This is a genomic window from Pseudomonas sp. IT-P2 (assembly GCF_949767575.1).
Taxonomy (GTDB): Bacteria; Pseudomonadota; Gammaproteobacteria; order Pseudomonadales; family Pseudomonadaceae; genus Aquipseudomonas; species Aquipseudomonas pharyngis.
In genome coordinates, this window is sequence record NZ_CATKQA010000045.1 from 400020 (window position 1) to 496219 (window position 96200).

The following is a 96200-nucleotide window of genomic DNA, read 5'->3' on the forward strand; positions in this document are numbered from 1 at the left end:
TTTTCCGGCGGCACCGCGCGGCCGACCACGCCGAGAATGACCGAAAACGAGGTGCCGGACAGACCGATACCGATCAGCAGGCCAGCGCTCAGGGACAAGCCCAACGCGGTTTCCGACAGGCCCATGAACACCAGGCCCAAGGCGTAGAGCACCCCGCCGATCAACACCACTTTCGCAGCGCCAAAGCGGTCGGCCAGCGCGCCGGTAAACGGTTGCGCCAGGCCCCAGATCAGGTTCTGCAAGGCGATGGCAAAGGCGAACACTTCACGGCCCCAGCCGAACTGGGCGCTCATCGGCGACAGAAACAGCCCGAAACCGTGCCGCACGCCCAACGACAACGCCAGAATCAGCGCACTCCCCAGCAACACCCAACCGCACGTACGCCACATCGAACTCATTATTATTCTCCAGTCGCGGGTATATACCCGCTTAGATTCGGAAAAAACCGGCCCTCAGGCCAGTTCATCCAATAGCCGCAGCAAGGTTTCACGCTTCTCGGCACCCAGCCGGTCGATCAACCGCTGTTGCGCCGCTTCCCAGGCCGGCAAGGCTGCTGCCAGGCGTTGCGCACCGGTTTCGGTGAGCCGGACGATGCGGTTGCGCATGTCTTCGCCCTCGGCCAGCGCCACCAGGCCCTCGCCTTCCAGCACCCGCAGATTGCGCCCGAGGGTGCTGCGATCCAGGCCCATGGCCTCGGCCAGTTCGGAAATGCTCGGCTGATCCAGGCGCTGCAGATTGCACAGCAGAGAATACTGGGCAACGTTGATCCCGAAGCCGTCGAGAGCGCCGTCGTAATGCCTGCTGACGCCACGCGCGGCGCGTCGCAGGTTGGTGCACAAACACTGAGAAGGAAGCATGATGCGTGTATATACCCGCGACTGTGTTAAATCAAGTTACAGATCAAAGTTACTTATCAAAACAAGGCCAGCCCGACCAGCACTGACATTTCCAGCAATTCCAGCAACGCGCCGGCCGTATCACCGGTGGTTCCACCCAGTCGCCGCACCATCAAATGCCGCAGCCAGATGAACACGACAACCGCCAGCAGCAACGCCACGACAGCGTCGAACCCGGCGATCGCCACACACGCCGCCGCACTCCCCGCCAGCACCTGCCAACCCGCCTTGCGCGGCAGATGATCGGCCAGCGCCTGCCCCAACCCGCCGGCCCGCACATAAGTCGTGGTGAGAAACAGCCCGAGCAACGCCGCTCGGCCGATCAGCGGCACGATGATCAACGCCGTGCCCTGCTGTTGTTCGATCAACGCCAGCAACGCGGCGAACTTGAGCAGCAACACCAGCACCAGCGTCACCACCGCGATCGGCCCGCTGCGCGGATCCTTCATGATCGTCAGCGTACGCTCGCGATCACCGAACCCGCCGAGCCACGCGTCGGCGCTGTCCGCCAGGCCATCAAGGTGCAACGCCCCGCTGAGCAGCACCCACACCGTCAGCAACAGCGCCGCATGCAACAGCAACGGCGTGCCGGCCAAGGCAATGTTCAGCGCCCAGAGAATGACACCGAACAACAGGCCCACCAGCGGATAAAACAGCAGCGACCGGCCAAGCTGTTCGGGCGTCGGCATCCCCGGCAGACGAATCGGCAGGCTGCCGAGAAATTGCAGGGCGATCCACAGAGGCAGCATTTCAGAGCACTTCCCTGAGCGAACCGTCGGCCTCGACGATCAGCGAAAACAGCGCGCCGTGGCCGACTTCAACATTGAGCAGTTGTTCACGGGGCAAGCCACGGGCCTGCGCCAGCAACAGACGCATGACGCCGCCATGACTGACCAGCAACACCCGCTCACCCGCGTGCGCCGCGTGCAGTCGCATCACCGCCGCCAGCACCCGCGCAGAAAAATCGCTGACCGGTTCACCCTGCGGCGGGGTAAACCCATAGGGATCCGCCCAGAACAAGCCCAGGCCCTCGGCATCGGTTTCCATCAGCGCCGCCGCGCTCTGCCCTTCCCAGGCACCGAAATGCAGCTCCTGCAGATTTTTGTCCAGAGAAACCGACAGCTCCCGCTGCGCGCTCAACTCTTCAGCAAACCGCGCACAACGCCGCAACGGCGAACTGACCAGCCGATCCCACGGCCCCTGCCCGCTCACCGCCTCGCGCATCTGCGCCCAGCCTTTTTCGGTCAACGCATCGTCGAGGCTGCCGCGCAGGCCGCCGCCGAGCTCGGTTTCACCGTGGCGCAACAGATCCAGACGCAAGGTCATGCCGGGCGGTCCGCCACCGCGGCTTCAGCGAAGGTTGCCATCTGGCCGTGCAGGTCGCAGGCCAGGCGCAGCAACGGCACCGCCAGCGCCGCGCCACTGCCCTCGCCCAGGCGCAGGCCCAGTTCGAGCAGCGGTTCAGCGCCGAGGGTTTCCAGCACATGGCGATGGCCCGGCTCGGCACCGCGATGACCGAACAGCAGCCACTCACGGCAGGCCGGATTCAGTCGCACCGCCACCAACGCGGCGACCGTGCAGATGAAACCGTCCACCAGCACCGCCACACCTTCCTGAGCACAGGCCAGATACGCGCCGACCAGTGCCGCAATCTCAAAACCACCGAGATTGAACAGGGTCTGCAACGCGTCGCCACGTTGCGCCGCATGCAGTGCCAGCGCCCGCTCGATCACCTGCGCCTTGTGGCTGACGCCTTCGGCATTCAACCCGGTGCCCGGACCGGTCAGATGCGCCACCGGGCAATCCAGCAAGGCACAAGCCAGCGCACTGGCGGCGGTGGTGTTGCCGATGCCCATTTCGCCGCCGATGAACAATTGCGCGCCCGCCGCCTTCGCACGCAGCACGCTGTCGCGACCGCCCTGCAAGGCGAGTTCGCCCTGGGCCTGAGTCATCGCCGCACCCTTGGCGAAATTCGCCGTGCCCGGGCCGATGTTCAGGTGACGCACGCCCGACAAGTTCAACGACGGGTTCACAGTGCCCAGATCCACCACTTCCAGCTGCGCGCCGAGTTGCCGCGCCAGCACGCTGATCGCCGCGCCGCCGCTGACGAAGTTCAGCAGCATCTGCCCGGTGACTTCCTGCGGGAACGCGGAAACGCCTTCGGCAACAACGCCATGGTCGCCGGCAAAAATTGCGATCCAGACCTGATCCAGTGTCGGCTTGACCCGGCCCTGCAATCCGGCCAGTTGCACCGCCACCGATTCGAGCCGCCCGAGAGAGCCGGCGGGTTTGGTCAATTGCTGCTGACGCGCCGCCGCGTTTTCAACGGCGTTCGCGTCCACCGGTTTGCACGGGTTCAGCCACCAGGCTTGGGTCATAACGCAGGTCCTTTCAGAGTCAGGGGCAGGCCGGCGACCGTCAGGACGACTCGCTGACAACGCTCGGCCAGAGCTTGATGCAGCCAACCGGCTTCATCGACGTAGCGGCGAGTCAATTCGCCCAGCGGCACGACACCCATTCCGGTCTCGTTGCTGACAAAAATGATTTCACCCGGCAGCGACGCCAGGCATTCGAGCAGGGCCTCGCGTTCGGCGGCGAGGCGTTCGGCGTCGTCGAGCATCAGCAGATTGGTCAGCCACAGCGTCAGGCAATCCACCAACAGGCAACGCTCGGCGCCAGCGTTTTCGCGCAGCACACGGGCCAGTTCCAGCGGTTCTTCGATCAACGCCCACTCGACGGGACGACGGGCGCGATGATGGGCGACACGCTCATTCATCTCGCCATCCAGCGGTTGGCTGGTGGCGATGTAAGTGACGGCCAGCGCGCTGTCAGTGGCGAGTTTTTCGGCCAGGCGACTTTTGCCGGAGCGGGCGCCGCCGAGGATCAACTGGAGCATGGGGAGATTCCACAGAGTTCACGTAACAGCCCGGTATCCAGGTGCTTCTCCACCAGATCCGCCAGCCGTTCGATATCGCGTTCACGCAGGCCGTGGTAATCCACCTCCTGCACATTGTTCAGACCGGCCCAGCGCAACAGCGCGGCACTGGCCGCCGGCGATTCGAACAGGCCATGCAGGTAGGTGCCGAAAATCTGCCCGTCGAGACTTTGCGCGCCGTCGCAGCGACCGTCGTCCAGATGCACGGCAGCATTTTCCAGCGCAGGTCCCGTGGTCACGCCGGCATGGATTTCATAACCGCTGACCTCCGCATCTTCCAGCGCCAGACGCCCGCGCACATTGCGCAACTGCTTCTCGGCTTCGAGCTGTGTTTCGAACCCCAGCAAACCCAGACCGGCACTGGAGCCCGGTGCGCCTTCCAGGCCCAGCGGATCGTGCACCTGCTCGCCGAGCATTTGCAGACCGCCGCAGATCCCCAGCAGCTTGCCGCCGTAACGCAGGTGACGGCGAATGGCGGTTTCCCAGCCATTGGCGCGCAGATACGCCAAGTCACTGCGCACACTTTTCGAGCCCGGCAGGATGATCAGATCAGCCGGGGGAATCGCTTGCCCCGGGCCGATGAATTGCAGATCAACTTGCGGATGCAGACGCAACGGATCGAAATCGGTGTGGTTGCTGATACGCGGCAGCACCGGCACCACCACTTTCAAAACTTGCTCGGCCTTGTCGGTCTGGCGCTGGTCAATGCCGTCCTCGGCCTCCAGATGCAAGTCCATCACGTACGGCAGCACGCCCACCACCGGTTTGCCGGTGCGCTGTTCCAGCCAGTCGAGGCCCGGTTGCAGCAAGGCGATGTCGCCGCGAAAGCGGTTGATGATGAAACCTTTGACCCGCGCCTGTTCGCTCGGTGACAGCAGTTCCAGCGTGCCCACCAGATGAGCGAAGACGCCGCCACGATTGATATCGGCAATCAACAGCACCGGGCAATCCACCGCTTCGGCGAAGCCCATGTTGGCGATGTCGCCGGCGCGCAGATTGATCTCGGCCGGCGACCCCGCACCTTCGACCATCACCAGCGGATAGGCGGCACTCAAACGTTCGTGGGAGGCGAGCACCGCCTGCATGGCGATGGCTTTGTAGTCGTGATAGGCGACGGCGTTCATGCTGGTGACCGCTCGACCGTGAATGATGACTTGGGCGCCGGTGTCGCTGTTGGGCTTGAGCAGCACCGGGTTCATGTCAGTGTGCGGTTCAAGGAACGCCGCCTGGGCTTGCACCGCTTGCGCGCGACCAATCTCGCCGCCGTCGGCAGTCACTGCGCTGTTGAGCGCCATGTTCTGCGGTTTGAACGGCACCACGGCAACGCCCTGACGGGTTGCCCAGCGGCACAGCGCCGTCACCAGCGTGCTTTTGCCGGCGTCGGAGGTGGTGCCTTGCACCATTAATGTGGTCATGCTGGTTTTTCCATGGAGCAATGCTTGGCGAATGCTTGCAGGGCTTGCTCAAGGCGCGCCTCGTCGGCGGCATCGACGGGCAGGCCGAATCGCAGGCTGCTGTTGTGCGCAAACAGGCGCAGAAGAATGCCGCGTCGAGCCATGAATTCGTGCAACGTGGCAGCCTGTTCGGTGATCAGCCACTGAAACAGCGCGCAACCGCCCTGCGGTTTGAAGCCGGAGCGTTCAAGCAGCGCAGCCAGCCGTTCGCTGGCCTCGTCGCTGCGGATGCGCTGGCGGGTATGGCCTTCGGTGTCGCGCAGACAGGCCTGACCCAGCACCCGGGTCGGCCCGCTGACTGCCCAGGGCCCGACCTGTTCGGCCAGCAACCTAAGCAACTTGCGCTCGGCCAGCACGAACCCGAGCCGTACACCTGCCAGACCGAAAAACTTGCCGAACGAGCGCAACACGATCAACCCAACCTGATGCGCATGCGGGGCGAGACTCAACTGCGGCGTGTTGTCCATGAACGCTTCGTCGACCACCAGCCAGCCGCCGCGCTGGGCCAGCCGCGCATGCCAGTCGAGCAGGCGCGCCGGGGTCAGATTCAGGCCCGTGGGATTGTTTGGATTGACCACCACCAGCACGTCGAGGCTGTCGAGAAAGAAGTCGACTTCCTGCTCCAGCACCTCACGCACGATATAGCCGCTGCGCCGCCAGGCTTCAGCATGCTCGGCGTAACACGGCGACAGCACGCCGACCTTGCCGGCACGGCGCAATCGCGGCAGCAGTTGAATGGCCATCTGCGAACCGGCCACCGGCAACACCTGACTGGCACCGTAGTAATCGCAGGCGGCCTGCTCCAGACCGTCATCGTTTTCCGGCAGGCGCGCCCACGCCCGCAGCGGAATCTCCGGGACCGGAAACGGCCACGGCGCAAGACCCGTGGACAGGTCGAGCCAGTCTTCTTCCGCGATGCCGTATTCGAGCGCCGCCCTGCGCAACCGGCCACCGTGCTCAAGCATAGAATTCAGCCCCCACGCAGAGAATCAGCAGCCATAACCATACCCCGCGCTGGACCAATTGCCAGCCGCGATCAATGGAATCGGCATCCGCCGGTGTGCCCTCGCCCAATTGCGGACGCTCGTGCAGCTCGCCGTGGTAAATCGCCGGCCCGCCCAGTTCGACACCCAGCGCACCCGCGCCGGCGGCCATCACCGGGCCGGCGTTCGGGCTGTCCCATTTCGGCGCCTGGGTGCGCCAGCATTTCAACGCCAGTCGGGTTTTGCCGAGCAGCGCGTAGGTCAACGCTACCAGCCGCGCAGGAATGTAGTTGAGGACGTCGTCGATTTTTGCCGCCGCCCAGCCGAAACGCTCGAAACGCTCGTTGCGATAGCCCCACATCGCGTCGAGCGTATTGCTCAAACGGTAGAGCACCACGCCCGGCGCACCGGCCACGGCAAACCAGAACAGCGCGGCAAACACCGCATCGCTGCCGTTTTCCAGCACCGACTCGGTGGCGGCGCGGGCGACGGCGGTGCTGTCCAGCTCATCGGTCTGACGGCTGACCAGATAACCCACACGCTTGCGCGCCTCTGCCAGATCATCGGCGCGCAAAGCCTTGGCCACCGGCTCGACGTGCTCACCCAGGCTGCGCATGCCGAGGGCACAATACAGCGCGAGAATCTCGACGATCCAGCCCACGTAAGGCGCCCAGGAAAACGCCGTGGCCAGCAGGGTCAGCGGCAACACCGCGATCACCCACGCGGTGACGCCATGGCTACGCCAGCCGCGACCGCCGCTATTGAAACGTTGCTCGATGCGCCCGGCGAAATTACCGAACGCCACCAGCGGATGCCAGCGTTTCGGTTCACCCAGCAGCGCATCCAGCGCAACCGCGGCGACACTCAACAACGCCACACTCATTGACTCACTCCCCAAAAATTTTCATACAGCAGCTCATTGAGCGGACGCGCCTGCGCCCACCCTTCGAGTACCAGCATCGGCGCCGGATAGAATTCCTTGACCGGCCCCAGGCAAAGCACCGCCAGCGGCTTGGCCCCGGCCGGCAGTTTCAGCAGATCGGCCAGCGCCTGCGGCTCGAACAGCGACACCCAGCCCATGCCCAGGCCTTCGGCACGCGCGGCCAGCCACAGGTTCTGGATCGCGCAGGACAATGAGGCCATGTCCATTTCCGGCAGCGTGCGACGACCAAAGATGTGTTTTTCGCGATCGTCCATCAACGCGGCAACCAATACTTCGGCGCAGTCGTTGATGCCCTCGACCTTGAGTTTCATGAATTCGTCGCTGCGCTCGCCGAGGGCTTCGGCGGTACACACGCGTTCTTCTTCAACAAGGTTCTGGATCTGGCCACGTAGAGCGCGGTCGCTGATGCGGATGAAGCGCCACGGCTGCATCAGGCCGACGCTCGGTGCCTGATGCGCGGCTTCAAGCAAACGGCGCAACACGTCAGGCTCGACCGTACCGCCGCTGAAGTGGCGCATGTCGCGGCGTTCGGCGATGGCGCGGTAAACCGCTTCGCGCTCGGCGTCAGTAAAGGCGTTGTCGGTCATGGCACCAACAGTGCGGCAATCGCCGACGGATTCGACGGGAAGTAAAAGTGCACGTACGAGGCGGTCATCCGCCCTTCCCTGTAAACCGCTTCCGCGCCGCGCCCGCCGTTGGGGCTGTGGCCACGGGCAATCGGCGTCAGTTCGGTGGTGGTCAGGGAATGGTGATAGGTATGGCCGCGCAACAAGCCTTCCGGCAGGTCGACCTCTTGCAAGGCCAGTGCGGCGAGGCGCTTTTGCATCACGGCGTCGCCACTCAACAGGCCGACCAAATCAGCGCGGGTGCCTTCGACATCCGTCAACGAGTCGAGCAGATAAAGCATGCCGCCACATTCGGCGAGCAGCGGTTTGCCGGCCGCATGATGCGCGCGGATCGCTTTGAGCATGTCAGTGTTCTGCGCCAAGGCAACGTGGTGCAATTCCGGATAACCGCCAGGCAGGTACAAGCTGTCGGCTTCAGGCAATTGCGCATCGCGGATCGGCGAGAAGAAACTCAGCTCGGCGCCCATCGCCCGCAGCAGATCGAGACTGGCGCCGTAGGTAAAAGCGAAGGCTTCGTCGCGGGCGACGGCAATTCGCACGCCTTCGAGCAGCTTTTCGGTCTCAACGATTGCTGGCGCGGCGAATTCCACGGCCGGTGGCAGCGCTACCTCGCAAGTGCCGGCCAGTGCTTCGGCGGCGGCGTCGAGACGTACGTCGAGGTCATTCAGTTCGCTGGCCTGCACCAGGCCGAGATGGCGGCTCGGCAGTTCGATTCCGGTTTCCCGGGACAACGCGCCGTACCAGCGCAGGCCTTCGGTGAGGCTGCCTTCCAGCAACTGCGCATGGCGCACGGTGCCGACGCGGTTGGCCAGCACGCCGGCGAACGGCAAGTCCGGCTGATAGCGCGCCAGGCCCAGCGCCAGCGCGCCGAACGTTTGGGCCATGGCAGTGCCGTCGATCACACCGAGTACCGGTACGCCGAAATGCCGCGCCAGATCGGCGCTCGACGGCGTGCCATCGAACAGGCCCATCACGCCTTCGATCAGGATCAGATCGGCTTCGGCGGCGGCTTCCCACAACAGACGTCGACTTTCCTGCTCGCCGACCATCCACATGTCCAGTTGATAGACCGGTGCACCGCTGGCGCGTTCGAGGATCATCGGGTCGAGAAAGTCCGGGCCGCACTTGAATACGCGGACCTTGCGCCCCTGATTGCGATGCAGACGGGCCAGCGCAGCGGTGACGGTGGTCTTGCCCTGACCGGAGGCCGGCGCGGCGATCAGTACCGCCGGGCAGTGACGTGGTTGATTCAAAGTTCGACGCCTTTCTGCGCTTTGATGCCGGCCTGGAAGGCGTGCTTGATCATGCCCATTTCGGTGACGGTGTCGCCCATCTCGATCATTTCCGGCTTGGCGGCGCGGCCGGTGACGATCACGTGTTGCATCGGCGGACGGGCCTGCAGATCGCTGAGCACCTGATCCAGATCGAGGTAACCGTGCTTGAGGGCAATGTTCAGTTCATCGAGCACCACCAGACCGATCGACGGATCGCGCAGCAGCTCGCGGGAGACTTCCCAGGCCGCTTCGGCGGCGGCGATGTCGCGCTGACGGTCCTGGGTTTCCCAGGTGAAGCCCTCGCCCATCACATGAAAACGCACTTGCTCGGGGAAGCGGCGGAAGAACAGCTCTTCACCGGTGCTGTTGCGGCCCTTGATGAACTGCACCACGCCGCACTGCATGCCGTGGCCCATGGCGCGAGCGAGCATGCCGAATGCCGAGCTGCTTTTGCCTTTGCCGTTGCCGGTCAGCACCAGCACCAGGCCGCATTCGTCTGGCGAATTGGCGATGCGCTCATCGATCACGGCTTTTTTGCGCTGCATGCGCGCCAGGTGGCGCTCGTCGCGTTCGGGGGAATCAGTCATGGGGGAGCTCTCCGTTGAGGCTGGATAACGGCGGGCAGGCACAAGAATAGACGGCAACAAGCCTGGCATCGCCCACCGTGATGCCGCTGGATGGATCAGGCCGGTCTCCGGGCTCATGAGCGGCGTTGGCCTGGCTGCGCGCCTTCCCGCTTTACGCAGTGGCATCAGACGCAGCTTTTACTCATTTACCGTTGCGGGGGCAGCGCCGGGATCGTGAGGGTTCTTCGCTTGAAGACCCGCCTCACCGGCTTCCCTGTTTCACTCTGTCGACATGCGCCACAGAGCACCTGAAACAAGCCGCGAAGGTTAGAGGGTTGGGGGTGGAGCGTCAATTGAAGAGGGGCTTGTGCGGCGAATAACTGCCGCCGATCAATTAACTGACGCCAATCTTGTGCCACACTGCCAGCAGTGATATCAAAGAGCCATGCTTTTTGACTGCAGAGAGCACATCACAATAACAAGGGAGAGCCCCATGCAAGGCATGATCATCAGCAATCCGCGGCTGGAATTCCTGCGCCCGGTGCTGGAACGCTGGTTTGACTGTATCGACCGCTACAACGCCGTGCGCGGCGACAATGACACGCCCTACTGGCACGACGAAAAAGCCAACCTCGGTCTGCTGTCGGCCGCCGCGTGGATGGCTGAACTGGTCACGCTGCGCGACACTGCCACCCGCAAACAAAACGAAGAAGGCGAGCGCAATGCCCGCGCCGACCTTTTTATCGCTGGCGCCGAGGATCGCGCCTTCATTCAGGCCACCCAACGCTGGCCGCGCGTCACCAGCCTGAATCTGACGCAAGCCTTGGCGGATATCACCAGCGACGCCAAGCGCATCAGCTACGCCAGCGACCTGAAACTCGGCTGCCTGTTCGTCGCCCCACAGAAAGCCCAACACAGCGCCAGTCCTGAAGAGTTGCAGGACATGGTCGACGACCTGCAAAAGGAACACACCTGCGCCGTCGCGTGGTATTTCCCCTACGCCTACCGCAAATTGCGCAGCGAAGCCGGCAACTATCACCCCGGCATTGCCGTGCTGTTCAAGGAAGCCCGCGGCTGAGGGTTGAACCATCGGGCTTGTGCGCTTCTCTATGTTTAGGAATGCATTCATAGGGAAGATCAGCAATGCGCAAGCCCCAGCTCGTTTTCGTCATCATGATCGCCGGAGGGCTCGCCGCCTGTGGTGAATCCTCCAGCCTGCAAGTCTCCGACGGCACCGGCCCGTCACCGAAACTGCCCGAACCGAACAAGACCCTGATCCCGACGGTGAACATCGCCCCGGCCATCGGCTGGCCGGCCGGTGCCAAACCGACGACAGCGGCAGGCACGCAGGTGGCAGCCTTTGCGGAAAATCTCGACCACCCACGCTGGCTGTATGTACTACCGAATGGCGACGTGCTGGTGGCGGAAACCAACGCCCCGCCCAAACCCGACGACAGCAAAGGCATTCGTGGCTGGGTGATGAAAAAAGTCATGGGCCGTGCCGGTGCCGGCGTTCCCAGCCCGAACCGCATCACCCTGCTGCGCGATGCCGATCACGATGGCGTGGCCGAAACCCGCACGGTGTTCCTGCAGAACCTTAACTCGCCGTTCGGCATGACCCTGGTCGGCAACGATCTGTACGTGGCCGATACCGATCGCCTGCTGCGCTTCAACTACGAGCCCGGCGCGACCGAAATCAAGAGCCAGCCGATCAAGGTCGTGGATTTGCCGGGCGGCACGCTCAACCATCACTGGACCAAGAACGTCATCGCCAGCAAAGACGGCAGCAAGCTGTACGTCACCGTCGGCTCGAACAGCAACGTCGGCGAAAACGGCCTCGATCAGGAAGAGGGGCGTGCGGCGATCTGGGAAGTAGATCGCGCCACCGGCAACCACCGGATTTTCGCTTCGGGCATCCGCAATCCCAACGGCCTGGCCTGGGAGCCGCAAAGCGGTGCGCTGTGGACTGCCGTCAACGAACGCGATGAGATTGGCAGCGATCTGGTGCCGGACTACATCACATCGGTCAAGGACGGTGGTTTCTATGGCTGGCCGTTCAGCTACTACGGCCAGCACGTTGACGTGCGCGTGGAACCCCAACGGCCGGACATGGTGGCCAAGGCCATCGCTCCGGACTACGCCGTCGGCCCGCACACCGCATCACTGGGGCTGACCTTCGCCGAGGGCAATCGCTTGCCGGCACAGTTCAAGGAAGGCGCATTCATTGGCCAGCACGGCTCGTGGAACCGCAAGCCGCACAGTGGCTACAAGGTGATCTTTGTGCCGTTTGCCGCTGGCAAGCCGAGCGGAACGCCGGTGGACGTGCTGACCGGATTTCTCGACAAGGACGAGAACGCTTTGGGTCGCCCGGTCGGCGTGGTGATCGATCAGCAAGGTGGGTTGCTGGTAGCCGATGACGTGGGGAACAAGGTGTGGCGGGTGTCAGCGGCCCGCTAATGTATTGCAGGCATTAAAAAACCCGTGGGAGCCATTCAGCTCCCACGGGTTTTTAAGTATCTGGATTACGGGTTATGCGCCAGATGCTCCGGCTGCAGAACGCGCTTGGCGCTCAGATAGGCTTTCTGCCAATAGGCTTTCGACAGGCTGTCCAGCTTTACCGTGCCGCCAGTGGCTGGTGCATGAACGAAGCGCCCTTCCCCGACGTAGATCCCCGCATGACTGACCTGAGAGCCGCCATTGGTGGCGAAGAAGATCAGGTCGCCGGTCTGCAGCCCTTCCTTGCCGACGTTCGGCGCCTGCATGACGATCATCTCGCGGGTCGAACGCGGCAGGCTGATGCCGGCGGCATCGCGGTAGACGAAACCGATCAGGCCACTGCAATCAAAGCCCGAATCCGGCGTATTGCCGCCCCAGCGATAAGGCGTGCCGACCAGCCCCAGCGCGCGGAACAGCACGTCTTCGGCAGCAGGCGAAAAGGTCTGGGAGGATCCGAATACGATCGGAGCGCGAACCACCGGCGCAGGCGGCGGAGTGCGGCTGGCGCAGGCGCTGAGCAGCGCGGCGAAGAACATCAAGGCAAAGCGGGCCGACATCGTCATATGCAGAACATCCTGATCTGGCTGCGGCTTTGACTGCCGATTCGATAGAAAACAAAACCGCCTGCGTTGGGACGCAGGCGGTTTGCCATCAATATAGATCAGGATTCTAGCGGCTACGCGGCAAACTTCAAGTAAGACTTTAACTTCACCTTGTAAAGTTTAAGTCTATTGCCCCTGAGGGACCGCTTGTCGCCACGAGCGTGGCGACAAAAGCGTGATTACTTGCGAGCGGTAACCACGGTTGGAGCGTTCGCCAAAGCGCGTTTGGCTTCGATAAAGGTCTTGCTCCAGTAGCTGTCGCCCAGGCTGTCGATGCGAACACCGCCGCTGCGACGAGAGCTGGAATGGATGAACTGGTTGTCGCCCAGGTAGATCCCGGCGTGACTGACACGACCGCGACGACCATTGGTGGCGAAGAACAGCAGGTCGCCCGGCTCGAGGTTGCTGCGCGAAACCAGCGGTGCATCCACGTTGATCATTTCGCGAGTGGAGCGTGGCAGGTTCATGCCGGCTTCTTCGCGGAACAGATAGCCGATGAAACCGCTGCAATCGAAACCGGCTTCAGAGGTACCGCCGAAACGGTAACGGGTACCGATCAGGGACATGCCGCGTTCGAGGATGCTGTCGGCCAGAACCGGAAGCTGGTAAGGCTTCTTGCCGTTGAAGTCGGCGAGTTCTTTTTCGGTGTCCAGCTCTTCCTGGTAAATAACGGAAGACTGGGCGGTGGCAGAGTTTTTTACCTGTTGTTGCTGCTCTTGATTAACAGGTGAATGAGCAGCGCAACCGAACAACAGGGTGACGAGTGCGAGAGGCACGAGGGGTGCGAAGCGCTTTAGCATGGGCACGACCGTGGCTGATAGTTGTAAAGAAGCCGAGACTATGCCCGCTATCAGCCTCATTTGCAAATTCAATCGATCTTTTTGTGACTTCCCGGTTTCTCGTTAACATCTAAGCGCTTAAGCCTATTTGAATCGAGACGCGGCCTGTGCAACCCACAGGAAAGCGGGTTTTCTGGCGCCTGAAATATGCCGAAACCGGCTGAAAGCCCCGGTTTTACCAGCCCAGCGTTTCTTTCAGGAAGGGAATGGTCAGCTTGCGCTGAGCCTGCAAAGAGGCCTGATCGAGCTGCTCCAGCAGATCGAAAAGCGCGCTCATGCTGCGGGTACCGCGAGTCAAAATAAAATGCCCGACTTCATCGGTCAGGTGCAGACCGCGACGGGATGCGCGCAATTGCAGGGCACGCAATTTGTCTTCATCGGAGAGAGGACGCATCTGGAAGATCAGCGCCAGGGTCAGGCGCGATTTCAGGTCGGCGAGTTTGATCGGCAGTTCACGCGGCGAAGTGGATGCCGCGATCAGCAGACGGCGACCGCTGTCACGCAGACGGTTGAACAGATGAAACATCGCCTCTTCCCAGTCCGCCTTGCCGGCAATAACCTGCAAGTCATCCAGGCAGACCAGTTCGTACTGTTCGAGGTTGTCGAGAATTTCGATGCCGCGATCCATCAACTCGGCCAGCGGCAGGTACACCGCCGGTTCACCCATCTGTTCGAAGCGCAGGCACGCGGCCTGCAACAGATGCGTCCGCCCTACCCCGTGCTTGCCCCACAGATAGATCAGGCTTTCGGTCCAGCCGGCGTCGGCTTCGCATAGACGCTCGACATAGCCGAGTGCAGCGGCATTGGCGCCTGGGTAGTAGTTGATGAAGGTGGCGTCGTCACGCAGACGCACACCTAGGGGCAGCTGAATCGGTTTCATGCTGACTGAACAGTTCCCAAGGAACCGTTAGTGGCCTCTGTGTAAAGTGAGCGAAGTTTATACCCGTGAAGCGGAGCGCACAATGCGACAGACCCCAAGCAAAATCAAAGGTTTGCGTTAACGTGCTGGTTTTATGACAGTTTCTTTGGCGCCATGGCCTGCAGGAGACGGGCCAACCCGGCAATCCACCGGGCAGCCCGCGCATCACATTACAACTCCGGCTCATCCACCCCGCTATAGATGTCGGAATCCTTGTACAGATCGTGGACGTGTCGCACCAGCACCATGATCACCGCCGCCACCGGCAATGCCAGCAGCACACCGGTGAAGCCGAACAGCTCGCCACCGGCCAGAATCGCGAAAATCACCGCCACCGGGTGCAGACCGATCCGATCCCCCACCAGCAAAGGCGTCAGCACCATGCCTTCCAGTGCCTGGCCGACCATGAACACCGCGACGATCCCGATCATCGGATACAGATCGCCACCAAACTGGAACAACCCGGCAATCAGCGCCGCGCCGATGCCGATCACAAACCCCATGTACGGCACAATCGCCGCCAGCCCTGCAATCAGACCGATCAACAGGCCCAGCTCCAGCCCGACAATCATCAGACCGGCCGCATAGATCACGCCCAACGCCAGCATCACCAGCAACTGCCCGCGCACGAACGCGCCCAGCACTTCATGGCACTCACCCGCCAGCGCCACCACACGCTCTTCGCGATCACGGGGCAACAGGCCACGGATCTTGGCCATCATCACGTCCCAGTCACGCAGCAGGTAAAAGCTCACCACCGGGATCAGCACGAGATTCGCCAGCCAGCCGATCAGCGCCAGGCTCGAGGCCGTCGCCTGACTCAGCACCACACCGACGATGTCGGTGGTCTGGCCCATGTGTTCGCTGATCGCGGCTTTGACCTTGTCGAACTTCCAGAAGCCGTCAGACAGCCCCAGCTTCGATTGCGCCCATGGCACGGCGGTGTGCTGCAACCAGTCGAGCATTTGCGGCGCCAGTTCATACAGCCGTACTAATTGCTTGGCGAGCATCGGCACCAGCACCAGCAACAACGCAGTGACGATCAGGGTGAACAAGGCGAACACCGCGATAACACCCCAGGTGCGAGACAGCCCCAGGCGTTCCAGACGATCGACGAGCGGATCGAACAGATAGGCGAGCAGCAGCGCCACCAGAAACGGCGTAAGGATCGGATGCAGCAACCAGACAAACGCGCAAAGCAGGAGCACCCCACCGAGCCAGAACCAACGCCGCGTATCGGCCATGTAACACTCCATTGCTTATATATAAGAAAGAAAAACTACCAGCGGAACCGCAAGGACGGCGCCGCCGGTGTCGGTGTCGGCGCAACGGTTGGCGCCGCCCCGACGACCGCAGGCTGAGGCGCAGCCACCGGAGCCGGTGCCTCGGCCGGCAGTTCCTGCAACTTCGCCAGCGACAATTGCGCTCGCAATTGATCGGCACTGCCGTTGACCCGATAGAGGATGCGATCGGCATCGACACTCTGCAGACGCACGCCGAACGGTTCGAGTAACCGCAGCAGCGCCGCGTAGTGCTCCAGATTCATGCCCTGCACTTCCAGGGTCTGCTGGCCGGACGCGCCCGGCTTGGCCACAAAGCGTGGCGCCAGACGTTCAGTGACCGCCAGCATCACCGCATCGGCCACCGCCGCCTGATCCGCGCCCTGCACGTTGCCCGCCTCTTTTTTATCGCCCAGCCACAATTGCCATTTGGCCTGCCATTGCCCGCTTTCTTCGCGCGCATGCACGGCGAGCAAGGCGTCAGCGTTATAGCGCTCGGAAGCGTTACGCAGCGGCGCCGGGTCGGCCCCTTCAAGCGCAGGCGCGGTTGCGACCAATTGCTCACTCAAGTCCGCCAAAGGCAGGCGCAACGGCAATCCACGGTGCTGGGCGGCGCGGCGCAACGGTGCGGCACTGGCCTGACCGTCGCCCACCAGGCTCGAACCCTCGGTCGAATCGTTCAGCCACCAGCTCAGGATCGAGGGCCGATTGGCACCCCACAGCGCCAGCCCGGCGCGGCGCAACGCCTGCTCGGTGGTTCCCGGGTCGAAATCGACTTTCAGCACTTCCGGCGGCCCGGCATCGAAACCGAACTGACTGATGATCTGCTGCGGATCCTTGCGAACCGGCGCCAGCCCCGGGTTCTGCGGGGCCTTCGGGTCACCGGTCAGGCGCAGCACCAGCGTATCCAGCGCAGCCTGGGTCGCGCGATCGCGCTCCTCTGGCGACTGGCCAGTGACCGGTTCGCGCACCTGATAAAGACCTTTGAGATTTTCCGCCTGGGTCGCCAGGCTGATCAGAGACAAACCACCCACTAACAGCAATTTACAAAAACGCATGGAGAATTCCCGTCGACAAGAGCGGCTGGAACAGGCCGCGTGCACCGTTGTGGCAAGCCTGTGACCACAGGCCGTCGCAAAACATTCACACGCGGTCGGTAAGTTTTTGCACAGTCCTAACGATAGACGGTTCCTTATACAGGCACCCGTGATGTCATCCACAGCGTCAATTGCAAAATTTTTCCATCGATATGCCCCTGCCCGTCGGCGTGAGGATGGCCGCTGCCCCTCAAGCCTGATAAAATCGCGCGCCTTCGCAGACCGGCAACAGCCGGGCACCCCGAACTTCGCGTGAGGCAATCGCCCCTGTCGGATTCGGCGTTCCCGCTGAACTCGGTCGTTACCCCTGAATCCCCTCCCCTAAAGGCCTGGATCATGAGCAAGCAACCCTCCCTGAGCTACAAGGACGCCGGTGTAGACATCGACGCCGGTGAAGCATTGGTCGAACGCATCAAGAGCGTCGCCAAGCGCACTGCGCGCCCGGAAGTCATGGGCGGCCTGGGCGGTTTCGGCGCCCTCTGCGAGATCCCGGCCGGTTACAAGCAGCCGGTACTGGTTTCCGGTACTGACGGCGTCGGCACCAAGCTGCGCCTGGCGCTGAACCTGAACAAGCACGACAGCATCGGTCAGGACCTGGTCGCCATGTGCGTCAACGATCTGGTGGTGTGCGGCGCCGAGCCGCTGTTCTTCCTCGACTACTACGCCACCGGCAAGCTGAACGTCGACGTAGCGGCCACCGTGGTTACCGGTATCGGTGCAGGCTGCGAACTGGCTGGCTGCTCGCTGGTCGGCGGCGAAACCGCTGAAATGCCGGGCATGTACGAAGGCGAAGACTACGACCTGGCCGGCTTCTGCGTCGGCGTCGTGGAAAAAGCCGAAATCATCGACGGCTCGAAAGTCGCCACTGGTGACGCCCTGATCGCGCTGCCATCGTCCGGCCCGCACTCCAACGGCTACTCGCTGATCCGCAAGATCATCGAAGTGTCCGGTGCCGACATCGAAACCGTTCAGCTCGACGGCAAGCCGCTGACCGAACTGCTGATGGCTCCGACCCGCATCTACGTGAAGCCGCTGCTCAAGCTGATCAAGGACACCGGTGCGGTCAAGGCCATGGCCCACATCACCGGTGGTGGCCTGCTCGACAACATCCCGCGCGTTCTGCCAAAAGGCGCTCAAGCCGTGGTTGACGTGGCCAGCTGGAACCGCCCGGCCGTCTTCGACTGGCTGCAAGAGAAAGGCAACGTCGACGAAACCGAAATGCACCGCGTGCTGAACTGCGGCGTGGGCATGGTGATCTGCGTGGCTCAGGAGCACGTTGAAGTTGCCCTGAACACCCTGCGTGACGCCGGCGAGCAGCCTTGGGTCATCGGTCAGATCGCTGTCGCTGCCGAAGGCGCGGCTCAGGTCGAACTGAAGAACCTCAAGGCTCACTGATGTCCCAGACCTGTGATGTCGTGGTGCTGTTGTCTGGCACCGGCAGTAACTTGCAGGCCCTGATCGACAGCACGCGGACCGGCGACAGCCCGGTCCGCATCGCTGCGGTGATTTCCAACCGCGCCGACGCCTACGGCCTGCAACGCGCCAGTGACGCGGGTATCGCCACCCGCTCGCTGGATCACAAGGGATTCGAGGGCCGCGAGGCCTTCGATACCGCGCTGATCGAACTGATCGACGAATTCAACCCCAAACTCGTGGTACTGGCCGGCTTCATGCGCATTCTCAGCGCTGACTTCGTCCGTCACTACCAGGGTCGCCTGCTCAACATCCACCCGTCGCTGCTACCCAAATACAAAGGGTTACACACTCATCAGCGCGCGCTGGAGGCCGGCGACGCCGAACACGGCTGCTCCGTGCACTTCGTCACCGAGGAACTCGATGGCGGACCACTGGTCGTACAGGCAGTAATCCCGGTAGAGTTGCACGATTCGCCGCAAAGTCTGGCGCAGCGGGTTCACGCTCAGGAACACCTGATCTACCCGATGGCCATACGCTGGTTCGCCGAAGGACGGCTGAGCCTCGGCGAGCAAGGTGCTTTACTGGATGGCCAGCCACTGCCGGCCAGCGGTCACTTGATTCGAAACTAGGAGATATTATGCGTCGCGCCCTGCTCTTCGCTTGCGCTCTGCTCGCCCTGCCCTTCGCGCAGGCGGCAGACCTTCAACCGTTCTCCGCCAGCTACACCGCCGACTGGAAACAGCTGCCCATGAGCGGCACCGCCGAGCGCAGCCTGACCAAACAGGCCAACGGCGTCTGGAAGCTCAGCTTCAAAGCCTCGATGATGATTGCCAGCCTGTCCGAGGAAAGCACCCTGACCCTGGACAAGGACACCCTGCTGCCACAGTCCTACCACTTCGAACGCGGTGGTCTGGGCAAGGCGAAAAAGGCTGACCTGGACTTCGACTGGGCCAACAAGCTGGTGACCGGAACCGACCGCGGCGACGCGGTGAAAATCCCGCTCAACCGCGGCATGGTCGACAAATCCACCTATCAACTGGCGCTGCAGCATGACGTGGCCGCCGGCAAGAAAAGCATGAGCTATCAGGTGGTCGATGATGGCGAAGTCGATACCTACGACTTCCGCGTGCTGGGTTCGGAGAAAGTCGAAACCAAGGCCGGCCAGATCGATGCGATCAAGGTCGAGCGCGTTCGCGATCCGACACAAAGCAAGCGCATCACCGTCCTGTGGTTCGCCAAGGACTGGGATTACCTGCTGGTTCGCCTGCAACAGGTCGAAACCGACGGCAAGGAGTACAACATCATGCTCCTCGACGGCACGGTCAACGGCAAGACGGTCAAAGGCAGCTGATCCGAAACAAAATCAAAAAGCCCCGCAAATGCGGGGCTTTTTTTCGCCTGTCGAACGCTGATCAGACCGAGAACCTGGCCACCATGCTGTTCAGATCCACCGCCAGCCGCGACAGTTCCTGACTCGCGGCACTGGTCTGATTGGCCCCCGCCGAGGTCTGCATCGCCAGATCACGGATGTTCATCAGGTTGCGGTCCACTTCCCGCGCCACGGCCGCTTGCTCTTCCGACGCACTGGCGATCACCAGGTTGCGCTCGTTGATCAAGGTAAACGCCGAAGCGATTTCCTCCAGCGCAACGCCGGCGGCCTTCGCCAGCTCCAGGGTCGAGCGCGCCCGGACGTTGCTCTGCTGCATCGAGCTGACCGCCGAATCGGTGCCCTGCTGGATGCCGCCGATCATCTGCTCGATTTCCTGAGTCGACTGCTGAGTGCGATGGGCCAGCGCCCGCACTTCATCCGCCACCACCGCAAAACCCCGTCCGGCATCCCCCGCCCGGGCAGCCTCGATTGCCGCGTTCAGCGCCAGCAGATTGGTCTGCTCGGCAATCGATCGGATGACATCCAGCACCTTGCTGATGCTGTAGACCTTCTGCGCCAGATCCTCCACCTGCGTGGCATTGGCGGTGACATCGTCCGCCAGCAGCTCGATGGACGACACGGTCTGCTGCACCTGCTCGCGGCCATGCTGGGCAATACGATCAGACTCACGGGACGCCTCGGAAGTCGCGACGGCATTGCTCGCCACCTCCTCCACCGCCGCCGTCATCTGGTTGACCGCCGTAGCCGCCTGTTCGATTTCCAGGCTCTGCTGATGCAGCCCCCGCGTCGCGTCTTCGGTGACGCAACTCAACTCCTCTGACGCCGAGGCCAGTTGACTGGAGGACTCCGAGATCTGGCGGATAGTGTCGCGCAGGTTGTGCTGCATGCTCTTGAGCGCGTGCAGCAGCCGCGCCGGTTCGTCCTTGCCGGAAATGCTGATATCCCCGGTCAGATCGCCACCGGCCACCACTTCCGCGACATTGAGCGATTGCGACAGCGGCAGCACGATGCTGCGGGTCAGCAACAACGCCAGCGCGATGGTAATCAGCGCAGTGATGCCGATCATCACCCCGACCCACACCCGCGAGTTGGTGAACACCAGCCGTGCGGCCTCAGTGGCGAGGTTGGCGTTGTGCTTGTTCAACTCGACCAACTCACGCAGGGTCACTGCAATTTCATCCGCCAGCGGGCTCATCTGCCCGTTGAGAATGGCGGCCGCCTCCTCCACTCGTCCCTGAGCAGATAACGTCATCACCTGCGCCTGAAGCTCCAGGTACTTGTGTTCGGCGACCTTGAAGCGGTCGAACAGCGCGCGCTCTTCGGGCAATGTGATCAGGATGTCGTAGCGTTGCTGGGCTTCACTCAGCACTCCACGCAAATCATTGAGCTTGGCCACGTTCTGATCCAGCGCCTGCGGATCGCGATTGAGCAACAGGCGCATGGTCAGCGCACGCAAACGCAGCATGTCCTGGCTCATCTCGCCCACCGCCATCACGCTGGGCAGCCAGTTATTGTCGACCTCGTCGGATTGCGTTCGCATGTTCGACATCTGCAGCAGGGCGAACGCCCCAAGGGCAAACACCATTAGCGCCAACACGCCGAAACCCAGGCCGGCCCTGGGCGCAATATTGAGACTACGGATACTCATTGCTCTGGTTCCTTCCAAAAGCGCTGCATCAACCCTGCAGCTGGTTGCTCTAGAAGGTATCGGCCCTTTTAAAAAATGCGTAAGACCAAAACGCGATATCAAAAGGCCTTGATCCTACGAACACTCGGCATTAACGATTCAGCGCGGGTTTGCCGGACTTGAGCGCTGTTCGCGGCAATATCGCCAGGAAGTTGTCCCGTGCGACTTTTTTAGCGACCGTCTCGGGCAAGGCATCAAGAAACGGCTTGAAGCCGTGGATTTCCTTGCCGAGTTTATTGAATCGCCCGACCACGTCCGAACCAATCATGAAGCGATCCGGATAGCGCTCCACCAGTTGCACCCAGTCCGCTCGCGGCTGACCCTTTTCGTCCAGCAGATAAGGCGTCAGCAAGCTCCACGACAGATCAATAAACAGGTTCGGGTACGCCTCCAGCATTCGCGTCAGGGTCGGCAGCAGAAAATCCAGCTGCGTCTGATGACGGTGGATTTCGGCGCTGGTGCCGGCATGCGCCCAGATGAACCGGGTGTGCGGATGATTACGCAGCGGCTCTTCGATTTCCTTCAGGTACAGGGGGTTCTTCTCACGCTTGGAGGTGATGTTGGAATGCAGCATCACCGGCAGATCGTTTTCAGCGGCCAGGTGATAGATGCGGGTCATCGCTTCGTTGTTGGCGCGTGGCGTGTCGCCGGAGGTCAGCGCGGTGAGATCGTCGTGACGGGTGAAGACTTCGCCTATGCCCTGCCACAAGCCGGGATACAGATCGAGCATGCGCTGGATATGCGCGGCGGAGTTCTTGTCGTTGGGATTGAAGCCTGAAAGAAACGGGTGAAAGTACTGGCGTTGCTCAGGTGTCAGCTTCTGCACCGCGTCGGCGACGATCACGTCAGTCGCGCTGTACCAATAGGCATCGGCATCATCGCCGGCGTAGTAACGCGGGCGCTTCGGCTCGTCTTCGTGCCATTTCTTCGCCACGGGAATGCCGGAAATCATCACATGCTCGATGGCATTTTCCTTCATGGCCGTCAGCAATTTCGGCATGCCGGCGGTTTCCTGGAAAAAATCCACGTAATGCAGGTGCGCGTCACTGTAGGTGTAATCCCGGGCACTGGCGGCGCCGGTGAAAGCCATCAGGCAGGCAAGGCTCAAACGAAACACGGACACAAGCATTCTCCGGCAGACAGGCATAGCCTAGACCCTCGCCGGGCGACGAGGGTTCACCCGGCAAGAAAGTGGAACGCGCCTGTGTGGGAAATGCTCTATACCTGCAAGGTCTTTTTTGATCGAATCCCTTTTCCTACAGCTTGCGAGGTTCACATGACCGTTACCGTCAATACCGTGTCCGCCGAAGGTTTTCGCCACACCGTTCAGATCGATGAGCATGAGCTGTTTGCAGACGTCCCGACGACTGCCGGCGGCGAAGGCTCGGCGCCGGAGCCGCACGATTACTTCGATGCCGCCCTCGGTGCCTGCAAGGCTCTGACCCTGAAGCTGTACGCGAAGAAAAAGGACATCCCGCTGACCGGCGTCGGCGTTGAGGTCAAACGCGACAACAGCGAGGAACAGAAAGGCAAGTACGCCCTGCACGTGACCCTCACCCTCAAGGGCGTGCTCACCGATGCCCAGCGCGAAGAACTGCTGCGTGTTGCCGACCGCTGCCCGATCCACAAGCTGATGACCACCAGCGAAGTCACCATCGAAACCCACGCGCCAGTCGGCTTCGACAGCCAGTAATCACCCCGACGACACCGGCGGGTTATGCTCCACGCATCACCCGCCAAGCCTGGAATGGAACATGGACACCCAACCCCTGATCATCCGCCCGCGCGCCGAAGACGTCGAAGGCCAGCCGATCCTGCGCCCGCTGCCGTCAGCCAAATGCCGCAGCGTTGGGCCTTTTGTGTTTTTCGACCACATGCTCGAAACGGTTTATCCGGCGGGCAAAGGCATGAACATCCGACAGCATCCGCACATCGGTCTGTCGACCCTCACGTATTTGTTCGAAGGACAGATCCAGCACAAGGACAGCCTGGGTTCGGATCAGGTGGTCAGCGCCGGCGATGTCAGCTGGATGACGGCCGGCACGGCGATCGCGCACGTCGAGCGCACGCCCGAACCGCTGTGGGAGCAAAGCTTCAAGATGCACGGCCTGCAAATCTGGCTCGCCTCGCCCAAGGATCACGAACAAGGCCCGGGGCATTACAGCCATCACCCGGCCTCGACCTTGCCGGTCAGCGATAACCTCGGTGTACAGATCCGCATGATCGCCGGGTCAGGCTTTTGCCTGGAATCGCCGGTGCCGGTGCTTTCTCCTACGCTGTATGCCGAACTGAAGATGCAAACCGCGACCACGCTGCTGATCCCGACCGAACATGACGAGCGGGCGCTGTATGTGTTGAGTGGTGATGTGCAATTGAATGGCGAAGCGGTCGAACCCCATGCGCTGGTAGTGTTGCCGGCCGGGGAAGAGATGAGCCTGTTTGCCGAGAGCGACAGTCACGCAGTGTTGTTCGGCGGTGCGCCACTGGACGGGCCACGGCGGATCAACTGGAATTTTGTTGCGAGCGATCCGGCGGCAATCGATGAGGCGCGGCGCAAGTGGGCGGCCGGGGATTGGCCGACGGTGCCGGGGGAAGTCGAGCGGATCGAGCTGCCTAAATCGCGCAGCGAACCGACACCGCTGTAAAGCCACACTCCCACGCCAGGCGTGGGAGTGCGTTCAGCCGATTCAGCCCTTGAACACTTCTTCCAGCAAGTCATGCATCGACTTGAACGCCCGCGCTGCGGTCTTCGCGTCGTACATCATCTTGCCCGGCACATTGGCGTGCGGATCAGTGAACGAGTGCACCGCGCCACCGTAGCTCAGCAACTGCCAGTCCACACCGGCGGCGTTCATCTCGTCCTCGAATGCCGGCAACTGCTCTTTCGGCACCAGCGGGTCCGAAGCACCGTGCAGCACCAACACCGAGCCCTTGATGTTCTTCGCGTCCGCCGGGTTCGGCGAGTCCAGCGTGCCGTGGAACGACACCGCCGCTTTCACCGCAGCACCAGTGCGCGCCAGATCCAGCGCACAGCAGCCGCCGAAGCAGAAACCGAACACCGCCAGTTTCGAGGTATCGACCGCCGCCTCGCCCTGCTTCTGCAATTGTTCGAACGCGGCCTGCATACGCTTGCGCAGCAGCGCGCGGTCATTCTTCAGCGGCATCATTGCCGCACCGGCCTGATCGGCATTCTGCGGACGCACGGCCTGGCCATACACGTCAGCGATCAGCACCACATAACCCTTGGCCGCCACCGATTTGGCGATCTCTTCAGCGCCAGCGCTGACACCCATCCAGTTCGGCGCCATCAGCAGGCCCGGACGCGCGCCTTTGTGCTCGGCGTCGAACGCCAGACGACCTTCATAGGCTTGGCCGTCAATCTGATAGACCACGGAACGTACAGTGACTTGGCTCATTTCTGACTCCAGATTGGTTGAATTCCAGAATGAAAAAACCCGCCGAAGCGGGTTTTTCTGCAGCTTGGTTAAACCGACAGTTCAACCAGCAGCTTGTTCAGACGTTTCACGTAAGCGGCCGGGTCTTTCAAGCTGTCGCCCGCCGCCAGGGCGGCCTGGTCGAAGAGGATGTGCGACAGGTCGCTGAAGCGATCTTCGCTGGCCTCGTTGTCGAGCTTCTCGATCAGCGGGTGGCTCGGGTTGAATTCGAAGATCGGCTTCGAATCCGGCACCTTCTGCCCACTGGCTTCAAGGATCTGACGCATTTGCAGACCCAGATCCTGCTCGCCGATGGCCAGAATGGCCGGCGAATCCGTCAGGCGATGGGAAACCCGGACTTCGGCAACGGAGTCGCCCAGTGCGGTTTTCAGACGCTCGACCAGACCTTCTTTCGACTTGGCGACTTCTTCCTGGGCCTTCTTGTCCTCTTCCGAGTCCAGGTTGCCCAGATCCAGGTCACCGCGCGCGACGTCGACAAACGTCTTGCCGTCGAAATCGCTGAGGTAACTCATCAGCCACTCGTCGATACGGTCGGTCAGCAGCAGCACTTCGATGCCTTTCTTGCGGAAGACTTCCAGGTGCGGGCTGTTCTTGACCTGCGCGTAGGTTTCGCCGGTGAGGTAGTAGATCTTGTCCTGACCTTCCTTGGCGCGCGCCAGGTACTCGGCCAGACCGACGATCTGCTCGCCGTCGGTGCCGTTGGTCGATGCGAAGCGCAGCAGACCGGCAATTTTTTCCTTGTTGGCGAAATCTTCTGCCGGGCCTTCTTTCATGACCTGACCGAAGTTCTTCCAGAAGCCCTTGTATTGCTCAGGCTCGTTCTTTGCCAGTTTTTCCAGCATGTCCAGCACGCGCTTGGTCAGCGCCGACTTCATCGAGTCGATGATCGGGTCTTTCTGCAGGATTTCCCGCGACACGTTCAGCGACAGGTCGTTGGAGTCGACCACGCCCTTGATGAAGCGCAGGTACAGCGGCAGGAACGACTCGGCCTGATCCATCACGAACACGCGCTGCACGTACAGCTTCAGGCCTTTCGACGCTTCACGCTGGTACAGATCGAACGGTGCGCGGGCCGGCACGTACAGCAGCGAGCTGTACTCGAGCTTGCCTTCAACCTTGTTGTGACTCCACGACAGCGGATTTTCGAAGTCGTGGGCGATGTGTTTGTAGAACTCCTGGTATTCCTCGTCCTTCACTTCAGTGCGAGGACGGGTCCACAGGGCGCTGGCGCGGTTGACGGTTTCCCATTCAACTTCAGGCTTCTCTTCGCCTTCGGCAGCGGCCACTTCTTTTGGCAGCTCGATCGGCAGCGCGATGTGGTCGGAGTACTTCTTGATGATGTTGCGCAGACGCCAGCCATCGGCGAACTCGTCTTCACCGGATTTCAGGTGCAGGACGATGCGGGTGCCGCGTTCCGGTTTGTCGATGGTGGCGACTTCAAATTCGCCCTCGCCTTTCGACGACCAGTGCACGCCTTCGCTGGCAGCGGTGCCGGCGCGACGGCTGTACACGTCAACTTTGTCGGCAACGATGAAGGCCGAGTAGAAACCCACGCCGAACTGACCGATCAGGTGCGAATCCTTCTTCTGATCGCCGGACAGGTTTTTCATGAAATCGGCAGTGCCGGATTTGGCGATGGTACCCAGGTGGGTGATCACATCGTCACGGTTCATGCCGATGCCGTTGTCTTCGAGGGTGACGGTCTGGGCGTCCTTGTCGAAGCTCACACGGATTTTCAGTTCATCGCCACCTTCGAGCAACTCAGGCTTGGCCAGGGCTTCGAAGCGCAATTTGTCGACAGCGTCAGAGGCGTTCGAGATCAATTCGCGAAGGAAGATTTCCTTGTTGGAATACAGCGAATGGATCATGAGGTGCAGCAGTTGCTTCACCTCGGTCTGGAAGCCCAGGGTTTCCTTTTGAGTTTCCACACTCATGGTCATCAAACTCCAATCAGATGGCATTGGCCGCGACCTTGCTGGTCGGCAGCGGGTTGTTCTGTGAGTTGGGGGCGTGCTTCAGGATTTCAAGGGCTCATCGATTTTGAAGTGCGCGCGAGCGGTGGCGATCGGTTCGCTCTCGGTACTTTGCCAGGCCGTGACCGCGACGTTGGCCACCCGCCGGCCCTGACGGCAGACCTGACATCGGGCCCAGGTATCGCGAAACTGCCCGGCCCGCAGGTAATCGAGGGAAAAATCGATAATCTTCGGCACACCGGGCGCGCCGGTGAAAATCAGCAGGTGCAGGGCCGCGGACAGCTCCATGAACCCGGCAATTACCCCGCCGTGGATCGCCGGCAATAAAGGGTTACCAATGTTGTCCTTGTTGGCCGGCAGCTTGAACAGCAAGTCATCACCGACCCGCGAACACTCGACGCCGATCAGCCCGGCATAGGGAATCAGCTTCAGGAGCGGCGCGTAGTCACCCTTCTCGTGTGCCTCTTGCAATTGCTGCTTGAAGTCGTCGCTCATGGGGTTTCTCCCTTGATCGCGCCACCGAAGCCTTTGGTGCCTTTCAGGCCTTTGCCCATGCGCATGAAGGTGCCGACGACATGGGCAATCGGTTGCTCGGGATCATCCTGATAGGCAAATCCGCGAGCGAAGATCACATCGGTGGTGACTCGATAACATTGGGCGAAGCCGTAAACATCTTTATGCGGCTCGGCGGCATGCATATAGTCGATGCGCAGATCGAGGGTCGGGCAGACTTCGAATTCCGGCAGGACGCACAGGATCGACATGCCGCACGCGGTATCCATCAGCGACGTGATCGCCCCGCCGTGGATGACGCCGGTCAGCGGATTGCCGACGATTTGCGCACTGTACGGCAGCACCACAGTCAGGCCTTCGCTACTTGCGCTGTGCACCTTCAATCCCAGCACCTGACAGTGGCGCAGGGCCGAGAGAAACCGTGTCGCACGCTCAAAAACGGGGTTTTCGGCCATTTGATAATTACTCTTGTTAGTGGCTATTCCCAGTAGTGGAAAGAACAGCAAAAGTTCCATTGCAAAACAAACTTATATATCTGAAAGAAATGAGGAACTTAAGCCGTGGGCCTGAGCTCTTAAGGCCAGTAGTTATTTTCCATAAGGAGAAACACCCCATGCGTAAGACTTTAGCTATTGCCTTGATGTTGACCGCTTCCCTCGGTCTCGCTGCCTGCGATAAAAAATCCGAGGACAAAGCTCAAGATGCCAACCAACATGCTGAACAAGCTCAGCAAGACATGAACAAAGCTCAGGATAAAGTGAACGACGCAGCGAAAGAAAACGCCGAAGCTGCCAAAGCTCAGGCCGAATCGAACGCTGCAGCGCAAGAAGAAGCTGCCAAGAAGCAATAAGCCGCTTCTCGACAACTCAAAAGAAAACCCGCCAAGTGCGGGTTTTCTTTTGTCTGTGATTTTTTGCCCATGCCGTCTTAGAGCAAAACAGTTCTAAAAGTCGGACTAATCATCAGCAACAATGAACACACTAAGCCGACCAGCCAGACCAGACTGCGCAGCTTGGGAAGATCCGCCAGGTAGAACCACAGATAGAAAATCCGTGAGATCACGAAGATGATCGCCAATGTATCGATCAGCCATCCCGCCGTCTGCGTGGTATGCGCCATCAGCACGCCAACGGCGAACAGGATGAACGCTTCGATGCTGTTCTGATGTGCCGCCAGTGCCCGGGCGCCGTAACCGGTGAGTTGCGCCTGCTGCTGACGCGGCAGATGGTTGTTGTAACCGCCCTGCTCTTTCATGGCCTTGCCGACCGGCATACGCGCCACGTAGATCAACAATGCACTGATAAACACACACCAGAACGGAATACTCATCAAGCAGCCTCTTTGTTCGCTTCGGGCAATGGCGCCTCTGTAGGGGTATAGACCATTACATCGAGCACGTCGGAATGAAACTCCCGGCGATACAACACCAGCACCACGCCGGCGCTCATCAACATGAACAGCCACGGGCTGACGAACCACGCCAGCATGCTCATCCCGAAGTAATAGGAACGCAGACCGAAGTTGAACTGGTTGGCCGCCATCGAAATCACCCGAGCTGCCCGCGAGGCGAACGCCTTGCGCTCCTGCTCCGAGACTTGCCGCTCACCGATCATCGGGGCCGAGCCGACCAGAATCGCGGCGAAGTTGTACTGGCGCATGCACCAGCTGAAGGTGAAGAAGGCATAGACGAACACCAGCGCCAGGCACAGCAACTTGATCTCCGACATGCCCTGCGAGGCCTGTTGCACCATCGGAATATCCGCCAGCAATGACACCGCGCGCTCGGAAGCGCCGAGCACGGTCAGAATGCCCGCCAGGATAATCAGCGTGCTGGAAGCGAAGAACGAGGCGTTGCGCTCAAGGTTGCCGATCACGCTGGCATCGGCGATGCGGTTGTCGCGCAGCAGCATGCGGCGCATCCAGTCTTCGCGGTACAGGTGCAGCACGCTGGCCAGGCACGCGGTGTCACGGCCCTTCCAAGTGGCATAACGGGTGTAACCGCCCCAGCAGATGACAAACCAGAGCGCGGCCAGCAGATGGATCAGGTTGGCTTGGATGAACGACATGCAGGTCCTTTGATGATAGCTAGGCAAGTAGCAAGAAAAGTTTCCGCGCAAGCAATAACTTCATAGTTTTACCCTCGCGACATGAACCCAGCTTGGACGCCAGATGAGCGCAAAAGGCACCGCTTATTGAGAATTCTATTGGTCGTGTGCAATCAATAGCTGTCAATTCTGACAGGTGCAAGGTGGACTTCAGCCGAGTAACGTCATTGGAGAATGACCAACTGCCATCCCGGAGCACCAACCATGTCAAAACCAGCTCAGACACGCGCGAAAAAAAGTCAGAACAACCAAGGCTTTGATCCCACGTTTGGTGAAGATGGAGTTGCCTATGATTTTTCCCTCCCAGGGAGCAACACCCTTGATATTGTGGCACGACTCGACGAAGGCAAAATCTTGATGTGGGGAAGCGTCAGATGGGAGGATCGCCTGGACTTCCAGCTGGTTCAACTCCTGGAAAACGGCACCCTGGATACCGGATTCGCCAATAACGGAATATTCACCGGCGGCTTCAAGGATGGTGCTCCCGCGTTTCCATCTGGGGCTCAACGAAATGACGACGGCAGCATTATTCTGATCGGCACCCATTATGGTACTGATGCTCAGAATCAAGCCATCCTGCGCCTTCTTTCAGATGGAACTCGTGACCAAACTTTTGGTGATGACGGCGTAGTGATCGTCCCACCGATTGCGAATCCCAATGTATTGAGCCTGATAGCGATGTCGGCAAATACCTCGAACTCTCCCCTTTCCAACGTTGCAATCGGCCCTGATGGTGCAATCGTATTCACTTCATGGACACTGATCCAAAAATTCTCACACGACGGTTCTCCAGACTTATCGTTCAATGGCAGCGGCAGTCTGAACACCAATTACCGCATCGCAGCTGTGGCCGTATCGAACGACGGAAAGATCACCATTGCAGGCTCCACATTTGACTATGAGGGCCTCATCGCCCGCTACCACCCCAATGGAACACCCGACCAGGGATTTGGGCAAAACGGCGAAATCCGAATCCGAGTGGACGGCGTATACACAGGGTTTTCGAGCATGATGCTGAATCCGGATGGCAGCGTTATTGTCGCTGGATCGCGAGATCTGAATTCGAATGACGTCTGGGGGCGTGAGCGAAGAGGCGTAATTGCTTTTTACAACGCTAATGGCAGCCCCAACCTCGTTTTCAACGGAGGCAAGCCTGTGGTCAGTGAAGCGCCAACAGGAGAGGCCAACGCATGGAGCGCGATAGGTGGAAACACAATCAGTGGAATTGTTGTTGCAGGCCTGCTCGGTCTCAGGAGTTATGAAAGTTCGCTAGTCGCCCGATACGATGTGACAGGCAAACCTGATACCACCTTCGGAACCGCTGGATTTCAAGAAACGAATATCGGGTATGATCGAGAACTATGGGAGTCAGTCGTCGTGCAACCTGACAACAAAATCATTGCATCCGGCAACTGTCGCTACCAATTCAATACGGCTACCGTCGTCCGCTATCTCGCTACCAACAATAGTGTGTGAAATACAAAAAATGCCCCGCATCGATTGATACGGGGCATTTCTGTTTAATCGCTCGGCAGCCGCTTGTGGCGGCCCGGCAGTCTTAGGCGAGTGCTTCGGCGCGCTTGCCCAGCAGGCGGTCGCAAACCACGGCAACCACCAGGGTCATCACGCACGGCACCAGCCACGCCAGACCTTGCTCGCTCAGCGGCAGGTGGGCCAGTTGCGATGGCATCCAGTCAGCCAGACCGGCGCCTTTCAGGGCATCGATGGTACCGAACACAAACGACACCAACATTACCGGGCCCATGATGCGGCTCTGTTCATGCCAGAACGCCGCACAGAAGCTCAGGGCCACCAGCACGATGCACGGCGGGTAGATCGCGGTCAGTACCGGGATCGAGAACGCGATCAGCTTGGTCAGACCCAGGTTGGACACCAGCAGCGAGAACGCCGCCAGAATGATCACCAGAGTCTTGTAGGACAGCGGCAATACGCGGCTGAAGTATTCGGCACAGGCGCAGGTCAGGCCAACCGCTGTCACCAGACACGCCAGGGAAATCAGCACGGCGAGGAAGCCACTGCCCAGCGAACCGAAGGTGTGTTGCACGTAAGCGTGCAGCACCGCCGCACCGTTGGTCGCGCCCGCCGCCACTTCATGGCTGCCGGAACCCAGACGGAACAGGCTGACATACACCAGCGCCAGACCGACACCGGCAATCAGCCCGGCAATGATCGCGTAACGGGTGATCAGCGCCGGCGACTCGACGCCACGGGAGCGGATCGCGTTGACGATGACGATGCCGAACACCAGTGCGCCGAGGGTATCCATGGTCAGGTAACCATTGATGAAGCCCTGGGAGAACGGTGCCGCAACGTATTCCGGAGTGGCCACGCCGATGTCACCGGCCGGCAGTGCGAATGCGGCGATGCCGAGCACGGCCAGAGCGATGATCTTCAGCGGCGCGAGGAAGCGACCGACGGTGTCCAGCAGACGCCCAGGGTAGAGCGAAATGAAGAACACCAGCAGGAAGTACACCGAACTGTAGAGGAACAGTGCCAGCGGGCTCTCGCCGGTCAGCGGCGCCAGACCTACTTCAAAGGAGACGGTCGCGGTTCGCGGGGTGGCGAACAATGGGCCGACGGCCAGGTAGCAAGCCGCTGCCAGTACGCCGCCAGCGATCTTGCCGATCGGGCTGCTCAGGGCGTCCATTGCGCCACCGACCTTGGCCAGTGCGACCACGGTGACCACCGGCAGACCGACCGCCGTGATCAGAAAGCCCAGCGCCGCGATCCAGACGTTAGGCCCGGACTGCAAACCGACGATAGGCGGGAAGATGATGTTGCCGGCCCCGACGAACAGGGCGAATGTCATAAAGCCAAGTGCCAGGATGTCCTGACCTTTCAAAACTTTCATTAAGGAAATACCACACTACTGAATCGGAATTTAGAGGGGGATTTCCCTGTGGGGTTAGGGAAATGCTGTCAATCCGTATAAGACTGACCCGTTTAGCGCGTTGCATGCCTTGTGGGCGGCAGACGCAAAATGGCGGCTAGCCTAACGAATTTGCCCGACAAACGCACTGTTAGAGGGCGAACTATCCGATACGCGACGTTTCTGTGTCGCTTTTTTGCATGTTATTGGGTGAGTGCTTATAAAATTGCCATCGTCCACCCGAACGCCAGAAACGACAAAGGCCACCCGAAGGTGGCCTTTGTTGCTGGAGCAGAGAAGTCAGCCGAAGCTTACTTCTTCACTTCCCAGCCAGTCAGCTCGGCCAGGGCCTTGCCGATGTCTGCCAGCGAACGCACGGTTTTCACGCCTGCGTCTTGCAGAGCAGCGAATTTCTCGTCTGCAGTGCCTTTGCCGCCGGAGATGATTGCGCCAGCATGGCCCATGCGCTTGCCCGGAGGAGCAGTCACACCAGCGATGTAGGAAACAACCGGCTTGGTCACGTTAGCCTTGATGTAGGCAGCCGCTTCTTCTTCAGCCGAACCGCCGATCTCGCCGATCATGACGATCGCTTCGGTCTTCGGGTCTTCCTGGAACAGCTTCAGGATGTCGATGAAGTTCGAACCCGGGATCGGGTCACCGCCGATGCCGACGCAAGTCGACTGACCGAAACCGGCGTCAGTGGTCTGCTTCACAGCTTCGTAGGTCAGGGTGCCGGAACGGGAAACGATACCGACCTTGCCTGGCAAGTGAATGTGACCTGGCATGATGCCGATCTTGCATTCGCCTGGGGTGATCACGCCTGGGCAGTTAGGGCCGATCAGGGTAACACCCAGCTCGTCGCACTTAACTTTGGCGTCCAGCATGTCCAGGGTAGGAATGCCTTCGGTGATGCAGACGATCAGCTTGATGCCGCCGAAAGCTGCTTCCAGGATCGAGTCCTTGCAGAAAGGAGCCGGAACGTAGATCACGCTGGCGGTGGCGCCAGTGGCTTCTACAGCTTCTTTCACGGTGTTGAACACAGGCAGGTTCAGGTGAGTGGTGCCACCTTTGCCTGGGGTCACGCCGCCAACCATTTTGGTGCCGTAGGCAATGGCTTGTTCGGAGTGGAAAGTACCCTGCGCGCCGGTGAAGCCCTGGCAGATTACTTTGGTGTCTTTATTGATCAGGACGCTCATTACTTGCCCTCCGCAGCTTTAACGACTTGTTGAGCAGCGTCGGTCAGGCTGGTAGCAGCGATGATGTTCAAACCGCTTTCTGCCAGTACTTTAGCGCCCAGTTCAGCGTTGTTGCCTTCAAGACGAACAACAACCGGGATTTTCACGCCGACTTCTTTCACTGCACCGATGATGCCTTCGGCAATCATGTCGCAACGAACGATGCCGCCGAAGATGTTAACCAGTACTGCAGCGACATTGCTGTCGGACAGAATGATCTTGAAAGCTTCGGTTACGCGTTCTTTGGTAGCACCACCACCTACGTCGAGGAAGTTGGCTGGCTTGCCGCCGTGCAGGTTGACGATGTCCATGGTACCCATGGCCAGGCCGGCACCGTTCACCATGCAGCCGATGTTGCCTTCCAGTGCTACGTAGTTCAGTTCGAACTTGGCAGCGTGCGCTTCGCGCGGATCGTCCTGCGACGGATCGTGGAAAGTCTTCAGCTTGGGCTGACGGTACATTGCGTTGGCGTCGATGTTGATCTTGGCGTCCAGGCAGTGCAGATCGCCGTCAGCCTTGATCACCAGCGGGTTCACTTCCAGCAGAGCCAGGTCGTGATCCTTGAACAGCTTGGCCAGACCTACGAAGATCTTGGCGAACTGAGCAACCTGCTTGCCTTCCAGACCCAGCTGGAATGCCAGCTCGCGACCCTGGAATGGCTGAGCGCCAACCAGTGGATCAATAGTGGCTTTCAGAATTTTTTCTGGAGTGTCGTGAGCGATTTTCTCGATGTCCACGCCACCTTCGGTGGAAGCCATGAACACGATGCGACGGCTCGAACGGTCAACGACAGCGCCCAGGTACAGCTCTTTAGCGATATCAGTGCACGATTCAACCAGGATCTTGGTGACTGGCTGGCCGTTGGCGTCAGTCTGGTAAGTCACCAGACGCTTGCCCAGCCACTGCTGTGCGAAGGCTTTGGCGTCTTCTTTGCTGCGAACCAGCTTGACGCCGCCCGCTTTACCGCGACCACCGGCGTGAACCTGGGCTTTGACAACCCACTCGTTGCCGCCGATTTTGTCGCAAGCTTCTGCTGCTGCTTCCGGGGTGTCTACTGCGAAACCAGTGGAAACTGGCAGGCCGTATTCAGCGAACAGCTGCTTACCCTGATACTCGTGAAGATTCATGCTTTTTACCGTCTTCGTTAGGTACTGCGCATTCGGCGCTGCGCTCTTTATGAGTGCCGCGCCACCTGTGACTGCTGCTTGCGTAGCCTTTCCGGATACCCGGTGCAGCTACGCAAGGCTGCGTCCAGCGGACATTCCGCGGTGAGTCTTGCACGCAAGGCTCACGACGGGCCGTACCGCCGTGGTTTCTTATTGTGTCTTAACGCTTCTTGCGGTTGGCAATGTGGATGGCGCCGCCATTCACTGCCAAAGCTGCTTCGTGCAAGGCTTCAGACAGGGTCGGATGGGAGAAAACCATCATGCCCAGGTCTTCAGCGCTGGTGCCGAATTCCATACCGATCGCGCCCTGCTGAACCAGTTCTGCAGCGCTCGGGCCAATCACGTGCACGCCCAATACGCGGTCAGTCTTGGCATCGGCGATGACCTTGACGAAACCACCGGTATCGTTGGCGGCCATGGCACGGCCGGATGCTGCGAACGGGAAGGTGCCGACGTTAACTTCAACGCCTTCAGCTTTCAAGGCCTGCTCGGTTTTACCGACCCATGCGATTTCCGGGTGAGTATAAATAACCGAAGGGATCAGGTCATAGTTCATCTGGGCCTTGTGGCCCTTGATGCGCTCTACAACCATGATGCCCTCTTCCGAGGCCTTGTGAGCCAGCATCATGCCGCGAACCACGTCACCGATGGCGTATACGCCCGGCACGGTGGTGGCGCAGTGATCGTCAACGTGCACGAAACCGCGCTCGTCCAGGGTCACGCCGCTGTCGGCAGCCAGCAGATCAGTGGTCACCGGACGGCGACCAACGGCTACGATCAGCTTGTCGAAAGTGATGGTCTGTTCGCCGTTGGCATCGGTGTAGTTCACGACGACTTCGTCGCCGTTCACTTTCGAGCCGGTTACGCGAGCGCCCAGTTTGATGTCCAGACCTTGCTTGGTCAGGGTTTTCAGCGCTTCCTTGGAAACCGCGGTGTCCGCCGCCATCAGGAAGGTGTCCAGGGCTTCCAGAACAGTCACTTCCGCACCCAGACGCGACCAGACCGAACCCAGCTCCAGACCGATCACGCCAGCGCCGATCACGCCCAGACGCTTAGGTACGGATTGGAATTCCAGAGCGCCGGTCGAATCGACGATGACTTTCTGATCGACCGGAGCCGGTGGAATGTCGATCGGACGCGAGCCTGGAGCCAGAATGACGTTTTCGGCTTCGATGACTTCAACCGAGCCGTCCGGCTTGGTGACTTCGACTTTCTTGCCGGCCAGCAGTTTGCCGTGGCCCTGGATCGAAGTAACGCCGTTGGCCTTGAACAGAGTGGCAACACCACCGGTCAGGTTCTTGACGATGCCAGCCTTGCGGCCAACCATCGCAGCGACGTCCATTTTGACTTCGCCGGTCGAGATACCGTGGACGTTGAAGCTTTCTTTCGCTTCCTTGTATTTCCAGGAGCTGTCCAGCAGCGCCTTGGAAGGAATGCAGCCTACGTTCAGGCAGGTGCCGCCCAGGGCTTGCTTGCCTTCAGCATCGGTGTACTTCTCGATGCAGGCAGTGCTCAGGCCGAGTTGCGCGGCCTTGATAGCTGCCACGTAGCCGCCAGGGCCCGCACCGATCACCACTACGTCAAATTTCTGCGACATTCAAAAAATCCTCTTTAGCGAAAAGCTTCAAGCCACAAGCTTCAAGCCAAGCCGCCCTTTCTTGCGGCTTGTTGCTCGAAGCTTGCAGCTGCTTCTATCAGATATCCAGCAATAGACGAGCCGGATCTTCCAGCAGGTTCTTGATGGTCACCAGGAAGGTTACAGCTTCTTTGCCATCGATCAGACGGTGATCGTAGGACAGTGCCAGGTACATCATCGGACGGATCACGACCTGACCGTTGATGGCCATCGGACGCTGGATAATGTTGTGCATGCCCAGAATCGCTGCCTGCGGCGGGTTGACGATCGGGGTCGACATCATCGAACCGAAAGTACCACCGTTGGTGATGGTGAAGGTGCCGCCGGTCATTTCGTCCATCGACAGTTTGCCGTCACGAGCTTTCTTGCCGAAGGTGGCGATGCCGCCTTCGATTTCAGCCAGGCTCATGTGCTCGGCGTTACGCAGAACCGGAACTACCAGGCCACGGTCGCTGGAAACAGCGACACCGATGTCGGCATAACCGTGGTAAACGATGTCGTTGCCGTCGATCGAAGCGTTGACCGCCGGGAAGCGTTTCAACGCTTCGGTGGCAGCCTTGACGAAGAACGACATGAAGCCCAGGCGTACGCCGTTGTGGGACTTCTCGAACAGGTCCTTGTACTTCGAACGCAGGGCCATGACTTCGGTCATGTCGACTTCGTTGAAAGTGGTCAGCATCGCCATGTTCGATTGAGCTTCAACCAGACGCTTGGCAACGGTGGCACGAACGCGGGTCATCGGAACGCGCTTCTCGATGCGGTCGCCAGCGGCGAACACAGGAGCGGCGGCGGCCGGAGCAGCAGCCTTGGCAGGCGCGGCAGCCGGAGCGGCTTTCTTGGCAGCAACGGCTGCAACCACGTCTTCCTTGGTCACGCGACCGCCCTTGCCGGTGCCGGCAACGGACGCGATGTTGATGCCGTTCTCTTCAGCCAGCTTGCGCGCGGCAGGAGCAGCGATCGGGTCGTCTTCGCCATCAGCGGCAGCAGGTGCAGCGGCAGCAGCGGCCGGAGCAGCAGCGGCAGCCGGAGCGGCGGCAGCAGCGCCGCCTTCAACGATGGAGCCCAGGACTTCGTCGGACAGGACGGTGTCGCCCTCGCCCTTGACGATTGCGCCCAGCACGCCGTCGGCGGTAGCCAGCACTTCCAGTACGACTTTGTCGGTTTCGATGTCGACGATCAGTTCGTCACGCTTGACGGCGTCGCCCGGTTGTTTGTGCCAGGTGGCAACGGTGCCATCGGCAACCGATTCCGGGAAAGTGGGGGCTTTGATCTCGATAGCCATTATCTGTGGTTCCTTAAATTCGGTTTCAGGTGCGCGAAGGCGTTAAACGGTAAACGCGTCTTGCAGCAGTTGTTCCTGCTGCTCGGCGTGCATCGATGCGTAACCACATGCTGGGGCAGCAGAAGCCTCACGGCCCGCGTACTCGAGTACGAGAGATTTGTTGAGGTTGCTGATGCTGCGACGCAGGTGGTGCTGGCTGCAGTACCAGGCGCCCTGGTTCATCGGCTCTTCCTGACACCACACGGCCGCTTTGGCATTGGTGTAAGGAGCCAGGACTTCTTTCAAGTCGTCCTCAGGGAATGGGTACAGCTGCTCGATACGCACGATGGCGATATCTTCGCGGCCTTCGGCACGACGTTTTTCCAGCAGGTCGTAGTAGACCTTGCCGCTGCACAGAACAACGCGCTCGACCTTTTTCGGGTCCAGGGCATCGATTTCCGGGATAACGGTCTGGAACGAACCTTCGGCCAGATCTTCCAGGGTCGAGATGGCCAGTTTGTGGCGCAGCAGCGACTTTGGAGTCAGAACGACCAATGGCTTGCGCAGCGGGCGAATCACCTGACGGCGCAGCAAGTGGTAGATCTGGGCCGGGGTGGTCGGCATGCACACCTGAATGTTGTGCTCGGCGCACAGCTGCAGGTAACGCTCAAGACGTGCCGAGCTGTGCTCAGGGCCCTGACCTTCGTAGCCGTGCGGCAGCAGCATGGTCAGACCGCAGAGACGGCCCCACTTGTGCTCGCCGCTGGTGATGAACTGGTCGATAACAACCTGTGCACCGTTGGCGAAGTCGCCAAACTGGGCTTCCCAGATCACCAGCGCGTTTGGCGTGGTGGTCGAGTAACCGTATTCGAACGCCAGTACGGCTTCTTCCGACAGGAACGAGTCGTACAGGTCGAAGCGAGGCTGACCTTCATACAGATGCTTGAGCGGAATGTAGGTACCGGCATCTTTCTGGTTGTGCAGCACAGCGTGACGGTGCGAGAACGTACCGCGGCCGATGTCCTGGCCAGTCATGCGGATCGGGTGACCTTCGAACGCCAGGGTCGCGTACGCCATGGTTTCGGCGTAACCCCAGTTGATCGGCAGGCCGCCGGCTTGCATCTTCTGACGGTCTTCGTAGATCTTCGCGACCTGACGCTGAACCACGAAGCCTTCCGGAATTTCCAGCAGCTTGGCGGACAGTTCCTGCAGGGTCTTGAGGTCGAAGCGAGTGTCGTGACGCGCAGTCCAGGCGTGGCCCAGATACGGACGCCAGTCGACGAACAGCTCTTTGTTCGGCTCTTTGACCAGCGATTTCACGACGTGCAGACCGTTGTCCAGCGCGTTGCGGTATTCGTCGACTTTCGCCTGAACACGCTCTGCGTCCAGCACACCGGCCTGGGTCAGACGATCAGCGTACAGCTCACGGGTGGTGCGCTGCTTGGTGATCTGCTGATACATCAGAGGCTGGGTGCCGCTTGGCTCGTCGGCCTCGTTGTGGCCGCGACGACGGTAGCAGACCAGGTCGATCACCACGTCACGCTTGAACTGCATGCGGTAGTCGATGGCCAGCTGGGTCACGAACAATACGGCTTCCGGATCATCACCATTCACATGGAGGATCGGCGCCTGGATCATTTTCGCGACGTCGGTGGCGTACTCGGTGGAACGCGAGTCCAGCGGGTTGCTGATGGTGAAACCGACCTGGTTGTTGATCACGATGTGCACGGTACCGCCGGTCTTGAAACCGCGGGTCTGCGACATCTGGAAGGTTTCCATGACCACGCCCTGACCTGCGAATGCAGCATCACCGTGGATGGAGATCGGCAGAACCTTCTCACCGGTCGAATCGTTGCGACGGTCCTGACGGGCGCGAACCGAACCCTCGACCACCGGGGAAACGATTTCCAGGTGGGACGGGTTGAACGCCATGGCCAGGTGAACTTCACCGCCGGTGGTCATTACGTTGGACGAGAAGCCTTGGTGGTATTTGACGTCACCGGAACCCAGCTCGACCTTCTTCTTGCCTTCGAACTCGTCGAACAGCTCGCGCGGGTTCTTGCCGAAGGTGTTGACCAGTACGTTCAGACGACCACGGTGGGCCATGCCGATGACGACTTCCTTGGTGCCGTAGGAACCGGAACGCTGAATCAGTTCGTCGAGCATCGGAATCAGGCTTTCGCCGCCTTCCAGACCGAAACGCTTGGTGCCCGGGTATTTGGTACCCAGGTATTTTTCCAGGCCTTCACCGGCCGTCACGCGCTCGAGCAGGTGGCTCTTGATGTCCGCGGAGTATTCCGGACGACCACGCACGCTTTCCAGACGCTGCTGGAACCACTGGCGCTGCTCGGAATCGGTGATGTGCGTAAATTCAGCGCCGATGGTGCGGCAATATGTCTGCTGCAACGCTTCGTGAATTTCGCGTAGGCTCGCTTCCTCTTTGCCGATGAACAGGTCGCCGGCACGGAAGGTCGTATCAAGATCGGCATTGGTCAAGCCGTAGTGATTGATCGACAGGTCTGCAGGTGCAGGACGCTGCCACAGCCCCAGCGGGTCAAGCTGGGCTGCCTGGTGGCCACGCATACGGTAGGCCTGGATCAATCGCAGCACTTCAACTTGCTTCTTCTCGTGCTCACTGCTCACGCTGCCGGCGGAAACCGGTTGGGCGCGGCGCTGGTTCTTTGCCAGCAGCACGAAATGATCGCGAATTGTGGAGTGCGAAACATCGGTGGCAGAGCTGCCGTCGGCAGGCAGCTTCTGAAAGTAGGTGCGCCACTCTTCTGGCACAGCGTTAGGGTCGTGCAGGTAGAGCTCGTAGAGCTCTTCCACATAGGCAGCGTTTCCACCTGAAAGGTAGGCGCTGTTCCACATGCGCTGCATCACGCTTTCTTGCATGCTTGGTCACCCTCGGTTAGGGGAACACCATCGGTGCCGACACCGAGCAAGCTTGCAGAAGTCCGAATGCAGCGACCAAAACAAGCCACTTAGGATCACACTGATAGTCCGGGTACCAGCCCGGATGCCCCTGCTTGTCTCATTTCTTCAAAATAAGAGCCGCAGCTTATGGCTGCTGCTCTGGTTATAGCCATGGCGCGGGTTGAAGCCCGCGCCTAAGCCCTCTGCGGGTACAGCGGTTACAGCAGCTGAATCACACGCCGCTCGAAAGCAGCATGTTACGGATGTGACCGATGGCCTTAGTCGGGTTCAGGCCTTTCGGACATACGTTGACGCAGTTCATGATGCCCCGGCAGCGGAAGACGCTGAACGGGTCATCGAGGGACGCCAGACGCTCGGACGTCTTGGTATCACGGCTGTCTGCCAGGAAGCGGTACGCTTGCAGCAGGGCAGCTGGACCCAGGAACTTGTCCGGGTTCCACCAGAAGGACGGGCAAGAGGTCGAGCAGCAGGCGCACAGGATGCACTCGTACAGACCGTCGAGCTTTTCACGCTCTTCAGGGGACTGCAGACGCTCGATGGCCGGAGCCGGCGTGTCGTTCTGCAGGAATGGCTTAACCTTCTCGTATTGCTTGTAGAAGATGCTCATATCGACAACCAGGTCACGGATAACCGGCAAACCTGGCAGCGGACGAACGATCAGCTTGTTACCTTTGACAACAGCGGACAGCGGCGTGATGCACGCCAGGCCGTTCTTGCCGTTGATGTTCATGCCGTCGGAGCCACAGACGCCTTCACGGCAGGAGCGACGATAGGAGAAACCTTCGTCCTGCTCTTTGATCAGGGCCAGCACGTCCAGCACCATCAGGTCTTTACCACCGGTATCAACCTGGAATTCCTGCATGAACGGCGCAGCGTCCTGATCAGGGTTGTAACGATAAACACTGACTTGCAACATGGCGGTCACCCTTAATAAGTCCGGACTTTAGGTTCGAAAGTCGGAACAGTCTTCGGCGAGAAGTTCACGGCACGCTTGGCGACGCGTTTCTCACCCGGGAAGTACAGGGTGTGGCACAGCCAGTTTTCGTCGTCACGGTCTTCGAAGTCTTCACGGGCGTGAGCGCCGCGGGACTCTTTACGTACTTCGGCAGCGATGGCGGTAGCTTCAGCCACTTCCAGCAGGTTTTGCAGTTCCAGCGCTTCGATACGTGCAGTGTTGAACGCCTGCGACTTATCGTTGATCTTCACGTTGGCGATGCGCTTGCGCAGATCGGCCAGCTGGGCAATACCCTTCTGCATGTATTCGCCGGTACGGAATACACCGAAGTAGTTCTGCATGCAGCTTTGCAGCTCGCGACGCAGGGTAGCGACGTCTTCGCCGTCGGTACGGTTGTTCAGGGCGTTCAGACGTGCCAGGGCAGCTTCGATATCGGCTTCGGTAGCGTCGTCGTATTCAATGCCGTCGGTCAGCGCCTTCTCCAGGTGCAGGCCGGCAGCGCGGCCGAATACCACCAGGTCGAGCAGCGAGTTGCCGCCCAGACGGTTGGCACCGTGAACCGATACGCAAGCCACTTCACCTACTGCGAACAGACCAGGGATGATCTGATCCACGCCTTCGGCGTCCTGGGTGATCGCCTGGCCATGAATGTTGGTGGCAACGCCGCCCATCATGTAGTGGCAAGTCGGAACAACCGGAACCGGAGCAACCACCGGGTCAACGTGTGCAAAAGTCTTCGACAGTTCGCAGATGCCTGGCAGACGGCTGTGCAGCACTTCCTCGCCCAGGTGGTCGAGTTTGAGCATCACGTGGTCGCCATTCGGACCGCAACCGTTGCCGGCGATGATTTCTTTAACCATCGAACGGGCAACCACGTCACGGCCGGCCAGGTCTTTGGCGTTCGGAGCATAACGCTCCATGAAACGCTCGCCGTGCTTGTTGATCAGGTAACCACCTTCACCACGGCAACCTTCGGTAACCAGTACACCGGCGCCGGCGATACCGGTCGGGTGGAACTGCCACATTTCGATGTCTTGTACCGGCACGCCAGCACGCAGAGCCATGCCGACGCCGTCACCGGTGTTGATCAGGGCGTTGGTGGTGGATGCATAGATACGACCTGCACCGCCGGTAGCCAGCACGGTGGCCTTGGCGCGGATGTAGGTGGTTTCGCCGGTTTCGATGCAGATTGCGATCACACCAACGAATTCGCCTTCCTGGTTTTTCACCAGGTCGACAGCGTAGTACTCGTTCAGGAACGTGGTACCGGCTTTCAGGTTGCCCTGATAAAGGGTGTGCAGCAGCGCGTGACCGGTACGGTCGGAAGCGGCGCACGTACGGGCAGCCTGCCCGCCTTTACCGTAATCCTTCGACTGACCGCCGAACGGACGCTGGTAGATACGGCCTTGCTCGGTACGCGAGAACGGCAGACCCATGTGGTCCAGCTCGAAAACGGCAGCCGGGCCTTCCTGACACATGTATTCGATAGCGTCCTGGTCACCGATGTAGTCGGAACCCTTGACGGTATCGTACATGTGCCAGCGCCAGTCATCGTTCGGGTCGGCCGAAGCGATGGCGCAGGTGATCCCGCCCTGTGCGGACACAGTGTGCGAACGGGTCGGGAAAACCTTGGTGATCACGGCAGTCTTGTGACCGCCCTGTGCCAGTTGCAGCGCCGCGCGCATGCCGGCACCGCCGCCACCAATAATGATGGCGTCGAAAGAAATCGTTGGAATGTTAGCCATGAATCAGATACCCCAGAGAATCTGCACACCCCAGACGAAGTAAGCGAACATCGCGACGCCGCATACTGCCTGGAAAAGGAAACGTACTGCAGTCGCGGACTTGCCCAGCGCCATTGGCGTCAGGTAGTCGGTCGCGATGGTCCACATGCCGACCCAGGCGTGAGCGCCCAGGGCAACCAGTGCCAGCAGACTGAAGATACGCATTCCGTTGTGGGCGAACAGGCCGTGCCATTGGTCGTAGCCAATGCCCGGGTTCGCGGCGAGGTAGCCGATCAGGAATATGAAATAAGCCGCGAGAACGACCGCAGACACACGCTGTGCCATCCAGTCATAGAGGCCCGAACGCGAAAGGTTTGTAACGCTGGTTACCATATCCAAACTCCTGCCAGAACGATCAGCACCACGGAAACGGCGATGATCAGTTTCGAGCCCAGGCGGCCGCCTTCCAGCGTCTCACCGATGCCCATGTCCATGATCAAGTGGCGCACACCGGCAACCAGGTGATACAGAAGAGCGGACAGGAGGCCCCATGCTACGAACTTGGCCAGCGGGCTGGTCAAGCATGCCTTCACCTCGACATAACCTTCCTCGGAACCCAGGGATTTGCCCAATGCATAAAGCATGATGCCAAGGCCCAGGAAGAGGATGATGCCGGAAACACGGTGAAGAAACGACGTAACGCCGGTGATGGGGAGTTTGATGGTCCTTAGGTCTAGGTTTACAGGTCGTTGGCTTTTCACGGCTTTTTTTTCACACTGAAGAGCCCCTAACAATCAGGGCAAAGTTGTTGGGGAGTGCACTGGTCAGGTAACCACCACCCAGGGATGCGACCCCCAATGAAAGCAAGCCCAAAAGCCCTTGGCGGTCGGTCGCCGAGTATAGACAGTTAGGCTACTAATGACAACGCAATCGCCTACCCCCAATAGCGGATTGCACAAGTCGTATAAAAGGCGTAAATGGCAGGCAATTTCGAGGAAAAAGTGCGGTTAAAGCCTTCTGGAGCAAGACTTTAGGCAAATTGACATTCGAATTTATCTCACTATAGTGGTGCGGGCCCTGCGTGGGGGGTCTGTCTGATGATTTCAAGCATAAATAGGAGGCCACATGGCTGACAAAAAAGCGCAGTTGATCATCGAGGGCGCAGCCCCCGTCGAGCTGCCCATTTTAACCGGCACCGTTGGTCCCGATGTTATCGATGTTCGGGGCCTGACGGCCACGGGCCGCTTCACTTTCGACCCCGGTTTCATGTCGACCGCTTCCTGCGAATCGAAGATCACCTATATCGACGGCGACAACGGCATCCTGCTGCACCGCGGCTACCCGATCGAACAGCTGGCTGAAAAGTCGGACTACCTGGAAACCTGCTACCTGCTGCTGAACGGCGAACTGCCGACCGCAGAACAGAAGGCCCAGTTCGTCGGCACCGTGAAGAACCACACCATGGTTCACGAGCAGCTGAAAACCTTCTTCAACGGCTTCCGCCGTGACGCCCACCCGATGGCTGTCATGTGTGGTGTAGTCGGCGCCCTCTCGGCCTTCTACCACGACTCCCTCGACATCAATAACCCGCAGCATCGCGAAATCTCCGCGATCCGCCTGGTTGCCAAGATGCCGACCCTGGCCGCGATGGTTTACAAGTACTCCATGGGTCAACCCATGATGTACCCGCGCAACGACCTGTCGTACGCGGAAAACTTCCTGCACATGATGTTCAACACCCCGTGCGAGATCAAACCGATCAGCCCGGTACTCGCCAAGGCCATGGACCGGATCTTCATCCTCCACGCCGACCACGAGCAGAACGCTTCGACCTCCACCGTGCGTCTGGCGGGCTCCTCGGGTGCCAACCCGTTCGCCTGTATCGCCGCCGGCATCGCCGCACTGTGGGGCCCTGCCCACGGCGGTGCGAACGAAGCCGTGCTGACCATGCTCGATGAAATCGGCGATGTCTCGAACATCGACAAGTTCATCGCCAAGGCCAAGGACAAGAACGATCCGTTCAAGTTGATGGGCTTCGGTCACCGCGTCTACAAGAACCGCGACCCACGTGCGACCGTGATGAAGCAGACCTGCGACGAAGTGTTGAAGGAACTGGGCATCCAGAACGATCCGCAACTCGAACTGGCCATGCGCCTGGAAGAGATCGCTCTGACCGACCCGTACTTCATCGAGCGCTCGCTGTACCCGAACGTCGACTTCTACTCGGGGATCATCCTCAAGGCGATCGGCATTCCGACCAGCATGTTCACCGTGATCTTCGCCCTGGCACGTACTGTCGGCTGGATTTCACACTGGAAGGAAATGCTCTCCAGTCCTTACAAGATTGGCCGTCCGCGTCAGCTGTACACTGGCTACGAGTCGCGGGATATCACCAAGCTGGAAGACCGCAAATAAGAGCTGTCTTGCGATAGCGCCTTAAGTTGTATCGGAAACGGCCTCCATGAGAATGGGGGCCGTTTTTGTTTTTGTGGTTTTTTGCGATCTTTTGGATCGGGGCATATCCGTTGCTTCGGGTGCTGCCGCTGGCGGTTTCGCTCTTACAGCGAGTCCCTTTTTCAAACGCCAAAAAGGAACCAAAAGGCTTTTGCCCCGGCGTACGGCACTTCGCTTAGGCTCAGTGTTCCCTCGCTACGGTGTCCATCAGGGGGCATCGCCTACGGTTTGCTTCGCTGCACCTCCTCTCGATGTATGCGGCTTCGCCGCACGGCGCTGCGCGCCTACCCCCTGATGGACACCTCCGCTCGGCCTGCCGAAGGGGCTAAAGATCAAAAGCCAGAGCCAGAGCAGAAGCCAGATCAAGAGCCCCCCCCCCTCACCCTAGCCCTCCCGAAACGTCGGACCGCCCGTAGGGAGAGGGAACCGACCGAGTTGTTTGGGAGAATTGCGCCGACATGAAATACCGCGTCGAACTCAGACTCTGAAAAGCCCACAAATCGGCTCCCTCTCCTCGGGGAGAGGGCTGGGGTGAGGGGTGAATCCACCAAAAAACCAAAGCCGAACACCCGCCCCTCACCACTCAACACGATGAGCGTTAGCTCGAGTACCGCTTTTGATCGCAGGGCCCGTCGGCAGGCTGAGTGGAGGGATTGATCCGGGGGTGGGAGCGCAGCGACCGTGCGGCGCAGCCGCATGCATCGAGAGGAGGTGCAGCGAAGCAAACCGTAGGCGATGCCCCCGGATCAATCCCGGAGCGAAGGAACCCCGAGCCTCAGCGAGGGGCCGTACGTCAGGGCAGAGACCTTTTGGTTACTTTTGGGGCGTTTGCCAAAAGTGACCCGCCGTAAGGGCGGAACCCCAAGAAGCCGTTACCGCAGCAACGGATATACACACAAACCAAAACCACCCCCAAGAAAGTCCGATAACCGCCCACAAAAAAAATGCCCCAATCTCTCGACCAGGGCATTTTCAATTCAAATCAACCTACACAAAAAGCCTCAGTGCGAAACCGCCCCACTAGCCCCCAACCCAGTCTGCGAACGCACAAACTGCGGGAAGAACGCCGCACGCTCGTTCTCTGCCGCCACCGACTTATCGGTGATCGAGAAGAACCAGATCCCGATAAACGCAATGATCATCGAGAACAACGCCGGATACTCATAAGGGAAGATCGCCTTCTCGTGATGCAGAATCTGCACCCAGATGGTCGGGCCAAGAATCATCAGACCCACCGCACTCACCAGACCCAGCCAGCCGCCAATCATGGCGCCACGGGTGGTCAGCTTCTTCCAGTACATCGAAAGCAGCAGCACCGGGAAGTTGCAGCTCGCCGCGATGGAGAACGCCAGACCCACCATGAACGCAATGTTCTGGCTTTCGAACAGGATGCCCAGGCCGATGGCCAGAACGCCCAGCGCGATGGTGGTGATCTTCGAAACGCGGATTTCATCCTTCTCGTTGGCCTTGCCCTTCTTGATCACGCTGGCGTACAGGTCGTGAGAAACCGCCGAAGCACCGGCCAGGGTCAGGCCGGCCACTACTGCCAGAATGGTCGCGAACGCCACCGCCGAGATGAAGCCGAGGAACACGCTGCCGCCCACGGCGTTGGCCAGGTGCACCGCCGCCATGTTGTTGCCGCCGAGCAGAGCGCCGGCTGCATCTTTAAAGGCCGGATTGGTGCTGACCAGCAGGATCGCGCCGAAGCCGATGATGAAGGTCAGGATGTAGAAGTAGCCAATGAAACCGGTTGCGTACAGCACGCTCTTACGGGCTTCTTTCGCGTCGCTGACAGTGAAGAAGCGCATCAGGATGTGCGGCAGGCCGGCGGTACCGAACATCAGTGCCAGACCCAGGGAGAACGCCGAGATCGGATCTTTGACCAGACCGCCCGGGCTCATGATCGCTTCGCCCTTGGCGTGAACCTTGATCGCTTCGGAGAACAGGGTGTTGAAGTCGAAGTTGACGTGCTTCATCACCATCAGCGCCATGAACGAGGCACCGGACAGCAACAGCACCGCCTTGATGATCTGTACCCAGGTGGTCGCCAGCATGCCGCCGAACAGCACGTACATGCACATCAGGATACCGACCAGGATCACCGCAACGTGGTAGTCGAGACCGAACAGCAGCTGGATCAGCTTGCCGGCACCGACCATTTGCGCGATCAGGTAGAACGCCACCACCACCAGCGAACCGCAGGCAGACAGCGTGCGAATCTGGGTTTGCCCGAGGCGGTAGGACGCCACGTCGGCAAAGGTGTATTTGCCCAGGTTACGCAGACGCTCAGCGATCAGGAACAGAATGATCGGCCAGCCCACCAGGAAGCCGATCGAGTAGATCAGGCCGTCGTAGCCGGAGGTGAACACCAGCGCGGAAATCCCCAGGAAGGAAGCCGCCGACATGTAGTCACCGGCAATCGCCAGACCGTTCTGGAACCCGGTGATCTTGCCGCCCGCCGCGTAGTAGTCGGCCGCCGAGTTGTTGCGCTTGGACGCCCAGTAAGTGATGCACAGGGTTGCGCCAACGAACGCCACGAACATGACGATCGCGGAAACGTTGAGCGGTTGTTTGTGGACTTCGCCGGTCAGGGCGTCAGCGGCCCAGACGGCTGGAGCAAACGCTGCGATGCTCAAAAGAGCCAGTAGACGCCGGATCATTGCTGAGCCTCCTTGAGAATCGCGTTGTTCAGGTCGTCGAACTCGCCATTGGCGCGGCGCACATAAATGCCGGTCAGGATGAAGGCCGAGACAATCAGTCCGACACCGATCGGGATGCCCCAGGTGATGGATGATTCGGGACTGATTTTCGTGCCGAGCACTTGCGGCCCGTACGCGATCAGAAGGATGAAGCCGGAGTAGAGCCCGAGCATGATCGCCGAGAGTATCCAGGCGAACCTTTCTCTTTTCTTGACCAGCTCCTTGAAGCGCGGGCTGTTCTGAATCGAGAGGTAAATGCTGTCGTTCATTGTTTTTATCCTCGCAGCACAGATTTTTATTTTTGGAACGTATCCACTGTATGCGGCTGCGAGCCGGGTTCCAGACGACCTTAGTAGTAGAACGCCATGACGTTTTTGCCAATTTCCAGACCAGCCGAAAACGCCCACGCCTGCCTATTAATAGAGGACAAACAAAAAAGGCCGCCCGACTGTCATGTCGGGCGGCCCTGGGAAGCGCAGATTAGACGCTTCGGCTTAAATCACTTGGTCCAGTCGGCAACACGCTCAGGGTGCTTGGCAACCCAATCCTTGGCCGCTGCGTCAGGTTTTGCACCGTCCTGAATCGCCAGCATGACTTCGCCGATTTCGTCTTTCGAAGCCCACTGGAAGTTCTTCAGGAACTTGGCCACTTCAGGCGCCTTGGTCGCCAGCTCCTTGCTGCCGATGCTGTTCACGGTTTCAGCCGCGCCGTACACGCCTTTCGGGTCGTCGAGGAAGCGCAGTTTCCACTTGGCGAACATCCAGTGCGGCACCCAGCCGGTAACGGCGATGGATTCGTTTTTCTTCTCGGCACGGGTCAGCTCGGCAATCATGCCGGCGCCGGAACTGGCCTTGAGTTGATACCCCGTCAGGTCGTAATCCTTGATCGCCTGATCGGTCTTGAGCATAACGCCTGAACCGGCGTCGATGCCGACGATGCGCTTCTTGAAGGAGTCGTCGGTTTTCAGGTCTTCGATGGTCTTGGCCTTGACGTACTCCGGCACGATCAGACCGATTTTCGCGTCCTTGAAGTTCGGGCCGTAATCGACGACCTGATCCTTGTTCTTGGTCCAGTATTCGCCGTGAGTCACGGGCAGCCAGGCCGAGAGCATGGCGTCGAGTTTGCCGGTGGCAACGCCCTGCCACATGATGCCGGTGGCGACGGCCTGCAGTTTCACGTCGTAGCCGAGTTTCTGCTTGATCACTTCGGCCGCCACGTGGGTGGTCGCGACGCTGTCGGACCAGCCGTCAACGTAACCGATGTTCAGGGTCTGTTTTTCAGCGCTGGCGAAAGTGGAACCCATCGCAAATACCAGAGCGGCACCTGCGCCTAAAAGTCGTCGCATCTTCATCGTTACTTCCCCGAAATGCTGCGCCCGACGGATGCCGGGCATCGTCAACGTGTTGTTATGGTGCTCGGCGCCCCCATCACGCCCGTTCGCGAACTCGTTCGAACATCAGCGGAGTACTGATGAGTCCGATCATCAACCTGACGCCCGTTAAGACCTGCTCTGCCAGCGACCTCGAAGCAACGAGAAACGACATCAGAAAGCCATTAACTGCCTCCGGATATTTGGCGCCAGACAATCCGCCCGAACTTTGCATGTCAAAATCGTGCGGGCCACCAACCTGCTTATAAATGCAGGTAACATGCGTCGCTTTGCAGCCACTCGGCCTGACCATGTCCGCAACTTCCCGTTTCCCCTTTCTTCCCTATCTGTTCGCCTGCCTGCTCGGGCTGTTTGCCCTGTGCGGTTTCTGGTACGGCCTCGGCAAACCGGTGATCCTGCCGGACGTCGCCACCCCGACCCACAAGTTGCAATGCGCCTCCTACACCCCGTTCGATAAAGACCAGTCGCCGTTCGACGTGCCGTTCAAACTGCGCCCGGAGCGCATGGACGCCGATCTCGCCCTGCTCGCCACCCGCTTCGAATGCATTCGCACCTACTCGATGACCGGCCTCGAAGCGCTGCCGGATCTGGCGCGCAAACATGGTTTGAAGTTGATGATCGGCGCGTGGGTCAACAGCAATCCGGTCGACACCGAGAAGGAAGTCGACTTGCTGATCGCCTCGGCCAATGTCAACCCGGACGTGGTCAGCGCGGTGATCGTCGGCAACGAAGCCTTGCTCCGTAAAGAGGTCACCGCGACCCAATTGGTGAAGCTGATCAACAAGGTCAAGGGCCACATCAAGCAGCCGGTGACCTACGCCGATGTCTGGGAGTTCTGGCTCAAGCACCCGGAAGTCGCGCCGGCGGTGGATTTCCTGACCATTCATTTGCTGCCGTACTGGGAAGACGATCCGTCGAACATCGACGCCGCGCTGCATCATGTGGCGCAAGTGCGTCAGGTGTTCGGCAACAAGTTCGCGCCCAAAGACGTGATGATCGGCGAAACCGGCTGGCCGAGCGAAGGCCGCCAGCGTGAGACCGCCCTGCCGAGCCGGGTCAACGAGGCCAAGTTCATTCGTGGATTTGTCACCCTCGCCGAACAGGAAGGCTGGCGTTACAACCTGATCGAAGCGTTTGATCAGCCGTGGAAGCGCGGCAGCGAAGGCGCGGTCGGCGGTTACTGGGGGCTGTTCGATGCGGATCGCCAGGACAAGGGCGTGTTGGCCGGGCCGGTGTCGAATGTGCCGTACTGGTCCCAGTGGCTGGCGGTCGGCGGAGCGATCTTCCTCGGCACATTGCTGCTGGGCGGTCGGGTTCGTACGACGCGCTCGGCGCTGATCCTGCCGCTGCTCGGCGCCCTCGCCGCCTGCTCGATTGGCGCCTGGGGCGATCTGGCGCGGGTGACCACGCGGTTTGCCAGCGAATGGCTGTGGGTCGGCTTGCTGACGATCCTGAATCTGTTGGTGCTGGCCCATGCCGCGCTGACCTTGAGCGCCCGCAATGGCTGGCGTGAACAGGCGTTCAACGCTTTCGAGCGACGGGCCGGCTGGCTGGTGGCGGCGGCCGGTTTCGCCGCTGCCGTGATGATGCTCGAGCTGGTGTTCGATCCGCGCTATCGCAGTTTTCCGAGCATGGCCTTCATTCTGCCGGCGCTGGTTTACCTGTGCCGCCCGGTCAGCGTGGCCCGTCGGGAGATCGCCCTGCTGACCTTCATCATCGGCGCAGGCATTGCGCCGCAGCTGTTCCGTGAAGGATTGCAGAATCAGCAGGCGTGGGGTTGGGCGCTGGTCAGCGTGTTGATGGTGACTGCGTTGTGGCGCTGCCTGCGGGTTCGCAAGGGCTGATCTTCAGAGGCTGAACCGGCCTCTTCGCTGGCAAGCCAGCTCCCACAGAATTCCTGTCTGCCACAGGTTCTGCATCTACATGGATCAAGTGTGGGAGCTGGCTTGCCAGCGATGGCTGACTGTCAGACGCCGCGAGACTCTCTAACCAGTCGCAACCCGGCAATCACCACCGCAAACACCGCCAGCGTCGTGTTGTACAGCGCCAGCGCCGGCAACCCGAACACCAGCGCCAGCACCGCCAGCCACCACCCTGCCCGGCCCGGCACGACAAAACCGAGCACGGCTGCAGCGACCGCCGCCCAGCCCAGCAGCTGGAAATGAATCAGCAGGCCCAGGTTCGAGCGCACCGAGCATTCCCAGCGGCTCGCCTCATCCACGCAGATGCCCACCCACTGCGCATCCTCCATGAAGCCATAACGCGCGCCATAACTGGCAGCCAGCCACAACGGCAACAGAACGAGCAGCAGAATCACGGGCAAGCGGCGGGACATGGAACACTCCAATCGACGAAATCGGCGGCCAGCTTAATCTGCCGCCGCGCATACGCAAGGACTAACAACTCTTAACTGGTCATTCCTTCCTTGCAAAGTGTATCGTCCGGCTACTATTACTCCGAATTCTGTCAGTTTGGTGCCGTGGCATGGCACTTTGACGCAAACCCGGTGGTCATAGCCTGCGAACTTCATTCGGCACCTTCCTCTAAGGGATCCAGTCATGCTCCGTTCCTTGCGCTTCGCCGCCCTGTTTGGCGGCCTTATTCTGAGTGCGTCCGCGCTGGCGGTGGATATCGACGCCGCCAGCTATGGCTATCCCCTGACCAATCCGTTCGAGGCGACCATCGCCACCACGCCGCCGGACTTGCGCCCGGAACTGCCACTGGACGACGACATCGATCAGGCCGATCGCAGCATCACCCTGCGTCCCGAGCGCGAATTCATCCTGCCGGACAATTTCTGGCCGGTGAAAAAACTCACCTACCGCATCGCCACTCAGGACAAGGCCGCGCCGCTGATCTTCCTGATCGCCGGCACCGGCGCGCGCTACGACAGCACGCTCAACGAGTACCTGAAGAAGCTTTATTACAAGGCCGGCTACCACGTCGTGCAGCTGTCATCGCCGACCAGCTTCGACTTCATGAGCGCCGCCTCGCGTTTCGCCACCCCCGGCGTGACCAAGGAAGACGCCGAAGACATGTACCGGGTGATGCAGGCCGTACGGGCGCAAAACCCGAAACTGCCGGTCACCGACTATTACCTCAGCGGCTACAGCCTCGGCGCCCTGGACGCGGCCTTCGTGGCGCATCTGGATGAAACCCGTCGCAGCTTCAACTTCAAGAAAGTCCTGCTGCTGAATCCACCGGTCAACCTCTACACCTCGATCACCAACCTCGACAAGCTGGTGCAGACCGAGGTCAAGGGCATCAACAACAGCACCACCTTCTATGAACTGGTGCTGAACAAACTGACCCGCTACTTCCAGCAGAAGGGCTACATCGACCTCAACGATGCGCTGCTCTACGACTTCCAGCAGTCCAAGCAGCACCTGAGCAACGAGCAGATGGCGATGCTGATCGGCACGTCATTCCGTTTCTCGGCGGCCGATATCGCGTTCACTTCGGACCTGATCAACCGTCGCGGCCTGATCACCCCGCCGAAATTCCCGATCACCGAAGGCACCAGCCTCACGCCGTTCCTCAAGCGTGCGCTGCAATGCGACTTCGACTGCTACCTCACCGAACAGGTGATCCCGATGTGGCGCGCCCGCACCGACGGCGGCAGCCTGCTGCAACTGATCGATCAGGTCAGCCTGTATGCGTTGAAGGATTACCTGCACGACAGCCCGAAAATCGCCGTCATGCACAACGCCGATGACGTGATCCTCGGCCCGGGCGACCTCGGTTTCCTGCGCCGGACCTTCGGCGATCGCCTGACCGTTTACCCGCTGGGCGGCCATTGCGGCAACCTTAACTACCGCGTCAACAGCGACGCCATGCTGGAGTTCTTCCGTGGCTAAATATCTCCTGCTGATTGCAGCGCTCCTCAGTGCAGGTATGGCCCAGGCCGACAACAGCAAAGCCAATGCACCGGTGGTCATCGACAGCGACGGTTTCAAGGAGCCGCTGTCCAAACTCAAGTTCAACCCGGGGCTGGATCAGCGCGAGTTCGAGCGCTCGACCCTCAGCGCGCTGAACGTCTATGACCCGCTGGAAGAGTGGAACCGCCGCGTCTACCACTTCAACTACCGCTTCGACCAATGGGTGTTCCTGCCGGTGGTCGATGGCTATCGCTACATCACCCCCAGCTTCGTGCGCACCGGCGTGAGCAACTTCTTCAACAACATTGGCGACGTGCCGAACCTGGTCAACAGCCTGTTGCAGTTCAAGGGCAAGCGCTCGATGGAAACCACCGCGCGCCTGCTGCTCAACACCACCATCGGCATCGCCGGACTCTGGGACCCGGCCACCGCCATGGGCCTGCCGCGCCAGAGCGAAGACTTCGGCCAGACCCTGGGCTTCTACGGCGTACCGGGCGGCGCCTACTTCGTGCTGCCGATCCTCGGCCCGTCGAACCTGCGCGACACCGCAGGCCTGGCCGTGGACTACACCGCCGAGTCCGCGATCAACTTCCTCAACGTCTCGGAAGTCAGCTCCAACCACCCGGAAGTGTGGGTACTGCGTGGCGTCGACAAGCGTTACCAGACCAGCTTCCGCTACGGTCAGCTGAACTCGCCGTTCGAGTACGAAAAGGTGCGCTACGTCTACACCGAGTCGCGCAAGTTGCAGATCGCCGAGTAAAAACGCCAGCCACAAAAAAGGCCATTCGATGCGAGTCGAATGGCCTTTTTGTTTGCCTCAGGATTTAGCCTTTCAGCGCTTTCCAGACTTTACCGATCACGGACACGCCCGCCAGCACCACCGCACCCGCGATGATCCCTGCCACGCCATTCAACAGCATCGGCACCACAAACCCGGCGCCACCGGCCGCTGCGCCGACGCTTTCGATCCAGTGATGCACCACCGGCACACCGTGGGTCAGGATGCCGCCACCGACCAGAAACATCGCCGCCGTGCCGATTACCGACAGGCTTTTCATCATGTACGGCGCAGCGCGCAGGATGCCGTTGCCGATACTTTTGGCCATCTGCCCGGGTTTCTGAGTCAGCCACAGACCGAGGTCATCGAGTTTGACGATACCGGCCACCAGGCCGTAAACGCCCACGGTCATGACAATGGCGATGCCCGACATCACGATCACTTGCTGGGTCAGCGAAGCATCGGCCACGGTGCCGAGGGTGATGGCGATGATTTCCGCCGAGAGGATGAAGTCGGTGCGGATCGCGCCCTTGATCTTATCCTTCTCGTACGCCACCAGATCGGTGGCAGGATCGGCCACGGCGTCGACCAGTTGCGCATGCTCGGCCTCGTCTTCGGCCTTGCTGTGCAGGAACTTGTGCGCGAGCTTTTCGAAACCCTCGAAACACAGGTAGGCGCCGCCGACCATCAGCAGCGGCGTCACCAGCCACGGCACGAACGCACTGATCGCCAGCGCCGAGGGCACCAGGATCAGTTTGTTGACGAACGAGCCCTTGGCCACCGCCCAGACCACCGGGATTTCCCGCTCCGCGCGTACGCCGGAGACTTGCTGGGCGTTGAGCGCCAAGTCGTCGCCGAGCACGCCGGCGGTCTTCTTGGCAGCCATTTTGGTCATCAACGCAACGTCGTCCAGAACGGTAGCGATGTCGTCGATCAGCACCAGCAAACTGCTTCCTGCCATGAATCATGTTTCCTTATGTGAATAATGCCGCGCAGCATACCGCGACTGCGGGCCACACGGGGCATTGTTGAGCGCCGCGCGAGGCCGGTGCTACCATGCGCAACCGCCAGAACAGGCAAGGAACCACCGGGTTTATGAGCACAATCCGCGAGCGCAACAAAGAACTGATCCTGCGTGCAGCCAGTGAAGAGTTTGCCGACAAGGGCTTCGCTGCGACCAAAACCAGCGACATCGCCGCCAAGGCAGGACTGCCCAAGCCCAACGTCTATTACTACTTCAAGTCCAAGGAAAACCTCTACCGCGAGGTGCTGGAAAGTATCATCGTGCCGATCCTGCAGGCCTCGACCCCGTTCAATCCGGACGGCGTACCGAGCGAAGTGCTGAGCGGCTACATCCGCTCGAAGATCCGCATCTCCCGCGACCTGCCTTTCGCCTCCAAGGTGTTCGCCAGCGAAATCATGCACGGCGCCCCGCACCTGAGCGCCGACCTGGTCGAGCAGCTCAACGGCCAGGCCAAGCACAACATCGACTGCATCCAGACCTGGATCGACCGCGGCCAGATCGCCCCGATCGACCCCAACCACCTGATGTTCAGCATCTGGGCCGCGACCCAGACCTACGCCGACTTCGACTGGCAGATCTCCGCCGTAACCGGCAAGGACAAGCTCGACGAAGCCGACTATGAAGCGGCAGCACAAACCATCATCCGGTTGGTGCTCAAGGGCTGCGAGCCGGACTGAAGTCCGCACCTCCAGACACAAACAAGCCCGCCCTCACATGATCCTGTGAGGGCGGGCTTGCGCGTTTCAGCGACTATCCGGTTTTAGCCACTCAGGCTGCCACCCCCGCATCCGCCCGCAGGTCCACGGCCTCCACGGCCTTGATTGCGACCTGCTCATCGATGTCCGACAGATCGCCGCTGATGCCGATCGCACCCAGTACGTTGCCCGCCTGATCACGAATCAACACACCGCCCGGTGCCGGCACGACGCTGCCCTGCCCCATGCTGTTGAGCGCGGCGATGAACGCCGGGCGTTGTTGCGCGTCCAGCGCCAGCAGGCGTGAGCCCTTGCCCAGGGCGATGGCGCCCCAGGCTTTGCCGATGGCGATGTTCGGGCGCAGCAGGCTGGCGCCGTCTTCGCGTTGCAGGGTGACCAGATGGCCGCCGGTATCCAGTACTGCGATGGTCAGCGGCGCAGCGGAGATCGCCCGCCCTGCATTGATGGCTTCGTTGACCAGCTTGACTGCGACTTTCAAGGTTAAAGCGCTCATGGTGCCGTCCTCATTTTGTTATTGGGAAAGTCGTTGGACTGCGCGCGAGTGCCACAGCCCGATGCAACAAATAGAACACAATGAATAATTTTTTTGTATACAATAATTATCGAAAAGCGCCTCATGCGACGAAAAGCCACAGCAGAACAGGCTTCCGACGAATGAAACAGGCGCTTGAGAAAATGGATTGACCTGCGCCGTCCGCCGTGAATACACTCTGCGCAAAGCCACTTGTATACAATTACAAAACGTAAAGAGGCACAAAACCATGAGCAAAATGAGAGCAATCGAAGCCGCCGTTCTGGTGATGCGCCGTGAAGGGGTTGATACCGCTTTTGGCATTCCAGGCGCTGCAATCAACCCGCTGTACTCCGCCCTGCAGAAAGTCGGTGGCATCGATCACGTCCTCGCTCGCCACGTTGAAGGCGCCTCGCACATGGCCGAGGGCTACACCCGCACCAAGGCCGGCAACATCGGCGTGTGCATCGGTACTTCCGGCCCGGCCGGTACTGACATGGTCACCGGTCTGTACAGCGCCTCCGCGGACTCGATCCCGATCCTCTGCATCACCGGGCAAGCCCCCCGCGCCCGTATGCACAAGGAAGACTTCCAGGCCGTCGACATCACCAGCATCGTCAAGCCGGTGACCAAGTGGGCGACCACCGTTCTGGAGCCGGGCCAGGTGCCTTACGCCTTCCAGAAAGCCTTCTACGAAATGCGCTCCGGCCGTCCGGGCCCGGTGCTGATCGACCTGCCGTTCGACGTGCAGATGGCTGAAATCGAATTCGACATCGACGCCTACCAGCCACTGCCGCTGGCCAAGCCGAGCGCGACCCGCGTGCAAGTCGAAAAAGCCCTGGCGATGCTCGATCAGGCCGAGCGTCCATTGCTGGTCGCCGGCGGCGGCATCATCAACGCCGATGCCAGCGAGCTGCTGGTCGAGTTCGCCGAGCTGACCGGCATTCCGGTCATCCCGACCCTGATGGGCTGGGGCACCATTCCTGACGATCACCCGCTGATGGTCGGCATGGTCGGTCTGCAGACTTCGCACCGCTACGGCAACGCCACCCTGCTCAAATCCGACGTGGTACTGGGCGTCGGCAACCGCTGGGCGAACCGTCATACCGGCTCGGTCGACGTTTACACCGAAGGCCGCAAGTTCATTCACGTCGACATCGAACCGACCCAGATCGGCCGCGTGTTCACCCCGGACCTGGGCATCGTGTCCGACGCCGCTGCCGCTCTGACCGTGTTCATCGAAGTCGCCCGTGAATGGCAAGCCGCCGGCAAACTGAAAAACCGCAGTGCCTGGCTGCAGGACTGCCAGCAGCGCAAGGCCAGCCTGCAACGAAAGACCCACTTCGACAACGTGCCGGTCAAGCCGCAGCGCGTCTACGAAGAAATGAACCAGGTGTTCGGCAAGGACACCTGCTACGTCAGCACCATTGGTCTGTCGCAGATTGCCGGCGCGCAGTTCCTGCACGTCTACAAGCCGCGTCACTGGATCAACTGCGGTCAGGCCGGCCCGTTGGGCTGGACCATTCCGGCAGCGCTGGGCGTGGTGAAGGCCGATCCGAACCGTAAAGTCGTGGCCCTGTCGGGGGACTATGACTTCCAGTTCATGATCGAAGAACTGGCGGTCGGCGCTCAGTTCAAACTGCCGTACATCCACGTCGTGGTGAACAACTCGTATCTGGGACTGATCCGTCAGGCCCAGCGCGGGTTCGATATGGACTACTGCGTGCAGCTGTCCTTCGATAACCTGAACGCGCCGGAACTCAACGGTTATGGTGTCGACCACGTCGCAGTCGCCGAAGGCCTTGGCTGCAAGGCACTGCGTGTGTTCGAACCGGCTGACATCGCCCCTGCCCTGCGCAAGGCCGAAGAGCTGATCGAAGAGTTCAAGGTGCCGGTGATCGTCGAGATCATTCTGGAGCGTGTGACCAACATCTCCATGGGGACCGAGATCAACGCCGTCAACGAATTCGAAGACCTGGCGCTGGTCGGCAACGATGCGCCAACGGCGATTTCGCTGCTCGATTAACTGCTTTTGCTTGATCGTTCCCACGTCGAGGCGTCGAACCGTCTGCGTGGGAATGCAGCCGGGGACGCTCTGCGTCCCAAAGCGGACGCAGAGCGTCCATAGAGGCATTCCCACGCAGAGCGTGGGAACGAGAATCTAGAACGGGAGACCACCATGCCGCGTTTCGCAGCCAACCTGTCCATGCTGTTCACCGAACAGGATTTCCTTGCCCGTTTCGACGCCGCCGCCAAGGCCGGCTTCAGCGGTGTCGAGTATCTGTTCCCGTACGATTTCAGTTCTGCCGAAATCAAGGCCAGACTCGACGCCAACGGTCTGACCCAAGTGCTTTTCAACCTGCCGGCCGGTGACTGGGCCAAGGGCGAGCGCGGTATCGCGTGCCTGCCGGACCGGGTCGAAGAGTTCCGTGCCGGGGTCGATCTGGCCATTGCCTACGCGCAGGTTCTGGGCAACACCCAGGTCAACTGCCTGGCCGGTATCCGTCCGCAGGGCGTGGACGATGCCACCGTTGAAAAGACCTTCGTCGCCAACCTCAAGTACGCCGCCGACAAGCTGCAAGCCGTCGGCATCAAACTGGTGATGGAAGCGATCAACACCCGCGACATCCCGGGTTTCTACCTGAACAACACGGCGCAGGCCCTGTCGATTCGCGAGCAGGTCGGCAGCGCCAATCTGTTCCTGCAATACGACATCTATCACATGCAAATCATGGAAGGCGATCTGGCCCGCACCCTGCAATCGCACCTGGCCGAGATCAACCATGTGCAGCTGGCCGACAACCCGGGCCGCAACGAGCCGGGCACTGGCGAGATCAACTACCGCTTCCTGTTCGAACACCTCGATCGCATCGGTTATCAGGGCTGGGTCGGCTGTGAGTACAAACCGCTGACCACCACGGAAGCGGGCCTCGGCTGGCTGAAGACCCACAACGCGATCTGAACGAACACCACAAAACCCTGTGGGAGCGGGCTTGCCCGCGATGGCGTTGGCACACACAACAGATATGTTGCCTGACCCACCGCCATCGCTGGCAAGCCAGCTCCCACAATGAATCTGCTGCGTCTCCCAGACTGCATTGCAGCATCAGAATAAAAAGAGGATTTTCTCATGGCTAAAATCGGATTCATCGGCACCGGCATCATGGGCCACCCAATGGCGGCGAACCTGCAGAAAGCCGGTCACAGCCTGTTCCTGTCGGCGCACCACGACGCCGCCCCTGCCGACCTGGTCGCCGCTGGCGCCGTCGCCCTGGCCAACCCGAAAGAAGTGGCTCAGGAAGCTGAATTCATCATCGTCATGGTGCCGGATACCCCGCAGGTCGACGACGTGCTGTTCCGCGCCGACGGCGTCGCTGCCGGCATCGGCAAAGGCAAGGTCGTGATCGACATGAGTTCGATCTCGCCGACCGCCACCAAGGCTTTCGCCGCGAAGATCAACGAGAAAGGCGCGCAGTACCTCGACGCTCCGGTGTCCGGTGGTGAAGTCGGCGCCAAGGCCGCGACCCTGAGCATCATGGTCGGTGGCGACGCCGATGCCTTCGAACGCGCACTGCCGCTGTTCCAGGCCATGGGCAAGAACATCACCCTGGTCGGTGGCAATGGCGACGGTCAGACCGCCAAGGTTGCGAACCAGATCATCGTTGCCCTGAACATTCAGGCCGTGGCCGAAGCCCTGCTGTTCGCTTCGAAAAACGGTGCCGATCCGGCCAAGGTGCGTGAAGCGCTGATGGGCGGTTTCGCTTCCTCGAAGATCCTCGAAGTGCACGGCGAGCGCATGATCAAGGGCACCTTCGATCCGGGCTTCCGCATCAGCCTGCACCAGAAGGACCTGAACCTGGCCCTGCAAGGCGCCAAGGAGCTGAATATAAACCTGCCGAACACCGCCAACGCCCAGCAAGTGTTCAGCACCTGCGCGGCCATCGGTGGCAGCAACTGGGACCACTCGGCGCTGATCAAGGGCCTGGAACACATGGCCAACTTCTCGATTCGCGACAAGAAGTAAGCCCTGCCCCGTCGCTCGTTCCCACGTCGAGGCGTCGAACCGTTTGCGTGGGAATGCAGCCCGGGACGCTCCGCGTCCCTGCCGAAGCGGACGCAGAGCGTCCATTGAGGCATTCCCACGCAGAGCGTGGGAACGATCACCCGCACTAACCAAGAACAATAAGAATGGGAGCCCGCCATGTCGGTCGATCCGCAACAACTGCTGCGCGAGCTGTTTGCCACAGCCATCGACGCGGCCCATCCGAACCAGGTCCTCGAAGCGCATCTGCCGGCCGATCGCACCGGTCGCGTGATCGTTATCGGCGCCGGCAAGGCTGCCGCTGCCATGGCGCAAGTGGTCGAGCGCTGCTGGGAAGGTGAAGTCTCGGGCCTTGTGGTGACCCGCTACGGTCACGGCGCCCCGTGCGAAAAAATCGAAGTGGTCGAAGCCGCGCACCCGGTGCCGGACGCTGCCGGTCTGGCCGTGGCCAAACGCGTGCTGGAACTGGTCAGCAACCTGACTGAAGACGACCGCGTGATCTTCCTGTTGTCCGGCGGCGGCTCTGCCCTGCTGGCGCTGCCGGCCGAAGGCATCACCCTGGCCGACAAGCAGTCGATCAACAAAGCCCTGCTCAAATCCGGCGCGACCATCGGCGAGATGAACTGCGTGCGCAAGCACCTCTCGGCGATCAAGGGCGGACGCCTGGGCAAAGCCTGCTGGCCGGCGACTGTTTATACCTACGCGATTTCCGATGTACCGGGCGACCTCGCCACGGTCATCGCCTCCGGCCCGACCGTGGCCGACCCGAGCACCAGCGCCGAAGCGCTGGCCATCATCAAGCGCTACGGCATCGAGATTCCGGCGTCCGTACGCAGCTGGCTGCAAAGCCCGGAATCGGAAACCGTCAAACCCGGTGATCCGAGCCTCGCCCGCAGTCACTTCCAGTTGATCGCCCGCCCTCAGCAATCGCTGGATGCGGCAGCGGTGAAATGCCGTCAGGCCGGTTTCAGCACGCTGATCCTCGGCGACCTGGAAGGCGAATCCCGCGAAGTGGCGAAAGTCCACGCCGGCATCGCGCGCCAGATCATCCATCACGGCCAGCCACTGGCAGCGCCGTGCGTGATCCTCTCCGGCGGCGAAACCACCGTGACCGTGCGCGGCAATGGCCGTGGCGGACGCAACGCCGAATTCCTCCTCAGCCTCACCGACAGCCTCAAGGGCCAGCCGGGCGTCTATGCGCTGGCCGGTGACACCGACGGCATCGACGGCTCGGAAGACAACGCCGGCGCAATCATGACCCCGGACAGCTACGCCCGCGCCGCCGCTCTGGGCCTGAGCGCCAGCGACGAGCTGGATAACAACAACGGTTACGGCTACTTCGCGGCGCTCGATGCGCTGATCGTTACCGAGCCGACCCGCACCAACGTCAACGACTTCCGCGCCATCCTGATCCTCGAGAGCTCTAAATCATGACGCCTGATAAAAAGGTCAAAATCCTCGCCACCCTCGGGCCTGCCGTCGACGGCATCGAAGACATCCGCGAGCTGGTCGAGGCCGGGGTCAATATCTTCCGCCTCAACTTCAGCCACGGCGATCACGCCGACCACGCCAAGCGCTATCAGTGGATCCGCGAAGTCGAGCGCCAGCTCAACTATCCGCTCGGGATCCTGATGGACCTGCAGGGGCCGAAACTGCGGGTCGGCAAGTTCGCTGACGGCAAGGTGCAACTGCATCGCGGCCAGGCGTTCCGCCTCGATCTGGACACGACACCGGGCGACGAACGCCGGGTGAACCTGCCGCATCCGGAGATCATCGCCGCGCTGGAAGCCGGCATGGACCTGCTGCTCGATGACGGCAAACTGCGCCTGCGGGTCGTGACCAAATACACCGACGCGATCGACACCACCGTGCTCAATGGCGGCGAACTGTCGGATCGCAAAGGCGTTAACGTGCCGCAAGCGGTGCTCGACCTGAGCCCACTGACCACCAAGGATCGCCGCGACCTGAGCTTCGGTCTGGAGCTGGGTGTGGACTGGGTCGCGCTGTCGTTCGTGCAGCGTCCGCAAGACATCCTCGAGGCCCGCGCGCTGATCGGCGACAAGGCGTTCCTGATGGCGAAAATCGAGAAGCCGTCGGCCGTCGAGCAACTGCGCGAGATCGCCGAACTGAGCGACGCGATCATGGTGGCTCGCGGTGACCTGGGCGTGGAAGTGCCGGCCGAGAGCGTGCCGCAAATCCAGAAGAACATCATCACCACTTGCCGCCAGCTCGGCAAACCAGTGGTGGTGGCGACGCAGATGCTCGAGTCGATGCGCTTCTCCCCGGCGCCGACCCGCGCCGAAGTCACCGACGTCGCCAACGCCGTGGCCGAAGGCGCCGATGCGGTGATGCTGTCGGCGGAAACCGCGTCCGGCGAGTACCCGCTGGAAGCCGTGCAGATGATGAGCAAGATCATCCGCCAGGTGGAGAACGGTCCGGACTACCAGACCCAACTCGACGTCAGCCGGCCGAAAGCCGAAGCGACCGTGTCCGATGCGATCAGTTGTGCGATCCGCCGGATCAGCAACGTGCTGCCGGTGGCGGTGTTGGTCAACTACAGCGAATCCGGAACATCGAGCCTGCGTGCAGCGCGGGAGCGGCCGAAAGCGCCGATCCTCAACCTGACGCCGAACCTGCAGACCGCCCGCCGCTTGAGCGTGGCGTGGGGCATTCATTCGGTGGTCAATGATCGCCTGCGTCAGGTGGATGAGGTGTGCTCGACCGCGCTGGAAATCGCTCAGGCGCAAGGAATGGCCGAGCGTGGCGATACGTTGCTGATCACCGCGGGTGTGCCGTTCGGGCAGCCGGGGTCGACGAATTCGCTGCGGATCGAAACATTGATTTAACCACTGACCAAGATCGTTCCCACGCTCCGCGTGGGAATGCAGCCCGGGACGCTCCGCGTCCCAAGAGCAGACGCAGAGCGTCCTTTGAGGCATTCCCACGCAGACGGTTCGACGTGGGAACGATCAGTACTGACTTTTTAGAACTGCCATGCCTGCCAATCATTTCAACACCCACTGCCCTGACTGGGCCGAGGCTTTGCTCAACGGCTTCAGTCAAATCTTCCTCCAGCGCCATCCGCTGTGTGGACTCCTGTGCCTTTTGGCCATTTTATTTACCGCGCCGGTGCTGTTCGCCGGCGCGCTGCTGGGCGCGGTCGCCGGATTGCTCACCGCGCAACGGCGCAACTACGCCAAGGCGGATCGTCAGGCCGGACTGTTCAGCTACAACGGCGTGCTGGTCGGCCTGTTGCTGAGCCTGTATTTCCCCTGGTCGCCGATGCTGCCGCCGCTGATTCTGGCGGCCGGTGGCCTGAGCGCGATGATCACGCAGCAGTGGCTCAAACGTGCACGCCTCACCGAATACCTGCCCGCCTACACTGCGCCGTTCGTATTGTTGAGCTGGGTGTTCCTGTGTTTCGCCGAGCCTTTATCCGCCGCACCGGCGCTTGAACTCAATACCGTGAACCTGCTCGGTGCCGCCCTGAAAGGCTTCGGTCAGGTGATGTTCCTCGACCATCCGTTGGCCGGTGGATTGATCGCTGCCGGTTTGTTGATTGCCGATCGCCGGGCCTTTGCCTGGGCGCTGCTGGCGTCGGCAATCGGTCTGGGTTCCAGCCTGTTGCACCATGACAGCCAAATCGCGTTGCTGGGTCTGGGTGGTTACAACGCCGTCCTCGCCGCCCTCGCCTTCAGCACCCAGCGCCAGCAACCGTGGCTGCCGCTGTTCGGCATCGGCCTGGCGCTGCTGCTGACGCCGCTGTTCAGTGCGCTGGGTCTGGCGACTCTCACGGCACCGTTCATTCTTGCCTGCTGGCTGCTGCGCACCGGCATTCGCCTGATGCAACAACCGCAGATCAGCGGCGCGCCTTGCGCTCGCGGGGAGAATCAACCTAGGCTGCGCTGATCTTTGATTCAGGCGTGATCCATGGACAGTAACCAGCACTGGCGTGAACAGCTTTACGTCATGATTTTCCAGAGCGACACCCCCGCCGGGCGACGTTTCGACGGCATCCTGCTGTTGATCATTCTCGCCAGCCTGGTGATCGTGATGCTCGACAGCATCGACAGCGTTCACCGCAATTACGCCGATGTGCTGGCGTATATCGAGTGGGGGTTCACCATCATCTTCGCCGGCGAGTACATTCTGCGTCTTTACTGCTCGCCCAAACCGTTGCGCTATGCCTTCAGTTTTTACGGATTGGTGGATCTGCTGGCGATCGTGCCGGGCATCCTCGCGCTGTACTACAGCGATGCGCAGTACTTGCTGATTATCCGGATCATCCGGATGCTGCGAATTTTCCGCGTCCTCAAACTCAGTCCGTACCTCAAGCAAGCCAACTACCTGATGTCGGCGCTGCGTGGCAGCAAGCAGAAGATCGTGGTGTTTCTGGTGAGCGTCTGCACACTGGTGACGGTCTTCGGCACGTTGATGTACGTGATCGAAGGCCCGGAACACGGTTTCACCAGCATTCCCAAGGGTATCTATTGGGCTATCGTGACCCTGACCACCGTCGGCTTCGGCGACATCGTGCCGAAGACTCCATTGGGCCAGGTGATTTCGTCGCTGGTGATGATCACTGGTTACTCGATCATCGCGGTACCCACCGGAATCTTCACCGCCGAACTGGCCAATGCGATGCGTGGTGAACAGTTGCAACACGACTGCCCGGTTTGCCAGAAAAAGAGCCATGAAAGCGGCGCGGCATTCTGTTCGCGATGCGGTAATCCGTTATTCAAGAAAATAGAATAAGCAAAGTTCTTTTTAATCTTTAAACGACTATGCGCGCCCCGCTATAGTCGCTGGCAAATGGCCTCATCTTTGTAAAAAACACCCCCTACAGAACAAGGAATGCGCAGTGAAAAAACTCTTTGGCGCCTCACTTCTCGCCGCTGGTCTTGCCTTCGGCAGCGTGGCTCAGGCTGCACCGACCCTGCTCAACGTGTCCTACGACGTGATGCGCGATTTCTACAAGGACTACAACACTGCGTTCCAGAAACACTGGCAGGCCGAGCACAAGGAAGCCATCACCGTACAGATGTCTTTCGGCGGTTCGAGCAAGCAAGCCCGTTCGGTCATCGACGGCCTGCCGGCTGACGTCATCACCATGAACATGGCCACCGACATCAACGCCCTGGCCGACAACGGCCAACTGGTACCGAAAGACTGGGTCACCCGTCTGCCGAACAACAGCGCGCCATTCACCTCGGCCACCGTGTTCATCGTGCGCAAAGGCAACCCGAAAGCCCTGAAAGACTGGCCGGACCTGCTCAAGGACGGCGTGCAGGTGATCGTGCCGAACCCGAAAACCTCGGGCAACGGCCGCTACACCTACCTGTCCGCCTGGGGCTACGTGCTGAAAAACGGCGGTGACGAGAACAAGGCGAAAGACTTCGTCGGCAAGCTGTTCAAGCAGGCGCCGGTGCTGGATACCGGTGGCCGCGCCGCGACCACCACGTTCATGACCAACCAGATCGGCGACGTGCTGGTGACCTTCGAAAACGAAGCCGAAATGATCGCCCGCGAGTTCGGCCGCGACCAGTTCGAAGTCATCTACCCGAGCGTCTCCGCCGAAGCCGAGCCGCCGGTGTCGGTGGTCGACAAAGTGGTCGAGAAGAAAGGCTCCCGTGCCGCGGCCGAGGAATACCTGAAGTACCTGTGGTCGCCGCAAGGTCAGGAAATCGCGGCCGCCAACTACCTGCGTCCACGTGACCCGGCGGTACTGGCCAAGTACACCGACCGTTTCCCGAAAGTCGACTTCCTGTCGGTCGAGAAGACCTTCGGCGACTGGCGCACCGTGCAGAAGACCCACTTCAACGATGGCGGAGTCTTCGACCAGATCTACAACGGCCAGTAAGGCGTGAGCTGACATGAAAAAGGCGACCTGCAGAGGTTGCCTTTTTTGTGGGCGTTTACATCGGCGGCTTGACGCCATCCTTGCCCGCCGAGATCGATTGCGCGGTCAGCGTGCCGTCCGCGCTCTGGGTCACGAAGGTGACGATCTTCACCCCGACCTTGAGCAGGCTGCGATCACCCGGCGTCAGGTTGACGATCGGCACATCCTCCGGCACCAGAATCTTCTGCTGGCCGCCCTTGTAGTTCACGGTCAGCACCCGGCCGTTGCTCACCACCAGATCGCCGACGCTGCCATTGGTCATGCTGCTGCCCTTGGCCAGGTCGAACGGCCGATGACCATCGCCGCTGCCGGCCAGCTCCGGCGGGAACACGTGAACCTCCAGCGCCTTGAGCGTGCCATCCTCCTGGGGAATGGCCGCCGAACCGATGTAGCTGCCGGGCTTGATGTCTTCGATATTGGCCAGGGTGACCGCGCGGACCTTGGTGTCCGGGGTCAACTGGACCACTACGTTTTCACCCGTGTTGACGTGAACCTTGAGCGAGTCGGCACTGACCCCGGTGATCTCGCCGCGCACACCCATGCGCATGCCGGGCGCTTCGGCGGCCTGCACAGCAGTGGCGCCGAGCAGACTGATCAGGACAATGGTTGTGGTGTGGCGAAGCAACTGACGAAACATCGCAATCCTCCGTTGATGAATGTTGAAACCCGGTCACAACATAAGCACGCTATCGAACAAGATGTAAGTGAATGTATCATCGACGCTCAACGGTCGGACGCAAGGTTCGCCGATGAACAATGGATTGTTCGGCGCCACCTGTTCCGCAACGGAATAACTGATATCGATCAGAAGCCTCTACTGCCGGCTCGGCCCGTCCCTTAGCCTCACCGCATTCCTTTTCGCTGGATCGAGAAACCCTATGACCGCCACAACTCACACAATGACCCGAGGCATGGTGCTGCTGTTCGCTTTCTGCTGCGGCGCCATCGTTGCCAACATCTACTACGCCCAGCCGATCATCGGCCTGATCGCGCCGGATATCGGTCTGAGCGACACCATGGCCAGCTTCATCGTGTCGCTGACCCAGATCGGCTATGCGCTGGGCCTGTTCTTCCTGGTGCCACTGGCGGATCTGCTGGAAAACCGCCGGTTGATGATCATCACCACCGTGGTGGCGATCGCCAGCCTGCTCGGCGCGGCGTTTACCGATCAGCCGAATGTATTCCTGCTGATTTCGTTGCTGGTGGGTTTCAGTTCGGTGTCGGTGCAGGTGTTGATTCCATTGGCGGCGCACTTGGCGCCGGAGGAATCCCGTGGCCGGGTGGTCGGCGGGATCATGGGCGGTCTGCTGCTGGGGATTCTGCTGGCGCGGCCAGTGTCGAGCGTGGTCGCCGACCATCTGGGCTGGCGGGCGATGTTCATGATCGCGGCAGGCTTGATGGCAGCGATCAGCGTGGTTTTGGCGCTGACTGTGCCCAAGCGCCAGCCGGATCACAGCGCCTCCTACGGCCAGTTGCTGGGTTCGTTGTGGACGCTGCTGCGCAAACAACCGGTGCTGCGTCAGCGGGCGTTTTACCAGGCCTGCATGTTCGCCACGTTCAGCCTGTTCTGGACCGCCGTGCCGCTGGAACTGGCGCGCAACCATGGCCTGTCCCAGAGTGAAATCGCGATCTTCGCCCTGGTCGGCGCAATCGGTGCCATCGCCGCCCCGATCAGCGGACGCCTGGCCGACGCCGGCCACACCCGCGTCGCCTCGTTGCTGGCCATGCTGTTCGCCAGTCTGAGCTTCCTGCCCGCCTTCATCCACCCGGCCTACAGCGTGATCGGCCTGGCCGTGACCGGTGTGGTGCTCGACTTCTGCGTACAGATGAACATGGTGCTCGGCCAGCGCGCGGTCTACTCCCTTGACGCCAAAAGCCGCGGCCGCCTCAACGCGCTGTACATGACCAGCATCTTCGTCGGCGGCGCCTTCGGCTCGTCGGTAGCCAGTGCGGTGTACGAGCATGGCGGCTGGTTGTGGATCGTGATTGTTGGCAGCGCGTTCCCGCTGCTGGCGCTGGTGCGGTTTTTGAGTGCTTCGCAGAAGACCGTTCTGGCAACGGCCTAGAACCTGAAAAGCCCTGTCGGATCGCTGATCCGACAGGGCTCGAGGTTCAATGCCGGACCAGCTTTTCCATGGCGGCATCCGCCAGAAAAGAAGAGCGGCTTTTGACATTGTGCTCACGCACATAGCGGTCAATGCGCTGGATGACATAGCCCGGCAACGTCACGTTGACCTTTTCGGTCTTGCCCATGTACGGCGAGATGTCCAGCTCCAGCATGCCCCAGCCCATGTCGGCGAATTCCGGGTTGTTGCGATGGGTCGCCGCCGAGGTCGGCATCGGAATCGAATCCCCATCCGCCGCGATTTCCTGCAGCATGATATGGGCAATCTCGACGGCCGCGTTGTAGGCATCCTCAAACGTATCCCCGGCAGTAATCGCGCCGGGAATATCGGGGATCTGAATCCCGATGGCGGTGTTCTCGTCACCCCACTCGATGCAGATTGGGTATTGCATTGTGAAATTGCCTCGCCCATTAAAGTAACTCTAGAGATACCTTTAGTAGCCTGCGGAAGGTTGTGACACAACGTTGGTTGTTTTGCAGGATGTTTTGACTACCTGTCGGCGGTGTTTCCGACGGGTAGGCTGGCCAGTGTCAAGGCGCGGGCGTTCGTTGAATATGTGCAGGGGTTGTTGGCGAAAAGCCATAAAACCCCTACTCGTTTCGTTTATTGCGATTTTCGCTTATTTCGAATAACGTTCCGGCATTCCTCATTTCCAAAGCCGGACTCGCCATGTCGACCGTTATTCATCCCTCCATCAGCCTCCCCGTAGAACGCGAAGTAAAAGCCGCCATTGAAGGGCAGCGTGCCCTGGCGGCATACCTCGCGACCCATTTCGAGACTCAGCACATCCAGATTTTCGACGAGCAGAACGAAGCTCATCGCGTCGAACTGCCCACCTCGGCCCTGCGCTTGCTGATCGACATTCTGGCGGAACTGGCAGCCGGCAACGCGGTGCAGGTCGTACCGGTGCATGCCGAATTGACGACCCAGGAAGCCGCCGACCTCCTCAACGTCTCACGTCCACACCTCATAAAACTGCTGGAAAGCGGCGAGTTGTCCTACCACAAAACAGGCAAGCACCGACGTGTGCGTTTTGCCGATCTGATGGACTATAAGACCCGGCGCACCACCGCCAGCGAGCAGGCAATGGCGCTTCTCGCAGAGCAAGCTCAGGCGTTAAGGACAGGATACGAGTGAGGCATTCCTCTTTTACCGCTTTATATGATGCATGCGTCTTGTACCCTGCCCCCTTGAGAGACTTCCTCATGTGGCTTGCCCTCTCGGGGCGATTTCGGGCGCGATGGACCCAGGAGATTCACTGCGAATGGAAACGCAATCTGTTGAAGAACCGTCCTGACCTGACGATGGAACAGCTGGATCGTACGTCCGGCCTGATGGATCAAGCGATACCCGACGCCTGTGTCCATGACTATGAAGACCTGATTGCCGGCCTCACCTTGCCCGACTGCGATGATCGCCATGTTCTGGCGGCGGCCATCCGCTGCGGCGCAAGTGTGATAGTGACCTTCAACCAGAAAGACTTTCCCTGCAAAACGCTAGAGCCTTTCGGCATCGAGGCGCAGCATCCGGACGAGTTCGTCGACAACCTCTTGGGGCTTGATCCGGCAGCAGTGGTTGCTGCGGCCCAAAAGCAGCGTCGGCAGCTGAAAATGCCTGCCATGGACGTCGAACCTTTTCTTGATCTACTGCAACGACAAGGCCTGGTTAAATCAGTCCAGGCACTCCGCGGCTATCACGCAATCCTTTGAAAGCTCATTACCCCCACACAGCAAAACGGCGATCCAAAGATCGCCGTTTTTCATTACTGCCCGAACTGCTTGCCCAGTCCCGCCGGTACGCCGTGGATGTTGGTTTCTTCCCACGGGCCGTTGGGGCTGATCGAGCGGCTCCAGCCGTTGTTCCAGCGGTAGTAGGTGCGCTGACGGTAGAAGGTGTTGGTCTGGTCGTCGAGCACGTAAACGCCCAGTTTCTGGTCCCAGTGGCTGTTGCCGCCCGGTGGTGGGGCGAAGCTGGCGGAGGTGCGCGGGACAGGTTTGGCGGGTTTGGCCGGGATGCCCGGCTTGCTCGGCGTCGGGCTGGTCGACGGGGTCGGGCTGGGTTGTGACGGTGGGATCGGCGGCAGCCGTGTGGTGGGCTCCGGTCGTTGCACCGCACATGCGCTCAAGCCCAGGGCCAGTGTGAGGACTGTGATTCGGGCGATGGCGTTCATGGCGGTGCTTTCCTGTTGGTTCCGGCTATTTGTCCGGGCTGTCGATGGTCAGTGTCTGCGGCGCGGTGGTGCTGCTGGCCAGAGGCCCGCTGCGACCGACCCACTCACCGGCGGTCGGCTGACCGGCACGGGAGATGCGCGCAACCAGTTGGACTTCGGGGAAGTTCGACAGTTTCAATTGCGGCATCATCGCGTCGGCATCACCCAGTTCGACGGTCACCGGCAGATCGGCGACGGTCAGGCGCTTGGCCGCCAGCGGTGCCGGCGGGCCCGAGGTGGCGCGGGCAAAAATGAATACGCTGTCACCCGGTTGCACTTTGGCTTTGAGCTCGCTGGCCAGATCCACACGCACTTTCAACAACGCCGCCGCTTTCGCCGCCGGTGCCTGGGCGACCTTGCCGCCGCTGGCCTGCAGTTTTTCGGTGGCGCGGGTGATACCACCCTGCAGAGCCTCGCGGGATTTGTCCTGTGGTGGCAGTTGCGCCAGCAGACGGTTCCAGTAGTCGATGGCCTCCTGATAACGCTCGCCTTCGAACGCGGCGATGCCCAGCAGGCCGAGACTGGTGACTTCTTTCGGATCGGCTTTCAGCGCTTCATCGGTCAGAGCCTGAACCTTGTCCGACCATTTTTTGTTGTCGGCGAAGTATTGGGCCTGCGCCCACTGGCCGAGCAGTTCCGGCTGACGACCGGCCAGATTGACGGCACGCTCGAACATCTTCGCCGCATCAGCCGGACGATCCTGGGCCATGTAAGTGCGACCGAGGAAATACACGCCTTCAGCCGAATCCGGCTGCGCAGCGACTGCGCGTTCCAGACGCTGAGTCATTTCTTCCATCGACTGCGGCGCCTGGGCGAATTCCCGGGTCAGTTCGACCTTGTCGCTCGCGCCAAAGTGCAGGTACAAACCGAGGCCCAACACCGGCACCAGCACGGCTGCCAGCAATGGAAGTGGTTTACCCAAACGCGAAACCCGCGCCGGCGCCACACCTTCGGTGTCGGCCAGCAGTTCCCGGGCCGCTTCGGCGCGGCCGCTGTCCATTTGCGCAGCATCGAGCACGCCTTCAGCCTGCTGCAATTGCAGCTCGGCGACGCGTTCCTGATACAGCGCGACGTTGAGAGCGGTTCGATCCTCTTCACGCTGGGCGCGACGTTCGCGCAGAACGGGGATCAACAGAAAACTCAGGGCGACCAGAAGCAACAGCCCTGCGGCAAGCCAGAAATCAATCATTCTTGGTTTTTATCCAACAGTTGGTCGAGGCGCTGACGCTCTTCAGGAGACAGCGATTGCGGCGTCTCGGCGCGCTGCCCGCGACGGCGGCGGACAATCACGGCAATCACCACGAACCCACCCAGCAACAGGCCGGCCGGGCCGAACCAGAGCAACGCGGTCTTGGCATTGAGCGCCGGTTTGTAGCGGACGAAATCACCGTAGCGGTCGACCATGAAGTCGATGATCTGCTGATTGTCCTTGCCCTCGCCGAGCATGCGGAAAATCTCTTTGCGCAGGTCGGCGGCAATCGGCGCGTTGGAGTCGGCGATGTCCTGGTTCTGGCACTTGGGGCAGCGCAGTTCCTTGGTCAGTTCGCGGAAACGCTCGCGATCGCCTTCTTTGGCGAACTCGTAGGTGTCGATGGCGGCGTGGGCCACGCCGGCCAGGCTCAAGCCCAGCACCATGGCGGCTAAAAAGCGCTTCATGGCTTGGCCTCGTCGACCAGCGCCTGATACTTGGCCGCCAGTTTTTCCCGCCAGACCTGCTCGTCGATCACCCCGACGTACTTGTCGCGGATGATGCCCTTGGCGTCGATGAAGAAGGTTTCCGGCGCACCGTAGACACCGAGGTTCAGGCCCAGCGAGCCTTCGTCGTCGCGGATGTCCAGTTGATACGGATTGTGGAATTCGGCCAGCCACTTCAACGCATCGGCGTTGGTGTCCTTGTAGTTGATGCCGTAGATCACCACGCCGCGCTCGGCGAGCTTGTTCAGCACCGGGTGCTCGACCCGGCAGGAAATGCACCAGGTGCCCCAGACGTTGACCAGTGCCGGTTTGCCGAGAATGTCGGACTTGGTCAGGGTCTTGTCGCCCTGCACCGCCGGCAGGGAAAACTCCGGGAACGGTTTGCCGATCATCGCCGACGGCAGCTCCGCCGGATCCAGGTACAGACCGCGATAAAGGAATACGGCCACCAGCAGGAAAATCGCCAATGGCACCAGCATCAACCAACGTCTCATGCAGCGGCTCCTTCCATGCCCAGCGCTTCACGCACGCGGGCTTTGACCTTCACTCGATAACGCCGATCCAGCGCCGCCAGCAGACCACCGAAACCGGTCAGCAGACCGCCGAACCAGATCCAGCGCACAAACGGTTTCACATGCACCCGCACCGCCCAGGCGCCATCGCCCAGCGGTTCGCCCAGGGCGACATATAGGTCGCGGGTGAAACCGGCGTCGATCCCGGCCTCGGTCATCACCGAGTTCTGCACGGTGTACAGACGTTTTTCCGGGTGCAGCACGCTGATTTCCTGACCGTTGCGGATCACCCGGACGGTGCCCTTGTCGGAGGTGAAGTTCGGGCCTTCGAAGTGCTTGGCGCCTTCGAACACGAACTGATAACCGGCCAGGTCCATCGACTCGCCCGGTGCCAGACGCAGGTCGCGCTCGGCACTGTTCTGGCTCGACAACACCACGCCCAACGCACAGACGGCGATACCGAGGTGGGCGATCTGCATGCCCCAGTAACTGCGGGTCAGGGTCGGCAGGCCTTTGATCAGACCTTTGTGGCGGGTCTTGTCGAAGAGGTCGCGCACGCCGGCCAGCAACACCCAGGCCGCGAGCAGGAACGTTGCGATGACGGCCCAGTTGAAATCGCCGTAAGCGACACCGGCCACCACCGCCAGGGCAACGCTGCCCAGCAGCACCGGGGTCAGCATGCTGACCAGCCATTTAACCGGGGTGTCTTTCCAGCGCACGATCACGCCGACTGCCATCACCAGCATCAACAGCGCCATCAACGGAATGAACAACGCGTTGAAGTACGGCGGGCCGACCGACAGCTTGGCGCCGCTGATCGCGTCGAGAATCAGCGGATACAGCGTGCCGAGCAGGATCATCGACGCTGCCACGACCAGCACGAGATTGTTCCCCAGCAACAGGGTTTCCCGCGACCACAGGTTGAAGCCGACCTGGCTCTTGACCACCGGGGCGCGCAAGGCAAACAGGGTCAGCGAACCACCGACCACGAACAGCAGGAAGATCAGGATGAACACGCCTCGCTCAGGATCGGAGGCAAACGCGTGCACCGAGGTCAGCACGCCGGAACGCACGAGGAAAGTGCCGAGCAGGCTCAGGGAGAACGCGGCAATCGCCAGCAACACCGTCCAGCTCTTGAACACGCCACGTTTCTCGGTGACCGCCAGCGAGTGAATCAACGCCGTGCCCACCAGCCATGGCATGAATGAGGCGTTTTCCACCGGGTCCCAGAACCACCAGCCGCCCCAGCCGAGTTCGTAGTAAGCCCACCACGAACCGAGGGTGATGCCGATGCCGAGGAAAGCCCAGGCGACGATGGTCCACGGACGCGACCAACGTGCCCACGCCGCATCGAGACGACCGCCGAGCAGTGCGGCGATGGCAAACGCGAAGGCCACCGAGAAACCGACGTAACCCATGTAGAGCATCGGCGGATGGACGATCAGGCCGATGTCCTGCAGCAATGGGTTGAGGTCACGACCGTCGGCCGGGATCTGCGGCAGGATCCGCGAAAACGGGTTCGAGGTGAGGATCAGGAACAGCAGAAAACCGGTGCTGATCATGCCCATCACCGCCAGCACACGAGCGAGCATGACTTGCGGCAGTTGCCGGGAGAACACCGACACCGCGAAGGTCCAGCCGCCGAGGATCAACGCCCACAGCAGCAGCGACCCTTCGTGGGCGCCCCACACCGCGCTGAACTTGTAGTACCACGGCAAAGCACTGTTGGAGTTCATCGCGACGTAAGCCACGGAGAAATCGTCGGTCATGAATGCATAGGTCAGGCAACCGAAGGCGAACAGCAGGAACACGAACTGCCCCCACGCCGCCGGTTGGGCGAGACCCATCCACAGACGGTCGCCGCGCCAGGCACCGAGCAACGGCACCACGGCCTGCACCAGCGCGAAACACAGCGCCAGAATCATGGCCAGATGGCCCAACTCAGGAATGAAAATGCTGGATGTCATCGATCAACCCTCCTTCGCAGGGGTTGGCGCGGATTGACCGCTGTCCTTCAGGGCCTTGGTCACTTCCGGCGGCATGTATTTTTCGTCGTGCTTGGCCAGCACTTCATCGGCAACCACCACGCCGTCGGCGTTGAGCTTGCCCAGCGCGACGATGCCCTGCCCTTCGCGGAACAGGTCCGGCAGGATCCCGCGATAGGTGATGGTCACGGACTTGTTGAAGTCGGTGACCACGAATTTGACGTCCAGCGAATCCGTGGAGCGTTGCAGCGAGCCCTTCTCGACCATGCCGCCGGCGCGGATGCGGGTGTCCTGCGGCGCTTCGCCGTTGGCGATCTGGGTCGGGGTGTAAAACAGGTTGATGTTCTGCTGCAGGGCGCTCAGGGCCAGGCCGACGGCAGCGCCGACCCCGACCAGAATTGCCAGGATGATGATCAGACGCTTTTTGCGCAGCGGATTCACTTGCCGTTCTCCCGGCGCAGACGACGCGCCTCTTGTTGCAGATAGCGCTTGCGGGCCGCGATCGGCGCCGCCACGTTGAGGATCAGTACCGCCAGACAGATGCCGTAGGCCGACCAGACATACAGGCCGTGATGGCCCATGGCGAGGAAGTCGCCGAATGACGCGAAACTCATCGAGCGGCCTCCAGACTGTTCTGCACTTCTTCTTTCACCCAACTGGCGCGGGCTTCGCGCTTGAGCACTTCAAGGCGCATGCGCAGCAACAGCACGGCGCCGAAGAAACAGTAGAACCCCAGCACCGTCAGCAACAGCGGCAGCCACATCTCTACGGGCATCGCCGGTTTTTCGGTGAGGGTGAAGGTCGCGCCCTGGTGCAGGGTGTTCCACCACTCCACCGAGTATTTGATGATCGGGATGTTGATCACGCCGACGATGGCCAGCACCGCGCAGGCCTTGGCGGCGCTGTCGCGGTTGCTGATGGCGTTGCCCAGCGCGATCACGCCGAAATACAGGAACAGCAGAATCAGCATCGAGGTCAGACGCGCGTCCCAGACCCACCACGAACCCCAGGTCGGTTTGCCCCAGATCGCCCCGGTGACCAGCGCCACGGCGGTCATCCAGGCACCGATCGGCGCGGCGCATTGCAGGGCGACGTCGGCCAGTTTCATCTTCCACACCAGCCCGACCACACCGCACACCGCCAGCATCACGTAGATCGACTGAGCGAGCATCGCGGCGGGAACGTGGATATAGATGATGCGAAAGCTGTTGCCTTGCTGATAGTCCGGCGGCGCGAAGGCCAGGCCCCAGATGACGCCAACGCAGATCAGCAACAACGCGGCGAGGCTCAACCACGGCAAAAACTTGCTGCTGATGCCGTAGAACCACTTGGGCGAGCCGAGCTTGTGAAACCAGGTCCAGTTCATACTGTTTCCATCACGGGTGCCGCTCATCGGTGTGAGCAGTCTCAGGGTCTTTGCTGGTTAAATTTTAACCAGACCTCATTATTCGCCGACGCTGATCTTCAGGCCAGCCGCTATTGCAAAAGGTGTCAGGGTTATCGCCAGGGCGGTCAGGCTGCCAAGCCACAACAGATAACCAAGCGCCGGCATGCCCTGCAACGCCGCCTGCAAGGCGCCACTGCCGAGGATCAACACCGGGATGTACAACGGCAGAATCAGCAGCGCCAGCAACAGGCCTCCGCGTTTCAGACCGACCGTCAGCGCCGCGCCCACCGCGCCGAGCAAGCTCAGCACCGGTGTTCCCAGCAGCAACGAAAGCAGCAATACCGGCAGACACGCAGCCGGCAACCCGAGCATCAACGCCAGTAACGGCGAGAGCAAAACCAGTGCCAGCCCGGAAAAAAGCCAGTGTGCCAGCACCTTGGCCAATACCAGAAGTGGCAGGGGGTGCGGCGAAAGGACCCACTGTTCAAGGGAGCCATCTTCGAAATCACTGCGGAAAAGCCCGTCCAGCGAGAGCAGGACCGACAACAGTGCCGCCACCCAGACTAACCCCGGGGACAAGTTTTGCAATACTTGAGTTTCCGGTCCGACGGCCAGCGGGAACAGCGCGATGACGATGGCGAAGAAAATCAGCGGATTGGCCAGCTCCGCCGGGCGGCGGAACAGCAGTCGGGACTCACGGGCAACCAGCAGGCCGAACACACTCATACCGCCCAATTCCCCAGGTCGATGTCGCGATAACCGGCCGGCATCCGGCTCAGCGTGTGGTGGGTGGTGAGCACCACCAGCCCTCCCCGTTCGCAGTGCCCGGCCAGGTGTTCTTCAAGCTGTGCCACGCCCTGTTTGTCCAGCGCAGTGAACGGTTCATCGAGAATCCACAACGGCGGGCTATCGAGATACAACCGCGCCAGCGCCACGCGGCGCTGCTGGCCGGCGGACAGGCTGTGGCAGGGAACATCCTCGAAACCACGCAATCCAACCGCCGCCAGGGCCTGCCAGATCGCGTCGCGTTCGGCGGGTTGATGCAGGGCGCAGAGCCAGGCGAGATTTTCTTCCGGGGTGAGCAAGTCCTTGATCCCGGCAGCATGGCCGATCCACAGCAGGTTGCGCGCCAGTTCGCTGCGTTGCTCGCCCAGTGGCTTGCCGTTGAGCAATACCTGGCCATCGGTCGGCTGCATCAGACCGGCCAGCAAACGCAGCAAACTGGTCTTGCCGCTGCCGTTGGGGCCGCTGATCTGCACCATATCGCCACTGGCCAGTCTCAATTCGAGATTGTCGAAGAGCAGTCTGAGATCACGTTCACACGCGAGGGCGACGGTTTGCAGGACAGGACTGGTCAAGGGATCACGGGCCTTATACGGTTCAAGTCGGCTCTGGCGCGGCCGTTAAAGAGTTGCAGCATAAATGCAATGACGGCTCAATCCAGAGAGCTGCGTCAAACAATTGCTATGTTTTTTGAACGAATGGAAGGACGGGCGGCATTATACATGGCGTCCCCCGCTCTCCCGAGTGCATTTTCCTCAGGTTGTGTCCGCGTATGACAGGCGAAATGAACATCCTCCCGCTCCCGCCCACCGCCCCGGCGACCGTTCGCCCGCAGGTGGGTGAGCTGCTGAAGTTGCTGACGCCGGTCGACGGGCTGATTGCCGCCGGCCAGAGCGCCAAGGCCGAGGTGTTGTCGCTCAAGCAGGCGGATCAGACCTTTCAATTGCTGCTCAAGGTGACGCTGGACAGCGGCCGTCAGACCACCGTGCAGGCGACCAGCAATCTGCCGCTGCCTCAGGGCACCAGTCTGGCGATCACCCAGCCGTCAGCGGGCAATCTGGCGATCACCGTGCAACAGGCCATCGCCAGCAGCGTCGCCACCCTCACCCGCATCGACACCGCGCAATTGCCGGTTGGCACGCTGCTGCAAGGCAAGGTGCTGACGGCTCAGACCTTGCCGCAGGTGCCGGGGCAGCCGACCGTATACCGCTCGATGGTCAGCCTGCTCAACACCGCGTTGAGCGGCAGCACCTTGACCATCGACAGCCCGCAACCGCTGCGCATCGGCACCCTGCTGTCGGCGCTGGTGCAGGACTCGCAGACCCTGAAGTTTCTGCCGCTGAGCAATCGCCAGGAACAACTGGCGGTCAGCCAGCAGCTGGTCAGCCAGCAAAGCCGTCAGGGCTCCCTCGACGGCTTGCTGAAAATGCTCCAGAGCCTGCCCCCCGCCACCGATCAGACGTCCCAGGATTTGCGCGCCGCCGTGGACAAACTGCTCGCCAACCTGCCGGACGTGCAGCAACTGAGCACCCCAAAAGGTCTGGCCCAGGCGCTGGCCAACAGCGGTGTGTTCCTCGAAACCAAACTGCTGACCGGGCAGAACCCGACGCTGGCCCCGGACATGAAAGCCGATCTGCTCAAGCTGATCGCCCAACTCACCCCCGGCCTGCCCGGCAACACCAACCTGAATGCGATCATCGCCGCCAACACCCTGGCTCAGGCATTGCCGAGCTTTGTGCGCAACGCCCTCGGCATGCTCGGTCAGGTCAGCGCAAAACCGGTGCCGAGCAGTTTCCCGTTGCCCGAGCGACTGCTGCAAAGCCTGGAAGGTGAAGGCGATCTGGAGCATTTGCTGCGCCTCGCCGCAGCCGCCGTGTCGCGCCTGCAAAGCCATCAGCTGTCGAGTCTGGAACAGACCGGCGTCACCGATGACGGTCGTCTGCTCAGCACCTGGCAGCTGGAAATCCCGATGCGCAACCTGCAGGACATCGTGCCGTTGCAGGTCAAGTTCCAGCGCGAAGAAGCACCGGAGAAACAGGAAGCGAACGAGCAGCGCCGCGATGAGCGCGAACCGAAGCAGCAACTGTGGCGCGTCGATCTGGCGTTCGACATGGAACCGCTGGGGCCGATGCAGATTCAGGCACAGTTGATCAGCGGCAGCCTGTCCAGTCAGTTGTGGGCCGAGCGGCCGTACACCGCGAGTCTGATCGAAAGCAACCTGACCGCCCTGCGTCAACGCCTGCTGGATTCCGGGCTGAACGTCGGCGACCTCGACTGCCACCTCGGCACCCCGCCGCAAGGCATCCAAACCCGCCTCGAACACCGCTGGGTCGACGAAACCGCATGAATGACACCACCGCTCCACGCCAGGCCATCGCCCTCAAATACGACGGCAGCCACGCCCCGACCCTTACCGCCAAGGGCGACGAAGAACTGGCCGAAGAAATCCTGCGGATCGCCCGCGACTGTGAAGTGCCGATCTACGAAAACGCCGAACTGGTGAAACTGCTGGCGCGAATGGAACTGGGCGACAGCATCCCCGAAGAGCTGTACCGCACGATCGCCGAGATCATCGCGTTTGCCTGGAACCTCAAGGGCAAGTTTCCGGCGGGACAGGACCCGGACGCACCGATGGTCGAGAAAGACGTCACCGAACGCGGCGACGATTACTGAAGGCAAAAAAAACGCAGCCATCGATGACTGCGATTTTTTTCGCTGATTGTTCCCACGCTCTGCGTGGGAACACCCGCCCGTGACGCTCTGCGTCACCCTTCACACGCGGAACGCGGAGCGTTCCAAGATGCATTCCCACGCAGACGGTTCGACGCCTCGACGTGGGAACGATCCAGGTGTGACGACTAGTTCTTGTGCAGCTTGCGCATCAACTCCGCCTCAGCCTGGGTCAACCCGCAGGACTGAGTCAGCTCATCGACACTCGCGCCCATCCCCACCAGTTTCGCCGCCTGGGCGAATGACAGGCTGGAAGGATCGCGCTGTTCGAGCTGGGAGAGTTTGTCCGGGATCGGACTGACCACCGCGCGCAGCTCGTGCAGGGCTTCGCCCATGCGCACGTTGCCGTTCTGGTAATCGTCGACACGTTTGGCCAGGTCCCTGATGCGCTGATCACGCAGCGCATCGCCCTGGGCCTGTTGCGCAGCGATCACGCGCTGCGCCTTGATGTACGCCAGAAACATCGCCAGCGTGCCTGCCCAGAACAGGAACAGGACAATGACCGCTACCTCGAGAATCAATCAGATGTTCTCCAGTTCCGACCACTCTTCTTCGCTCATCATCTTGTCCAGCTCGACCAGGATCAGCAACTCGTTGTTCTTGTTGCACACGCCCTGAATGAACTTGGCCGACTCTTCGTTACCGACGTTCGGTGCAGTCTCGATTTCCGACTGACGCAGGTAAACCACTTCAGCCACGCTGTCGACCATGATGCCCACGACCTGCTTGTCGGCTTCGATGATGACGATACGGGTGTTGTCGCTGATCTCACCGCTCATCAGGCCGAAGCGCTGACGGGTGTCGATCACGGTCACCACGTTGCCGCGCAGGTTGATGATGCCCAGCACGTAGCTTGGCGCACCCGGAACCGGAGCGATCTCGGTGTAGCGCAGGACTTCCTGAACGCGCATCACGTTGATGCCGTAGGTTTCGTTGTCCAGCTTGAAGGTCACCCATTGCAGGATCGGATCTTCGGAACCCTTTGCCGCCGTAGCCTTGTCGTTCATACCCTAGCCCCTCGAAAAACCGCGCCTGGCGGTGTGTGTTTCGTTCGCCGGCATTTGAATGCCGGTACTGTCTTTATGTCGGTTTGTGGTTCGGCTTACTGCCGGACATGTGCTTTGCCCCACCGCTGGCGATCAACTCGGCCAGTGCGGAAACATCGAGCAAGGCGCACATGTGTTCAATCACCGTGCCGGCGAGCCATGGCCGCTGACCCCGGTGACTTCTCCATTTGATTTCATTCGGGTCCAGACGCAACGAGCGACTGACCTGATGCACCGCCAGGCCCCACTCGTAACCCTGCACCGAAATCACGTATTGCAGGCCCTGACGGAAATCATCGCGGTAGCGATCCGGCATGACCCAGCGTGCGGTGTCCAGCACCTTCAGATTCCCGGCCTGGCTTGGCAGGATGCCGAGGAACCATTCCGGCTGACCGAACAGCGGCGTCAGCTCATGGCCGGCCAGCGAATAGATCGAGCCGAGGCACACCAGCGGCACCGCCAGCGTCAGCCCGGCCACGTCGAACAACAGGCATTCGAACGCTTCCGAAGCCCAGGCGGGACGACCGTCGGTTTCCACCGGTGGCGGCGTGTTGCTGGGTGGCAGATGCACTTCCACCAGTGGCGCAACCAAGGTCGGTTCGACCGGGGCTGGCGCAGGCGCTACAGGCTCGGGCTCTGGCGCCGCCTGAGCCCGTGGCGTTTGCAGAAGTTGGGTTTGCAGCAGCGGTGCCAGGGTCGATACCACGCGCACCGGCTCAGGCTCTTTGATCAACGTCGCAGGTGCCTTCGCTACCTCAGCGGCAGGCGCGGCAACCGGAGCCACCGGCCTGGCGGCTTTTTGCGCATCCCGGGCCTGCTCTTCAAGCACGGCGGCCTGGAATTCATCGAGCGCCGCAGCGGTCTCGATCACCTCGACCGGCGCTGCGATTTCCTGCTCGACCTCGTCCGTCACTTCCTGCAGCAAGCCGTCCAGATAGGACTGCAACGCCAGTTGCGGCTTGGACGTCAGCTTGATCGGCCGATTCATGCTCAGGCCACCTGCGGAACAAGTTGCTGCGCCAGCAGATGCTTGAGCAGCGCGCGGTAAGCCAGCACGCCCCGGCTCTTGCCGTCGAACTGCGAAGGGGTGACACCGGCACGACTGGCGTCACGCAGACGGGTATCGACCGGGATGTAACCCTGCCAGATCTCGTCGGGGAATTTGTCGCGCAGCACGCGCAAGGTGCCCATCGACGCCTGGGTGCGGCGGTCGAACAGGGTCGGCACGATGCTGAACGGCAGCGCCTGTTTGCGTGAGCGGTTGATCATCGCCAGGGTGTTGACCATGCGCTCCAGGCCTTTGACGGCCAAATGCTCGGTCTGCACCGGGATCACCAGTTGCTGACTGGCGGCCAGCGCGTTGACCATCAGCACGCCGAGCAATGGCGGGCTGTCGATGATCGCGTAATCGAAGTCCTGCCACAGCTGCGCCAGACTCTTGGCGATCACCAGACCCAGGCCACTCTGCCCCGGCGACTGGCGCTCGAGGGTGGCCAGCGCAGTGCTCGATGGCAACAGGGAAATGCGTTCGTCGCTGGTCGACAGCAGCAGTTGGCCCGGCAGGCCTTGCGGCACGCTGCCCTTGTGTAGAAACAGGTCGTAGTTACTGTGTTCCAGGCTGTCGGGGTCGTAACCGAAATAGCTGGTCATCGAGCCGTGCGGGTCGAGATCGACCACGACCACGCGCTTGCCCGCCTCTGCCAGCAAACCGGCTAAAGCGATGGAAGAAGTGGTTTTACCAACACCACCCTTTTGATTGGCGACTGCCCAGACTCTCATTCGGATCGTTCCTCCCGGCCGGGATACTCGGCCGAGACATGGTTCAGCGTATTAATGCGGGCGACGGAGAATTGACGGCACTCTCGCGTCCCGGCGTCTTGACCGGGGTCGGTGCAGTTTGTGTGCCAGCACGCTTCAACGCGGCGTCCGGTTGCGCATGAGCGGTTCCGGTGCCGGTGAGGCTGCGGCGCACATCGAGATTGCGCGACACCACCAGTACCACACGACGGTTTTTCGCCCGGCCTTCAGCGGTGGCGTTGTTGGCCACCGGCTGGAATTCGCCGTAGCCCACCGAGGCCAGGCGGCCAGGGTTCACACCCTGCATCGCCAGCATGCGCACGATGCTCGCCGAACGCGCCGAGGACAGTTCCCAGTTGGTCGGGTACTGCGCAGTGCGGATCGGTTGATCGTCGGTGAAGCCTTCGACGTGGATCGGGTTGTCGAACGGTTTGAGGATCGCCGCGACCTTGTCGATGATGTTGAACGCGATGTCGCTCGGCATCGCATCACCGCTGCCGAACAACAGGCTGGAGTTGAGTTCGATCTCGACCCAAAGCTCGTTGCCGCGCACGGTCATCTGGTTCGAGGAGATCAGGTCGCCGAACGCAGCGCTGATGTCATCGGCGATGCTTTTCAGCGGATCGCTGGCTCCGGCGATACCGGCGTCGACCTGTTCGGCGTCCTTGACCAGCGGCTTGGCCGGGGTAACGGTCTTCGGTCGTTCTTCGCCGATCGGAATCGGCTTTAGCGCACGGTCGGAGTCGGTGAAGACCCCGATCAGCGCTTCGGAGATGATCTTGTACTTGCCTTCGTTGATCGACGAGATGGAGTACATCACCACGAAAAAGGCAAAGAGCAAGGTAATGAAGTCGGCGTAGGAAACCAGCCAGCGTTCATGGTTTACGTGCTCTTCATGCTGGCGACGACGTGCCATGAGGTCAGTCCCTTAATCCATGAAGCCCTGAAGCTTCAACTCGATGGAGCGTGGGTTTTCACCTTCAGCGATCGACAAAATACCTTCCAACAACATTTCGCGATAACGCGACTGCCGCAACGCGATTGACTTGAGCTTGGCGGCCACCGGCAACAGGATCAGGTTGGCACTGGCCACACCGTAGATGGTGGCGACGAACGCAACCGCGATACCGTTGCCCAGTTGCGACGGATCGGCCAGGTTGCCCATCACGTGGATCAGGCCCATCACCGCACCGATGATGCCAATGGTCGGCGCGTAGCCGCCCATGCTTTCAAACACTTTGGCGGCCTCGATGTCGCGGGCTTCCTGAGTGTAGAAATCCACTTCGAGGATGCTGCGGATCGCTTCCGGCTCGGCGCCGTCGACCAGCAGTTGCAGGCCCTTGCGCGAGTAGGCGTCGGGCTCGGCATCCGCCACGCCTTCCAGGCCCAGCAGGCCTTCCTTGCGGGCGGTGAGACTCCAGTTGACCACGCGATCGATGCCGCCGGCCAGGTCCACCCGCGGCGGGAAAAAGATCCAGGCCAGAATCTGCATGGCGCGCTTGAACGCGCTCATCGGCGATTGCAGCAGCGCGGCACCGATGGTGCCACCAAGCACGATCAGCGCCGCCGGGCCGTTGGCCAGCGCGCCGAGGTGACCGCCTTCAAGGTAGTTGCCGCCGATGATGGCGACGAACGCCATGATGATCCCGATAAGGCTTAGAACATCCATCAGACGCACGCCTCGACCAAGTGCTTGCCGATATCGTCCAGGCTGTACACCGCGTCGGCGAGGTCAGCTTTGACGATGGCCATCGGCATGCCGTAAATCACGCAACTGGCTTCGTCCTGGGCCCAGACCGTGCTGCCGCCCTGCTTGAGCAGGCGCGCACCTTCACGGCCGTCGGCGCCCATGCCGGTCAGTACCACCGCCAGAACTTTGTCACTGTAGGATTTGGCTGCAGAACCGAAGGTGATGTCCACGCACGGCTTGTAGTTCAGACGTTCGTCGCCCGGCAGGATTTTCACCGCGCCACGGCCATCGATCATCATCTGCTTGCCACCCGGTGCCAGCAGCGCCAGGCCCGGACGCAGGATGTCGCCATCCTCGGCTTCCTTGACGCTGATGCGGCACAGCTTGTCCAGACGTTCGGCGAAGGCCTTGGTAAAGGCCGCCGGCATGTGCTGGATCAGCACGATCGGCGCCGGGAAGCTGGCCGGCAACTGGGTCAGGACCCGTTGCAGCGCGACCGGGCCGCCGGTCGATGTACCAATGGCGACGAGCTTGTAGTTCTTGCGTTTCGGCGCCGGCGACGAAGCGCTGGCCGCTGGCGCGCGAGTCGGTGCGGGCGCGGGCGCCGGACGGGCCGGAGCGCTGTGGCTGCCAAAGCTCGACGGCGCTGCTGCCGGAGTCGGTGCAGGCGTCGGTGCAGCGGCAGGCGCCGGCGCACTGTAGGCACTGAAACGACGGTTACTGCGCGAGATGCTGTGAACCTTCTCGCACAGCAGTTGCTTGACCTTCTCCGGATTGCGGGAGATGTCTTCAAAATTCTTCGGCAGGAAATCCACCGCGCCGGCATCCAGCGCATCCAGGGTGACCCGGGCGCCTTCGTGCGTCAGCGAGGAGAACATCAACACCGGTGTCGGGCAGCGCTGCATGATGTGCCGCACGGCCGTGATGCCATCCATCATCGGCATCTCGTAGTCCATGGTGATCACGTCCGGCTTGAGGGCCAGGGCCTGATCGATCGCCTCTTTACCGTTGGTTGCCGTGCCGACAACCTGGATGCTCGGATCCGCTGAAAGAATTTCCGAGACGCGGCGGCGGAAAAAACCCGAATCGTCCACCACCAGGACTTTGACTGCCATAAACACTCCATTAGGTGCGGCGGGACGTCGTCGCCCCGCCACCCCGGATTCAAATACGCCGTGCGGCGTAACGCTTGAGCATGCTCGGAACATCGAGAATCAGTGCAATGCGGCCGTCACCGGTGATGGTGGCGCCGGACATGCCCGGAGTTCCCTGGAGCATCTTGCCCAGTGGCTTGATGACCACTTCTTCCTGGCCGACCAGTTGATCGACGACGAAGCCGATCCGCTGGGTGCCCACCGAAAGGATCACCACATGGCCTTCGCGCTGCTCTTCGTGAGCGGCGGAGCTGACCAGCCAGCGCTTGAGGTAGAACAATGGCAGCGCCTTGTCCCGCACGATCACCACTTCCTGGCCGTCCACCACGTTGGTGGTCGACAGGTCGAGGTGGAAGATTTCGTTGACGTTCACCAGCGGGAACGCGAACGCCTGATTGCCGAGCATCACCATCAGGGTCGGCATGATCGCCAGCGTCAGCGGCACCTTGATGACAATCTTCGAGCCCTGGCCCTTGGTCGAGTAGATGTTGATCGAACCGTTGAGCTGGGAAATCTTGGTCTTCACCACGTCCATGCCGACACCGCGGCCGGACACGTCGGAGATCTCGGTCTTGGTCGAGAAACCCGGGGCGAAAATCAGGTTGTAGCACTCGGTGTCGCTCAGGCGATCGGCGGCATCCTTGTCCATCACACCGCGTTTCACGGCGATGGCACGCAGGACGTTCGGGTCCATGCCTTTGCCGTCGTCGGAGATCGACAGCAGGATGTGGTCGCCTTCCTGCTCGGCCGCCAGGATCACCTTGCCGCCACGGGCCTTGCCCGAGGCTTCGCGTTCTTCCGGCGACTCGATGCCGTGGTCGACCGCGTTGCGCACCAAGTGGACCAGCGGGTCGGCCAGGGCCTCGACGAGGTTCTTGTCGAGGTCGGTCTCTTCGCCCACCAGTTCCAGGTTGATCTCTTTCTTGAGCTGACGAGCCAGGTCGCGAACCAGACGCGGGAAGCGGCCGAAGACTTTCTTGATCGGCTGCATCCGGGTCTTCATGACGGCGGTCTGCAAGTCGGCGGTGACCACGTCGAGGTTCGACACGGCTTTCTGCATCGACTCGTCGCCGCTGTTCAGGCCCAAACGCACCAGACGGTTACGTACCAGCACCAGTTCGCCGACCATGTTCATGATTTCGTCGAGACGTGCAGTGTCCACACGTACGGTGGTCTCGGCTTCGCTCGCCGGTTTTTCCGGTGGCGGCGTCGCCGGTGCACGGGCCGGAGCCGGTGCAGCAGCGGCGGCAGGCTTGGCCGGCTCGGCTTTCGGCTCAGGTGCTTTTGCAGCAGGTTTTGCCGCAGCGGCCGGGGCCTTCGCAGCAGGTGTTGCAACAGCCGAAGAATTACTGGCAGTCACGACGGCACCGGTGGCGACGTCAGTGAACTTGCCTTTGCCATGCAGATCGTCGAGCAGCGATTCGAACTCGTGATCGCTGATCAGATCGCTACCGGCCGCAGCCGCTGCCGGAGCAGCCGTTGCAGGGACCGAAGCAATCGCCGACTCCAGCGCATCAACGGCAAAGTTGCCCTTGCCGTGCAACTGATCGAGCAAGGCTTCGAATTCGTCGTCGGTGATGTCCGAGCTGTCGCCCGCCGCCGGAGCAGCAGGTGCAGCAGCAGCCGGAGCCACGGCGTCGGCCGCGAACTGGCCTTTGCCATGCAACTGGTCGAGCAGCGACTCGAACTCGGCGTCGGTGATTTCATCGCTGGCCGCTTCGGTGGAAGCAGGTGCAGCGGCAGCCGCCGGGGCTTCGGCTTCGGCCTTGACGGCGTTCAGCGAGTCCAGCAACTGTTCAAATTCGTTATCGGTGATGTCACCCGAATCACCTTCGACGACCAGTTCTTCGATCATCTCGGCAACCGGCGAAGCCGGGGCTTCATCCGCCGATTGCGGTTCGGCCAGACGCGCCAGGGCGGCTAGCAGTTCCGGGGTGGCGGCGGTGATCGGGCTGCGATCGCGGACTTCGCTGAACATGCTGTTCACCGCGTCCAGCGCTTCGAGCACCACGTCCATCAGTTCTGCATCGACGCGCCGTTCACCCTTGCGAAGGATGTCGAACACGTTTTCGGCGATGTGACAGCACTCCACCAGCTCGTTGAGCTGAAGGAAGCCGGCGCCCCCTTTTACAGTGTGGAAACCGCGAAAAATTGCGTTGAGCAGATCTGCGTCATCCGGGCGGCTTTCCAGCTCGACCAGTTGTTCGGACAGTTGCTCAAGAATCTCGCCGGCCTCAACCAGGAAATCCTGAAGGATCTCTTCATCGGCGCCGAAGCTCATTAATGGGGTGCTCCTACAGGTCTAAAAACCCAAAAAAACTCAAAATCCAAGGCTGGATAGCAAATCGTCCACATCGTCCTGACCGGACACAACGTCTTCTCGTTTATCGGCATGAATCTGCGGACCTTCACCCTGCGAGAGATGTTTTTGTGGATCTTTTTCAGCAAGCATCGCCGCACGGTCATGTTCGATGCCCGCAAAGCGGTCCACCTGGCTGGCCATGAGCACGAGCTTGAGCAGGTTGCTTTCGACTTCGGTGACCAATTGGGTCACGCGCTTGATCACCTGACCGGTGAGGTCCTGGTAATCCTGGGCGAGCAGAATGTCATTCAGATTGCTCGACACCGCGCGGTTGTCCGCGCTGCTGCGTGCCAGAAAACCGTCGACCCGGCGCGCCAGTTCGCGGAACTCTTCAGCCCCGACCTCACGGCGCATGAAGCGGCCCCAATCGGCGCTCAAGGCCTGGGCTTCGTCAGCCAGGCCATTGACCACAGGGGTCGCGCTTTCCACCAGATCCATGGTGCGGTTGGCGGCAGCTTCGGTCAGTTTGACCACGTAGCCCAGGCGCTCGGTAGCGTCGGTAATTTGCGACACTTCCTCAGCCTGCGGCATGTGCGGATCGATCTGGAAATTGACGATCGCACTGTGCAGTTCACGCGTGAGCTTGCCCACTTCCTGGTACAGGCCACGGTCACGGGTCTGATTGAGCTCATGGATCAGTTGCACGGCGTCGCCGAACTTGCCTTTTTCAAGGCTTTCGACCAGTTCGACCGCGTGTTTTTTCAGGGTCGACTCAAAATCGCCCTGTGAAGATTCGTTATGCTCCATAGCTCCCCCGCGCGTTCATCAGCCGATGCGTTCGAAAATCTTCTCGATTTTTTCTTTCAACGCCTGGGCCGTGAAAGGTTTGACCACGTAGCCGTTCACGCCGGCCTGGGCCGCTTCGATGATCTGCTCGCGCTTGGCTTCAGCGGTCACCATCAGCACCGGCAGGTGCTTGAGCTTTTCATCGGCACGCACGTGGCGCAGCAGGTCGATACCGGTCATGCCGGGCATGTTCCAGTCGGTCACCAGAAAGTCGATGCTGCCGCTGTTGAGCACCGGAATGGCAGTGGTGCCATCGTCGGCTTCAACGGTGTTGGTGAACCCCAGATCACGCAACAGGTTCTTGATGATCCGCCGCATCGTTGAGAAGTCATCAACGATGAGGATTTTCATGTCTTTGTTCAATTCGACCTCCAAGCAGTCTTAAACGCGCCCAGCACCTGGACGCGCCATTTCAATCAATCCGGCAAAACACTCGATGACTGTCTGGAGCACAACAGATCGAGACCGGTGCCGTTCACCACCGCACCAGCCTCGTTCGCAGTGTCCCCACACTGCCTTCAGCGCGCTCGCCACTCCCCCAAACGCCCCCGCAAGCGGGCCGCGCACTGGCTGTGTAACTGGCTGACCCGCGATTCACTGACGCCAAGGACTTCACCGATCTCCTTGAGGTTCAGCTCTTCGTCGTAGTACAGCGCCAACACCAGTCGCTCACGCTCCGGCAAATTGGCAATCGCGTCCGCCAGCGCGGCCTGGAAACGTTCGTCTTCCAGATCGCGCGACGGCTCCAGATGAGCACTGGCGCCATCCTCGTGCAGCCCTTCGTGTTCGCCGTCCTGCAACAGGTCGTCGAAACTGAACAGCCGGCTGCCCAGGGTGTCGTTCAAAATCCCGTAGTAATCGTCGAGACTCAATTGGAGTTCGGCCGCAACTTCGTGATCTTTAGCGTCACGGCCGGTTTTAGCTTCAATCGAGCGAATTGCGTCGCTGACCATGCGGGTATTGCGGTGAACCGAGCGTGGCGCCCAGTCCCCTTTTCGGACTTCGTCGAGCATCGCACCACGGATCCGGATGCCCGCGTACGTTTCAAAACTGGCGCCCTTGCTGGCGTCGTATTTGGTCGAGACTTCGAGCAGGCCGATCATCCCGGCCTGGATCAGGTCTTCGACCTGCACACTGGCCGGCAATCGCGCCAGCAAGTGGTAGGCGATGCGTTTGACCAGTGGCGCGTAACGCTCGATCAGCTCGTACTGCGCGTCACGCGCCGACTTTTTGTAAAGGTTCATACCGCTGGCGGTCATAGCACAGGTCCTGCCGTTTGCTGCACGAGGCGCTCGACGAAAAATTCGAGGTGGCCGCGCGGGTTGGCGGGCAGCGGCCAGGTGTCGACCTTCTGTGCGATCGCCTTGAACGCCAGTGCGCACTTGGAACGCGGGAAGGCTTCATAGACCGCACGCTGCTTCTGCACCGCCTTGCGCACGCTTTCGTCGTAGGGCACCGCGCCGACGTATTGTAGGGCGACGTCGAGGAAGCGATCCGTGACCTTGGTCAACTTGGCGAACAGGTTGCGACCTTCCTGCGGGCTCTGGGCCATGTTGGCCAGGACGCGGAAGCGGTTCATGCCGTAGTCGCGGTTAAGCAGTTTGATCAGCGCGTAGGCGTCGGTGATCGAGGTCGGCTCGTCACAGACCACCAGCAACACTTCCTGGGCTGCGCGCACGAAACTGACTACCGAGTCACCAATACCCGCAGCGGTGTCGATCACCAGCACGTCGAGGTTGTCGCCGATGTCGCTGAACGCCTGAATCAGGCCGGCATGCTGGGCCGGGCTCAGGTGAACCATGCTCTGGGTGCCGGAAGCGGCCGGCACGATGCGGATCCCGCCGGGGCCCTGCAACAGCACGTCGCGCAGCTCGCAGCGGCCTTCGATCACGTCGGCCAGGGTGCGTTTGGGTGTGAGGCCCAGCAGAACGTCGACGTTCGCCAGCCCCAGGTCGGCGTCCAGCAGCATGACCCGACGGCCAAGCTCTGCCAGCGCCAGGGACAAGTTCACTGACACATTAGTCTTGCCGACGCCACCTTTGCCGCCGGTCACCGCGATCACCTGTACGGGATGCATGCTGCCCATGTTATTTCTTTACCTTGTCTTGCATAGACGGAGGCCACATTACTGGCTGCGCGTTCACAACCGGAACAATGCATGGCAGACCATCGATGTAGGTACAAAAACGGTTCATTACCTCAGCCAACCTGCTTGGTCGGACTGTGGTAGATATCAGCGAACATGTCAGCCATGGCTTCTTCGCTGGGTTCTTCCTGCATTTGCACACTGACGGCGCGGCTGACCAGTTGATGACGGCGCGGCAGATGCAGATCATCCGGAATACGCGGCCCATCGGTCAGGTAGGCGACCGGCAGTTCGTGACTGATCGCCAGGCTCAGCACTTCGCCAAGGCTGGCCGTCTCATCCAGTTTAGTCAGGATGCAGCCGGCGAGCCCGCAACGCTTGTAACTGTGATACGCGGCGGTTAGAACCTGTTTCTGGCTGGTGGTTGCCAGCACCAGATAATTTTTCGACCGAATGCCACGACCGGCCAGACTTTCCAGCTGCATGCGCAGCGCCGGATCGCTGGCTTGCAGGCCGGCGGTATCGATCAGCACCACGCGTTTGCGCAGCAGTGGATCCAGCGCCTGCACCAGGGACTGGCCCGGATCGACGTGGGTCACCGACACATTGAGGATGCGACCCAGAGTCTTGAGCTGCTCCTGCGCGCCGATACGGAAACTGTCCATGCTCACCAGCGCGATGTTCTGCGCGCCGTACTTGAGCACGTAACGGGCGGCCAGTTTGGCCAGGGTAGTGGTTTTGCCCATGCCGGCAGGACCGACCATGGCAATCACCCCACCCTCTTCCAGCGGCTCGACTTCCGGCACGGCGATCATCCGCGCCAAGTGCGCCAGCAGCATGCGCCAGGCCTGACGGGGTTCGTCGATCTCGGTGATCATCGACAGCAGATCACGGGACAGCGGGCCGGACAAACCGATGCGTTGCAGACGACGGTACAGATTGGCCTGAGCCGGACGGCTGCCTTGCAGCTGGTTCCAGGCCAGGGTGCCGAGTTGCACTTCCATCAGTTCGCGCAGGCTGTTGAGCTCGAAACGCATCGAGTCCAGAGCACGCGGATCAACGCCAGCGGAAACCGCTGCAGGCGCCGGTGCCGGACGGGCCGGAGCTTCGTAGGTCGGTTCGGTCAGCGGTTCGGCAGCGGTCAGCGGCAGGCCGGCCGTCAACGGCAGCCCGGCGAACAGCTGGCGATTGGTGTTGCCGTCGGCTTCGCCACGCAGGCTCAGTTCGGCCTGGGCGGTGACGATGCGCGACTGGGTCTTGCGCAGTTCATCCTCGAGCTCCATGTTCGGAACACGCGGGGCCAGCGCCGACAGTTTGTAATCGAGCGCCGCCGTCAGCTCGACGCCGCCGGCAATGCGGCGGTTGCCAATGATGGCGGCATCAGCGCCCAGCTCATCACGAACCAGCTTCATGGCCTGACGCATATCGGCGGCGAAAAAACGCTTAACTTGCATAAACCACTACCTCAGCCGTTGGGCCCTACTGTCGCAACGATGGTCACTTGCTTGTTGTCCGGAATTTCCTGGTAGGCCAGCACATGCAGTCCGGGAACTGCCAGGCGACCAAAGCGCGAGAGCATCGCGCGAACCGGGCCTGCTACCAACAGGATCACCGGCTGACCTTGCATTTCCTGGCGCTGCGCCGCTTCGATCAGCGAACGCTGCAGCTTCTCGGCCATGCTCGGCTCCAGCAGAACGCCCTCTTCCGAGCCTTGTCCTGCCTTCTGCAGACTATTGAGCAATATTTGTTCCAACCTTGGCTCCAGCGTGATAACTGGCAGCTCCGACTCAGTCCCTACAATGCTTTGGACGATGGCGCGGGATACGCCGACCCGCACAGCGGCCACCAAAGCGGCGGTATCTTGACTCTTGGCGGCATTGTTGGCGATGGCTTCGGCAATGCTGCGGATATCGCGCACCGGCACGTGTTCGGCCAGCAACGCCTGCAATACTTTGAGCAACTGCGACAGCGTGACCACACCCGGCACCAGCTCTTCTGCCAGTTTCGGCGAGCTCTTGGCCAGCAATTGCATCAATTGCTGCACTTCCTCGTGGCCGATCAGCTCGCTGGAGTGTTTGTACAGAATCTGGTTCAAGTGGGTCGCAACCACGGTGCTGGCATCGACCACGGTGTAACCGAGCGATTGCGCCTGAGCGCGCTGGCTGACTTCGATCCACACCGCCTCGAGGCCGAAAGCCGGATCTTTGGCGGTAATGCCGTTGAGCGAGCCGTAGACCTGCCCTGGGTTGATCGCCAGTTCGCGATCCGGGTAGATCTCGGCTTCGGCCAGGATCACGCCCATCAGGGTCAAGCGATAGGCGCTTGGCGCCAGGTCGAGGTTGTCGCGGATGTGCACGGTCGGCATCAGGAAGCCCAGATCCTGCGAGAGCTTCTTGCGCACGCCCTTGATCCGCGCCAGCAATTGCCCGCCCTGGTTGCGGTCCACCAACGGAATCAGGCGGTAGCCGACTTCCAGGCCGATCATGTCGATCGGGGTCACGTCGTCCCAGCCCAGCTCCTTGGTTTCCATGGCGCGGGCCGGCGACGGCAGCAGTTCCTGTTGACGCTTGACCTCTTCCAGCGCGATGACCTTGGCCACGTTCTGCTTCTTCCAGAACAGGTAAGCGCCACCGGCAGCCAGTGCAGCCATGGTCAGGAAGGAGAAGTGCGGCATGCCCGGCACCAGGCCCATGACCGCCATCAGACCGGCCGCCACCGCCAGCGCTTTGGGCGAGGCGAACATCTGGCGATTGATCTGCTTGCCCATGTCTTCCGAGCCGGAAGCACGGGTCACCATGATCGCCGCCGCTGTAGATAACAACAGTGATGGCAATTGCGCCACTAAACCGTCACCGATGGTCAGCAAGGCGTAAACCTTGCCCGCGTCAGCGAAAGTCATGTTGTGCTGGAAGATACCGACGGCCATGCCGCCGATCAGGTTGATGAACAGAATCAGCAAACCGGCGATGGCGTCACCGCGCACAAACTTGCTGGCACCGTCCATCGAACCGTAGAACTCGGCCTCCTGGGCCACTTCCTGACGACGGGCCTTGGCCTGCGCCTGATCGATCAGACCGGCGTTGAGGTCGGCGTCGATCGCCATTTGCTTGCCGGGCATCGCATCAAGGGTGAAACGCGCGCTCACCTCGGAAATCCGCCCGGCACCCTTGGTCACCACGACGAAGTTGATGATCATCAGGATCGCGAAAACCACGATACCGACCACGTAGTTACCGCCGATCACCACCTCACCGAAGGCCTGAATCACCTTACCGGCAGCAGCGTGGCCGTCCTGACCGTGGAGCATCACCACCCGCGTCGACGCCACGTTCAGCGCCAGTCGCAACAGCGTCGCCACCAGCAGGATCGTCGGGAACACCGCAAAATCCAGCGGCCGCAAGGCGTACACGCAGACCAGCAGCACGACGATCGACAGGGCAATGTTGAAGGTGAAGAACACGTCGAGCAGGAACGGCGGCACCGGCAACATCATCATCGCCAGCATGACCAGCAGCAACAGCGGCACACCCAGATTGCCTCGACTGAGGTCGGCAACATTCGAGCGAGCAGTGTTGAATAACTGAGAGCGATCCACCGGTTTTCCCCGTTCCTTTAAAGCAAACTTTTGACGCCCGAAGCAGGCGCACGGCGGCTACTGCAAGAAGCCTTCCAACTTTTGCCAAGGCGTGAAACAGAGGGGGTGATGAATGCACAAAGGGGCGGCACGCACGTCGTGCGCCCGCCCCTGTTCAGCGATGTTCACTGAGATGAAACCCCGATAGTCAACTGGCTACCGGAATGTGCGCCGAAGTGATCGGACCGAAAGAGAGGGCTGCATTATCCAGATAGCGCGTGCCCCTGAACACGCTGTGACCACCAACATCGACAACGTCCTCCTCCGTATACATCAGTACCACCATGGTGACAGGCGCGACATCAGTGGACTTCGCATGACCCTCCATCAGATTCAATGACCATTCGAAACGCATGAATGGCAGGTCGCTGATTTCAATCGGAGGAGCCCCCGCATCCAGCCGAAAGTACTGCCGCGTCGTGATGCGCAATTGGTTGCCGACTACCGTGAACGATGGTTTTCCATATCGTTGTTCTACGGGCCCGCCATTACTCGCCCACTGGTCCATGTAATGACCGGGGTCGGTAAATAGAGCGAACAACGACGGGTTATCGCGGATATTACCGGCTGCGCCAAAGAAGTCGTTGTAGGAGTGGTGATACGCAAACCCGGCCAGTTCAGGCCGGATCGCATTGCTGGGATTATCCAGATAACTCGGAATGAACTGATTGGCCATGACCAGAAAGTTGAGAAAGTCCAGCTTCAGGTCGAACGTCACCTCATAGAAAATGGCCCGCTCGCCTGCGTCCCTTTCCAGCTTCCCTGAAACGAACTCCATCTCCATGCCCGGCAGTTTTCGGTAAACGCGACTTGTCATGATCTACCCCGGATTTCCAGTGAATGAGTTATCAACCACTGCGTTCGCAGAGTGCGAACAGGCAACGGCGTGAATTCCGGATTTATAAGGCGCCTGGGAACAACACGCGTCTACTGTCAGAACTAACAGGTCGCGGGACATTTCAGACCGACGGCACCCATTGTCTTTTAAACGCTGGTGTTTAAACGAAACCTTCAGACACGCCTTACAGGCTACGAATTCTTGCGCCGCTGCCTACGGCTACGCCAGAATCCGCCGGCTTGTGCGCTGTGGGGTCGGGTTCTATTGTGGGTCGGTCGCTGACGAATCAGCGATCGGGTTTAGCGACTCGGCTCAATTTAAAGGTGCACCAGCGTTCCTGGCTTCGTTGCGGATCTGTATGTCTGCAATTTCGTTATGGTGGCTGTATGCGGGAGACCCTTGCGGTCTGCCGGGTGCCTTTGACCGGTTCGCTAACCTGCGTACAGCCGCCACCCTTCCTGTTTAGCGACAGGATTTGGCGGCTCCACTTCAAAGGAGCTTCACCATGATCAAACCAACACCCAACCCACCCGAAACCGATCCCGCCTCGCCCTACGAATCCCTCGATTCCAGAAAGCTTCACGAAGCCGCCGACCGCGCCCTCGATCACTATCTCTGCCCGCCCGGCTCCACGCCACCACCGCGCAAAACCCGCAGAATGTACGCCGTCACCGCGGACTTCAAAAACGAAGAGCTGCTGGCCGATGCCTGCGAAACCCTCGCCTCGGCCAGAACA

94 protein-coding genes, 2 pseudogenes and 1 riboswitch (1 of these 97 only partly in view) are annotated in these 96200 nt (G+C 60.8%); of the genes and pseudogenes, 28 read left to right on the forward strand and 68 right to left on the reverse strand.

The window, feature by feature from the left end; genetic code table 11:
• From ACM6JM_RS23570 to cobO, 12 genes and pseudogenes are all read right to left on the reverse strand, one after another.
• On the reverse strand, window positions 1-398 hold the 5' portion of the coding sequence (locus ACM6JM_RS23570) for an MFS transporter (RefSeq protein ID WP_039769832.1). 811 nt of this gene lie to the left of the window's left edge; only the first 398 of its 1209 coding nucleotides appear in the window; it begins with the start codon at window positions 396-398; the stop codon falls past the left edge of the window.
• Window positions 399-452: 54 nt separating this feature from the next.
• Window positions 453-857: a MarR family winged helix-turn-helix transcriptional regulator gene (locus ACM6JM_RS23575; RefSeq protein ID WP_007950413.1), complete on the reverse strand. Its 405-nt coding sequence runs from the start codon at window positions 855-857 to the stop codon at window positions 453-455.
• A gap of 56 nt (window positions 858-913) precedes the next feature.
• Entirely contained in the window at window positions 914-1645 is a 732-nt protein-coding gene (locus ACM6JM_RS23580; RefSeq protein WP_074687574.1) for an adenosylcobinamide-GDP ribazoletransferase, read from the reverse strand.
• A gap of 1 nt (window position 1646) precedes the next feature.
• Window positions 1647-2222: an alpha-ribazole phosphatase family protein gene (cobC, locus tag ACM6JM_RS23585; protein ID WP_414882597.1), complete on the reverse strand. Its 576-nt coding sequence runs from the start codon at window positions 2220-2222 to the stop codon at window positions 1647-1649.
• Complete coding sequence (gene cobT, locus ACM6JM_RS23590; RefSeq protein ID WP_414882598.1) at window positions 2219-3274, reverse strand: nicotinate-nucleotide--dimethylbenzimidazole phosphoribosyltransferase; 1056 nt, start codon at window positions 3272-3274, stop codon at window positions 2219-2221. The genes cobC and cobT overlap by 4 nt, the downstream gene beginning before the upstream one ends.
• Window positions 3271-3792 (reverse strand): bifunctional adenosylcobinamide kinase/adenosylcobinamide-phosphate guanylyltransferase, encoded by a 522-nt coding sequence (cobU, locus tag ACM6JM_RS23595; RefSeq protein WP_414882599.1) that lies wholly within the window; start codon window positions 3790-3792, stop codon window positions 3271-3273. Before cobU ends, cobT begins: the two co-directional genes overlap by 4 nt.
• A pseudogene (locus tag ACM6JM_RS23600) lies at window positions 3788-5246 on the reverse strand (cobyric acid synthase); the annotation flags it as partial. The pseudogene ACM6JM_RS23600 and the gene cobU, both read right to left, overlap by 5 nt.
• Window positions 5243-6250 carry a threonine-phosphate decarboxylase CobD gene (gene cobD, locus ACM6JM_RS23605; RefSeq protein ID WP_103387072.1) on the reverse strand — a complete coding sequence of 336 codons (1008 nt, stop codon included), beginning with the start codon at window positions 6248-6250 and terminating at the stop codon, window positions 5243-5245. The pseudogene ACM6JM_RS23600 and the gene cobD, both read right to left, overlap by 4 nt.
• Window positions 6243-7151, reverse strand: a complete 909-nt coding sequence (gene cbiB, locus ACM6JM_RS23610) for an adenosylcobinamide-phosphate synthase CbiB (protein WP_210709430.1) — start codon at window positions 7149-7151, stop codon at window positions 6243-6245. Before cbiB ends, cobD begins: the two co-directional genes overlap by 8 nt.
• A complete protein-coding gene (gene bluB, locus ACM6JM_RS23615) occupies window positions 7148-7798 on the reverse strand; it encodes a 5,6-dimethylbenzimidazole synthase (protein ID WP_039769819.1) in 651 nt (216 codons plus the stop codon). The genes cbiB and bluB overlap by 4 nt, the downstream gene beginning before the upstream one ends.
• A complete protein-coding gene (locus ACM6JM_RS23620; protein WP_074687568.1) occupies window positions 7795-9090 on the reverse strand; it encodes a cobyrinate a,c-diamide synthase in 1296 nt (431 codons plus the stop codon). Before ACM6JM_RS23620 ends, bluB begins: the two co-directional genes overlap by 4 nt.
• Window positions 9087-9698: a cob(I)yrinic acid a,c-diamide adenosyltransferase gene (gene cobO, locus ACM6JM_RS23625; protein WP_007950401.1), complete on the reverse strand. Its 612-nt coding sequence runs from the start codon at window positions 9696-9698 to the stop codon at window positions 9087-9089. Before cobO ends, ACM6JM_RS23620 begins: the two co-directional genes overlap by 4 nt.
• Window positions 9699-9778: 80 nt before the next feature.
• A riboswitch (cobalamin riboswitch) is annotated at window positions 9779-10004 on the reverse strand.
• A 166-nt stretch (window positions 10005-10170) separates the two neighbouring features.
• On the opposite strand from cobO, the gene ACM6JM_RS23630 reads away from it, so the two are divergent.
• Together ACM6JM_RS23630 and ACM6JM_RS23635 are read left to right on the forward strand one after the other, a co-directional pair.
• Window positions 10171-10755 carry a hypothetical protein gene (locus tag ACM6JM_RS23630; RefSeq protein ID WP_039769816.1) on the forward strand — a complete coding sequence of 195 codons (585 nt, stop codon included), beginning with the start codon at window positions 10171-10173 and terminating at the stop codon, window positions 10753-10755.
• Between the two features lie 65 nt (window positions 10756-10820).
• Window positions 10821-12134, forward strand: coding sequence for a PQQ-dependent sugar dehydrogenase (locus ACM6JM_RS23635; RefSeq protein WP_414882600.1), 1314 nt, complete (start codon window positions 10821-10823; stop codon window positions 12132-12134).
• Window positions 12135-12199: 65 nt separating this feature from the next.
• On the opposite strand, the gene ACM6JM_RS23640 is transcribed toward ACM6JM_RS23635, so the two are convergent.
• The 5 genes from ACM6JM_RS23640 to ACM6JM_RS23660 form a co-directional block, all read right to left on the reverse strand.
• Window positions 12200-12736: a C40 family peptidase gene (locus tag ACM6JM_RS23640; protein WP_039769812.1), complete on the reverse strand. Its 537-nt coding sequence runs from the start codon at window positions 12734-12736 to the stop codon at window positions 12200-12202.
• Between the two features lie 218 nt (window positions 12737-12954).
• On the reverse strand, window positions 12955-13575 hold the full coding sequence (locus tag ACM6JM_RS23645) for a C40 family peptidase (protein WP_039769810.1): 621 nt from the start codon (window positions 13573-13575) through the stop codon (window positions 12955-12957).
• Between the two features lie 214 nt (window positions 13576-13789).
• Window positions 13790-14494 carry a DnaA regulatory inactivator Hda gene (gene hda / locus ACM6JM_RS23650; RefSeq protein ID WP_007950396.1) on the reverse strand — a complete coding sequence of 235 codons (705 nt, stop codon included), beginning with the start codon at window positions 14492-14494 and terminating at the stop codon, window positions 13790-13792.
• Between the two features lie 209 nt (window positions 14495-14703).
• Window positions 14704-15777, reverse strand: a complete 1074-nt coding sequence (locus tag ACM6JM_RS23655) for an AI-2E family transporter (RefSeq protein ID WP_039769808.1) — start codon at window positions 15775-15777, stop codon at window positions 14704-14706.
• Window positions 15778-15812: 35 nt separating this feature from the next.
• A complete protein-coding gene (locus tag ACM6JM_RS23660) occupies window positions 15813-16871 on the reverse strand; it encodes a DUF2066 domain-containing protein (RefSeq protein WP_414882601.1) in 1059 nt (352 codons plus the stop codon).
• A gap of 375 nt (window positions 16872-17246) precedes the next feature.
• On the opposite strand from ACM6JM_RS23660, the gene purM reads away from it, so the two are divergent.
• Genes purM through ACM6JM_RS23675 form a run of 3 tightly spaced genes read left to right on the forward strand, consistent with a single transcriptional unit; the run spans window position 17247 to window position 19677 of the window.
• The gene (gene purM, locus ACM6JM_RS23665) at window positions 17247-18305 is read left to right on the forward strand and encodes a phosphoribosylformylglycinamidine cyclo-ligase (RefSeq protein ID WP_007950393.1); all 1059 of its coding nucleotides are present in this window, start codon (window positions 17247-17249) and stop codon (window positions 18303-18305) included.
• Window positions 18305-18955 (forward strand): phosphoribosylglycinamide formyltransferase, encoded by a 651-nt coding sequence (gene purN, locus ACM6JM_RS23670; protein WP_039769803.1) that lies wholly within the window; start codon window positions 18305-18307, stop codon window positions 18953-18955. The genes purM and purN overlap by 1 nt, the downstream gene beginning before the upstream one ends.
• Window positions 18956-18963: 8 nt before the next feature.
• Window positions 18964-19677, forward strand: a complete 714-nt coding sequence (locus ACM6JM_RS23675; RefSeq protein WP_007950391.1) for a DUF3108 domain-containing protein — start codon at window positions 18964-18966, stop codon at window positions 19675-19677.
• Window positions 19678-19738: 61 nt separating this feature from the next.
• Here the strand turns inward: ACM6JM_RS23675 and ACM6JM_RS23680 are convergent, their stop codons facing one another.
• Both ACM6JM_RS23680 and ACM6JM_RS23685 read right to left on the reverse strand, forming a co-directional pair.
• Window positions 19739-21364, reverse strand: a complete 1626-nt coding sequence (locus tag ACM6JM_RS23680; protein WP_414882602.1) for a methyl-accepting chemotaxis protein — start codon at window positions 21362-21364, stop codon at window positions 19739-19741.
• Between the two features lie 130 nt (window positions 21365-21494).
• On the reverse strand, window positions 21495-22550 hold the full coding sequence (locus ACM6JM_RS23685) for an amidohydrolase family protein (RefSeq protein ID WP_414882603.1): 1056 nt from the start codon (window positions 22548-22550) through the stop codon (window positions 21495-21497).
• Between the two features lie 129 nt (window positions 22551-22679).
• On the opposite strand from ACM6JM_RS23685, the gene ACM6JM_RS23690 reads away from it, so the two are divergent.
• Together ACM6JM_RS23690 and ACM6JM_RS23695 are read left to right on the forward strand one after the other, a co-directional pair.
• Complete coding sequence (locus ACM6JM_RS23690; protein ID WP_074687563.1) at window positions 22680-23096, forward strand: OsmC family protein; 417 nt, start codon at window positions 22680-22682, stop codon at window positions 23094-23096.
• A 61-nt stretch (window positions 23097-23157) separates the two neighbouring features.
• Complete coding sequence (locus ACM6JM_RS23695; protein ID WP_039769798.1) at window positions 23158-24048, forward strand: pirin family protein; 891 nt, start codon at window positions 23158-23160, stop codon at window positions 24046-24048.
• Window positions 24049-24090: 42 nt separating this feature from the next.
• On the opposite strand, the gene ACM6JM_RS23700 is transcribed toward ACM6JM_RS23695, so the two are convergent.
• The 4 genes from ACM6JM_RS23700 to ACM6JM_RS23715 form a co-directional block, all read right to left on the reverse strand.
• On the reverse strand, window positions 24091-24819 hold the full coding sequence (locus tag ACM6JM_RS23700) for a dienelactone hydrolase family protein (RefSeq protein WP_414882604.1): 729 nt from the start codon (window positions 24817-24819) through the stop codon (window positions 24091-24093).
• 68 nt (window positions 24820-24887) lie between these two features.
• Window positions 24888-26792, reverse strand: a complete 1905-nt coding sequence (gene htpG / locus ACM6JM_RS23705) for a molecular chaperone HtpG (RefSeq protein WP_414882605.1) — start codon at window positions 26790-26792, stop codon at window positions 24888-24890.
• A gap of 81 nt (window positions 26793-26873) precedes the next feature.
• Window positions 26874-27326: a PaaI family thioesterase gene (locus ACM6JM_RS23710; RefSeq protein ID WP_007959014.1), complete on the reverse strand. Its 453-nt coding sequence runs from the start codon at window positions 27324-27326 to the stop codon at window positions 26874-26876.
• A complete protein-coding gene (locus ACM6JM_RS23715) occupies window positions 27323-27799 on the reverse strand; it encodes a PaaI family thioesterase (protein ID WP_210709422.1) in 477 nt (158 codons plus the stop codon). The genes ACM6JM_RS23710 and ACM6JM_RS23715 overlap by 4 nt, the downstream gene beginning before the upstream one ends.
• Window positions 27800-27957: 158 nt before the next feature.
• On the opposite strand from ACM6JM_RS23715, the gene ACM6JM_RS23720 reads away from it, so the two are divergent.
• Complete coding sequence (locus ACM6JM_RS23720; protein WP_007959016.1) at window positions 27958-28194, forward strand: hypothetical protein; 237 nt, start codon at window positions 27958-27960, stop codon at window positions 28192-28194.
• 77 nt (window positions 28195-28271) lie between these two features.
• Here ACM6JM_RS23720 and ACM6JM_RS23725 read toward each other — a convergent pair whose 3' ends face one another.
• Window positions 28272-28673, reverse strand: coding sequence for an MAPEG family protein (locus ACM6JM_RS23725; protein WP_039769793.1), 402 nt, complete (start codon window positions 28671-28673; stop codon window positions 28272-28274).
• Window positions 28673-29410: a DUF599 domain-containing protein gene (locus tag ACM6JM_RS23730; RefSeq protein WP_011333121.1), complete on the reverse strand. Its 738-nt coding sequence runs from the start codon at window positions 29408-29410 to the stop codon at window positions 28673-28675. The genes ACM6JM_RS23725 and ACM6JM_RS23730 overlap by 1 nt, the downstream gene beginning before the upstream one ends.
• Window positions 29411-29653: 243 nt before the next feature.
• Here ACM6JM_RS23730 and ACM6JM_RS23735 point away from each other — a divergent pair, with 243 nt between their 5' ends.
• Window positions 29654-30925: a delta-60 repeat domain-containing protein gene (locus ACM6JM_RS23735; protein ID WP_039769791.1), complete on the forward strand. Its 1272-nt coding sequence runs from the start codon at window positions 29654-29656 to the stop codon at window positions 30923-30925.
• Between the two features lie 82 nt (window positions 30926-31007).
• Here ACM6JM_RS23735 and brnQ read toward each other — a convergent pair whose 3' ends face one another.
• From brnQ to sdhC, 10 genes are all read right to left on the reverse strand, one after another.
• Entirely contained in the window at window positions 31008-32321 is a 1314-nt protein-coding gene (gene brnQ, locus ACM6JM_RS23740; RefSeq protein WP_039769790.1) for a branched-chain amino acid transport system II carrier protein, read from the reverse strand.
• Between the two features lie 329 nt (window positions 32322-32650).
• The gene (sucD, locus tag ACM6JM_RS23745) at window positions 32651-33535 is read right to left on the reverse strand and encodes a succinate--CoA ligase subunit alpha (RefSeq protein ID WP_011333119.1); all 885 of its coding nucleotides are present in this window, start codon (window positions 33533-33535) and stop codon (window positions 32651-32653) included.
• Window positions 33535-34701, reverse strand: coding sequence for an ADP-forming succinate--CoA ligase subunit beta (sucC, locus tag ACM6JM_RS23750; RefSeq protein WP_007959029.1), 1167 nt, complete (start codon window positions 34699-34701; stop codon window positions 33535-33537). The genes sucD and sucC overlap by 1 nt, the downstream gene beginning before the upstream one ends.
• A gap of 199 nt (window positions 34702-34900) precedes the next feature.
• Window positions 34901-36337, reverse strand: a complete 1437-nt coding sequence (lpdA, locus tag ACM6JM_RS23755) for a dihydrolipoyl dehydrogenase (RefSeq protein ID WP_011333117.1) — start codon at window positions 36335-36337, stop codon at window positions 34901-34903.
• Window positions 36338-36434: 97 nt separating this feature from the next.
• The gene (gene odhB, locus ACM6JM_RS23760) at window positions 36435-37658 is read right to left on the reverse strand and encodes a 2-oxoglutarate dehydrogenase complex dihydrolipoyllysine-residue succinyltransferase (RefSeq protein WP_039769789.1); all 1224 of its coding nucleotides are present in this window, start codon (window positions 37656-37658) and stop codon (window positions 36435-36437) included.
• 42 nt (window positions 37659-37700) lie between these two features.
• Entirely contained in the window at window positions 37701-40532 is a 2832-nt protein-coding gene (locus tag ACM6JM_RS23765) for a 2-oxoglutarate dehydrogenase E1 component (protein ID WP_039769786.1), read from the reverse strand.
• Window positions 40533-40785: 253 nt separating this feature from the next.
• Window positions 40786-41490, reverse strand: a complete 705-nt coding sequence (locus tag ACM6JM_RS23770; protein WP_007959035.1) for a succinate dehydrogenase iron-sulfur subunit — start codon at window positions 41488-41490, stop codon at window positions 40786-40788.
• Window positions 41491-41501: 11 nt separating this feature from the next.
• Window positions 41502-43274 (reverse strand): succinate dehydrogenase flavoprotein subunit, encoded by a 1773-nt coding sequence (sdhA, locus tag ACM6JM_RS23775; RefSeq protein ID WP_011333114.1) that lies wholly within the window; start codon window positions 43272-43274, stop codon window positions 41502-41504.
• 3 nt (window positions 43275-43277) lie between these two features.
• Entirely contained in the window at window positions 43278-43646 is a 369-nt protein-coding gene (gene sdhD, locus ACM6JM_RS23780) for a succinate dehydrogenase, hydrophobic membrane anchor protein (protein ID WP_007977503.1), read from the reverse strand.
• Entirely contained in the window at window positions 43640-44014 is a 375-nt protein-coding gene (sdhC, locus tag ACM6JM_RS23785) for a succinate dehydrogenase, cytochrome b556 subunit (RefSeq protein WP_011333113.1), read from the reverse strand. Before sdhC ends, sdhD begins: the two co-directional genes overlap by 7 nt.
• Before the next feature lie 364 nt (window positions 44015-44378).
• On the opposite strand from sdhC, the gene gltA reads away from it, so the two are divergent.
• Window positions 44379-45668 (forward strand): citrate synthase, encoded by a 1290-nt coding sequence (gltA, locus tag ACM6JM_RS23790; RefSeq protein ID WP_007959044.1) that lies wholly within the window; start codon window positions 44379-44381, stop codon window positions 45666-45668.
• Between the two features lie 1040 nt (window positions 45669-46708).
• Here the strand turns inward: gltA and ACM6JM_RS23795 are convergent.
• The 3 genes from ACM6JM_RS23795 to ACM6JM_RS23805 form a co-directional block, all read right to left on the reverse strand.
• The gene (locus tag ACM6JM_RS23795) at window positions 46709-48367 is read right to left on the reverse strand and encodes a cation acetate symporter (protein WP_074687559.1); all 1659 of its coding nucleotides are present in this window, start codon (window positions 48365-48367) and stop codon (window positions 46709-46711) included.
• A complete protein-coding gene (locus tag ACM6JM_RS23800; protein WP_011333111.1) occupies window positions 48364-48675 on the reverse strand; it encodes a DUF485 domain-containing protein in 312 nt (103 codons plus the stop codon). The genes ACM6JM_RS23795 and ACM6JM_RS23800 overlap by 4 nt, the downstream gene beginning before the upstream one ends.
• A 230-nt stretch (window positions 48676-48905) precedes the next feature.
• Complete coding sequence (locus ACM6JM_RS23805; protein WP_039769782.1) at window positions 48906-49757, reverse strand: glycine betaine ABC transporter substrate-binding protein; 852 nt, start codon at window positions 49755-49757, stop codon at window positions 48906-48908.
• A gap of 287 nt (window positions 49758-50044) precedes the next feature.
• Here ACM6JM_RS23805 and ACM6JM_RS23810 point away from each other — a divergent pair, with 287 nt between their 5' ends.
• Window positions 50045-51640, forward strand: coding sequence for a beta (1-6) glucans synthase (locus ACM6JM_RS23810; RefSeq protein WP_414882606.1), 1596 nt, complete (start codon window positions 50045-50047; stop codon window positions 51638-51640).
• 122 nt (window positions 51641-51762) lie between these two features.
• Here ACM6JM_RS23810 and ACM6JM_RS23815 read toward each other — a convergent pair whose 3' ends face one another.
• Window positions 51763-52131: a hypothetical protein gene (locus ACM6JM_RS23815; protein WP_085666692.1), complete on the reverse strand. Its 369-nt coding sequence runs from the start codon at window positions 52129-52131 to the stop codon at window positions 51763-51765.
• Between the two features lie 223 nt (window positions 52132-52354).
• Here ACM6JM_RS23815 and ACM6JM_RS23820 point away from each other — a divergent pair, with 223 nt between their 5' ends.
• Together ACM6JM_RS23820 and ACM6JM_RS23825 are read left to right on the forward strand one after the other, a co-directional pair.
• The gene (locus ACM6JM_RS23820) at window positions 52355-53653 is read left to right on the forward strand and encodes a serine/threonine protein kinase (protein ID WP_039769776.1); all 1299 of its coding nucleotides are present in this window, start codon (window positions 52355-52357) and stop codon (window positions 53651-53653) included.
• Window positions 53646-54434 carry a VacJ family lipoprotein gene (locus ACM6JM_RS23825; protein ID WP_007959292.1) on the forward strand — a complete coding sequence of 263 codons (789 nt, stop codon included), beginning with the start codon at window positions 53646-53648 and terminating at the stop codon, window positions 54432-54434. Before ACM6JM_RS23820 ends, ACM6JM_RS23825 begins: the two co-directional genes overlap by 8 nt.
• Before the next feature lie 64 nt (window positions 54435-54498).
• On the opposite strand, the gene ACM6JM_RS23830 is transcribed toward ACM6JM_RS23825, so the two are convergent.
• Window positions 54499-55413 carry a DUF808 domain-containing protein gene (locus ACM6JM_RS23830; RefSeq protein WP_039769774.1) on the reverse strand — a complete coding sequence of 305 codons (915 nt, stop codon included), beginning with the start codon at window positions 55411-55413 and terminating at the stop codon, window positions 54499-54501.
• Between the two features lie 134 nt (window positions 55414-55547).
• Between ACM6JM_RS23830 and ACM6JM_RS23835 the strand changes: the two genes are divergently transcribed.
• Complete coding sequence (locus ACM6JM_RS23835) at window positions 55548-56153, forward strand: TetR/AcrR family transcriptional regulator (RefSeq protein WP_007959290.1); 606 nt, start codon at window positions 55548-55550, stop codon at window positions 56151-56153.
• A 91-nt stretch (window positions 56154-56244) separates the two neighbouring features.
• On the opposite strand, the gene ACM6JM_RS23840 is transcribed toward ACM6JM_RS23835, so the two are convergent.
• A complete protein-coding gene (locus ACM6JM_RS23840; RefSeq protein WP_414882607.1) occupies window positions 56245-56685 on the reverse strand; it encodes a GlcG/HbpS family heme-binding protein in 441 nt (146 codons plus the stop codon).
• A 268-nt stretch (window positions 56686-56953) separates the two neighbouring features.
• On the opposite strand from ACM6JM_RS23840, the gene gcl reads away from it, so the two are divergent.
• The 8 genes from gcl (at window position 56954) to ACM6JM_RS23880 (ending at window position 66605) form a co-directional block, all read left to right on the forward strand.
• A complete protein-coding gene (gene gcl, locus ACM6JM_RS23845; protein WP_011333103.1) occupies window positions 56954-58729 on the forward strand; it encodes a glyoxylate carboligase in 1776 nt (591 codons plus the stop codon).
• 153 nt (window positions 58730-58882) lie between these two features.
• Complete coding sequence (gene hyi / locus ACM6JM_RS23850) at window positions 58883-59665, forward strand: hydroxypyruvate isomerase (RefSeq protein WP_011333102.1); 783 nt, start codon at window positions 58883-58885, stop codon at window positions 59663-59665.
• Between the two features lie 168 nt (window positions 59666-59833).
• Window positions 59834-60727: a 2-hydroxy-3-oxopropionate reductase gene (locus tag ACM6JM_RS23855; protein ID WP_085648499.1), complete on the forward strand. Its 894-nt coding sequence runs from the start codon at window positions 59834-59836 to the stop codon at window positions 60725-60727.
• 177 nt (window positions 60728-60904) lie between these two features.
• Entirely contained in the window at window positions 60905-62179 is a 1275-nt protein-coding gene (locus tag ACM6JM_RS23860; protein ID WP_064594446.1) for a glycerate kinase, read from the forward strand.
• Window positions 62176-63591: a pyruvate kinase gene (gene pyk / locus ACM6JM_RS23865; RefSeq protein WP_414882608.1), complete on the forward strand. Its 1416-nt coding sequence runs from the start codon at window positions 62176-62178 to the stop codon at window positions 63589-63591. Before ACM6JM_RS23860 ends, pyk begins: the two co-directional genes overlap by 4 nt.
• Window positions 63592-63739: 148 nt before the next feature.
• Window positions 63740-64654, forward strand: coding sequence for an urea transporter (locus ACM6JM_RS23870; RefSeq protein ID WP_414882609.1), 915 nt, complete (start codon window positions 63740-63742; stop codon window positions 64652-64654).
• Window positions 64655-64675: 21 nt separating this feature from the next.
• Window positions 64676-65500: an ion transporter gene (locus ACM6JM_RS23875; RefSeq protein ID WP_414882610.1), complete on the forward strand. Its 825-nt coding sequence runs from the start codon at window positions 64676-64678 to the stop codon at window positions 65498-65500.
• Window positions 65501-65606: 106 nt separating this feature from the next.
• Window positions 65607-66605, forward strand: coding sequence for a sulfate ABC transporter substrate-binding protein (locus ACM6JM_RS23880; protein ID WP_414882611.1), 999 nt, complete (start codon window positions 65607-65609; stop codon window positions 66603-66605).
• 55 nt (window positions 66606-66660) lie between these two features.
• On the opposite strand, the gene ACM6JM_RS23885 is transcribed toward ACM6JM_RS23880, so the two are convergent.
• The gene (locus ACM6JM_RS23885; protein ID WP_414882612.1) at window positions 66661-67281 is read right to left on the reverse strand and encodes a DUF5666 domain-containing protein; all 621 of its coding nucleotides are present in this window, start codon (window positions 67279-67281) and stop codon (window positions 66661-66663) included.
• 241 nt (window positions 67282-67522) lie between these two features.
• On the opposite strand from ACM6JM_RS23885, the gene ACM6JM_RS23890 reads away from it, so the two are divergent.
• Window positions 67523-68710: an MFS transporter gene (locus tag ACM6JM_RS23890; RefSeq protein WP_414882613.1), complete on the forward strand. Its 1188-nt coding sequence runs from the start codon at window positions 67523-67525 to the stop codon at window positions 68708-68710.
• A gap of 46 nt (window positions 68711-68756) precedes the next feature.
• Here the strand turns inward: ACM6JM_RS23890 and ACM6JM_RS23895 are convergent, their stop codons facing one another.
• Window positions 68757-69161 carry a type II toxin-antitoxin system HicB family antitoxin gene (locus ACM6JM_RS23895; protein ID WP_011333093.1) on the reverse strand — a complete coding sequence of 135 codons (405 nt, stop codon included), beginning with the start codon at window positions 69159-69161 and terminating at the stop codon, window positions 68757-68759.
• 278 nt (window positions 69162-69439) lie between these two features.
• On the opposite strand from ACM6JM_RS23895, the gene ACM6JM_RS23900 reads away from it, so the two are divergent.
• Window positions 69440-69907, forward strand: a complete 468-nt coding sequence (locus tag ACM6JM_RS23900) for a helix-turn-helix domain-containing protein (protein WP_007959254.1) — start codon at window positions 69440-69442, stop codon at window positions 69905-69907.
• Window positions 69904-70479 carry a PIN domain-containing protein gene (locus tag ACM6JM_RS23905; protein WP_039769753.1) on the forward strand — a complete coding sequence of 192 codons (576 nt, stop codon included), beginning with the start codon at window positions 69904-69906 and terminating at the stop codon, window positions 70477-70479. The genes ACM6JM_RS23900 and ACM6JM_RS23905 overlap by 4 nt, the downstream gene beginning before the upstream one ends.
• A gap of 53 nt (window positions 70480-70532) precedes the next feature.
• Here ACM6JM_RS23905 and ACM6JM_RS23910 read toward each other — a convergent pair whose 3' ends face one another.
• The 10 genes from ACM6JM_RS23910 to ccmA all read right to left on the reverse strand — a co-directional run bounded on the left by ACM6JM_RS23910 (window position 70533) and on the right by ccmA (window position 77916).
• A complete protein-coding gene (locus ACM6JM_RS23910; RefSeq protein ID WP_039769751.1) occupies window positions 70533-70940 on the reverse strand; it encodes a hypothetical protein in 408 nt (135 codons plus the stop codon).
• Window positions 70941-70965: 25 nt separating this feature from the next.
• On the reverse strand, window positions 70966-72168 hold the full coding sequence (ccmI, locus tag ACM6JM_RS23915; RefSeq protein ID WP_414882614.1) for a c-type cytochrome biogenesis protein CcmI: 1203 nt from the start codon (window positions 72166-72168) through the stop codon (window positions 70966-70968).
• The gene (locus ACM6JM_RS23920; RefSeq protein ID WP_011333089.1) at window positions 72165-72635 is read right to left on the reverse strand and encodes a cytochrome c-type biogenesis protein; all 471 of its coding nucleotides are present in this window, start codon (window positions 72633-72635) and stop codon (window positions 72165-72167) included. Before ACM6JM_RS23920 ends, ccmI begins: the two co-directional genes overlap by 4 nt.
• On the reverse strand, window positions 72632-73168 hold the full coding sequence (locus tag ACM6JM_RS23925) for a DsbE family thiol:disulfide interchange protein (RefSeq protein WP_039769747.1): 537 nt from the start codon (window positions 73166-73168) through the stop codon (window positions 72632-72634). Before ACM6JM_RS23925 ends, ACM6JM_RS23920 begins: the two co-directional genes overlap by 4 nt.
• A complete protein-coding gene (locus ACM6JM_RS23930) occupies window positions 73165-75153 on the reverse strand; it encodes a heme lyase CcmF/NrfE family subunit (RefSeq protein WP_414882615.1) in 1989 nt (662 codons plus the stop codon). The genes ACM6JM_RS23925 and ACM6JM_RS23930 overlap by 4 nt, the downstream gene beginning before the upstream one ends.
• A 3-nt stretch (window positions 75154-75156) precedes the next feature.
• Complete coding sequence (ccmE, locus tag ACM6JM_RS23935) at window positions 75157-75612, reverse strand: cytochrome c maturation protein CcmE (RefSeq protein ID WP_011333086.1); 456 nt, start codon at window positions 75610-75612, stop codon at window positions 75157-75159.
• Window positions 75609-75785, reverse strand: coding sequence for a heme exporter protein CcmD (gene ccmD, locus ACM6JM_RS23940; protein ID WP_011333085.1), 177 nt, complete (start codon window positions 75783-75785; stop codon window positions 75609-75611). Before ccmD ends, ccmE begins: the two co-directional genes overlap by 4 nt.
• Complete coding sequence (gene ccmC, locus ACM6JM_RS23945; RefSeq protein ID WP_039769743.1) at window positions 75782-76537, reverse strand: heme ABC transporter permease; 756 nt, start codon at window positions 76535-76537, stop codon at window positions 75782-75784. The genes ccmD and ccmC overlap by 4 nt, the downstream gene beginning before the upstream one ends.
• A 78-nt stretch (window positions 76538-76615) precedes the next feature.
• On the reverse strand, window positions 76616-77284 hold the full coding sequence (gene ccmB / locus ACM6JM_RS23950; RefSeq protein WP_011333083.1) for a heme exporter protein CcmB: 669 nt from the start codon (window positions 77282-77284) through the stop codon (window positions 76616-76618).
• Window positions 77281-77916 carry a cytochrome c biogenesis heme-transporting ATPase CcmA gene (ccmA, locus tag ACM6JM_RS23955; protein ID WP_007959232.1) on the reverse strand — a complete coding sequence of 212 codons (636 nt, stop codon included), beginning with the start codon at window positions 77914-77916 and terminating at the stop codon, window positions 77281-77283. Before ccmA ends, ccmB begins: the two co-directional genes overlap by 4 nt.
• Window positions 77917-78113: 197 nt before the next feature.
• On the opposite strand from ccmA, the gene ACM6JM_RS23960 reads away from it, so the two are divergent.
• Complete coding sequence (locus ACM6JM_RS23960; RefSeq protein WP_134334354.1) at window positions 78114-79688, forward strand: flagellar hook-length control protein FliK; 1575 nt, start codon at window positions 78114-78116, stop codon at window positions 79686-79688.
• Window positions 79685-80014: an EscU/YscU/HrcU family type III secretion system export apparatus switch protein gene (locus tag ACM6JM_RS23965; protein WP_085666702.1), complete on the forward strand. Its 330-nt coding sequence runs from the start codon at window positions 79685-79687 to the stop codon at window positions 80012-80014. The genes ACM6JM_RS23960 and ACM6JM_RS23965 overlap by 4 nt, the downstream gene beginning before the upstream one ends.
• Window positions 80015-80199: 185 nt before the next feature.
• On the opposite strand, the gene ACM6JM_RS23970 is transcribed toward ACM6JM_RS23965, so the two are convergent.
• From ACM6JM_RS23970 to ACM6JM_RS24040, 15 genes are all read right to left on the reverse strand, one after another.
• On the reverse strand, window positions 80200-80592 hold the full coding sequence (locus ACM6JM_RS23970; RefSeq protein ID WP_039769738.1) for a DUF2802 domain-containing protein: 393 nt from the start codon (window positions 80590-80592) through the stop codon (window positions 80200-80202).
• Window positions 80593-81078, reverse strand: coding sequence for a chemotaxis protein CheW (locus ACM6JM_RS23975; RefSeq protein ID WP_007959223.1), 486 nt, complete (start codon window positions 81076-81078; stop codon window positions 80593-80595).
• Between the two features lie 73 nt (window positions 81079-81151).
• Window positions 81152-82105, reverse strand: a complete 954-nt coding sequence (locus ACM6JM_RS23980) for a CheW domain-containing protein (RefSeq protein WP_414882616.1) — start codon at window positions 82103-82105, stop codon at window positions 81152-81154.
• A 2-nt stretch (window positions 82106-82107) separates the two neighbouring features.
• Window positions 82108-82896, reverse strand: a complete 789-nt coding sequence (locus ACM6JM_RS23985; protein ID WP_007959220.1) for a ParA family protein — start codon at window positions 82894-82896, stop codon at window positions 82108-82110.
• Window positions 82897-82939: 43 nt separating this feature from the next.
• Window positions 82940-83830 carry a flagellar motor protein MotD gene (gene motD, locus ACM6JM_RS23990; protein WP_011333075.1) on the reverse strand — a complete coding sequence of 297 codons (891 nt, stop codon included), beginning with the start codon at window positions 83828-83830 and terminating at the stop codon, window positions 82940-82942.
• A 12-nt stretch (window positions 83831-83842) separates the two neighbouring features.
• Window positions 83843-84583 (reverse strand): flagellar motor protein, encoded by a 741-nt coding sequence (locus ACM6JM_RS23995; protein ID WP_039769734.1) that lies wholly within the window; start codon window positions 84581-84583, stop codon window positions 83843-83845.
• The gene (locus ACM6JM_RS24000) at window positions 84583-85719 is read right to left on the reverse strand and encodes a protein-glutamate methylesterase/protein-glutamine glutaminase (RefSeq protein ID WP_085666704.1); all 1137 of its coding nucleotides are present in this window, start codon (window positions 85717-85719) and stop codon (window positions 84583-84585) included. Before ACM6JM_RS24000 ends, ACM6JM_RS23995 begins: the two co-directional genes overlap by 1 nt.
• A gap of 49 nt (window positions 85720-85768) precedes the next feature.
• Window positions 85769-88039, reverse strand: coding sequence for a chemotaxis protein CheA (locus ACM6JM_RS24005; protein WP_039769731.1), 2271 nt, complete (start codon window positions 88037-88039; stop codon window positions 85769-85771).
• A gap of 39 nt (window positions 88040-88078) precedes the next feature.
• On the reverse strand, window positions 88079-88867 hold the full coding sequence (locus tag ACM6JM_RS24010; protein ID WP_011333071.1) for a protein phosphatase CheZ: 789 nt from the start codon (window positions 88865-88867) through the stop codon (window positions 88079-88081).
• A gap of 18 nt (window positions 88868-88885) precedes the next feature.
• Window positions 88886-89257 (reverse strand): chemotaxis response regulator CheY, encoded by a 372-nt coding sequence (locus ACM6JM_RS24015; protein ID WP_003183998.1) that lies wholly within the window; start codon window positions 89255-89257, stop codon window positions 88886-88888.
• A 167-nt stretch (window positions 89258-89424) separates the two neighbouring features.
• Complete coding sequence (gene fliA / locus ACM6JM_RS24020) at window positions 89425-90165, reverse strand: RNA polymerase sigma factor FliA (RefSeq protein ID WP_007951959.1); 741 nt, start codon at window positions 90163-90165, stop codon at window positions 89425-89427.
• On the reverse strand, window positions 90162-90992 hold the full coding sequence (fleN, locus tag ACM6JM_RS24025) for a flagellar synthesis regulator FleN (protein WP_003222917.1): 831 nt from the start codon (window positions 90990-90992) through the stop codon (window positions 90162-90164). Before fleN ends, fliA begins: the two co-directional genes overlap by 4 nt.
• 113 nt (window positions 90993-91105) lie before the next feature.
• A complete protein-coding gene (gene flhF / locus ACM6JM_RS24030; protein WP_007951958.1) occupies window positions 91106-92446 on the reverse strand; it encodes a flagellar biosynthesis protein FlhF in 1341 nt (446 codons plus the stop codon).
• Between the two features lie 11 nt (window positions 92447-92457).
• Window positions 92458-94587, reverse strand: a complete 2130-nt coding sequence (gene flhA / locus ACM6JM_RS24035; protein ID WP_064378626.1) for a flagellar biosynthesis protein FlhA — start codon at window positions 94585-94587, stop codon at window positions 92458-92460.
• A gap of 187 nt (window positions 94588-94774) precedes the next feature.
• On the reverse strand, window positions 94775-95443 hold the full coding sequence (locus ACM6JM_RS24040; RefSeq protein WP_039769729.1) for a hypothetical protein: 669 nt from the start codon (window positions 95441-95443) through the stop codon (window positions 94775-94777).
• A 526-nt stretch (window positions 95444-95969) separates the two neighbouring features.
• On the opposite strand from ACM6JM_RS24040, the pseudogene ACM6JM_RS24045 reads away from it, so the two are divergent.
• Window positions 95970-96200, forward strand: a pseudogene (locus tag ACM6JM_RS24045) (hypothetical protein); the annotation flags it as partial.

Coding starts and splice junctions, on each gene's coding strand:
- ACM6JM_RS23765 (WP_039769786.1), bottom strand. CDS start 40,532: ATGCAAGAAAGCGTGATGCAGCGCATGTGGAACAGCGCCTACCTTTCA.
- lpdA (WP_011333117.1), bottom strand. CDS start 36,337: ATGTCGCAGAAATTTGACGTAGTGGTGATCGGTGCGGGCCCTGGCGGC.
- sucC (WP_007959029.1), bottom strand. CDS start 34,701: ATGAATCTTCACGAGTATCAGGGTAAGCAGCTGTTCGCTGAATACGGC.
- ccmD (WP_011333085.1), bottom strand. CDS start 75,785: ATGAGTTTCGCGTCATTCGGCGACTTCCTCGCCATGGGCCATCACGGC.
- ACM6JM_RS23635 (WP_414882600.1), top strand. CDS start 10,821: ATGCGCAAGCCCCAGCTCGTTTTCGTCATCATGATCGCCGGAGGGCTC.
- ACM6JM_RS23870 (WP_414882609.1), top strand. CDS start 63,740: ATGCCTGCCAATCATTTCAACACCCACTGCCCTGACTGGGCCGAGGCT.
- gltA (WP_007959044.1), top strand. CDS start 44,379: ATGGCTGACAAAAAAGCGCAGTTGATCATCGAGGGCGCAGCCCCCGTC.
- ccmI (WP_414882614.1), bottom strand. CDS start 72,168: ATGATTGATTTCTGGCTTGCCGCAGGGCTGTTGCTTCTGGTCGCCCTG.
- sucD (WP_011333119.1), bottom strand. CDS start 33,535: ATGAGCGTCCTGATCAATAAAGACACCAAAGTAATCTGCCAGGGCTTC.
- ACM6JM_RS23855 (WP_085648499.1), top strand. CDS start 59,834: ATGGCTAAAATCGGATTCATCGGCACCGGCATCATGGGCCACCCAATG.
- hyi (WP_011333102.1), top strand. CDS start 58,883: ATGCCGCGTTTCGCAGCCAACCTGTCCATGCTGTTCACCGAACAGGAT.
- cobT (WP_414882598.1), bottom strand. CDS start 3,274: ATGACCCAAGCCTGGTGGCTGAACCCGTGCAAACCGGTGGACGCGAAC.
- ACM6JM_RS23920 (WP_011333089.1), bottom strand. CDS start 72,635: ATGAAGCGCTTTTTAGCCGCCATGGTGCTGGGCTTGAGCCTGGCCGGC.
- ACM6JM_RS23725 (WP_039769793.1), bottom strand. CDS start 28,673: ATGAGTATTCCGTTCTGGTGTGTGTTTATCAGTGCATTGTTGATCTAC.
- ACM6JM_RS24040 (WP_039769729.1), bottom strand. CDS start 95,443: ATGACAAGTCGCGTTTACCGAAAACTGCCGGGCATGGAGATGGAGTTC.
- ACM6JM_RS23575 (WP_007950413.1), bottom strand. CDS start 857: ATGCTTCCTTCTCAGTGTTTGTGCACCAACCTGCGACGCGCCGCGCGT.
- ACM6JM_RS23805 (WP_039769782.1), bottom strand. CDS start 49,757: ATGAAGATGCGACGACTTTTAGGCGCAGGTGCCGCTCTGGTATTTGCG.
- ACM6JM_RS23675 (WP_007950391.1), top strand. CDS start 18,964: ATGCGTCGCGCCCTGCTCTTCGCTTGCGCTCTGCTCGCCCTGCCCTTC.
- cobU (WP_414882599.1), bottom strand. CDS start 3,792: ATGCTCCAGTTGATCCTCGGCGGCGCCCGCTCCGGCAAAAGTCGCCTG.
- ACM6JM_RS23875 (WP_414882610.1), top strand. CDS start 64,676: ATGGACAGTAACCAGCACTGGCGTGAACAGCTTTACGTCATGATTTTC.
- ACM6JM_RS23630 (WP_039769816.1), top strand. CDS start 10,171: ATGCAAGGCATGATCATCAGCAATCCGCGGCTGGAATTCCTGCGCCCG.
- ACM6JM_RS23700 (WP_414882604.1), bottom strand. CDS start 24,819: ATGAGCCAAGTCACTGTACGTTCCGTGGTCTATCAGATTGACGGCCAA.
- ACM6JM_RS23995 (WP_039769734.1), bottom strand. CDS start 84,583: ATGGATGTTCTAAGCCTTATCGGGATCATCATGGCGTTCGTCGCCATC.
- cobC (WP_414882597.1), bottom strand. CDS start 2,222: ATGACCTTGCGTCTGGATCTGTTGCGCCACGGTGAAACCGAGCTCGGC.
- ACM6JM_RS23925 (WP_039769747.1), bottom strand. CDS start 73,168: ATGAGACGTTGGTTGATGCTGGTGCCATTGGCGATTTTCCTGCTGGTG.
- flhF (WP_007951958.1), bottom strand. CDS start 92,446: ATGCAAGTTAAGCGTTTTTTCGCCGCCGATATGCGTCAGGCCATGAAG.
- ACM6JM_RS23890 (WP_414882613.1), top strand. CDS start 67,523: ATGACCGCCACAACTCACACAATGACCCGAGGCATGGTGCTGCTGTTC.
- ccmC (WP_039769743.1), bottom strand. CDS start 76,537: ATGAACTGGACCTGGTTTCACAAGCTCGGCTCGCCCAAGTGGTTCTAC.
- ACM6JM_RS23715 (WP_210709422.1), bottom strand. CDS start 27,799: ATGGCCGAAAACCCCGTTTTTGAGCGTGCGACACGGTTTCTCTCGGCC.
- ACM6JM_RS23735 (WP_039769791.1), top strand. CDS start 29,654: ATGTCAAAACCAGCTCAGACACGCGCGAAAAAAAGTCAGAACAACCAA.
- ACM6JM_RS23795 (WP_074687559.1), bottom strand. CDS start 48,367: ATGATCCGGCGTCTACTGGCTCTTTTGAGCATCGCAGCGTTTGCTCCA.
- htpG (WP_414882605.1), bottom strand. CDS start 26,792: ATGAGTGTGGAAACTCAAAAGGAAACCCTGGGCTTCCAGACCGAGGTG.
- ccmB (WP_011333083.1), bottom strand. CDS start 77,284: ATGAGTGTGTTCGGCCTGCTGGTTGCCCGTGAGTCCCGACTGCTGTTC.
- ACM6JM_RS23710 (WP_007959014.1), bottom strand. CDS start 27,326: ATGAGCGACGACTTCAAGCAGCAATTGCAAGAGGCACACGAGAAGGGT.
- ACM6JM_RS23910 (WP_039769751.1), bottom strand. CDS start 70,940: ATGAACGCCATCGCCCGAATCACAGTCCTCACACTGGCCCTGGGCTTG.
- brnQ (WP_039769790.1), bottom strand. CDS start 32,321: ATGAAAGTTTTGAAAGGTCAGGACATCCTGGCACTTGGCTTTATGACA.
- cobO (WP_007950401.1), bottom strand. CDS start 9,698: ATGACTGATTCCCCCGAACGCGACGAGCGCCACCTGGCGCGCATGCAG.
- fleN (WP_003222917.1), bottom strand. CDS start 90,992: ATGGGCAGCATGCATCCCGTACAGGTGATCGCGGTGACCGGCGGCAAA.
- ACM6JM_RS23770 (WP_007959035.1), bottom strand. CDS start 41,490: ATGTTGCAAGTCAGTGTTTATCGTTACAACCCTGATCAGGACGCTGCG.
- ACM6JM_RS23860 (WP_064594446.1), top strand. CDS start 60,905: ATGTCGGTCGATCCGCAACAACTGCTGCGCGAGCTGTTTGCCACAGCC.
- cbiB (WP_210709430.1), bottom strand. CDS start 7,151: ATGAGTGTGGCGTTGTTGAGTGTCGCCGCGGTTGCGCTGGATGCGCTG.
- ACM6JM_RS23720 (WP_007959016.1), top strand. CDS start 27,958: ATGCGTAAGACTTTAGCTATTGCCTTGATGTTGACCGCTTCCCTCGGT.
- hda (WP_007950396.1), bottom strand. CDS start 14,494: ATGAAACCGATTCAGCTGCCCCTAGGTGTGCGTCTGCGTGACGACGCC.
- ACM6JM_RS23660 (WP_414882601.1), bottom strand. CDS start 16,871: ATGCGTTTTTGTAAATTGCTGTTAGTGGGTGGTTTGTCTCTGATCAGC.
- ACM6JM_RS23690 (WP_074687563.1), top strand. CDS start 22,680: ATGACCGTTACCGTCAATACCGTGTCCGCCGAAGGTTTTCGCCACACC.
- ACM6JM_RS23840 (WP_414882607.1), bottom strand. CDS start 56,685: ATGAGCGCTTTAACCTTGAAAGTCGCAGTCAAGCTGGTCAACGAAGCC.
- ACM6JM_RS23680 (WP_414882602.1), bottom strand. CDS start 21,364: ATGAGTATCCGTAGTCTCAATATTGCGCCCAGGGCCGGCCTGGGTTTC.
- ACM6JM_RS23820 (WP_039769776.1), top strand. CDS start 52,355: ATGCTCCGTTCCTTGCGCTTCGCCGCCCTGTTTGGCGGCCTTATTCTG.
- ACM6JM_RS24015 (WP_003183998.1), bottom strand. CDS start 89,257: ATGAAAATCCTCATCGTTGATGACTTCTCAACGATGCGGCGGATCATC.
- gcl (WP_011333103.1), top strand. CDS start 56,954: ATGAGCAAAATGAGAGCAATCGAAGCCGCCGTTCTGGTGATGCGCCGT.
- ACM6JM_RS23580 (WP_074687574.1), bottom strand. CDS start 1,645: ATGCTGCCTCTGTGGATCGCCCTGCAATTTCTCGGCAGCCTGCCGATT.
- sdhA (WP_011333114.1), bottom strand. CDS start 43,274: ATGGCTAACATTCCAACGATTTCTTTCGACGCCATCATTATTGGTGGC.
- ACM6JM_RS23640 (WP_039769812.1), bottom strand. CDS start 12,736: ATGACGATGTCGGCCCGCTTTGCCTTGATGTTCTTCGCCGCGCTGCTC.
- ACM6JM_RS23885 (WP_414882612.1), bottom strand. CDS start 67,281: ATGTTTCGTCAGTTGCTTCGCCACACCACAACCATTGTCCTGATCAGT.
- ACM6JM_RS23960 (WP_134334354.1), top strand. CDS start 78,114: ATGACAGGCGAAATGAACATCCTCCCGCTCCCGCCCACCGCCCCGGCG.
- sdhD (WP_007977503.1), bottom strand. CDS start 43,646: ATGGTAACCAGCGTTACAAACCTTTCGCGTTCGGGCCTCTATGACTGG.
- ACM6JM_RS23730 (WP_011333121.1), bottom strand. CDS start 29,410: ATGTCGTTCATCCAAGCCAACCTGATCCATCTGCTGGCCGCGCTCTGG.
- ACM6JM_RS23900 (WP_007959254.1), top strand. CDS start 69,440: ATGTCGACCGTTATTCATCCCTCCATCAGCCTCCCCGTAGAACGCGAA.
- ACM6JM_RS23985 (WP_007959220.1), bottom strand. CDS start 82,896: ATGAGAGTCTGGGCAGTCGCCAATCAAAAGGGTGGTGTTGGTAAAACC.
- motD (WP_011333075.1), bottom strand. CDS start 83,830: ATGGCACGTCGTCGCCAGCATGAAGAGCACGTAAACCATGAACGCTGG.
- ACM6JM_RS23895 (WP_011333093.1), bottom strand. CDS start 69,161: ATGCAATACCCAATCTGCATCGAGTGGGGTGACGAGAACACCGCCATC.
- fliA (WP_007951959.1), bottom strand. CDS start 90,165: ATGACCGCCAGCGGTATGAACCTTTACAAAAAGTCGGCGCGTGACGCG.
- ACM6JM_RS23645 (WP_039769810.1), bottom strand. CDS start 13,575: ATGCTAAAGCGCTTCGCACCCCTCGTGCCTCTCGCACTCGTCACCCTG.
- ACM6JM_RS23685 (WP_414882603.1), bottom strand. CDS start 22,550: ATGCCTGTCTGCCGGAGAATGCTTGTGTCCGTGTTTCGTTTGAGCCTT.
- ACM6JM_RS23655 (WP_039769808.1), bottom strand. CDS start 15,777: ATGGCCGATACGCGGCGTTGGTTCTGGCTCGGTGGGGTGCTCCTGCTT.
- odhB (WP_039769789.1), bottom strand. CDS start 37,658: ATGGCTATCGAGATCAAAGCCCCCACTTTCCCGGAATCGGTTGCCGAT.
- ACM6JM_RS23815 (WP_085666692.1), bottom strand. CDS start 52,131: ATGTCCCGCCGCTTGCCCGTGATTCTGCTGCTCGTTCTGTTGCCGTTG.
- ACM6JM_RS23930 (WP_414882615.1), bottom strand. CDS start 75,153: ATGACATCCAGCATTTTCATTCCTGAGTTGGGCCATCTGGCCATGATT.
- ACM6JM_RS23830 (WP_039769774.1), bottom strand. CDS start 55,413: ATGGCAGGAAGCAGTTTGCTGGTGCTGATCGACGACATCGCTACCGTT.
- ACM6JM_RS23965 (WP_085666702.1), top strand. CDS start 79,685: ATGAATGACACCACCGCTCCACGCCAGGCCATCGCCCTCAAATACGAC.
- ACM6JM_RS23800 (WP_011333111.1), bottom strand. CDS start 48,675: ATGAACGACAGCATTTACCTCTCGATTCAGAACAGCCCGCGCTTCAAG.
- bluB (WP_039769819.1), bottom strand. CDS start 7,798: ATGACCGACAACGCCTTTACTGACGCCGAGCGCGAAGCGGTTTACCGC.
- ACM6JM_RS23835 (WP_007959290.1), top strand. CDS start 55,548: ATGAGCACAATCCGCGAGCGCAACAAAGAACTGATCCTGCGTGCAGCC.
- ACM6JM_RS24010 (WP_011333071.1), bottom strand. CDS start 88,867: ATGGAGCATAACGAATCTTCACAGGGCGATTTTGAGTCGACCCTGAAA.
- ACM6JM_RS23975 (WP_007959223.1), bottom strand. CDS start 81,078: ATGAACGACAAGGCTACGGCGGCAAAGGGTTCCGAAGATCCGATCCTG.
- cobD (WP_103387072.1), bottom strand. CDS start 6,250: ATGCTTGAGCACGGTGGCCGGTTGCGCAGGGCGGCGCTCGAATACGGC.
- ACM6JM_RS23980 (WP_414882616.1), bottom strand. CDS start 82,105: ATGAATCGGCCGATCAAGCTGACGTCCAAGCCGCAACTGGCGTTGCAG.
- ACM6JM_RS23810 (WP_414882606.1), top strand. CDS start 50,045: ATGCAGGTAACATGCGTCGCTTTGCAGCCACTCGGCCTGACCATGTCC.
- ACM6JM_RS24000 (WP_085666704.1), bottom strand. CDS start 85,719: ATGGCAGTCAAAGTCCTGGTGGTGGACGATTCGGGTTTTTTCCGCCGC.
- ACM6JM_RS24005 (WP_039769731.1), bottom strand. CDS start 88,039: ATGAGCTTCGGCGCCGATGAAGAGATCCTTCAGGATTTCCTGGTTGAG.
- purN (WP_039769803.1), top strand. CDS start 18,305: ATGTCCCAGACCTGTGATGTCGTGGTGCTGTTGTCTGGCACCGGCAGT.
- pyk (WP_414882608.1), top strand. CDS start 62,176: ATGACGCCTGATAAAAAGGTCAAAATCCTCGCCACCCTCGGGCCTGCC.
- purM (WP_007950393.1), top strand. CDS start 17,247: ATGAGCAAGCAACCCTCCCTGAGCTACAAGGACGCCGGTGTAGACATC.
- ACM6JM_RS23695 (WP_039769798.1), top strand. CDS start 23,158: ATGGACACCCAACCCCTGATCATCCGCCCGCGCGCCGAAGACGTCGAA.